The sequence below is a fragment of the Streptomyces sp. NPDC018029 genome (assembly GCF_044327655.1).
Lineage (GTDB): Bacteria > Actinomycetota > Actinomycetes > Streptomycetales > Streptomycetaceae > Streptomyces.
Window position 1 is genome coordinate 1 of sequence record NZ_JBIRFV010000010.1, and the last position, 114824, is coordinate 114824.

Sequence of the window (114824 nt, forward strand, 5' to 3'; positions counted from 1 at the left end):
ACGTGCAGCCGCAGCCCGTGCTCGGCCACCACCCGGTCGCGGTACTCGATGACCTCGGGGAAGTTGTGCCCGGTGTCCACGTGCAGCAGCGAGAACGGGATTGCCGCCGGGGCGAACGCCTTCAGCGCCAGATGCAGCATGACGATGGAGTCCTTGCCGCCGGAGAAGAGGATCACCGGCCGCTCGAACTCACCCGCCACCTCCCGGAAGATGTGCACCGCCTCGGACTCCAGAGCATCCAAGTGGGTGAGTACGTACGGGCTTTCGGTCACGTGTGGCAGCGAAGGCACGCTGATCGTCACGCCAGACCCCTTTCGACGAGCAGCGCGTACAGCGCGGCTGCGGACTCCTGCACGGTCTGGTTCTGCGACTCAATGCGCAGGTCGGGCGACTCGGGCGCCTCGTAGGGGTCGTCGACCCCGGTCAGACCGGAGATCTCGCCCTTCGCCTGCTTGGCGTACAGACCCTTCACATCGCGCACGGAGCACACCTCCACCGGCGTCGCGACATGCACCTCGACGTAGGCGGTGTCGCCCGCCTGGTGGCGCTTGCGCACCGCCTCGCGGCTGTCCGCGAACGGCGCGATCACCGGCACAAGCGCCAGCACGCCGTTGCGGGCGAGGAGTTCGGCGACGAAGCCGATGCGCTGCACGTTGGTGTGCCGGTCCTCCCGGCTGAAGCCGAGGCCCGCCGAGAGGAACTCCCGGATCTCGTCGCCGTCGAGCACCTCCACCCGGCGGCCCTCCGCACGCAGGCGGCCCGCCAGTTCGTACGCGATGGTCGTCTTGCCGGCGCTGGGCAGGCCGGTGAGCCACACCGTCCCGCCATCGTCGGTAGTGGGCATGCGGTTACCAGCCGATCGACTGGTAGAAGGCGGCGTACCGCCGGAACACGTCGCGTCCGACGGGCGGCCACGCCAGGCCGGCCTCGGTGGCCAGCCGCTCGGCCCGCTCCCTGCCCACCGCCGCCGGGTCCTGGCGGAAGAGTCCCGCGAGGCTCTCCTTCACCCGCAGTCCCCCGTCGCCGTCGGTGCCCGCGTCGTCCTCGGGCGGCGGCAGCAACGCGAGGACCCGTACGAGGTCGCTGTTGTCCGGCGACGCGGCGGACTGCCGCCGCACCTCTTCCCAGAACACCGGGTACGCCACTTCGGTGAGGAGGAAGATTTCCTGGAACACGGCCATCAGCGCGTCGAAACCCACCGCGTGGGGCTGCACCTCGTGCAGCCACCCCCGCTCGCCCCGGCAGGCGGCGGCGACCACCAGCGCGCTGACGTGGTCCACCGGCGTGTAGTCGGTGACGATGGGGCTGGAGAACCACATCCCCGTCTGCAGGCAGGCCTTGACGAGCAGGTCGTGCAGTCCCGAGCGGCTGGGTACACCGGTCACGGAGTGCGGGGTGACCTCGCCGAAGCGGTGGACGGTGACGGGCAGGCCTCGCTCGGCGGCCTCGGCGAGCAGCCGTTCGGCGACCCACTTCGACTGGCTGTAGCCGTCGGCGGGCACCACGTCGGCGGGCACGGGGCCCTCGGGGATGAACCCGACGCCGTCCTCCCCCGTGGTGAACACTCCCAGGGTCGAGACGAAGTGCAGTTGCTTGGCGCGGTGGGTGGTGGCGAAGCGGAGGATCTCCACGGTGCCGTGGACGTTGGCTCCGCGGTGGGCGTGGTAGCCGCGGGCGAGGTTGACCATCGCGCCGTTGTGGACGACCGTGTCGACGCGCTCGGCCAAGGTGGTGAACTCCGCCTGGTCAAGACCGAGTCGAGGCAGACGCAGGTCTCCCGGCACCCCCTCGATCCGGCCCGCGTACGTCTCGTCCCAGAGGCGGTACTCGCGCAGGTTCGCGACGACCCGCTGCCGGGCGTCCGTCGCGTCGTCCGCCCGTACCAGGCAGTGCACGACCGCCTCCGTGCCGACCAGCAGGTCGTGCAGCAGCTGACCGCCGACGAAGCCGGTGGCGCCGGTCAGCAGCACGTCACACGGGGACGCGGGCCCGGTGACGACGGGCGGCGGGACGATGTCCTCGGGCAACACCGCGTCGGCGTCGAGGAGTTCACCGAGCTCGCGGGCCGCGGCCTCGTCGGCGGCGCCGTCCGGGGCCGGCTGGTGGGCGTCGTGTCCGGTCAGGAGGGCCACCTGCTGATCCACGGTCGGGCGCTCGTACACGTCCCGCACCGACACTCGCGTACCGAACCGTTCGCTCAGGGCCACGGCGAGGCGCTGAGCACCGAGCGAGTCACCGCCCAGTTCGAAGAAGTCGGCGCCAGGGTCGACCTGTCCGACGGGCAGGAAGCCCAGCCAGGTGGCGCGGACCACGACCTCGACGGATTCCGGGGCGTGCTCCGCCCCCGCCGGTCCGCCGGTGACGGTCGGCTCCGGCAGGTCGGGCTGGTCCGTGGCGTGGCCGGACTGGGCCAGCTGTTTGAGTGCCTTGCGGTCGGCCTTGCCGTTGGGGGTGAGCGGCATGGCGTCCAGGACGACGAAGCGGCGCGGTGTCAGCGCGGGCGGCAAGCTCGCAGCGGCGTGCTCCCTGAGCCGGGCGGTACCGAGTTCGGCGGAACGCACGGTCACGAAGGCGACGAGTGCCCGGCTGTCGCCCTCCTCGTGCACGATCACCTTGGCCTCCCGCACCAGCGGGTGGCTCAGCAGCCCCGCCTCGACCTCCGACAGCTCGATGCGCACGCCACCGATCTTGACCTGGTGGTCGAGGCGCCCGACGAACTGCAACAGCCCGTCCGGCCGCCGGTAGCCGAGGTCACCCGTGCGGTACAGCCGGTCGCCGGGGATCTCGGGGAAGGGGTTGGGCACGAAGACGGCCGCGGTCTTGCGGGGGTCCTTCACGTACCCGAGGCCGAGACACTCGCCGCCGATCCAGATCTCGCCGGTCTCCCCGCTCTCCACGAGTTCCGCGCGGTCGTTCACGATCACCGCGTAGGTGTTGTCGATGGGGCGGCCGATCGGCATGGGGTCGCGGTCCGCGTCGCTCACCGTGTGGAAGACGCTGCCGATCGACGCCTCGGTCGGGCCGTAGGTGTTGATGATGTCGACGTCCGGGAGATAGGACCGGAAGGTGCGGACGGCATCCGCGGTCATCTCCTCGCCGCCGATGAGCAGCCGGCGCAGGGAGCCGAGGCGGTGGATCAGGCCGGGCTCCGTGGTGAGCAGCTCCACCAGCGTGTTGAAGATCGAGGGCACGAAGTCGGTGGTGGTGACGGCGTGCCGGTGGATGACGTCCACGGTCGCCTCGAGGTCGAGGATGCCCGAGCGCTCGGGTATCACGACCTGGCTGCCCGTGGTCAGGGGCCACAGCAACTGCCAGAGTGACGAGTCGAATTGGTGCCTGCTGTTCTGCAGCACGACCTCGTCCACCTGGCTGCTGAGCCTGCGGCTCATGTAGGCGAAGCGGTTGAGCAGGCCCCGGTGCACGTTGAGCGTGCACTTGGGCAGGCCGGTGGAGCCGGAGGTGTAGAAGCCGTAAACGATGTCGTTCAGGGTGGCCGAGGGCATGGGCGGTGGCGCTGCGTCGCGCGCCGGTTCCGTGGGCCGCACCGGCAGTACGGGGACGGCGAGCGGGAGTCGGCGGCCGCCCTCCGAGGTCAGCACCACCTTGGCGTCGAGCGTCTCGATCATCCGGACGAGGCGGTCCACGGGGCCCGAGTCGTCGACCGGGACGAACGGTGCCGCGAGCTTCATCGCCGCGATCATCGCGAGGGGCAGCTCCGCTCCCCCGTCGACGACGAGCGGGACGAAGTCGCCGCGCCCGACGCCGAGTTCGGTGAGGTGCCGGGCGAGGGCGTTGGCCCGCTCGTCGAGGTCCCGGTAGGAGAGCGTCAGCGAACCGTGGGTGACGGCGGGCGCCTGCGGCGTCGCGGCCGCCCTGGCCTCGAAGAGCTGCAGGACGGTGCGGTCTCCCGGATCGTCGGCGGATGGCTCCGCAACGTCACTACGCGACCCGACTCGATACCGCTCGGACATACCGGACGCCCCCTTGACGGGCCGCTTCGTGGGCGGCCTACTGTGCCCCGACTGTTCGGACTTGTTTCGACTGAACCGAAAGTTCCGAACCGGGAAAACGAATCGTGATTCCCCGAATATTCCGGAACAAGGTAAGGCCGCCGCAAGGAGTCGCGGTACCGCTACGTGATTACCACGTCCGTAAGCATCGCAATTACAGATGTGACTCCTTCGGCGACCTGACCGTCGCAGGTGGAGTGAGCGTTGACGCAGCGAGAACGGGGATACTGATGTCACGGACCGGTCCGTCACGGAATTCGGTATCCACAATGTCGACGCACGGCCCCGGGGGTAATACGCAGATGGATTTGAAACAACTCAAGGGCCTGCGCGTGGGCCTGTTCACCTCGGGCGGGCTTTCCAGCACCGCCGTCGCCGCGTGGCTCGCGGAAAATGATGTCGACGTGACCTGCTACGTCGCCGACATCGGCCAGCAGGCGCCGCTGCCCGCGGGGGAACTCGCCGCGCGCCTCTCCCAGTACGGACTGAAGTCCCAGGTCGTCGACCTGCGTGCCGAGATGGCCGGCACCGCGCTCGACCTCGTGACGTACCAGGCGACCTACGAGGGCGGTTACTGGAACACCACCGGTGCCTCGCGCGCGGTCCTGGTCGGCGGGCTCGGCCCGGTCCTGCGCGCCGACGGGTGCGACGTACTGGCCCACGGCTGCGTGGGCGGCGGCAACGACCAGTCCAGGTTCGCCCGTTACGCGGCACGCTTCACGCCCGACCTCACGGTGTTCACGCCGTGGACCAGGGCGTGGATGCTGGAGCGGTTTCCGACCCGCGCCGACATGAGCGCGTACCTGTCCGGCCTGGGTTACGCCAAGGAGCTCACGGACTGGGTGGCGTACTCGGTCGACGGTGGGCTCGCCGGCTTCTCGCACGAGAGCGACGCACTGGAGTCGCTGACCACCGCGCCCGCGTCGGTGGAGCCGCTGATGACGGTGTGGCCGCAGGACGCGGCCGCCGAACCCGAGACGTTCACCGTCCGCTTCGAGGGCGGACGTCCCGTCGCGGTGGACGGCACCGCGGTCACCCCGCTCGAAGCGATGGAGCGGGCCAACGCCCTCGGCGGCCGGCACGGGATATCGCTGCGCACCGTGGTCGAGAACCGGGTGAACGGGACCAAGTGCCGTGGCGTGTACGAGGCGCCGGGCCTCGACGTCCTCGGCCCCTGCCTCGACGCGCTGTACCAGGCATGCCTGGACAAGCCCTCGGCGGCGCTGCTGCGTCAGCTGTCCGCCACGCTCGGCACCGCCGTGTACGAGGGGCGCTTCCACGACGCGTCCGGACGGGCGGCGGCGGGCGGCGTCGACCTTCTCGCGGCCGGCGTCAGCGGCACCGTGGAGGCGACGCTGTACCGGGGGAACGTCCAGGTCCAGCGGTTGCTCGACCTCACGGACGCGCCCGGGACGGCGCGCCAGACGCGGTTCACGCACGGCGGCCACCACTGGATCACGCAGGCGGGCTAGCACCTCGCCTGCCGGACCGCCCGAAAAACCGGGGGCGGGGAGTTCAACTCCCCGCCCCCGGCTTTCTTCGGCCGGCCCTACCGGGACCGGGCCGTCACTGCGACCAGGCCGTCGGCGTACGGTCCCAGCGGTGCCTGCGCAGCTCGGCGTACAGCTCCGCCGACAGCGGCTCCGCCCCGCTCACCCCGAGGTTCGCCGCGACGTGGCGGACGCTGCGCATGCCCGGGATCACGGTGCTCACCGCGGGGTGCTGCAGGATGAACCGCAGCGCCAGCTCGGGCATGGTCATGTCCGCGGGCACGACCTTCTTGAGCGCGTCCGCGCGGTCGACGCTCGCGTGCAGGTTCTCCGGCACGAAGTACGAGCTGCGCCAGTCGTCCTCGGGCCAGGTCGTGTCGTGGGTGAGGGTGCCGGTCAAGGTGCCCTCGTCGAAGGGGACCCGCGCGATGACGGCGATGTCCCGCTCCTGGCAGGCAGCGAACAACTCGTCCTCCGGCGCCTGGTCGAAGATGTTGTAGATCACCTGGACCGAGTCGACGAGCCCGGTGTCGAGCGTCTTGAGGACGTTGGTCGGCTCCCAGCGGTTGACGCTGATGCCCACGCCCTTGACGACTCCCTCGTCCTTCAGCCGACGGATGGGGTCCTGCCAGCTCCGGTCGTCGGCCCAGCTGTCCTCCCACACATGGAACTGCAGCAGGTCGATCGATTCCGTGCCGAGCCCCTCGAGGCTCTTGCGGGTGTATTCGAGGATGTGGTCCTCGGGAAATACATCGGCAAGCCTGGAGTCCCGCGTCGAGGGCCACTTGCGGTCCTTCGGCGGAATCTTCGTGGCGATGTAGAGCTGTTCTTCCGGGTGCCGCTCAAGGAGCTTTCCGAGCAATTCCTCACTGTGGCCGCGCCCGTAAATCCAGGCGGTGTCGAAGAAGTTGCAGCCGCCCCGGATGCTCTCCTCCAGAGCCTCCTGGCCCGTGGCGTCGTCAGCGCCGGACCAGCCGCCTTCGCCTCCGGCTATTCCCCACATTCCATAGCCGACTTCGCTGACCTGCCACCCGAGCCTGCCGAAGCGTCGGTACTCCACGATCGAACCTCGTTTCCGCTTGTCACTGATTCACTGCCGCATTGCTGTCAGTCCGCCCGGCGCACGATGGCGGACAGGGCCCGCACCATCGACTCGCCGATCCTCGGCGCGAGCGTCCCGGACACCTGTGCGGGGTCCACCCGGATGCTCAGCTCGTAGGTCTTCCGCTGCGGGAGCCGGTTCACCTCGACGAGCACCGGGAAGTTCGTGCGGTCGGCGAAGCTCCACCGGTCGGTGCTGATGCGGCGCAGGGAGTCGACCTTGTCGAAGACGTGGAAGTCCGTGTAATTGAACATCGCCTCGAAGGGAGCGTGCCCCAGGTCCTTCTGGATCCGGGCCAACGGGTAGCCGCGGTGGGCGAGGTGCTCGCGCTCCGCGTCGAACGCCGCCTGGACCAGCTCCGGCCGGCTGCCGTGCTCCAGCCGTACGCGCACCGGCAGCACGTTGAGGAACACACCGAGCACCAGGTCCGCCCCCTCCGACTCCGGGCGGCCGTTCCCGCACAGCCCGGTCACCACGTCCTCGGTCCCGCAGAGCTCACCCATCGCCCACAGGTGCGCGGCCAGGAAGACGCTCTTGGCCGGGACTCCCACAGCGGCCGAGAACTCCTGCACCCGCGCGGCGAGCTCGTCGGGCAACTCCTGCACCACCTCGGCGACTTCGGGCTCCTCCGTGAGGGAGGGCGCCGGAAGGGCCAGCGACTGCATGCCCTTCAGGAGCTCGCCCCAGTACGTACGGGATGCCGCGTTCCGGGTGGCGCGCTGCTCGGCAGCCACGAAGTCGCGGTAGCGAACCTGCGGCATCGTCTCGAGTCCCGGGCCGTCGTACCCGAGCCGCCGCTCGTACTCGATCAGCACCTCGGTGGCGAGGCGGGCGAAACTCCAGCCGTCGAGGAGGATGTGATGCACCGACAGGGAGAGGTGGAAGGAGTCCTGGGAGAGGACACCCACGTGGATGCGGAGCAGCGGGGCCTTCGTCTCGTCGAAGGCGGTCGCGGACTCCCTGTGCCACCAGTCGTCCAGGGCCTTCTGCTGCTCCTCGTCGGTGAGTCCGCTCAGGTCCTGGGTCTCCAGGGGGACCGTGGCCGTGCCGTGGACCAGTTGCAGGGGCTCGCGGAACTCGGCGAGCTCGAAGGAGGTGCGGAGCATCTCGTGCCGGTCGACGAGCGCCGCCACGGCGTCCCGCAGAGCCGCCTCGTCCCACGGGCCGCTCACGCGCACCCGGGTCAGGTCGTGGTAGAGCGCCGGGTCGTCGCTGAGTTCGCAGTGGTACAGGATGCCCAGCTGGAGCGAGGAAAGCGGGTAGGCGGCCACCACGCCCGCCGGTACGAGCTCCGGGTCGAGGTCGGCGAGCGTCGTCGTGAGCGCGGCACCCGTCGCGGGCTGCTCCGCCGCGGGCTCGTCGCCGACACCCGCCGCTTCGCGGGCGAGTTCACCGAGCGTGGGGTGGAGGAACACCTCTTCCACGCTGATGTCGAGGCCCACCGCGCACGCCTCCGCCACCAGCCGGATCGCCGTGATCGAGTCCCCGCCGAGGGAGAAGAAGTTGTCGTCCGCCGCAATGGAGTCACGCCCCAGCACCTGCGACCACACCCCGCGCAGCCGCTCGAGCCCCTCCCCCGCCGGCATCCCCCGCGCACCTGTCTCCGTCATGTCCTCGCCCCTCCCCTTGCGTCGCACAGGACCGCATCCGGCCGTGCGACTGCCTCTGAAATCACCGCTGTCCAGCGGTCGAGCAGGTCCTCCACCGTGCCGCGCGCGAAGAGGTCGGTGCTGTACTCGACGGTGGCCACCATCTCCCCGGCCACTTCCTCGATCTCCAGCGTCAGATCGAACTTCGCGCTGCCGTTGTGCAGCGGCACCGGCGTCGCCCGCACTCCCGCGAGGCGGGCCTCCGGGCGGCGCGGCCCCTGGTAGGCGAGGGCCGCCTGGACGAGCGGCGGCACGGACAGCACCCGTTCCGTGACGAGTTCCTGCACCAGCCGGTCGAAGGGGACGTACTCGTGCTCGATCGCGTCGAGCACCTGCCCGTGCGCGAGGCGCAGCGCGTCGCGGAAGGACCGGGTGCCCCGGAAGTCGAGCCGCAGGACGACCGTGTTCACGAAGAACCCGAGGACGTCCTCGAAGTCCGGCCCCGGCCGTCCCGCCGCGGGCGATCCGATCAACAGGTCGTCCTGCCCGCAGAGTTCGCGCAGCGCGGCGCCGAACGCGGTCAGGACCACGCAGTACGGGGTGGTCCCCTCCTCGCGCGCGAGCCGGGTGACCGCGGCGAGGAGACCGGCCGGGGTGCTCCGCGACAGGCGGTGGCCCCGATAGCTCATGGCCTTGGGCCGTGGGTGGTCGGCCGGGAGCTCCAGCACCGTGGGTGCGCCGCTCAGCCGTTCCACCACGTGTTTGACGAGGGCGTCCGCCGAGGCGGAGCCGTCCAGGTCCTGCTGCGTACGGATGAAGTCGCGGTATCCGGTGGAGGCTTCCCGCCACGGCGATGCCTCGCCGGCCAGCCGCACCGCGTAGGCCGCCGCCAGGTCCCGGTCGAAGACGTCGCTGCTCACGCCGTCCGAGACGATGTGGTGGGTGACCACGACGAGCAGGTGGTCGTCGGGCGCCACCCGGATGAGCGCGGTGCGCAGCAGGGGGGCGCTCGCCAGGTCGAACGGCTGCCGCGCGAGCTGCTCGGCCCGTACGAGCGGGGCCGCCGCGCCCTGTTCGCCCGCGCTCAGGTCGATGACCGGCAAGGGCACCGTCAAGTCCCGCGCGATCTCGGCCGTCAGGCGGCCGTCCCGGAAGTGGAAGGAGGTCCGCAGGCGCTCGTGGCGCTCGACGACGTCCCCCAGGGCGAGCCGGAGGGCGGCGACGTCGAGGGGGCCGGACAGCCGCAGCGCGCTCGGCACGTTGTACGCGGTGCCGGCCGCCGGCCTGAACTGCCCGAGGACCCACAGGCGTTGCTCGCCGGGCGAGACCGCGTCCTCAGGGGCGGTCTCTCGCGCCGGGGACGGTACGGGGGCGCCGCCGCGGACCAGGGCGGCGAGGTCCTCGACCGTGCCGGCCGCCAGGAACTCGCGTGCGGTCACGTGCGTCCCGTACTCCTGCGCGATCCGGCCGAGGACCCGGGCCATGTGCAGGGAGTCGCCGCCGAGCCCGATGAACTCGTCGGTCCGTCCCACGCGGGGCACGCCGAGCACCTCGCTCCAGAGCGCCGCGAGGCGTTCCTCGTCCGGCCCCACCGGGCGGACGTAGGGGCTGTGGCGCTCCTCCGGCTCGGGCGCGGGCAGGGCCTTGCGGTCCAGCTTGCCCTGGACGGTGACCGGCAGGGCGGGCAGGGCGACGTACGCCGAGGGGATCGCGTGGTCGGGCAGGGACCGGGCGGCGCGTGCGCGCAGCCGCTGCGGATCGGCGTCCCCGACGATGTAGGCGACGAGTTGGGTGTGCCCTGCCTGCGTGGTCATGGCCACCACGGCGCACTCCCGTACCAGGGGGTCCTGTGCGAGTGCCGCTTCCGCCTCCGCCGGCTCGACGCGGTGGCCGCGGATCTTGACCTGGTGGTCGTCGCGGCCCAGGAACTCGATCGCGCCGTCCGCGTCTCGGCGCGCCAGGTCGCCGGTGCGGTACAGGCGGCCGCCGGGGTTCCCGGCGAACGGGTCCGGTACGAAGCGCCGGGCGGTGAGGTCGGGCCTGCCCTGATAGCCGCGCGCCACCGCGCGGCCGCCTATGTACAGCTCACCGGTCTCATCGGGAGGGCAGGGCACCATCGCGTGGTCGAGGACGTACGCCTCGACGCCGTCGAGTGCGGTGCCGATGGGCAGTGTGTTGCCGCCGGGGAGCGGGGCGTGGTCCGGATATATGGCGGCGGTGGCCGTGATCGTGGTCTCGGTGAGCCCGTAGGCGTTGATCACCGGTACGGCGCTGTGCCTGCGCCAGGCGGCCAGGGTGCGGGTGTGCGTGGTGTCGCTGCCGACGACGAGGAGCCGCAGGCTCCCGGGCAGGGGGCGCGGTGTCCGGTCGAGGTCGGCGCACCACTGTGCCCAGTACGGCGTCGGGAGGTTGGCGACCGTCACCCGGTGCGTACGGAGGAAGTCCTCCATCGCGGCGGGGGGCAGCGCGGTGTCGTCCAGGACGACGAGGGTGCCGCCCGCGGCCAGGGTCGGGTAGACCTCCTCGCCGAGTACGTCGAAGCCGGGATTCGTGAACTGGAGCACGCGGTCCGTCCGGGACAACCCGAAGAGCGTACGGATGGCCCGCGCGTGGTTCGCGAGGGAGCGGTGCTCGACGGCCACGGGCTTGGGGAGGCCGGTGGAGCCGGAGGTGTGGATGAGATAGGCGAGGCGTCGCGGGTCGTCGCGTACGGCGTCGTCCACATCGGCGCCCGCCTTGTCCCGGGACGCGCCGTCCACATCGGCGCCCACGCTGTCCCGGGACGCGCCGTCCACATCGGCGCCCGCGCTGTCCCGGGGCGCGGCACTCACGTCGAGCACGGGCAGGTCCCCGGCGACGGCCGCGGCGTCGGCGTCCGGCACGCGCTTGCCGTCGGTGAGCAGCAGCCGCGCCCCGGCGGACCGCAGCAGATACCGGGTGCGGTCCGCCGGGAGCCCGGGATCGAGCGGCAGGTAGGCGGCTCCTGCCTTGGCGGCGGCGAGCAGCGCCGTGACGAGTTCCGGGCCGCGCGGCATCCGGACGGCGACCACCGGCTCCCCCGCGGGAGTCCGGTCCACCGCGTGGGCGCACCGCGTGCGCAGCTGCCGGGCCAGCGCGTCGGCGCGCTCGTCCAGTTGCCGGTAACTCACCGAGACGGCGCCGTGGACCACGGCCACGGCGTCCGGCGCGGCGGTGGCCTGGGCCTCGAAGAGCTGGTGGACCAGCGGTTCCGCGTACGTCACTGGGTGTGCTCGCTCCATCGTCCGTCCGACTGCCGCGTTCCGTCGGCCGCGTACTGCCCGACCAGGTCGCATACGCGGCCGAAGACCTGCCGCGCGTGCTCCGCGTGCAGGTAGAAGTGGTCGCCGGGGAAGGAGAGCTGCTGGAACTCTCCGGTGGTGTACTCCTGCCAGCCCCGGATGTCCGCGGCGGTGGCGGAGGCGTCGTCGACGCCCGACATGACGGTGACGGGGGCGCCGATCCGCGTCAGGGCGCGCGGCCGGTAGCTCTCGCCGATCGCCAGGTCCGCGCGCATCACCGGCAGGATCAGGGGCAGCAGCTCCGGATCGGCGAGCACTTCCTCCTTGCTGCCGCCCAGCGCGCGCATCGCGGCGACCAGCGTCTCGTCGGGGACGTCGGAGCGCATCGAGGTGGTGCGGGACGGCACGGAGGGGGCCGGGGCGCCGGACACGATGAGGTGGGCGGGCCGGATGCCGTACGTCAGCTCCAGCTCCACCGCCACCTCGAACGCCACCAGGGCGCCCATGCTGTGGCCGAAGAGGACCAGCGGGAGGTCCATGAACGTCTGGAGCCGGGCGGCTATGTCGTGCGCCAGGGGCTCGCACCGGGTGTGTGCCGGTTCCGTGAACCGCCCGGCGCGGCCCGGGTACTGCACGGCGCGCAGCTCCAGGTCCGGGCCCGCCCACGTCGACCACCGCTGGTAGGCGCTGGCCGCTCCCCCGGCGTGCGGGAACGCGATCAGGCGGGCCCGGGCCCGCGGCAGCCGCTCGCCGGAGAACCACCGGTCCACCGTGGTGTCCGTGGTCATCGGGGCAGCGCCGGCGAGGGCGCGGCGACGCCGGCCGCCATGTCCTGGCGCAGGCTCAGCGGCCGCAGGTCGGTCCAGACCTCGGCGATGTGCTCCAGGCACCGCGCCTCCGGTCCGCTGACCCCCATGTCGCGCCAGCCCGCGGGGACTTCGCGGCCGAGCGGCCAGATGGAGAACTGCTCCTCATCGTTGGCGACCACGCGGTACTGGAGCTCGCTCTCCTGTTCCGCGGCCTCGGGCTGTTCGGTTGCGGCCATGGACGTCTCCTCGGTTCTCGGTCGTGTGCTGGTTCGGTGGTGCTCGGTCATGGCGTGCCGGTGGGGGCGGTCAGCAGCTCCAGGTCGTTCCCGCCGGACAGCCGCAGCCGTCCCGCCTCGCGGAACAGCCCGGCGGGCGCCCCCATGCGGACGGTCTCCGTGCGGGCCAGCCGGTAGTGGCGCTGCACCGGCAGCTCGGCGGTCAGACCGCGCACCCCACACACGTGCACGGCGGTCGCCGTGACCTCGGCCGCCGTCTCCGCGGCCAGCGCCAGCGCGTCCAGCGCGGCGCGTGCGGCGGGCCGGTCCTCGTCCGCGAGCTCTCCCGCCCTGAGCACCGCCAGGCGCACCGTCTCCACACGGGTCGCCGCGCGCGCCAGTGCGAAGGAGACGCCCTGGAAGTCGTGGAGCACGGCGCCGAACTGCTCGCGGCGCAGCGTGTGCGCGCGGGCCGCGGCGTGCGCGCCCTCGGCCAGGCCGAGCAGGTAGGCGGCCTGCCGGATGCGGGCGCGGGCCGTGAGCTCCGTCCACTGCGCCGGTGACGGCCGGCCCAGGACGTGATCGTGCGGGACGAACACGTCGCCGTGTGCGCCCGCGCCGTCCGTGGGGAGCAGGGCCGCGACCACTCCGTCCGCGGTCTCCAGGAAGAGCAGCCGGTGTGTGGTGTCCGGCTCGTGCGTGTCCTCGGCGGCCTTGAGCGAGACGGTCCAGCCTCCGTCGGCCGGATGCGCCGCGAGGGACTTCCCAGCTCCGAACGAGTCGGCGGACACGGTGAGTTCACCCGAACTCAAGCCGTTCAGCACGGCCTCGTGGGCGCCGTCGGCGGCGCTGAGCCCCGCCACGTCGGCGGTGAGTGCCGTGGCGCGGTAGGGGCCGCCCAGGGCGGCGCGGCCGAGTTCCTCGCACACCACCAGGGAGCCGGGCAGCCCCAGTCCGAGTCCGCCCGCCTCCGCGGGCACCTCGAAGCCGGGCGCACCGATCTCGGCGAGCGCGGGCCAGCTCGGGCAGGACGCGCCGTCCAGCGCCGGGGCGCCGTGGACGGCATCAGTCCCGAGGTCGCGTGCCGCAACGGATGCGAAGCGGGTGCGGATCGCCTGCCGCAGGTGGCGGGTCAGGGTGTCCTCGACCGCTTCCGTGGCGGCCCCCGTACCGCCGCCCTCGCCCGCGGCGACGATCTGGAGCATCATCTCGGAGGTGCCGGCCGAGAAGGTCAGCCCGGGCGCCTCCCGGTACGCGGCCTCGAGGGTCGAGGCGGCGGCCGCCGACAGGGAGGGCGGGAGCGTGTTCGCCCACGCGGCCACCTCACGGGCCAGTTCGCTGGTGACGTACTTGGCCACGGCCGCGCTTGTGGTGTCGGCCTCGTCCAGCCCCTGGTCGAGCTGCTTGAGCACCCACCAGGTGTGCAGCCGCGCGGCCTCGACCTCGGCGCCGAAGCGGCCGCCGCGCTCCAGTTCCGCGGCTTCGAGGCCACCGGCGACCACGGCCGCGTACCACGACTCGGCCTTGAGCGAGTAGTCGAGACCGGTGCGTTCCACGGCGAGCGCCTGGGTGAGCAGCTGCCACCCCTGGCCGACCTCGCCGACGACATCGTCGGCCGGCACCCGTACCTCGTCGAGCACGACCCGGTGGAACTGCTCGTCGGCGATTCCCGCGATGGTCTCCCGGCGCACGCCGGGAGCGTCCATGGCGACCATGAAGAGGGTGATGCCCTGGTAGCGCCCGTCGGGGGCGCCGGTCCGCGCGGCGCACAGGGCGACGTCGGTGATGTCGCTCTTGAGGTTGTACGCCTTAACGCCGCTGATCACGAAATGGTCGCCGTCGCGTACCGCCGTGGTACGCAGCCCGGCCAGGTCGGACCCGGCCCCCGGCTCCGTGTACAGCACGCTCGCGAAGCTCCGGCCCTCCCCGACGGCGGGCAGGTGACGCGCCTTGAGCTGCTCGGATCCGGCGTGCAGCAGGAACATTCCGACGATCTGCACGGTGTTGACGTGCAGCGTGTCCGGCACGCCCGCGCGGGCCAGCTCCTCGGCGACGATCGAGGCCTCGGTCAGCGTGGCGCCTTGGCCTCCGAACTCTTCGGGCCAGTTGGCGGCCAGCAGGCGGCGCCGGCCGAGTGCCCGGTACAGCGGGCGGACGTCCGGTTCCCGGCCGGTGTCGGCCAGGAGCCGGTCCAGCTCAGCTCGGATGTCCCCGGCGCCGAGCTCCTCGCGTACGCGGACGCGGAAGGCTTCCTGGTCCGGGGTGAAGCCGAAGTGCATGTCGCTGGTCTCTTCTCGTTCGTACGGTCCGTGTCACCGGGTCAGCTCTGCCTGTCCCCGGCGTCCTCTAGACGGGTCGCGTCCTCGTCCATGAGGCGGGTCGCGTCCTCGTCGGACATCCCCTCGATCAGGGCGAGCAGGTCATCGCTGCCGTCGGCCTGGGCGCGCAGCCGGTCGACGGTCTCCGCGAGGTGGGCGACCGTGGGCGAGCGGAAGAACTCCGCGAGGCCGACCCGTACCTGGAAGCGTTCGGAGAGCAGCGACATGAGCGACGCGGCCTGGAGGCTGTTGCCGCCGATCGCGAAGAAGTCGTCGTGCACGCCGACCCGCTCCTGCCGCAGAGCCTTGGCGAAGACCTCCTCGGCGAGGACGCGCTCGGTCTCCGTGCGGGGAAGGGCGCCGCCGGTCTCCCGTGCGGCGAGGTGGTCCGGGTCGGGGTCCGGCAGGGCCCGCTGGTCGACCTTGCCGCTGACCGTGAGCGGCAGCGCGTCCAGTGTGACGAAGAAGGACGGCACCATGTAGCCGGGCAGCCGGGCGGCCGCGTGGGTCCGCAGCTCCGCCGCTTCGACGGTGGCGCCCGAGGAGGCGGTGTAGGCCACCAGGTGCCGCTCGCCGTGCGGGTCCGCCCAGGGCACGACGGCCACCTGGCTGACGCCGGGGCAGGTGGCCAACGCGGCTTCCACGTCACCGAGTTCGATGCGCAGGCCGCGGATCTTCACCTGCTGGTCCTTGCGCCCGACGAAGACGAGGCTGCCGTCACGGCGCCTGCGCACCAGGTCACCGGTGTGGTAGAGGCGGCCGTCCGCGGTGCTGTCGAACGGGTCGGCGATCACCTTCTCGCGGGTCAGCTCGGGGGCTCCGAGATATCCGCGCGTCAGGCCTTCGCCGCCCACGAGGAGTTCGCCGATCACGCCGTAGGGCACCGGCTCCAGGTGCTCGTCCAGGATGTGTGCCACGTGGTTGGCGATGGGCAGGCCGATCGGCGGGGAGGCGTCCCAGTGCCCGGGGCATTCGTGGACGACCATGGTGACCGTGCACTCCGTCGGCCCGTAGCCGTTGAAGAAGCGGTGGCCGTCCCGGTTCCAGCGGTTCACCAGCTCGCCGGGGAAGGCCTCGCCACCGACGAAGACGATGCGCAGATCGGGCAGGCGGTCGGGGTCGAGGAGGGCCAGGACCGCGGGCGGCAGATCGACGAGGGAGATGCGCTCCTTCTCCAGCAACTCCTGGAGCAGACCCACGTCCAGCCGCACGTCGTCCGGCACCAGGTGCAACTGTGCTCCGGTGAGCAGCGCGTTGAACGTCTCGCCGACGGAGACATCGAAGTTCGCCGACGCGTAGCCCAGTACGCGGTCGTCGGGGGTGATGTCGAAGAGGTGCCGCGCTGCCTCGACGAAGCCGGTCACCGAGTGGTGCTCGATGAGCACGCCCTTGGGGCGGCCGGTCGTGCCGGAGGTGTACAGGACGTACGCGACATCCGATGGGGAGACCTCGTACGCCGGGTCGTCGCCGTGCTGAGCGGCCAGCTCGTCCGCGAGGTGCTCCAGGACGAGCACGTCGTGGCCACCGGGCAGGCTCCCGGCACACTCCTCGTGGGCGAGCACGGCGACGGGCGCGGCGTCGTCGAGGATGGTGGCCATCCGGGCCGCCGGGTAGCCGGGGTCGACCGGCACGTACGCGGCACCGGACTTGAGCACCGCGAGGACACCCGCGATCAGGTCGGGCGTACGGCGCAGACACAGCGCCACCCGCTCACCGGGCGCCGCGCCGCGTGCCCGCACCACCCGGGCCAGCCGGTTCGCCCGCTCGTTGAGCTCGGCGTAGGTCAGCCGTTCCGTGCCGACGGCCAGGGCCACGGCGTGCGGGGTGGCCCGCACCCGTTCCTCGAACAGCGCGGGGACCGAGAGGTCGGGCACGGCGAGGGCGGGGCCGCGCCACCTCGTCACCATCTCCTCGCGGGCCGCCGGCGTGAGCAGCGGGGTCCTGGAGACCGTCAGGTCGGGGTCGGCGAGGACCGCGGTGAGGGCGCGCTCGTAGTGGGAGAGCAACCCCTCGACGGTCTCGGCGTCGAAGAGGTCGGTGTTGAACTCGGCCTCCACGGCGCTGCCTTCGGGGCGCTCGGTGACGTTCCAGCTCAGGTCGAAGCGGGAGGTGCCGGCGTCGAGGTATTCCTGGCGGACGTCGAGGCCCGGCAGTCCGAGTCCCTTGTCGTCGGTGTTGTGGAAGGCGAACACGACCTGGAACAGCGGGGAACGCGACGGGTCGCGGCGGGGCCGCGCCACCTCCACGATCTTCTCGAAGGGCAGCTCGCCGTGCGCGAAGTCCTCACGCACCAGGGCGCCGACGCGTTCGACGAGCTCGCGGAAGCTCGGGGCGCCCGACAGGTCGGCGCGCAGCGGCAGCATGTTGACGAAGAAGCCGATCAGCCGCTCGACCTCGACCTGGTCGCGGTTGGCCGTGGGCGTGCCGATGACGACGTCGTCCTGGCCGCTGTAGCGGTGCATGAGCAGCAGGAAGGCCGAGAGGTGGACCACGTAGGGGGTGACCCCGCAGGAGCGGGCGAGCCGCGCCACGGGGCCCGTGAGGTCAGGGGCGAGGACCCGGCGCAGGTAGGTGCCGTCGTACGTCGTCTCCGGGGGCCGGGCCCGGTCGGTGGGAAGTTCCAGGGTGGGGGCGCCGGTGAGCCGCTCGCGCCAGTACCCGGTCAGCTCTTCGTAGGTGTCACCGGTGAGGCGGCGCCGCTGCCAGTCCGCGTAGTCGCCGTACTGGACGGCGAGGGGGGCCAGGTCTTCGGCGGCGTAGGCGGCGGAGAGCTCGTCCGCGAAGACGCCGGCCGACCAGCCGTCGAACACGACGTGGTGGACCACGAAGACGAAGAGGTGGTCGTCCTCGCCGAGGAGCGCCAGCTCCGCACGCCACAGAGGCGCTTCGGTGAGGTCGAAGGGGGTGCGTGCCAGCTCGGTGGCGAAGTTCCGGGCGGCCTCGGCGCCCTCCGGGGCGGCGGAGAGGTCCCGCACGGTGAGCGGCACCCCGACCCGGGGGTCGTCCACGGGCAGCACGCGCTGCACCGGGCCGGAGTGCGTGTCGACCAGCGACGTGCGCAGGGTCTCGTGGCGGTCGACCACGGTCCGCAACGCCCGGCGAAGGGCGGGGACGTCGAGGGCTCCCCTGATGCGGAAGCTGCTGGCGACGTTGTACGTGGCCCGGCCGGGTGCGAGCCGGTCGATGAACCAGAGGGTCTCCTGCGCATGGGACAGGGGCGCGGGCTCCTGTGTGTCCCTGGCAGTCAGTTCCTGGCTTCGCCGGCCCTCGGCTCCCGAGCGGAGCTGCGCGAGGAACTCTGCCCGGCGACTCTCGGGCAGTTTGGCCAGTCTCTTGACCAGCTCGCTCATGGCAGATCTCCATTCGGCCGGACTTCGGGTACCGATTCGGAACGATAAAGAGAGGATCCGGGGACTGTCCTCACCATCGGTGCTTGTTCCGGGTAAGCGTGACGCTTACCCCACTGTGGCTCAGCGATGAACGACCGCGTAAAGCCATTCACTATTCCGCGATCCGGCCCCTGGATTAGTCTGCTTGCTGGCCGCGGCTGCCCCATGAGCAGCGGCGGACCACGGTGACCGTGCCGTCAAGAAGAGGAGCCGGACATGAACGACTCGCTGCGCGGCGGAGGTTCGGGGGCGCAGGTCATCGCCTTGTGGAGTGCGCCCCGCTCCCGCTCGACCGCGTTCCTGCGCATGATGATGGGGCGGGACGACGTCCTCGCCCTGCACGAGCCCTTTTCCCGTCTCGCGGACTTCGGTTCCGCGGAGGTAGGAGGCCGGGTGGTGCACTCCGAGGCCGAACTCATCGCCGCCATCGGGGATATGGGAGCGAAATCGAGACTGTTCTTCAAGGACACCACCGATTTCCGTTACCCGGGCGTGCTCGAAGATCAGGAATTCCTGCGCGAGGTGTGCCACACCTTCATCATCCGGGACCCTGCCGAGGTCATCGCGTCGCACTACGCGCTCAATCCCGAACTGCGCCGCGAGGAGGTCGGGTTCGCCCGGCTCCAGGAGATCTACGTGGCGGTCGCGGAGGCTCAGGGAGCCGAGCCCGTCATAGTCGACTCCGACGACCTCATCGAACGGCCGGAGGCGACCGTGCGGGCGTACTGCGAGCGGGTCGGCCTTCCGTTCGACCCCACCACGCTCTCCTGGTCCCCCGGCATGCCCTCCGAGTGGCAGCTGACGGCGCGCTGGCACCAGGACGCCAGCGCCACCGACGGCTTCGTGAAGAGCACCAAGAAATACGCGGACACGGTCGAGAGCAACCCGCTGCTCGCCGACTACCACCGGGAAGAACTCCCCTTCTATACCTACCTGTACGAGCGGCGCCTGCGGCCCGAGGAAGCGCTCTCCCAGCCGTAGCGGCACACGAAAGGGAGCAGAGGAGCCGGGGCGAACGAAAGTGGATCAGTGACGCGAGACGGTAGTACGCCTTCCGTGGACGAGCGCATCAAGGCGCTGTCCCCGGCCCAGCGCGAGCTGTATCTGCGCATGCTCCGGGAGCGGGAGCAGGCCCGGCCGTCCGGCGCGGCCACCGCGCCGCCCGAGGCGGCCCCTTCGTCGGGCGGCGTGATCGTCCTGCGGGAGGGCGCGGCCGGGCGCACCGATCCGATCGTGCTCACCCACCCCATCGGTGGCGGGGTCTTCTGCTACGGGATGCTCGCCCGGCTCCTCGAAGGACCGCGTCCGGTCTGGGCGATCGCCGCCGACGAGACCCTCTCCCGGGAACACCCGCCGACCGTACCGGAGTTGGCCCAGCACTATCTCGACCTGCTCGGCGAGCACGGGGTGGCGCACTCCGCGCTCCTGGGCGGTTGGTCCTTCGGTGGCCTGGTCGCGCACGAAATGGCGCGCCGCCACGCCGCCGCGACCGGGCGGACCGTTCCGGTCGCGCTCATCGACAGCGCGCCGTGGCCGGCCGCGACCGGCCCGTGGTCCCAGGCGGAGACGCTGCGGGCGTTCGTCGAGGACCTGCTCGGTTCGAGCGGCGCCGAGACCGACGGTGTGCCGCTGCCGGACTCCGTCTGGCACGCACCCGTGCCCCAGGCGTTGGAGCGCGCGGCCCGCGGGCTGGCGGATCAGGGGCTCGGCCTCGGGCTCGCCACCGCGGAACTCCGCAGCCGGTACGCGGTGTTCGCCCATGCCACCAGAGCCATGCAGCGGCACACGCCGGGCGCCCATCACGGGCAGGTGACGCTGTTCCACGCCGACGCATCGGACGTCCGTCCGGACACTTGGCAGCCCCTGTGCACGGGGGTTCCGCTGCGGCGGCATCCCCTCCCCGGCGACCACTTCAGTCTGCTGTCCGGGAAGACCGTGCACGACATCGCCCGCATTCTGCTGCACACCGTCAACGAAACTCAGGAGTACCGGTGACCGGGACCGAAGACGACTACCTCCACGAAGCGGAAATCTACGACGTTCTCTGGGCCGATCTGAACAGCTTCGATCTGCCCTTCCTGCTGACCCAGGCCAAGGAATTCGGCGGCCCGCTGCTCGAAATCGGCTGCGGCACGGGCCGGGTATTGCTGCCCTGCATGGCACACGTCGACCGCGCGGTGGGCGTTGACCGCTCCCCGTCGATGCTGGCCCAGGGCCGGGTCAATCTGTCGGAGTCCGGCGTGCCCGAGGAGCGGGTCGGTCTGGTCGAGGGCGACCTGCGCGATTTCGACCTCGGCGAGCGGTTCAACGTCGTCCTCGCCGGCGGTCAGACCATGTTCCACCTGGAAACCGACGAGGACTGGCTGGCGGCGCTTGCCACCATTCGCAGGCACATGCTGCCGGGGGCGCGTTTCGTCGCGGGAGTCCCGGTCTTCCAGGAAGCGGACTTCACCAATTACCACAATCGTCAGCTTTTCGTCGACGAGATCCGTCACCCGCGTACGGGCCGCCGGATCGCCCTGTGGGACTACAGCACCTTCGACTTCGAGAAGCAGAGCATAACCCGTCGCCGGGTGAGCGAAATCCTCGACGAGCAGGGCCTCGTGCTGGAACGCCGCCACGACATCCGCAGGAACATCTACCGGTTCCCGCCGGAAATCCGCGCGTTGCTGGAGCAGGCGGGCTTCCGCATCGAGCACGAGTACGGGGATTACGAGCGCACTCCTTACGCGCCGGAATCCGAGGACTTCGTCTGGGTCGCCACCGCTTCCGAGTGACCGACCCAACCGTCAGAAAAAGGGGAACAGCCGTGTTGAACGCGTCCGAGAATCCGGCAGGGCACAGCGCCACGGGCGTGTGCGGGGTGCTGGCGGAGGTGGTGGGCCGGTGGCCGGAGCGCACAGCGGTCTCCGACGGCGCGCAGTCGTTGTCGTACGCGGAGCTGGACCGCCGGTCGGAGGCGCTCGCCCGGCGGCTGCGGGCGGCGGGCGTGGGACGCGGCTCCCTGGTGGCGGTGTGTACGGACCGGGGTGTGGGCCTGATCGTCGCGCTCGTGGCGGCCCTGCGGACGGGCGCGGGCTACGTCCCCTTGGACCCGGGCTATCCGAGTGAGCGGCTGCGGATGACGGTGGCGGACGCCGGGTGTGTGGCGGTCGCGGCTCCGGGGCGGCTCGCGGAGACGTTCGCCGGGGTCGGCGGCGCGTTCGTCGACCTCGACGTCTCGGCCGCTCCCGATGACGGCACGGAGGACGCCGACGGCGGGTGGACGCGGGTATCGGCGCTGGACACCGCGTACGTCATCTACACCTCCGGCTCCACGGGCCGCCCCAAGGGAGTGGCGGTCAGCCACGACAACCTGCTGCGGCTCTTCTCCACGTCGAAGGACCTCTTCGGCTTCGACGAGACCGACGTGTGGACGATGTTCCACTCGGCCGCGTTCGACTTCTCGGTGTGGGAGATCTACGGCGCGCTGCTGCACGGCGGCCGCGTCCACGTCGTGCCCTATGCCACCACCCGCGACCCGGACGCCATGTGGCGCCTGATCGGCGAGCAGCAGGTCACCATGCTGTCGCAGACACCCACCGCGTTCGCGCACCTGGCGCGCGCGGCGGCCCGCGCCGGCTACGGCCCCACGGGCCTGCGCCACATCGTCTTCGGCGGCGAGGCCCTCCAGCCCGCCCAACTCGTCGACTGGGCCGCGCACTACGGCACCGAAGCCCCCTTCCTGGTCAACATGTACGGCATCACCGAGACCACCGTGCACGTCACCCACCACCGCCTCACCCCGGCCGACCTCAGCGAACCCCGGCCGCACGGCACCCCCATCGGCACTCCTCTGCCGGACCTCACCGTCCACCTCCTGGACGAGCAGCTCCGCCCCGTCGCCGACGACGCGATCGCCGAGATGTACGTCTCCGGGCCCGGCGTCACCAAGGGCTACCTCAACCGCCCGGACCTGACCGCCAACCGCTTCCTGCCCGACCCTCACGTGCCCGGCGGGCGCCTCTACCGCACCGGCGACCTGGCCCACCGCACCCCCGACGGCCGGCTCCACCACCACGGCCGCAGCGACCACCAGATCAAGCTCCGCGGCTTCCGCATCGAACCCGGCGAGATCGAGCGGACCCTCCTCGCGCACCCGGGCGTCCACACCGCCGCGGTCACGCTCGACCGCGGCGACCCGACGCACCCGCAGCTCGCCGCGTACACGGTCCTGGCCCCGGACGTCCCGGCCACCTCGGTCACCCTCAAAACCCTCCACGGCCACCTCGCACAGCACTTGCCGCCGCACATGGTCCCCGCCACGATCACCCCCCTCGCCGCCCTCCCCACAACGCCCAACGGCAAGCTCGACCCGACTCAACTCCCGCCACCGGCAAGAACATGGGACGATGCCGAGCCGGCCGACCAGCCGCGCGACGACATCGAGGGGGGCATCGCGGACACCTTCAGCCATGTGCTGTCCCGTCGGCGCGTCGGCATCCACGACGACTTCTTCGACATCGGTGGGGACTCGCTGCTCGCCATCCGCCTGATGGCAAGGGTGCGGCGTGACTTCGGTGTGCGACTGCAAGTCCGCGTACTCCTCGAAGGGCCCACTGTCGCGCAGCTCGCGCAGGCCGTGACCGCGGAGCTGATGGCGGCGATGGACCCCGATCAGCTGGACGCCCTCCTGGCCGCGCAGGAAACAGAGCCGGACGGTTCGGCCGCGCAGGCACCCACTCACGAAAGGACGACATGAACAGTTCCGCAGACGGGCCGACACAACGACGAAAGGCCCGCAGGGGGGAACTGCGAGAACTGGTCGGTCATCGCGAGTTCAGACTTCTCTACATAGGCCAGACGAGCTCGATCATCGGCGACGCGATCGTGCCGGTCGCCCTCGCCTTCGCCGTCCTCGAGCTGACCGACTCCGCCACGGCCCTCGGCCTGGTGCTCGCCGCGCGGGTGATACCCACCGTGCTGCTGCTCCTGCTCGGGGGAGTCATCGCCGACCGCATGTCCCGCCGGCGCCTGATGCTCCTGTGCGACGCGGCCTGCTTCCTGTCCCAGCTGGCGCAGGGCGTCATGTTGCTCACGGGCACGGCGTCGCTGCCGACGATGGTCGCGCTGCAGTTCATCGCGGGAACCGCGGGAGCCTTCTTCCACCCGGCCGCCACGGGCCTGCTTCCCGAGGTCGTCAAGCCTGCGCAACTGCACAGGGCGAACGGGCTGATGGGGCTCAGTGAGAACACGGCGTACACCGTCGGCCCGGCCATCGCCGGTGTCCTGGTCGTGCTGTTCTCCCCCGGCGCCGCTCTGATCTTCGACGCGGCGACCTTCGCCGTCAGCGCGGCCGCGCTGTACCTCATCCGTCTCGCGCCCGCGTCCGCCGCGGACCAGGAGGAGACGGAGAAGGCCTCGTCGATCATCAACGACCTCAAGCTGGGCTGGGGCGAGTTCAAGTCCCGGACGTGGCTGTGGACCATGGTGGCGTGGGCCGCCTCGTTCCACCTCCTCGTGCTCCCCGCCTGGCAGGTGTTCGGCCCCGCCCTGGCCCGTGACGACCTCGGTGGCGCGTCCGCCTGGGCGATCATCAGCGCGTGCACCGGGCTCGGTTCGATCCTGGGCGGCGTGATCGCGCTCCGCATGCGGCCGCGCTTCATCATGCGCGCGTCCTTCATACCGCTCGGTCTCTACGGTCTGCAGCTCCTGGCCATCGCGCTGCTCGCGCCGGTGCCCGTGATCGCTGTCGCCGCGGTCATCAGCAACATCGGCCTCTCGATGTTCAACGTCTTCTCGCTGACCGCTATGCAGCAGAACGTCCCCATCGGCTCGCTGAGCAGAGTCAGTTCGTACGAGTGGCTGGGCAGCATCGGGCTGCTGCCCGTCGGGCAGGCCCTCGTCGGCCCCGCCGGCGGTCTGACGTCCACGACGACCGTACTCATTGTGGGCGCGATATGGATGTTCCTTACACCCGCACTGCTGTTCGTGGTCCGAGATGCCCGCAATCTGGAGGCGGTACATGAGGATCAGAAATCGGACGGCAAGCTCGCCGAGTTGCGGCCACAGACCGAGGCCGGTTCTCCGTCCTGACGCGGTGGCTTGATCACAACGGCTCCGAAGCTTCGGGGAATTCCGCTCGGGCGGCCTCAAAAGCACACTGTCCAGGGAAACTCAAGCCTTGACCTGCACAGCGAGAGTCGGCAGGGTCTACACCAACCAAACCTCCTCGGTCACTAGCCGAGGAGGATGCGGGACGGGGGAAGACCAACCGGGGGGAAATCAAGCCGTACGCCGTCGCGTCCAGAGGCAGTCGTCTGCCCGGACGCCGTACGGTCATGCGTGCGTGATTTCGGCATCAATACCGTACGCCTTCTCATGTCCCCAGACACGAGAAGCGAAACGGGGACCATGCCGATCAACGTACTCATCTGCGATCAACTGCCCATTGTGCGAAACGGGATCAGTGCGATTCTGGCGCCCGAAGAAGACATTCGCGTCATCGATTCCACGGATTCCGGGATCCACGCGATGATGATTGCCAGGACACGCCGTCCGCACGTCATCATCACCAGCCTCGCGCTGGACGGCCTTTCCGGCCTGGAAATGATCAAAAGACTCCGCAAGGAGGACATCTCCCCTGCTCCGCGCATCGTCGCCTTCACCATGGACGACAGCGACGACGTCATCTCCGCGCTGCTGCACGCGGGCGTGACCGGACTTCTGGTCAAAGAGGTCGACCACGCGGAAATGGTCTCGGCGGTGCACGCCGCTGCGCGGGGACAGATGATGCTGGCGCCCCGGGTCGCCGAGCGTCTCGTCAGCTGGTTCCGCCGGCAGGACAGCCGTCCGGAAGGAGGTCTGCAGCCCGTGGCGGCCGCCCTGACGCCGCGGGAGCGGCAGGTGCTCTCGCTCATCGCGCGCGGCAGGTCGACGGAACAAGTCGCGGTGGACCTCGCCATCGGCATCGCCACGGTACGGACGCACGTGTACCGGCTGCGGAACAAGCTCGAGCTCAGGGACCGGGCCCAATTGGTCTCGTTCGCCTACCGCTCAGGGGTGATGCAGATGGCGACAGCCGACGGCTGATCCCTCAGCGGTTCGACGGAGTCTCATGTCCCGCTGCCGTACTAGCTTTTCTCCCCGATTCGACACGGCACGACAGACTCGCTACTCGCCGATGAGTACTGCTTTCTCCTCGGCGAAGTGGCACGCCGATTCGTGTGCGGCCGGGGTGTCCTTGCCGACGAAGCGCTCCGGGATCGCCAGCAGCGGGGTTTCCTTCGCGCACTTGTCCTCCGCCTTCCAGCAGCGGGTGCGGAAGCGGCAGCCCGAGGGCGGGTTGGCGGGGGACGGCACGTCGCCCGTCAAAATGATCCGTTCGCGGCCCTCGCGGGCCTCGGGGTCCGGGACGGGGACCGCGGAGAGCAGGGCCTGGGTGTAGGGGTGGGTGGGGTGTTCGTAGATCTGCTCGTCGGAGCCGATCTCGGCCATCTTGCCGAGATACATCACGCCCACCCGGTCCGAGATGTGCCGGACGATCGACAGGTCGTGCGCGATGAAGAGGTAGGAGAGGTTGAACTCGTCCTGGAGCTTCTCCATCAGGTTGATGACCTGGGCCTGGACGGACACGTCCAGGGCCGAGACCGGCTCGTCGCAGATGATGATCTCGGGGTTGAGGGCCAGGCCGCGGGCGATGCCGATGCGCTGGCGCTGCCCGCCGGAGAACTGGTGCGGATAGCGGTTGATGTACTCCGGGTTCAGGCCCACCACATCCAGCAGGTCCTGGACCTTCTGGCGGCGCGAGCCCTTCGGGGCCACCTCGGGGTGGATCTCGAAGGGCTCCCCGATGATGTCACCCACCGTCATCCGCGGGTTCAGGGAGGTGTAGGGGTCCTGGAACACCATCTGGATGTTGCGGCGGACCGCCTTCAGCGCCCGCCCGGACAGCTTGGTGATGTCCTGGCCCTTGTAGAAGACCTCGCCGGCCGTGGCCCGCTCCAGGGTCATCAAAAGCTTGGCGACCGTGGACTTGCCACACCCCGACTCGCCCACGATGCCCAGCGTCTCGCCCTGGTACAGGTCGAAGGAGATCCCGTCGACCGCCTTGACCGCACCGATCTGCTTCTTGATCAAGATGCCCTGGGTGAGCGGGAAGTGCTTGACCAGGTTGCGGACCTGCAGGATCGGCTCACCGCGCTCCACCGGCGCCTCGATGGCCGCGACGGCCTCCTCGGCGGTGCTCACCTCGACGGTTTCCACCGCGGAGACGTTCGGCGTCTCCTCCTGAGGCCCCTCGGACTTCTTGAGCGGCTCAGCCATGGATCGTCTCCTTCCAGAAGTGGCACGCGCTGCCGCGGCCCGGCAGCTGGGCGCCGTCCTGCTCGGTGACCGGCACCAGCGCCGGGATCTCCGTGCGGCAGATGTCCTGCGCCTTGGGACAGCGCGGGTTGAACGCACACCCCCCGGGGATCTTGAGCAGGTTGGGCGGCAGACCCTTGATCGCGTAGAGCTCCTGGCCCTTCTGGTCCAGGCGCGGGATCGAGTCCAGCAGACCACGGGTGTAGGGGTGCGCGGGACGCTTGTACAGCTCGTGCACCGGCGCCGTCTCCACGATCCGGCCCGCGTACATCACCGCGATCTTGTCCGCCACATCGGCGACCACACCCAGGTCATGGGTGATCAGGATCAGACCCACGTTGTACTCGCGCTGCAACTCCGCCAGCAGGTCCATCACCTGGGCCTGCACCGTCACATCCAGCGCCGTGGTCGGCTCGTCCGCGATGATCAGGTCCGGCTCCAGGGCGAGCGCCATCGCGATCATGATGCGCTGGCGCATACCGCCGGAGAACTGGTGCGGGTAGTCGTTCACCCGCTCCTTGGCCGCCGGGATCTTGACCTTCTCCATCAGCTCGATGGCCTTGGCCTTGGCCTCCTTGCGGCCCATGCCCTCGTGCACCCGGAACATCTCACCGAGCTGATAGCCCACCGAGAGCACCGGATTCAGCGACGACAGCGCGTCCTGGAAGATCATCGCGATCTTCCGGCCGCGGATCTTCCTGCGCTCCTCGCCGGACATCTTCAGCATGTCCTGCCCACGGAAGAGAATCTCCCCCTGCGGGATCCTGCCGGGCGGCATGTCGAGGATGCCCATGATGGCCTGGGCCGTCACCGACTTGCCGGAGCCCGACTCACCGAGGACAGCGAGCGTTTCACCCGCGTCCACGCTGTAGTTGACGCCATTGACGGCCTTGACCACGCCCTCACGGGTGTGGAACTCGACGTGCAGATCACGCAGTTCGAGCAGCCGGGCACTGCCCCCGGCACCGGCACCGGCACCGGCACGCGGCTCCGGAACGCTCATGGTCTTGTCGATGGTCGTCACGTGCGCCTTTCTCAGTGCAGCTTCGGGTCGAGGGCGTCGCGCAGACCGTCACCGACGAAGACGAAGGCGAGCACGGTCAGGACGATCGCGACGCTGGGGAACGCCCAGAGGTGATCGCTGACGCCGATGAACTGCCGGCCGTCGGCGAGGATGTTCCCCCACTCCGGGACGCCCGGGGCGACGCCGATCCCCAGGAAGGAGAGCGAGGCGACGCTGACGATCGCCGTGCCGGTGTTGAAGGCGGCGTAGACGAGGACCGGTGTCATCGAGTTGGGGAGGATGTGCCGCAGCACGATCCGGGTGTGCCCGGCGCCGAGGGCCCGGGCCGCGGCGACGTAGTCCGCCTCTCGTACGGAGAGCATCGAACTGCGCAGCAGGCGGGCCACCGTCGCCCACGAGAACAGGGCCAGCGCGGCGATGACCGGCCAGACACCCTGCCCCGTCACCAGGATGATCGCGATGGCGCCGACGAGCAGCGGGAAGGCCAGGAACACATCCGCGGTCCGCATGATCACCGCGTCGACCCACTTGCCCGCATACCCCGCGAGCGCACCGAGCGTGACGCCGATCGCGCAGGTCAGCACGATGGAGGCCAGCCCGATCAGCAGGGCGAGGCGGGTGCCCGCGATCAGCCGGGAGAGCAGGTCACGGCCAAGGCCGTCCGTGCCGAACCAGTGTTCGCCGGACGGCCCCTCCATGGTGTGGTCGAGGTCCTGCGTGGACGGGTCGTGGGGTGCGAGCAAGGGGCCCACGGCGGCGGTCAGCACCAGGCCCACCACGATGACGAGGCCGACCACGGCGAGCCGGTTCTGCAGGAACCGGGCGCGCACGACCCGCCAGTAGGTGGTCTGCGGAAGCCCCGCGGCTCCGGCGTCGTCCCCCTCCCCCGCGTCGGCGCCCGCCCGCGGCGGGGTCTCCTCGGTTGCCGGGGCCGCCGCTGACGGCCTGTCGGGCAGGACCACCGGCCCCTTGGTCAGTTCGCTCATGGAGGTTCCTTCGTCGGGGCCGGAGTCACGGTCGGGCCGGCGGAAGTTCAGGCGGTCAGCTTTCCCGGATGCGTGGGTCCAGGGCCGCGCACAAGAGGTCCACCAACAGGCTCAGGAAGACGAAGACAGCGACCCCATACGTCACCACGCCCAGGACGATCGGGTTGTTCTGCTGACGGACCGCGTTGACCAGCGCGAGTCCGACCCCGTCCCAGTTGAAGATCGCCTCGGCGATCAGGGCGCCGCCCATCAGCAGGCCGAGGGAGATGCCGAGATAGGTGACGACGGGGATGATGCTGTTCCGCAGCACGTGCTTGACCAGCACCGTTCTGCGCGGCAGCCCCTTGGCGACGGCCGTCTTGATGTAGTCCGCCTGGAGCACTTCCAGCATCGTCCCGCGCATCAGCCGGGCCACGAGCGCCGCGTCGACGATGGCCAGTGTCACCGCGGGCAGCGCCAGGGACTTGATGGTGCCGTCGCTCAGGAGCGGGAACCAGCCCAGCTCGACGACGAAGAACTTCTGCAGCAGGAACCCGACCACGAAGGTGGGGAAGCCGATGGTCAGCGTGGAGACGAAGGTCGCCGAGACGTCCCAGACGCTGTACTTGCGCAGGGCCGCCAGCACGCCGACGGGAACTCCGACGGCGATATTGATGACGATGGCGGCCAGTGCGAGCTGTGCGGTGTTCACCAGCTTCGGCGCGAGGATCTCGCTGACTTCGCGTCGCTGCACGTAGTCCTCGCCGAGGTCGCCGGAGAGCAGCCTGCTGACGTAGTTGAAGTACTGCTCGTAGTACGGCTTGCCCAGGCCGTAGCGCTCCTGCAACTGGGCCACGACCACCGGATCATGGGCATTCTCACCACCGCCGGCCAGCGAGCCGACCGGGTCGCCCGGGAGCACGAAGAGGCAAATGAAGAGAACGACGGTCGCTCCTATGAGGACGATCAGCATCTGCCCGAAACGACGGGCAACAAAGCGCCCCATAAAGTGTCCTCTCCCCTGTGCCGCTTCTTCACTTCACCTCTCGTGCTCCCCCGTGCGCTACTTCAGTGAAAGCCCCTCGAGTATCGGCGACTCTCCGAAGGAAAGGACATCGAGCCCGTTGAACTTGTCCTTCGCCGCCAGCCTGTACTCGGACCGGTGGAAGGTGGGGATGAGAGCCATGTCGTCCATGGCCACCTTCTCGGCCTGCTTGTAGAGGCGTATCCGCTTCTTCTCGTCCTTCGTGGCGCGCGCCTTGTCGACGAGTTTGTCGAATTTCAGATTGCTGTAGCGGCTGCGGTTGTCGCCCATGACCTCACCGCTCTTGTCCTTGGCGATGGAACCGGAGTGCAGGAGCGGGTACAGGTAGTTGTCGGGCGTGGGGTAGTCGGCGCCCCACGAGTACCGGAACAGTCCCGTGGCGTCCGCGCTCTGTTCGGCCTCGAGCCCTTCCCTGAAGGATTTGCCCCGGAGCTTCACCTTGAGCCCGAGCGTGTCCTCGAGCTGCTTGCCCACGGCCTGGATCCACTGGTCGTGTCCGACGCCCGTGTTGAACACGAGGGACAGCTCGGTACCCGGCTTGAGACCCGCCGCCTTCGCGTGCTCCTTGGCCTTCTTGGCGTCGGGCTTCAGGCAGGAGGCACAGAGCCCGTCCTGGTACGACTTGGGCAGCGCGGGCGGAATGATCGAGGACGCCGGCCGCTGGTAACCCTTGTAGAGCCCCTTGGTGATGGCCTGGCGGTCGATGGCGTACGAGATCGCGAGGCGGGCGTCACGGCTCTTGAGCGGCCCCTGATCGGTGATCGGCAGCAGATAGTTCATGCCGTTGACATCCTGCGTCACCCACTTGCCCGCGGGCTTGAACTTGGCCTCGGCAGCCCTCAGTTGGCCCGGCGGGACGTGTGCGTAGTCGAAGAGGCCGGTCTGGAATCCCTGGTACTCGAGGTCGAACATGCTCTGATCGTTGAGCAGGGTGATGTCCACCCGGCCGATCTTGGCCTTCTCGAGGCCGTAGCCGTCGTTGCGTACCAGCGAGATCTTCTTGTTGTGGTCCCACTTGCCCGCCATCTTGAACGGGCCGTTCCCGATCGGCTCATCGGCGAATTTCTTGTTCTCGCCGGTTCCGGCCGCCTTGGGGATCGGGCTGAACACCGTGTGCGCGGTCTTCTTGTCGAACTCGCAGTCGCTCGCGGCGAGTTTGACCCGCAGCGAAGTGGCATCGGGCGCGGACAGCCCGCTGAGCTCCTTCGCCTTTCCGCTGCGCACCTTCTCGTATCCGACGATCCCGTCGAGGTGGTACGACACGTCGGAGGCCAGCTCCGGGTTCACCGAACGGTTCCAGCCGCGCACGAAGGCCGCCGCGTCCACGGGCTCACCATTGGTGAACTTCGTGCCGCTCTTGACCGAGAACTTCCACTGCGTGCAGTCGTCGTTGGTCGTGGCCGCCGTGGCGAGCCGAGGCTCCATCTCACCCTTGTGATTCACGCGGTACAGACCGGTGAACACCACCTCGGAGACAATCAGTCCCGTGGTCTCCGACGCGAGCCCCGGGTCGATCGAGACCGGTTCGGTCAGACCGAATCGGAAGGTTCCGCCATCGGCAGATCCCTGGCTCTGGCTTTCTCCGCCACAAGCCGTCGCCGCCATGGCGAGGGCCGCGACCCCCGCGGCCCATCTGATTCTCCCGACACCACGCATGAAGTTGCCTGCCTCCTTCGATTTTCCCACCCTGGCGCCCAACTATTGGAGGAAGCCGGGCTTCTGGGGCACCCGGAACCACGTCACGTTTCCATTACGCAGCACGGCGGCATGTTCCGTATCGGGAGCAATCGGAAGGGAAGTCCATGTCACGGAAACGTAAGGGTAATTGGCGGCGGCCCCATGCGCACGATGCGTTGCTGTCTGTTCCGGCTCAGTGTTGAACTCCCCTCAACGCAGGGACTTAGCCCGGCATAAGCGGAGTGATTACAGGTGTGGCACGGCAGTTGTTCTGTTGGCATCGACCGGCCCCGTCGGTAGGCTCCGACCACGCGGCTTCTCGAAGGGCTAATCCGTTGACAGAACTTGCTGCTTCTCATCCACTCGCCGACTCCCATCCACTCGCGGAGTACGGCTGGAACGACAGGGTCGAAGCAGATTTCGCCCCCTACGCGCCCAAGGGGCTGCTGCCCGGGCGCGTCGTCCGCGTGGACCGCGGCCGCTGCGAGGTGGTGACGCTCGCCGCGGACGGCTCCTCGGTCCTGACCCTGGACGCCGACCCGGCACCCGTCGCCTCACGTGACCCCATGTGGGCCGTCTGCGCCGGTGACTGGGTGGCCCTGGACCCCGAGGCCGACCCGGCCGCCGTGCGGGTCCTGCTGCCTCGCCGTACCGCGTTCGTGCGGTCCACCTCGTCCAAGCGGTCCGAAGGCCAGGTCCTCGCGACCAACATCGACTACGCGGTGATCGCCATCTCACTCGCCGTGGAACTGGAGTTGGAGAGGGTCGAACGCTTCCTCGCCCTCGCATGGGAGTGCGGGGCACAGCCCATGGTCGTGATGACCAAGTCCGATCTGATCCACGAACCGGAGACGCTGCGCTTCCTGTCGGAGGACATCCGCGATGCCGCTCCCGACGTGCCGGTCCTCGCCGTCAGCGCACGGACCGGTGCGGGCCTGGACGAACTGGCGGCCCGGCTGTCCGACGGCACGTCGGTGCTGCTCGGCCAGTCCGGCGCGGGCAAGTCCACCCTCGCCAATGTGCTCGTCGGCCAGGATCTCCAGGAGGTCAAGGCCGCGCGGGACAGCGACGGAAAGGGCAGGCACACCACGACCCGTCGCGATCTGCTCGTACTCCCCGGGGGCGGCACCCTGATCGACACCCCCGGCCTGCGCGGCGTCGGCCTGTGGGACGCCGCGCACGGCCTCTCCTTGCTCTTCTCGGACGTCGAGGACCTGGCGGATTCCTGCCGCTTCCACGACTGCTCACACACCGCGGAACCGCGCTGCGCCGTCCTGGCGGCGGTGGCGGACGGCGAGCTCTCCCAGCGGCGTCTGGAGAGTTACCGCAAGCTCACGAACGAGAACGAGTGGATCGCGGAGCGCATCGACGCGCGCCAGCGCGAGGAGGTGCGCCGGAACTGGAAACGGGGCGCGAAGCGCGGTGCGGTGCGCGACTGAACGGGCGCTCCGCCGGAACGCCGGGGCGGGGCACGCCGGGCGGGGCACGCCGGGGCGGGCCGGGGCAGCCCGACAACAGCTCACCTCAACGATTCCTCATCGCCCTGACCGGCACAGTGAGGTTGGATCGCTGATCGGACGCATGGACCGGCCGCGCCTACGGGTGCGTGTCCGTGATGCAAAGACAGCTGCTGAGGGCCGGTTGCCTGTGCGGTCTCACATCCGGGACTTGAGCACGTCGACCTCACAGCCCGGCGCGGTCGGGTCGAAGCCGTGCTCGGCCAGCCAGCGAACCGCCAGCAGGCTGCGCAACGACCACCACGCGCGGACCACTTCGACGTCGACGTCGGTGCCGTAGCCGGCGATGACGTCGCCGAGGCGTTCCTCCTGTCCGAGCGTGAAGGTGGCGAGGTCGTACAGAGCGTCGCCCTGGCCCGCTTCGGACCAGTCGATGATGCCCGTGATCTCGTCTCCGTCGACGAATACGTGAGCGATCTGGAGGTCGCCGTGCGTGAACGCCGGAGTCCACGGCCGGAGCGCGGCCTCGGCGATCCTGCGGTTGCGGGTGACCAGGTCGGCGGGCAGGACGCCGTTCGTCACGAGCCACTCGCACTCGCCGTCGAGTTCCGCCGTCAGCTCGTCACGGCTCCGGCCGGCCCGGCCGGGCCAGGGAGGCAAGGGTGCGTCGTGCACCTTCCTGATGGCGGCGCCCGCCGCGGACCATGCCGTCGGCGACGCGGTCGACGGCTCGCCGAGGCGGCCGAGCGTCGTCCCCCGGAGCGCGGCGATCGCGAGTACGGGCGGCTTGCGCCACAGGACCTCCGGGGTCGGGACCGGTGCCAGCGCCATCGCCTCGACCTCGACGTCGATGCGCGCCTGATCGGCGTCCACCTTCAGGAACACGTCGCCGACGCGCAGGGTCGCGCGTTCGGAATGGGCGACGACGACGTTGACCTCATCCATGGGCGAGCAGTATTCCGGACCGGCTTCTTCAGGGCGATGTCACCTCCCCCAGGGCTGTGCCGTCCGTCTGGCTCGGGCCGTCGCACTGGTATGAGCCGACGATCCCCCATCCCTGGACTTGTTCGCCTGTACGAACGCGGGTGATGGTCGGCCTCTTAGCCTGAGGTGGTGATCAGTGACATGCCGTTGAACCCTCGCACCAGTCTTGTCCGTGTGATGGAGGACTTCAGCCCTGCCTTGCTCGACCTCGTGCACGGAAGTCCTGAGCCGACCGATGAGGTGGGCGGCGTCGTCATCCACGACCCGGGGGACGAGGTCACGTACCCGCCGCGCGCCATCGTGTTGGGCGTCGGGGTCTACGGGACGGAGGAGATCACCCGGCTCCTGCGGGAGCTGGGCCTGCACGGCGCGGCTGCCCTGGTGGTGCGCGGTCCGGTGGAGCGCGACGAGGCGCTGGCAGCCGCGGCGGCAGCCTCTGGTGTGGTACTGATCAGCTTGACGCAGGGCGCGTCTTGGTCGCAGCTGACGGAGCTCCTGCGGACGCTGCTCACCGAGGGGGACATCGGGGACCCGGGCGTGGAGTCGCTGGGAGGGGTTCCTTCCGGTGATCTGTTCGCGCTGGCCAATGCCGTCGCGACACTGCTGGACGCACCGATCACGATCGAGGACCGCCGTCAGCGCATCCTGGCCTTCTCCGGCCGTCAGGACGAGGCGGACCAGGCGCGCGTCGCCACGATCCTGGCCCGCCGGGTGCCCGACGGATACCTGCGGATCCTGGAGAGCCGGGGAGTCTTCAGCGAGCTGTACCGCAGTGACCGCCCTGTGCACATCGCCCCGGCCACGATCGAGGAGGGGGAGACCGCCCTGCCACGGGTGGCCGTCGCGGTGCGCGCCGGCGACGAGTTCCTGGGGTCGGTGTGGGCCGCGGTCGAGGAGCCGTTGACCCCCGATCGCGAGCAGGCGTTCCAGGACGCCGCCAAGCTCGTCGCGCTGCACCTGCTGCGCCACCGGGCGGGCGCCGACGCGCAGAACCGGCTGCGGGCCGATCTCGTGAGCACGGTCCTGGAGGGCGGCATGGGCGCGGCCGATGCCCTGGACCGGCTGGGGCTCGTGGAGGAGCCCACGGTGGTGATGGCCATGGGTCTCAGAGGGCAGCGGGGCGACCATGCGCACCTCGCTGCCGAACGGCAGCGGCTGACCAGTGCCCTGGGCATCCACCTCAATGCCGTGCAGCCCAGGTCGGCTCTCGCGCTGCTGGGCGACGTGGCCTATGCCATCGTGCCGGTGCCGGCAGACCCGGAGGCCGGTCAGGAGCGGGCGGTGCAGATCGCCGCCAATTTCGTGGAGCGGGCCGGCAAACGCTCCCAGGTGGTGATCGGCATCGGGTCGGTGGCCACCGACCCGTCGGCCCTCAGCCGGTCGAGGACGCGGGCGGACCGGGCTCTGCGGGTGCTGATGAGCGGCCCCGGCGACCGGAACGACCAGAGCGGCCAGAGCGCCCAGCACAGTCGGCACGGCCAAAGCGACCAGCCCGACGAGAGCGGCCGGAGCCGCAGACGCGTGGCCTCGATCGGCGACGTGTACATCGACGCGCTGCTGCTGGATCTGCGGGACATGGCCGCGGTGCAGGGGGACGAGCTGCTCGGGCCGGTGGCCCGGCTCGTGGAGTACGACGCCCGCCATCGCTCGCACCTGGTCGAGACGCTCCGCGCGTGGCTGGACGCCTTCGGCGACGTCGTCGCCGCGTCGGCGAGCGTGTTCGTCCACCCCAACACCTTCCGCTACCGCATCCGGCGGGCCGCCGAGGTGGCGCGGGTCGATCTGCGGGATCCCGCGACGCGCTTCGCCCTCATGCTCCGACTGCGGTTGATGCGCCCCTCGGACGTCCAGGGGTGATCCACTCCTTGGCCGTGGTCACCCGCTCCAGGATCTCGCTGACCGGATCGACGCCGAGTCCCGGCGCGGTGGGGATATCGAGGTGGCCTTCGGCGAGCTCGAAGGGCTCGGTGACGTCCGTGGCGAAGTAGCGGCTCGAGCCGGAGGTGTCGCCGGGCAGGGTGAAGCCGGGCAGCGCGGCCAGGGCGACGTTCGCCGCGCGGCCGAGGCCGGTCTCCAGCATGCCGCCGCACCACACCGGGACGCCGTGGGCCACGCACAGGTCGTGGATGGCCTTGGCCTCCAGATAGCCGCCGACGCGGCCCGGCTTGATGTTGATGATCGACGCGGCTCCGAGGGTGAGGGCCGCGGCGGCGTCCTCGGCGGATTCGATCGACTCGTCCAGACAGACGGGCGTGCGCAGCTGCTTGGCGAGCGCGGCGTGCTGGACCAGGTCGTCGTCGGCCAGTGGCTGCTCGATGAGGAGGAGGTCGAAGGCGTCGAGCTTGGCGAGATGGCGGGCGTCGGCCAGGGTGTAGGCGGCGTTCGCGTCTACTTGGAGGAGCAGGTCGTCGCCGAACCGCTCCCGCACCGCGCGGACCGCGTCGATGTCCCAGCCCGGTTCGATCTTGAGCTTGATGCGGACGTAGCCCTCATCGATGAACCCGGCCACGGCGTCGAGGAGTTCGGGGACCGAATCCATGATGCCGACCGAGACGCCGCACGGTACGCGCTCGCGCTCGGCGCCGAGGAACGAGCCGAACGACTGGCCCGAGGCGCGCAGTTGGGCATCCAGGACAGCCGTCTCCAGTGCCGCCTTGGCCATCTTGTGGCCCTTGAACGGCTTCATGGCGCGCTTGACCGCGTGGGCGTCCGCGTCGGCGGGCAGCGCGGGGATGAGGAAGCGGCGCAGCACGTCGGCCGCGCCGTCGACGTACTCGGAGCAGTAGCGGGGCTCGGACATCGCCACGCACTCGCCCCACCCCTCGCTGTCGGGCGTGACTACGCGCACGAGGAGGACGTCGCGGGCGGTCTCGACGCCGAAGGAGGTCCGGAACGGTGCCCGCAGGGGCATCGCGATCCGGCGCAGTTCGATTCCATTGATCTTCATGATGCTTGGGCTCCTGGGGAGGATTCAGGGGTCACGCGGGACGGGGGCGGGCGCGTTCGACAACGTAGGAAGTCCGGTCGTGGAAGCCGGTGACGCGGGCGCCTTCGGCGAGCAGGCCGCCGAGCACCTCACGCATCGCGAGCCGCCACGCCTTGGCCGCGCCGGGGTCGGTGCGGCGCAGCCCTTCGATGTCCGGCGGGACCTCGACCAGCAGGGTCGCGGCGTCGCGACGGCCGATGACGGGCAGGTCGTCCCGTACCGCCAGCGCTGTCACGGCATCGTCGGGGACCTGCACGGAAGCGCGGCGGTGCGATGCCGCGGCGGCGACCACCGCGGGATGGTTCAGCTCCCAGGAGATGAGCGCCCGGTCGGTGTCGTCACCGCCGTTGATCGCGTCGTCCATCTCCCCGTAGAAGCTGGTCAGGTACTCCACCGGGAGCCCGCCGAGCTTGACCAGGTTGAAGTGGGCGTTGCGCCGCACCAACGGATCGTAGGTCCACGTGATCCGCCGCAGCCCGCGCGCCAGCGCCCACTCGCGCTGGTGCAGCTTGAGGGCCAGGCCCGCCCGGTGGCCGGGCAGCGCACCGGTGACGTGCGAGTGCAGGGCCTCCCCGGCGGGAGCTGCGAAGAAGGCGACGGACGCGCCGACCAGCCGGCCGTCGGCGAAGGCTCCGGCAACATAGTTGCCCGCGTGGGAGAGCGCCCGCATCTGCTCGACCCCCATGGGCGAGCTGCCGGGGGCACTCCCCCAGATCTCCTCGAACAGCGTGTTGACACGCTCCAGTTCCCGCAGTTCGTGCAGCTCCCGTACATCGAGGGCGCTCACCGGGTGACCTCCTCGACAAGGGCGGCCAGGAGCCGGGCGCGGGGGGCCAGCTCGGCGACGACCACGTGCTCGTCGTCGGCGTGTGCCCCGCCCCCGACGGCACCGAGGCCGTCCAGAGTGGGGCAGCCGAGTCCGGCCGTGAAGTTCCCGTCGGACGCGCCGCCGACCGCCGCCGAGGACAACTGCCCGAGGCCCAGCCGCTGAGCGAGCAGGCCGGCCCGTGCGAACAGGTCGGCGGAGGACGCTTCCTCCAGCGGCGGCCGGTTGGGTCCGCCGCGGACCTCCACCCGCGCTCCGGGCACCGTGCTCTTCATGCCGCGTATCGCGCTGTCGACCCACTCCTGAGCCGTGAGGGAGGGGACGCGGACGTCCACGCTGACCGTGGCTTCGGCCGGCACCGTGTTGGTTGCCGACCCGGCCTTGACCACCGTGGGGACCACGGTGGTGCGCCAGCCGTCGCGGGCACCGGTGTTCGCCTCCTCGGCCAGTCCGGCCAGGGCGAGGATCAGATGCGCGGCCTCCACCGCCGCGTTGACGCCCTTGTCCGGCTCAAGACCGGAGTGGGCCGCCCTGCCGCGTACGAGCAACTCGTACGCGGAGGTGCCCTTGCGCGCGGTCTTCAACGCACCGCCGTCCGCCGACGCCTCCAGGACGAAGGTCGCCGCACACTGCCGTGCCACCTCCTCGATCAGCGCCCGCGAGGTGTCCGAGCCGACTTCCTCGTCCCCGGTCACCAGGACGCAGACGCCGTCCAGGGAGGGCAGCGAGCCCAGGGCATGGAACAGCTGCACCAGACCGGCCTTCATGTCGAAGACCCCCGGCCCGCGCGCGATGCCGTCGGCCACCGACCACGGATGCGTGGCCAGCGAGCCGATCGGCCACACCGTGTCGTGGTGTCCCAGGAGCAGCACGCGGGGGGTGCCGAATGTCCACCGCAGATGCGTGACGCCGTCGATGACGAGGCGTTCCGGCGAGGCGCCGAGATGGCGTGCCCCCTGGGCGGCCACGACGTCCGCGCTGCGCGCCACGGCGTCCAGGTCGGCGGAGAACGACTCGCACACCACCAGTTCCTCGAGGTCCGCGAGCATCGCGGGCAGCTGGAGCGCCGGCCGTCCCGGCGGCGCGCCGCTCATCGGGCACCGCTCCACTTGCCCGGCTTGCCCGGCTGCTCACGGAAGAACGCCGCCCAGCGGTGCGGGGTCCGCCGCTCCCCCGCCGGCATGAGCAGATCATCGTGCGTGTCGGCGACGACTGCGCGCCCGTACAGATCTTCGGTCATCTTCGGCTCCTCCTCGGATACATGCCTGTGACGCTAGGCGAGAGCGAGGAGCTGAAGTTCGTCGCGAAGCCCCGATTTCGTCGAAGTCCTCCGTATCGCTGAACGACTCCGCGATTCCGCGGCTCCGCGACCCCACTTCGGTGTCACGTGCAGCGGAGGACCGTCAGCAAGGGCGGATGAACCATGCGTCCGACCAGTTGCCCCACCCCTTCTTGTTGTTCGGCGGTATCTCGGGCCACACGAGCTTCTTGTCCTTGTTGAGCACCTTGGCGTACGCACCGTCCTGGTTGTTGATGTAGGCGCCCACGCCCTCCCAATTGCTCAGCGCGTAGGTTCCGCACTGCCAGAACACGTGGATCTTCCAGCTCTTCTTCACCGGGTCCCACGTCTCGGTGCAGAAGCGGCCCTTCGGACAGGAGCTCAGCCCGTCCGTCGTGTGGAAGACCTTCTCGGGTGCGGGCGTGACCGTGGGCGATACCGCCTGCGGCGACACCGGGGCCGCCTGGGCCTGGGTGGCGGCCAGGGCTCCCGTCAGCGAGGCGAGGGCGGCGGCCGTCGCCAGAACAGATCTCTTGACCAGCATGGGCTTGCACTCCTCGATTGCGGTCGGTGGCTGCGCTCGGCGTGGTTCGTGTCTTCCTTGCACAGCTCTTCCTTGCACAGCCTGGGCGGCCCGGGAATCGGAGCGCATGTGCTTTTGGCTCCAGCCAAAACGTCGGGCAGGTGCCGGCGTCAGGACCTGCCGAGGAGCTGATGGCCCAACGGGGTCGCGGTGTGCAGGACGCGTTTGCCGTCACGTCGGGACGCGACGAGTCCGCCTTCCCGCAGCACGGCGAGCTGCTGGCTGACGCTCGGCAGGGACACCCCTGTCGCATGGGCGAGTTCGGAGGTGGTGGGGCAGGCGAGCACAGCGGCCTCGTACAGGAGCGCGGCGCGGGTGGGCCCCAGCAGGCGGGCCAGCGACGCCAGGGAGGCGGCGGACGACGCCGGGGAGGCGCCGGACGATGGCGGTGTCTTGTCGACCGGGTAGATGAGCACGGGCCGCAGTTCGCTGTCGGCCAGCGTGATGGGGCGCCGCCAGCAGAAGTACGACGGGACCAGCAGCAGGCCCCGGCCCTGGAGATGCAGGTCGTAGTCGACCGGATAGTCGACCGTCAGCACGGGCGGCTCCCACACCGCCATCGGCCGCAGAGTGTTCAACAGCGCCCGCGTCCCACCGTCCACGAGGGCGCGGGTGCGCAGCGCCCGGTCCGTCGCCGTGGCCGCGTCGATGTGCCGCCACACCGGCTTGATGAACTCCCGGTGGTACGTACGGAGGTTCGCGCCCAACACGGCCAGCGCAGCCGTGTCGCCGCGCGCCAACTCCGCGCCCGCCCACGGCCGTCCGCCGCTCGCCGACAGCAGGGCCAGCTCGTGGCGCAGTCGGCTTTTCGGTGTCGCGAGCACCCGGTCGATGCCTTCCCGCAACTCCGGGGGGCCGCCTTCGACGGGCGGGGTGAGGAAGTCGGGGAAGTACGCCGCGCGTGGGACCAGAGTGGACAGTGCCGACGCCGCCCCTCGGGCCTCCTCGCCCCGTCGGACCAGGCCGCCGACCATCCGCCGCCACGGCGCGAAGGCGAGGGCACCCTCACGGGTCTGCAAGCGGCACAAGCTGCACACGATCTCCCACAGCGGGTCCGGTCGCCGGGCGAGCCTCACGTTCTCCACATCACTGCCAGTGAAATGGATGCGCAGCATGGCTCCCCCGTCGGCCTTCGATGCCCGACCAACACTGTGTCACGCACGAGATCCCGGACGAGGGCCAATCTCGGTCAGGCACAATGCACTTGCTCACTGGGGAGCCCCGTAAGGTTCGTGCGGGAATGACGCGCCAACCCATAGAATTCAAGAACAAACCAACTGTGCGGTTTTGACGCCAGATTCTTTTTCAAGATCGACGGGGGCGGCAGAAATGATCACTGCACGGCGGAGCGCGTCCGAGAGCCATGCGCGCGGAACCAGGGACTGCCCATGAACGCACATGTGGCGGCATGGGGCGGAAAGCCGCCGGACCTGCGGTCCGGACATGCGTCGCGGTCCTCGGCATCGGCTCGCACTCCCCTGGTCGGACGCCGCCTCGACCTCCTCGACCTCTCCGTGCGGCTCAAGCGGCCCACGGCCCGGTTGATCACCCTCGTCGGGCCCGGCGGCGTCGGCAAGACACGGCTCGCCGAGGCCGCGGTGGCGCACGCGGCGGTGCCCGTCCTGCGGCACGTGGACGCCCACGAGATCGAGACCCCTCAGGCGCTGGCCGAGGCCATGGACGTACCACCGCCGTCGGCCGAGTCCTGGCTGGTCCTCGACGGCTTCGAGCTCTCGGGGTACCCCGCGTCAGCCATGGTCGATGCGCTCCTCGACGAACGGCCCCTGCTGCGGATCCTCGCCACCGGCCGCAGGCCGCTGCACGCCCACGGCGAGCAGGTGGTCCCCGTGCGGCCGCTGTCCGCGCCTCCGCCTCCCTACCATCAGGACGTCTCGGAGCTCCAGGAACACCCCGCGGTGACGCTCTTCGTCGACCGGGCCAGGAGAATCATTCCCTCCTTCGCCCTGACCGAGGACAACGCCCGGACCGTCGCCGAGATCTGCGCCCGCCTCGACGGTATTCCCCTCGCCGTCGAACTCGCCGCGAACCGGCTGCGGTTGTTCGACCTCGACGTCCTTCTGACCCGGCTGCGGGACGGCAGGCCGGTCCTCGGGGGCAGCCACCCGGCGCGCTTGCCCCGGCACCGCTCCATCAGCGCGATCTCGGAGCGCAGCTACGACCGGCTCGACGAGCACCAGCTCGCTCTCCTCACCCGGCTGTCGGTGGCCGTCGGCGGCATGAGCCTCACCACCGTCGGCGAGCTCTGGGGCCTGCCCGCCGACAGGGCCGAGGAGACCGTCGAGGCCCTGGCCGCCCACGCGTTGCTGCGCGTACACACCTCGGACGCGGAGACCCGGTGCTCGATGTACCACATCGTCCGGGAGTCCGGCCTGGAGCGGCTCGAAGCGGCCGGCACCCTGGACCAGGTCCGCGATCAGCACGCCGAGCACTTCCTCGCGCTGGCGCTGCGGGCCGAACCGCACTTGGCCGGGCCCCGGCAGCACGCATGGCTCGACCGGCTGGCGACGGACCACGACAACGTCCGGGCCGCCCTCTCCCATCTCACCGCGCGGGGGCGGCGGCACGACACCGCCCTGGCCGCGCTGGCCCTGCGCCGCTACTGGCTGACGCGCGGTCACCTCGCCACCGGTGAGCGGTGGTTGGCGGACGCGTCGGCCGTATTCCTCACCCGCGCCGGGCAACGGCACCTCACCGCGCGGGCCGAGGCGGCACGCGGCGCGCTTGCCCTGGCCGCCGGGGACAGCCATCTCGCGGCGGACTGTTTCCAGCGAGCCGCCATCGCCCACGCGGAGTGCGGGCAGCGCCACCAGGAGCTGACCGCCCGCACCCAACTCGCCGCCGCACGGCCCGACATGGCGTCCGCCGACTCCCGCGCTCTGGCGGAGCACGTCCTCACGGCCGCGCGGACGTCCCCGGCGCCGGAAGAGGTCGGGGAGGCGGCACTCGCACTCGCCGCGCGGGCCCGCCACACCGACTCCAAGCTGGCCTCGGAGCTGCTCGACGCGGCGGAGACCGTGTACGCGCGGGCGCAGGACGTACGCGGCCAAGGCCTCGTGCTGGTCCGGCGCGCCGATGTGAGCGTCGCGCGCGGCGATCAGGAGCGGGCGGAGAGCCTGCTCCACGAAGGCCTGCTCCGGCTCCAGGCCGTCGGGGAGCGCACCATGCTGCCCCCGGCCCTGGAAGCCCGCGCCTATCTGCTGTGGCAGCGCCTGCCGGAGCAGGGCGAGCGGATCGCGAGGATACTCGCCGCCTCGACGGCCATCCGGGAGGCGACCGGAGCGAATCCGCTCCCTGCCTCGGCCGTGCCCGCCACCGCCGTGCGGGAGTTGCGCGCGTTCTGCTCGGGTCCGGAGTACGAGGCGGTACGGCGCGAGGGGCGGGCGCTGACTCCGCGGGCCGCGGCCCAGGAGGCGCTGGCCGCGCCGCTGCCCACCGGGCCCGCGCCGGCCGCGACGCCCGAATCCGCGCGCCTCTCGGCCCGCCAGTACGAGGTGGCCCTCCTCGTCAGCAACGGATTGACCAACCGGCAGATCGCGGCCCGGCTCAAGCTGTCGGAGTGGACCGTGGTGAATCACGTACGGCACATCATGCGCCGTCTCGACGTGCCGTCCCGCGTCCACATCGCCCAGTGGGTGGCGCAGCAGACGCGGTAGCGGCCGGGAGGCGGCCGACGCCAGGGCCTCGATGCGCCCGTGGCCGAGGCCGCCTTCCGGTGTGCCGTACGGCCGACGGACGCCCGCCCGGCCGGGGTGATGACACAGGCTCTCAGGCGAGCAGCGGCCGCAACTCCCCGACGAGGACCTTTCCGTTCTCGTTCTTCGGCAGCTCCGCGACTCCCACGACCCGTTCAGGGATGTACCACTCCGTCATTCCGCGTCCGGCGAGAAACGCGCGCAGTTCCGCCAGGTCGGGCGTCCGGTCCGCGCGGGGCGCGAGCACCGCGCACGCGTGTTCCTGGCCGTCCTCCCCGCTGTATCCGATGATCACGGCTTCGCGCACGTCGGGGTGGTGCAGGATCTCCCCCTCCACGTCCGCCACGGGGATCATGTACGGCCCGCCGACCCGGCGGCTCGCCCGCCCCTCGAAGCGCACGCCGCCCGCGCCGTCGTCCCGGACCAGATCGCCGGTGTCCATCCACCCCTCGTCCCGCGTCCACGTCGGCTGTGCCACGCCGCCGTCCGCGCCGGGCGACCACACGGCCACGCAGACGGAGGGGCCACGGACCCAGAGCCGGTGCACGCCGTCCTCCCCCGGGACCTCCCGCAGGGAGATCTCCAGGCCCGCGAGGGGCCGGCCGTCACTGCGGACGGCACCGGGCGGCGGTCCCCCTTCCGGGGTGCGGATGCCCATGCCGAGTTCGGTCATCCCCCAACAGGTGCGCACCGGCACCGAGAAGGCGTCGGTGACGTCGGCCACGAGTTTCGGCACCACGGGCGCGCCCCCGCACATGACGAACCGCAGGTCGGGCAGCTCGTGCGGGTCGGCCCGCTGCGCCTCGACCAGCTGCGCCGCGAAAGGCGGCGCGGCGAACACCTGGGTGACGCGTGCCTTCGCCATCAGCTTCAGCTGTTCCGCCGCGTTCCAGGTGTCCAGGTACACCCCGGTGCCCTGGGCGAGGATCGGCCCCCAGAGGCAGTACAGGAGACCGGCGAGCCCCGAGACGGGGTGGGGTGAGCAGAACACCTCACCCTTGTCCCAGCCGCGCTCGGCGGCACCGGCCGCCGCGGCGGTCCCGGCGTGGAGCGTGTTCTCGGTGTGCAGCACGGCCTTGCGCTCGCCGGTGGTGCCGGAGGTGAACATCACCAGGATCACGGAGTCGAGGTCCGGCCCGGAGGGCACCTCGATCGGCTGCGGCAGCCGGTCCTCGTGCGCGGTGTGCAGGAAGTACGCGGCGAAGTCGACGGCTCCGTCGGGCACTTTGTCGCCGTAAACGACCCGGTGGCGCAGCTCGGGGAGCCCGGGCGCGATCTCTTCGAGGACCGCCGCGTAGTCGTAGCCGTTCCAGGTGTCCGGGACGACGCAGAGGCTCGCCCCTGTCACCCGGAGCAGTCGCTCCACCTCCCTGCTGCGCATCGTGGGCAGCAGCGGCACCGCCACGGCGCCCGTCCAGGCGCAGGCCAGGGTGAGTGCGGCGGCCTCCCACCAGCCGGGGAACTGGAAGGCGACCCGGTCGCCGCGCCGGATCCCCAGGGACAGCAGTGCGGCGCCGAAACGCTCGGCGTGGCCCGCGAGTTGGGCGTAGCCGATGGTGACCGGGTCGGTCGCGTCCGTGCGGGCTGCGACGACGGCCGGGGCCTCGGGGTGTTCGGCGGCCGTGTCGAGGAGGTCCTGGATGATGGACCGGTCACGCCACCAGCCGCGCTCGCGCATGCGCGCGGCGACGTCCTCGGGCGGCCGGATCCCGAAGGGGATCTCCCCGGCACCCGGTTCGTGCGGTCCGTGCGATTCGTGGGCAGTGGAGGCGGCGGGCTCAGGCACGCGTTCCCCCGTCATGCGGTGCGGATACGATCTCGGGCGCGGGGTCGACCAGGTCGCGGGGGAACTCCATGCCCCAGCGCACGAGTTCGATGTACGGCAGGTGCAACGACCCGACGGCCACGACCTGTTCGGTGATCCGGCCGTCGCGGACACGCACGGTGTGGGCCTCGATGCTCGTCCCGCGCTCGCCGGTGGGCTCCTGCCCGAGGAACGGGCCGGTGTTGTGCCAGTGCATCGTGAAGCGGAACGCCACCCGGGTGCCGTCCGCGTTCGAGAACTCGTCGTGCAAGGCCACCCGTACGCCCGGGAACCCCTGGTGTACGGCCTTGCAGAACTGAACGATGAACGGGACGCCCTTGACCCCCCATTTGAGGGGTGTGTAGAAGACGGCGTCCTCGTCGTAGAGCTCGGTGAGGGTGTCCCAGTCCTGCTCCCCGAGGGCCCGGATGTATCGCTGGATGAGCGTCTCGCCGTTCAATGTCCGCTCCTGCCTTCCATGTCGTGGTGCGCGGCCTTCACTCTCACCCAGTACCGACGCAGCGGCGCCGCGAAGTGTGACAGGCCTGTCCAGGCCATGGGCGTTGTCGCTTCCCCATCCCCAACTCGCCAGCAGTTTCAGACCGTTTCCTTGATTCCCGTCGTACTCATGTCACGGTTTCGCCTCCGGCTGCGTCGGTCCTGTTGAAGCACCTCACACGACGACGAACGAGAGGCCGCGGGATGGTCACGGACGCACCACACACTCGGCAGCGGAACCCCTGGCTGGTGCTTGCGGTGCTCTGCGCGAGCTCCTTCATGACGCTGCTGGACACGACGATCGTCACGATCGCCATTCCCGAGATGGCGGCGGGGCTCGGCGCGTCGCTGGACGACATCCTCTGGTTCGCCAACGCCTACATGCTGGTCTTCGCGGCGCTGCTGCTGCTCTCCGGACGGCTCGGCGACCGCTTCGGGGCGCAACGGGTCTTCGCCACCGGGCTCGCGGTCTTCACCCTGGCATCGGTGGTGTGCGGCCTGGTGGACACCCCGGGCCAGATGATCGCGGCCCGGGCCGTCCAGGGGCTCGGCGCCGCGGTGATGATGCCGCAGACCCTGGCCCTGATCAGCGCCGTCTTCCCGGCGGAGCGGCGTGGGGCCGCCTTCGGCGTGTGGTCCGCCGTCGCGGGTCTGGCCACGGTCGCGGGGCCCACCGTCGGCGGCGCGCTGGTCTCCGGCCTCGACTGGCGCTGGATCTTCTTCATCAATCTCCCGATCGGCGCGGTGGCGCTGCTCGGCGCGCTCGTCGTGGTGCCCGACGTCCGGACGGGCCAGCAGTCCTCGCTGGACCTGTCGGGTGCCGTCCTGTCCACGGCGGGCCTCACCCTGATCGTGTACGGGCTGATCGAGGGCGAGCGCTACGACTGGGGCACCATCGAGTCCTTCCTCAGCATCCCGCTCGTCATCGCGCTCGGTGTGGCGCTCCTCGGGGTCTTCGCGGTGCACCAGCGGGCCCGTCAGGACCGGCGCCCGCTGGTGCCGTTCGAGCTGTTCCGCAGCCGCGGGTTCACCGTCTCCGCCCTGCTCGGCGCGATGCTGCTGTTCGGTTCCATCGGTGTGCTGCTGCCGCTCACCCTCTACCTGCAGTCCGTGCTCGGGCTCTCCGCGGGCGAGGCCGGTCTCGCCCTCGTACCCGGACCGCTGGTCTCGATGTTCGTGGCACCCCTGGCCGGCAGCGCAGTCGGCAAGCTGGGCGGCCGCAAGCTGCTCATCCCCGGGCTGCTGATCTTCGGTGCCGGTATCGCCCTCACCGCCGTCATGGCCGAGCCGGACTCCAGCGTGTGGGCCATCATCCCGGGCCAGGTGGTCTTCGGCATCGGCATGGGTCTGGTCTTCGCGCCCACCAGCACGCTCGCGATGCAGGAGATCCCGCCGCGGCTGACCGGTGTCGCCTCCGGCATGTTCACCACGTTCCGGCAGATCGGCGCGGTCGTCGGCGGTGCCGCGGTCGGCGCCCTGCTCCAGAACCGGCTCGCCGCCGAGGGTGTCCCGGAGGAGGTGCGGCAGCAGGCCGGCCGGCTGACGGACTCGATGTACGCCGACGGCCTCACCGACGCGGTGCGCTACGGCCTGTTCCTGACGGTCGCGGTGGCCGTCGTCGGCTCCGCACTCGCCATGCTCCTGCCGCCGGCCCCGCGACCCGAGCCGGAATCGGCCGCGGAGGCGCCCGCGAAGGCGGACGTCGCCGGAGCCATGGACTAGCGGAATTCTTTCCCCGCCCCCCTCCGCCCGCCGCATTTCCTGAACCCGAAACTGTTCCCTGAAAGGAATTCGCACGCGGCATCGGTGGATTCCGCATGGAGAACGGCAGGAATCGGCAGGAGGGGTGGGAGGCCGGGATTGTAGACTCGGCAGGGCAGTTGGCGATCGATGGCGACGCGTCCTGAACCTGAGTGCACATGGAACGGAGAGTCATGGCCGAGGCGACAGCCGTCTCCGAGCGATCCGGCACCTCGGATCCGTTCGAACGGTACCGGCAGCTTCTGTTCGGCATCTCGTACCGCATGCTCGGTACCGTCGCCGACGCCGAGGACGTCGTCCAGGAGACGTGGCTGCGGTGGCAGCGCGTCGACCCGGACGCCGTCGCCGACCCACGCGGCTACCTGGTACGGGCCGTCACCCGCACCTCCATCGACGAGATGCGCCGCAGCCGGACCCGGCGCGAGGAGTACGTGGGGCCCTGGCTGCCCGAACCGCTGCTGGTCTCGTCCGACGTCGCGGTGGAGTCCTCACTGCTCGGCGAGTCACTGAGCATGGCCGTCCTGGTGATGATGGAGACGCTCTCCCCGCTGGAGCGCGTGGTGTTCGTGCTGCACGAGGTGTTCGGGTTCAGCTTCCCCGAGGTCGCCGAGGCGGTCGACCGCAGCGAACAGGCCGTACGACAGCTCGGCAGCCGCGCCCGGCGCCATGTGCGGCTGCGGAACCGGCGCTTCGAGTCGGACCGCCGGCGGGTCCGCGAGATCACCGAGCACTTCGTCGCCGCCTGCCTCGGCGGCGACGTGGAGGCGCTCATGACGGTGCTGGCCCCCGACGTGACCATGTGGGCGGACGGCAACGGCCACGCGGAGACCCCGCGCGTCCCGCTGCACGGGGCCTCCGTGGTCGCCGAGTACTTCGCGTCCACCGCGGGCGGCTATCCGGCCGGGCTCGTGGTCCGGATGGACGAGCAGCACGACGGCACGCCCGCCGCCGTACTGGCCACCCCGGCAGGGGTGTTCGCCGTGGTCGCGGTCGACGTCGACCTGGTGGACGGCCGTCCCCGGATCGCCGCCGTACGCGCCGTGCGCAACCCGGAGAAGCTGCGCCGGGTCCCGGTCACCCCCTGAGGGTTCCAGTCACCCCCTGAGGGTTCCAGTCACCCGCTGAACGGCCACGGCACGTTCCGGAGGTCGGCCCGCCCGCCGGCCGCCCGCTCAAGGGCGGATGGCGGGCGGTCACTCCGCCAGGGTGTCCACCGCGTCGTGGTACTCCCGGCCCAGCACCCACTTCGCCACGTGAAGGCGCGACGGCACGTCCAACCGGCGCATGACCTCCCGGACGTGGTTCACCACGGTCCACTCCGACAGGCCCAGCCGCTGCGAGATCTGGCGGTTGGTCATCCCCTGGCTGACCAGCTTGGCCACCTCGTACTGACGGGCCGTGAGCCGCGCCGGACGGGAGACCGCCGACGCGGACCCGGCGGGCGGCGGGCCGAAGGCGAGCGCCTCGCCCGCGGCCGCGACGGCGGAGAGCACCCGCCCCTCCCGCCACGCCGCCGCGTACTCGGAGCCGGACAGCAGGCGGCGCGCGTCGGGCAGGGCGGCGGCCACGCCGTGGACGAGCAACGGCGGATGCGCTCCGGTCGACTCCCGCAGCGCGGACGCGGCCGCGAGGAGCCGCGCCACGCGGTGCCCCTGGTGCGGCAGCCGGCGCCACAAGTGCACCGCGTGCCCCTCCAGCACCGAGGGCAGCACCATGTGCTCCCCGATGGACCGCAGCCGGTACAGCCCCTCCCACAGCAGCCGCTCCGACAGCGCCTGATCACCTTGGCAGTCCGCCAGCACGCCGCGCATGCCGAGGACCAGCCCTTCGCCACGGACGTCCCGCGCCCGCAGGAACAGGGAGTTGGCCGTGTCCAGCAGGTCGGCGGTGAGCTTGGCGTCGGTGCACCAGCTCCCGGCCGCCAGCGGCAGCGCGGCGTTCGCCACCTGGACGGTCGCCCCCTCATGGGACGCCACGCGGAGCAGCTGCGCCGCGGCCTTGCGGATCGTCTCGGGCCCCGCGGACTGGTGGGTGAAGGCGAGCCAGGCCAGCGCCGCCCGCTCGTGGGCGGTCTCGCCCTGCTCGCGGAAGGCGCAGGCCGCGCGCCAGAAGCAGTCCGCGGCCAGCCGCACGCTGCCGCGCGCCAGGGCCACCTCGCCCCGTGCCGCGTGGGCCCGCGCGGACGGCTCCTCGTGTCCGGGAGCGGCGACGAACGTCTCCGCCGCCTTGGCCAGCCACTGCTCCCCGAGGTCGAGATGGCCGCGCACCAGCCAGAAGCGGTGCAGGGCGAGGGTGGCGCGCGCCGCGTCGAGCCGGCGGCCGCTCGTCTCCAAATGGGCCAGCGCGGCCAGCAGGTCCTCGTGCAGCGGGGCCAGCCGCTGGAGCCACTCGGCCTGCTGGGGTCCCGTCAGGTACGGCTCGGCCTCGAGGGCGAGCGACAGGAAGTGCTCCGCGTGCCGGCGCCGGGCGTCCGGCAGCTCGCCGGTGGCCGACAGCCGCTCCAGGCAGAACTCGCGGACAGTGTTGAACATCGTGAACCGCGGCTCCCCGCCGCCCGGCGCCACCCGCAGCAGATGGTGGCCGACCAGCGCCTCCACCGCCTGTTCCGTCCGGTGCGCGGGAAGCTCCCAGAACTCCTCCGCGGTCGGGAGGTTCGTGCCGGCGGTGAAGACCGAGAGGTGGGTGAGCAGTGCGCGCTGCTCCTCGTCGAGCAGCCGGAAGCTGTGCTCGGTGATCGAGTGGACGCTGCGGTGCAGCGGCGAGCGCGCGGCGTGGTAGCCGCCCAGCACCGGCCGGCCTTCGCGGAGCCGGGTCAGCAGGCTGTCCACCGGGAAGAGCCGCAGCTTCTCGGTGACCAGCTCGATCGCCAGCGGCAGCCCGTCCATCCGGGTGCAGATCTCCGCCACCGCCCGGGCGTTCTGCGCGGTCAGCGCGAACGACGGGTCGATCGCCCGGGCCCGGTCGACGAAGAGCTCCACCGCGGCGTAGTCCTGGAGTTCGAGGACGTCCTGCCGGTACGGCGAGGGCGGGGTCGGCAGCGGGGGCACCGGGAGGAACCGCTCCCCGTACAGACGCAGGGGGCGGCGGCTGGTGGCGAGGACGCGCAGTGCGGGCGCGTGGCCCAGCAGGGTGTCGACCGCGGCGGCCGTGGCGTCGGCGGCCTGTTCGCAGCCGTCGAGCACCAACAGGCACGGCTCGTCCGGCAGGACGGCGGACAGGGTCTCGGCCAGGTCGTCGCAGCCGGTGGTCCCGTGCAGGTCCAGATAGGCGACCCGGGCGATGCGGGCATCGGCCACGGCCGCGCAGGCCAGCCGGCTCTTGCCGACACCGCCGGGGCCGGTCAGGGTGATCAGACGGTGTGCTTCCTCACCGAGCAGTGCGGAGAGGGTCAGGACCTCCAGGTCGCGCCCCACCAGCGTGTCGCGGTGGCCGGGTACGCGGGACGGGAGGTCGAGGGTCGGCCGGGGGCAGAGCCGGCCGGCGCCGAGCGCCCCGGCGGTCATCGGGATGTCCCGATCGCCCATGGGGCGAATTGTTTGTACTCAGATAACTGAAGTCTTGCATTCCGCATGACGCTACCCCCCGTAGCTCACGGTGCGTGAAACTCAGGGAAGAGCATACGGACCGCATATCTTCCGGGGAACCTTATTTTTCACATTCTTGGAATTACTCTCGCCGCCGTTCCAGATCCTGAGACGAGCGACTGATGACGGAATTCTCATTCCGCTTCGATTTCCTCAGGATCACGCGGCAGAGCATTCCGAAGATCAAACCCCAGAAAGCCGCGCCGAGTCCCCACAAGGTGATACCGGACGCGGTGGTGAGAAATGCGACGATCGCGGCGGTCCGGTGATCCACTTCGGTGAACGCGCCCGAGATGCTGCCGCCCAGGGCACCCAGCAGGGCGACGCCCGCGGCCGCCGAGATCAGCTCCGGCGGCAGCGCCGCGAACAGCCCGGCGACGGTCGCCCCGCACAGGCCGACCGCGACGTACAGCACCCCGCAGCTCAGTCCGGCCACATAGCGGCGGGCGCGGTCCTCATGAGCGTCCGGGCCGGCACAGATCGCCGCCGTGATCGCGCCGAGGTTGAGGGCGTGCGCCCCGAACGGCGCGAGGACGACGGACGCCACACCCGTGTCACGGACCAGCGGCCCCGAGGGCACCGCGTAGCCGGCCGCCTTGAGCGCCCCCACCCCCGGCGCGTTCTGCGCCGACATGGTGACCAGGAACAGCGGCAGCGTCAGGCTCACCAGCGCCTCGCCGGGCCAGGCGGGCGCGGTGAACACCGGGGTGGCGAGGGAGAGTCGGGTGCCGCCGAGGGACAGCGTGCCGGTGAGGCCCGCCACCGCGACGGCCGCGGCGAGCGGCGCCGCTATGGCATACCGGGGCGCCACCCGCTGACAGACGACGTATCCGGCGAGCATCACCCCGGCCACCGCGGGACCGCTCTCCAGCGCCCGGAAGGCGTCCAGGCCGAACCGCAGCAGGATCCCGGCCAGGACGGCGGAGACGACGGCGGCCGGAACGCGCCGCATCAGCGCGTCGAACCAGCCCGTCGCGCCCACCAGTACGGTGAGCGCGGCGGCAGCCAGATACGCCCCGATCGCCGTCGCGTACGGCATCTCGTCGAGCTGGCCGACCAGCAGCGCCGCACCCGGTGTCGACCAGGCCGCCACGATCGGCGCGCGGTACCGCAGGCTCAGCACGAACCCGGTCACACCGCTGCCCACGGCGATCGCCCAGACCCACGACGAGAGGTGGGCCTCGTCCAGGCCGCCGGCGTGCGCGGCCTGGACCACGATGGTCAGGGGCCCCGCGAAGGAGACCACGACCGCTATGGCGCCCGCGACGACCGCGGACACGGACGCGTCCTGCCACATCCGTCGCGCGCGCCCGCCGTGGGCCTCCGCCATCAGAGGATCTCGACGTTGGCGGCGGGCCGCAGCCGCCGCTGGCAGTCCAGGACGTGCTGGGCGCCGCGCAGCACCACGTCGTAGTCGAAGTCGTCGTGATCGGTGAGCAGCACCACCGCGTCCGCGGCGGCCACCTCCTCCTCGGTGAGCTCCACCCTGCGCACCCGGACGTCCAGCGGCACGGATTCCCGTACGTGCGGATCCACCGCGTGCACCTGCGCGCCGGTCCGCAGCAGCAGTTCGGCGACCTTCACCGCCGGTGACTCGCGGGCGTCGCCGGTGTTGCGCTTGTACGCGAGGCCCAGCAGGAGTACCCGGGAGCCGTTCGCCGGGCGCTGGAGCCGGTTGAGGGCTTGGACCAGCCGCTGGACCACGTAGTTCGGCATCTGGCTGTTGACGTCGTTGGCGAGGTCGACGAACCGGAACCGGCGGCCCAGTTCACGCTCCACCCGCCAGGAGAGATAGCGCGGGTCGACGGGCAGGCAGTGGCCGCCGACCCCGGGGCCCGGCGTGAACGGCATGAAGCCGAAGGGCTTGGAGGAGGCCGCGTCGATCGCCTCCCAGACGTCCACCCCGAGTTCGCGGGCGATCACCGCCATCTCGTTGACCAGCGCGATGTTGACGTGCCGATAGGTGTTCTCCAGGAGCTTGGTCAGCTCGGCGGTCTTCGTGTCGCGCACCGGCACGGTCCGCTCGACCACCGTGTCGTAGAACTCGGCGGTGCGGCGCAGGGACTCCGCGTCCACGCCCGACACGATCTTGGGGGTGGTCTCCAGGGTCCAGCGCCGGTTTCCGGGGTCGATGCGCTCGGGGCTGTAGCCGAGGTGGAAGTCGGTGCCGGGGCACAGGCCGCTCTCCTTCTGCAGCAGCGCTCCGAATACGTCCTCGGTGGTGCCCGGGTACGTGGTGGACTCCAGGACGACCAGCGCGCCCGGCCGCAGGTGCGCGGCCAGTGTCAGCGCCGCCTCTTCGATGCAGGTCAGGTCGGGTACGTCGTCGAGGAGCGGGGTGGGCACGGTGACCACGGCCACGTCGAAGCCGTCGAGCGCCCCGACGTCGGTCGTGGGGTGGTAGGCCCCGGACTCCAGCGCCTTCGCCAGCCGGCGCTCGTCCACGTCCTCCACGTAGGAGTCGCCGGACCGCAGCCGGGCGATCCGCCCGACGTCCACGTCGTAGCCCACGACGGTGTGGCCCGCCTCCACGGCCCGTACGGCCAGCGGCAGGCCCACATATCCCTGGCCGACCACCACCACGCGACGACCCGAGCTCGGCGGGACGGCGTCGTTCTTCGTTGGGGACATCGTGTGCCCTTTCAGCCGTTGTGCACGAGCGCCAGGTTCGCCGCGACCAGCAGGACGACGCCCCAGCGGTGGATGGTGACGCCTTGTTTGCGGGCCGAGAGCACCTCACCCGCGACCAGCCCGGCGTGTGCCTGCCGGGCGCGCAGACCCACCACGGGCAGCAGGAACGCGCAGAACCACCACGGCACCGCGCCGACCGCCGCGGTGACGACGATCGCGCCGGTCTCGGCCAGCGAGAGCCCGGCGATGAAGCCGCGGTAGACGCCCGGCGGGACGCTCGTGGCGAGGTTGCGGCGGCCGGCCACCCGGTCGCCGTCCACGTCGTTGATGTTGGAGTAGACCGAGACCATGAGGCTCCACAGTCCGAACAGGAAGCACGCAAGCCACGCCGCACCGGTCATCTCCCCGTTCAGCAGGGCGAAGGGGATCAGCACGCACAGGCCGGTGCTCAGCCAGATGACCGCCTCCTGGCCGCCCCGGTAGCTGAGCTTGAGGCCGTAGGAGTACTGCACGCTGATGACCACCGAGAAGCCTGCCGCCGCCAGCGCCCACCAGGGCCGGTGCGGTGCGACCAGCGCGGTGAGCGCCCACAGGGCGCTGCCCCCGATGGCGCATCCCCAGCCGAAGCGCAGTGCTTGCCGCAGGGTGAGCCTGCCGTCGAGCAGGGGTTTGCGGTCCCGGGCGCGCAGTGACTCCTGCGGGTCGTAGTTGCGGGCGTCGCTGCCGTCCCGTACTCCGGTGACGTCGTCCAGTGCGACGGTGGCCGCCACGACCCCGACCCAGCCGACGTCGAACAGCACCAGGACCCACCAGGTGCGCGGTTCGTCCCAGGCCGCGCCGGGCAGCAGTGCCAGGACGACGAAGACGCAGAGGTAGTAGTCGAAGAAGGAGAGCTTCGCCAACTTCGCGTAGGCGCCCGCCCGTTCCCGGACGCCTTGGCGCGGTGGCGCCGCGGTGGTCGCCGTCATCGTCCCGGCTCCGCTCCGCCCTTGCGGCCGACCGTGCTGATCAGCACCTGGCTCAGCCAGTGGTGGGCCGGGTCGGCCATCTCGGCGAGGGCCGCGTCGATCCGTGCGTCGTCGAGGAGCCCGGCGCCGACGATGCGCGGTCGCATGAACTCCAGCCACAGCATGTAGTGCCTGGCCTGGTCGGAGCCGCCGCGCACCATCACGGCACGGCCCTCCGCCGTCGCCTCAAGGCCGGCGGCCAGGACCAGTTGGTGGTCGACGTGCCCGCCGCGCGGGTCGTGGCCCGACTCGCGCATCAGGCCGTATCCGGCGGCTCGTACGTCCTGGAGGAAGTCCTCCGAGACGTACGAGCGGAACAGTGTGGAGGAGTCGGTGTCCTCCAGGAACAGCACTCCGCCCGGCCGCAGCGCGCGCACCATGCGGTCCACGGCGGCGGCCCTGTCGGGCAGGTGCTGGAGCACCATGCGGGAGTGCACGAGGTCGAACGCCGCTTCGGGCAGGTCCTCCTCCCGCAGATCGTGCCGTACGGCGTCCACCTGGGGCAGTGACGCCAGCGCTGTGAGGCGATCGGTCTGGAGGTCGGTGGCGAGGACCCGTCCTGTGGGGCCCACGCGGTCGGCGAGCCAGCGCGCCACGGAGCCGGATCCGGCGCCGATCTCCAGGCAGTGCCAGCCGGGCCCCACACCCAGCGCGGCGAGCCGCTCCAGGGTTCCGGGGTCCCATATCGCCTCGTTGGTGCGAAGCCGCTCGGTCTCCTTCTCCCAGACCGGGTCGAAGACGTACTCCTGCTGTGCCGGTGGGCTCGTCATGTGGGTCTCCATGGGCTGCACTCGCGTACTCATGCGTAGAACTCGCAGACCGTGTCGGCGATGAATTCGACCTCGGCGTCGCTGAGGTGGGGCCAGATCGGGATGGCCAGGTTGCGCGCGGAGGCCAGCTCGGCGTTGGGCCAGCTGCCGTCCGGTGCGGCCCACGGTGCGAAGGCGGGCTGCCGGGGCAGCGGCACGGGGTAGTAGATGTGGCTGCCTATCTGGTGCTCCGTCAGGTAGGCGCGCAGGTCCTCGCGGCGGTCGACGAGCAGTGAATAGACGTAGTAACAGCGGCCGTTGCGGCCGGCGGGCGGCGCGAGCACACCGCGCTCGCGCAGTGGCTCGAAGCGCTCGGTGTAGTAGTCGGCGATCCGCGCGCGGCGTTCGAGCCGGTCCGCGAAGCCGGGCAGCCGGTGCAGCTGGAAGGCGGCGAGCACCTCGTCGAACCGGTTGTTCTGACCGATCCGGTGGTGCAGGAAGCGGTGGACGCCGTCCTGCCCGTGGTTGCGCAACATCCGTACCGTACGGGCCAGTTCGGGGTCGTCGGTGAGCACGACCCCGCCCTCGCCCGCGGTGCCGAAGGCCTTGACCTGGAAGAAGGAGAACACGCCGAGGTCGCCCCACCGCCCGGCGGGCCGCCCGTCGAGGACGGCGCCCTGGGCGACCGCCGCGTCCTCGATCAGTGCGACACCGTGCTCGCGGGCGATCGCCCCCAGCTGCTCCATGTCCGCCATGATCGAGAAGACGTGGGCCGGCATCAGCGCCTTCGTGCGCTCGGTGATCAAGGACTTGGTGGCGTCGGGGTCCAGGACCATCGTCCACGGGTCGACGTCGGCGAAGACCGGGGTGGCCCCGGTGTTCGCCACCGAACTGGCCACCGGCTGGCAGCAGAACGCGGGCACGATCACCTCGTCGCCCGGGCCGATGCCCAGCGCGCGCACGGACAGCTCGAGACCTCCGGTGCCGCTGGCGCAGGCGATGACGTGGCCGGCGCCGGTCATGTCGCGCAGCGCCGCCTCCAGTTCGGCGGTGCGCTCACCGAGGATGAACCGCTGTTCGGGGCCCGTGCCGAGCTCGTGCACGGTCGACAGCAGCGCCTCGCGGTCGTCCTCGAAGAGGTCGGGGGGAAAGAAGGGCAGAGTTTTCACGATGCGGCCCCCGTGTAGAAGCGGCGGACGGCCTCGCACACCCGGTGCACTTCGTCGAGGGCGAGGTCGGGGTGGAAGGGGAGGGCGACGGTGCGCTCGCAGGCCGCCTCCGCGTTCGGGAAGTCGCCCCGGCGGTGGCCCAGTTCGGCGAAGCAGGGCTGGAGGTGGAGCGGGATGGGGTAGAAGACCTCGGTGCCGATGCCCTCTCGGGTGAGGTGCTCCACCAGGGCGTCCCGCCGCTCCACCTCGATCACGTACACGTAGAAGACCGGGTCCGCCGGTACGCCGCGGTCGACCACCGTGGGCACCCGCAGGACGCCCGGCATGTCGGACAGCAGCTCGGTGTACACCGCCGCCAGTTCCCTGCGCCGGTCGATCGCCGCGTCGAGCCGGGGCAACTTGCCGAGCAGCACGGATGCCTGGATGTCATCCATCTTGCTGTTGGTGCCCGAGGCTCCCGACAGGTTGGAGATGCCGGCGATGTGGTCCACGGTGCGGCCCATCCGGCCGTGGTGGCGCAGGATCGCCACCTGCTCGGCGATGTCCGGATCGTCCGTCAGGACGGCGCCCGCGTCGCCCAGCGCGCCCAGGGTCTTGGTGGGGAAGAACGACAGGACGCCGGCGTCGCCCAGCAGCCCGGCGTGGACGCCGTCGCGGCGCATGCCGATCCCCTCGGCGCTGTCCTCCACCACCTTCACGCCGTGCCGCTCCGCCAGGGCGCCGAGTGCGCCCATGTCGGCGAGCTGCCAGAACAGGTGCACCGGCATGATCGCCTTGGTACGCGGGGTGATGGCCGCCTCGGCGGAGCACGGATCCAGCGAGTAACCGGCCGGTTCGATGTCGGCGAAGACCGGCTTGGCGCGGGCCAGCGCCACCGAGGTGGCCGTGGCGGCGAAGCTGAAGGCCGGCACGACGACCTCGTCGCCGGGAGCGACACCACAGGCTCGCAGCAGCAGGACGAGGGCGTCCGTCCCGCTGTTCACCGCCACCACGTGCCGTGCTCCCGTGTAGGCGGCGAGCGCCTTCTCCAATTCCGCGACCTGCCGGCCGTGGGAGTACTTTCCACGGTCGAACATCTCGTTGAGACGGCGCTTGATGTCCGGCCAACAGTCGTTGAACGTGTCGGCCTGGGTGAAGAACGGAACCGGCTTTCCGATTTCTCGTTCCGTATTTCGATCGGTGCTCCGGGCAGGGGTGATCACACAGTCCTCCGTGTAGCAGGACGGAGATATGGATGTGCGAAGCTAAGCCGGTCGATTTCCCGGCGGCAATGACAAACCCTTGCCGGGACCGGGGACGGGGGACCGGCAAGTATCAGTCATGCCGGACCGTGGGAGGTGTCGAACCAGCAGGTCAGGAAGGGTTGTTGAAGGACGCCGACCAGCCTTGCCGGGGGTCGTGGAGGGGGTCGGCGCTTGACACGGAACGCCCCCTCACCGCAGCTTTTCCAGGGTACCGCCGCGTTTCCGCATCACGTGTCAGAGTCCGATGAGCGGGTGACAGAGGATGTGCTCTCTTTGAAATTTCACGGCGATTCCGGAGGACCGGAGAAGTCGGCGGCACCGCATGTGAAGACTGCGGTTCCCGCCGGGCACGAGAAATCCGAAAGAACCTACGCCGAGGACATCGTGTGCGGGCCACCGACCTCCCGAACGAAAGGCACCGCATGAGCGACGACGGCGTGCTGACCCGGTCGCTGGACGCCGTCCAGGAGCGCATCGACACCGTCCTCACCCAGGAGAGCGCGCGCTGGACCGCGGTGGATCCGCGCTGTGCCGCGTTCGTCGACAGCGTCACCGCCATCACCACCGCCAAGGGCAAGCTGCTGCGCCCCCGCTTCTGTCTCCTCGGCCACCTCGCCGCCGGCGGCACCCCCGGCCACGACAAGGCCGTCGACGCGGCCGCCGCCCTCGAACTCCTGCACACCTTCGCCCTGTTGCGCGACGACGTCCTCGACGACTCGCCGCTGCGCCGGGGCGCCGTCACCGCGCACGAACGGCACGCCAAGGAGCACCGGGCACGCCTCCTGCGCGGTGAACCCCGCCGCTACGGAGAGGGCATCGCCAACCTCGCCGCCGACCTCGCACACGTCTACGCCGACCGGCTCGCTCACGCGCTGCCCGCGGCGGCCCAGGCGGTGTGGGACGAGACCCGGGTCGAGGTCACCGTCGGCCAGTACCTCGACATCACCGTCGCCGCCGAAGGCGTGGCCGACCCGGAGCTCTCCCGCTGGATCGCGGTCTGCAAGTCCGGCCGGTACACCATCCAGCGTCCCCTCCAGCTCGGTTCCGCCCTCGCGGGCCGGCCCGATCTGGCCCCTGTCTTCGAGAGGTACGGTCTGCCGCTGGGCGAGGCGTTCCAGCTCAGGGACGATCTGATCGACGCCTTCGGTGATGCCGAGGACACCGGCAAGCCCGCCGGTCTCGACCTCGACCGGTTCAAGATGAGCTACCTGCTCAGCCTCGCCGTACGCAGCGACGACCGGATCCGGGAGCTCGCCGCCACCCCCGCCGCTCCCGACGGCGCGGCCAGGATGCGCGAACTGCTCGTCACGACCGGTGTGGCCGACAAGGTCGAACAGCGCATCGCGGACCTCGTCGACCAGGCGCGCGAGGCGGTCGCCGACGCGCCCCTGGTGCCCCGCTGGCGCGCCGAACTCATGGAACTCACCACGCGTGTGGCGTACCGGGACCGCTGAGGCGTACCGGGAGCACCTGGCTGCACCGGAGCCGCTGGAGTCACCGGACCGTACTGGAACCACCGAGCCGTACCGGAACCACCGAAAGGAACCGCACCGGCATGGACCGAACACTGATCATCGGGCTCGGGCGGGCGGGCCTCGGGCTGCACTGGGCGGTCCTGCGCAAGCTGCGCGCCGCCGGGCGACACACTGATCTCTTCGACCCCGCCCCCGTCCTGACCCTGGACCCGTCGGCCCCCGCGGCACCCGCGCGGGCCGAGGGCCTGCGCCCCGTCGCCTCGATCGCCGAGGCCCGCACCCTGCTGGACCCCGAGCGCACCGTCGTGCACCTGTGCACCCCGCCCGTGGCCCGCCTCGGCCTGCTGCACGAACTGGCCACCGCGGGATTCCGCCGGATCATCGTGGAGAAGCCCCTGGCGGTCGACCGTCAGTCCGTCCACGAGATCCTCGCTCTCGCCCGCACCGAGCGGCTGCGCCTGGCGATCGTCGCTCCCTGGCTGGCCAGCGCGCTGACCGCACGCCTCGAACGCGTCGTCGCCGAGGGCGCCCTCGGCGAGCTGCGCTCCATCGACATACGGCAGAGCAAGCCGCGCATGAGCCGCACGCTGACCGACGGCGGCCACCCCACCGCGTTCGACGTGGAACCCCCGCACTCCCTCGGCCTCTGTCTGCGGCTCGCCGGGGACGCCGTCCTCGCCGCCGCCGAGCTGACCGACATGCGGATCGGCGACACCACCATCCCCGGCATGGGCCGCGCCGAGCTGGTCTTCCGGCACCAGAAGGCGACCAGCCGGATCGTCTCCGACCTCACCGCCCCGGTCCGCGAGCGCCGCGTCCAGCTGGAGTTCACCGACGGCCGGGCGGTCGCGCACTACCCCAACGGCGAGGACGACCACTACGCCCAGCTGCGGTTCAGCCGCACCGGGCGCCCCGAGACGTGGGAGGTCTTCCCCGACGACGCGCTGTCCGCCTACTTCGTCGACACCTACCGTGCCCTGCGCGACGGCACCGACCTGGCGGCCCAACTGCGCCTCTCCTCGCGCGTGGTGGAGCTGCTCGCCGACGCCAAGGACACGACTCGGCGACCCGGAACCGGGGACACCCACTCCCCCGCCGGACCCGCCGGACCCGGCGGACGGCAGGTGAGCCATGCGGGATGACACGGGCTCGCGGGCCGAAGCGGGGGCCCAGGGCGACGCAGGACTCCGGCGCGACAGGGGACCCCGGGATGTTGCAGGACCCCGGCGCGACAGGGGACCCCGGGATGTTGCAGGACTCCAGCGCGACAGGGAACCCCGGGGTGACGCAGGACCCCGGGATGACGCAGAACCACAGGGTGACGCAGGACCCCGGGATTACGCAGGACCACGGCGTGACGCAGGCTCCCGGCCCCCTGCCGCGGAACCCCTGCTCCCACCGCCACCCGGCATCCGCTACGCCGGCATCGGCGACGAGGCCGCGCCCGACCTCGCCGGCCAGATCCGCGCCCACCAGCTCCTCGGCTGGTCCGCGATCGAGCTGCGCGACATCGACGGCACCGCCCTCGCCGACCTCGACGACGCCGCGTTCGACCGGGTCGCCGCGTCCCTGCGCGAGGCACGCCTCGACGTGGTGTGCGTCAACTCCCGCATCGCCAACTGGGCCCGCCCCGTCACCGGCGACTTCGAGCTGGACCGCGGCGAGCTGGCGCGCCTCGCCCCGCGGTGCGCCGCGCTCGGCACCCGGTACATCCGCGTGATGTCCTACCCGAACGACCCCGGCGCCCCGCTCGACGAGCCGGAGTGGGCCCGCCGGACGATGGGCCGGCTGACGCGCCTGGCCCGGCAGGCCGAGGACGCCGGTCTCGTCCTGCTCCACGAGAACTGCGCGGGCTGGGCCGGCGCCGACCCGGCCCGCGCGCTGCGGCTCCTGGCGGAGGTCGACAGCCCGGCGCTGCGGCTGCTGTTCGACACCGGCAACGGCGTGGCGTACGGCTACGAGGCGTACGACGTGCTCACCGAACTCGTCCCGTGGGTGGACCACGTACAGATCAAGGACGCCCGGGCCGAGGCGGGCGAGGCGGTCTACACCCTTCCCGGGGAGGGGAGTTGCCGGGTCGCCGACTGTCTGCGGCTCCTGCTCGATCACGGCTACACCGGCACCTGGACCATCGAACCCCACCGTACCGTCCGCCCGCACGAGGGCCGTACCGACGCGGGCAGCGACGGCGTGGCCGAGTTCGTGCGGTACGGCCGCGCCCTGGAGTCCCTGGCCTCGCGGCTGCCCGGCCGGACGGCCCCCGACCGGGAGGCCGTCCGATGACGACACTGACCCACGCCGATCACGACCTGCTCCTTCACCTCCTCGAACTCCCCACTGTCGGCCCCCTGGAGGGCGAGGGCGAGCCCCGGCTCAGGGAGGCACAGCGGGCCTACGCGGACGCCGCGCGCCCCCTGGGCTTCGAGGTCGTGCACCACGCCGCCGCCGAAGCCGCCGAGCTGACGGACGATCAGGTACCGCTCGCCGTGCGCAGGGCCGTCGCGGACGACCCCGCGTTCCTGGCCGTACAGCCCTCCCTGGTCCTCGCGCTCGGCCCCGAACTGCCGCAGGCGGACACGGTGATGTTCAACGTGCACCTCGACACCGTCGCGGGTCTCGAACCGGTCGGGTTCGACGGGGAGCGTTTCACCGGGCGCGGCGCGATCGACGCCAAGGGTCCCGCCGTGGCCCTGCTTGCCGGGGTCCGCGCGGCGCTCGACGCCGCCCCCGACCGGCTCGCCGGCACCCGCGTCCTCATCCAGGCGGTCGCCGGCGAGGAGGGCGGCGCGATGGGCGTGTTCGGCACCCGCCCGCTGATGCGCCGCGGCTGGTACGGCAGGCTCAACCTGTTCTGCGAGCCGACCGGGATGCGACTGCTGTCGCGCTCCACGGCCGCGATGACCGCCTGCGTCCGGGTCGACGGTGACGACGCCATCGACGACCGGCCCGCCGCCGGGCACAACGCGACCGTCCTGCTCGGGCACCTCGCGCAGCGGCTCGCCGCCCGGCTCCCGGAGCACGCGGACGGCGGCCAGGTATGCGTCGCGGGCCTGCACACCGGGCACCTCCACAACCGGGTGTACGGGACCGGCCGGCTGCTGCTCAACTGCTCCTACCCCGACTCCGCCACAGGGCAGGCGCTGGCCGACCGTCTGGAACGCGAAGTGGCCGATGGCGTACGGGAGTTCACCGAGACCTATGGGGACCACCGGGATCTGGCCCGCACCGCCGCGGACGCCGCCGTGATCACCCGTGTCGAGTGGCACAAGCGCGGGCTGCCCGCGCTCCCGTCGCTGGACGACCCCTGGGCCGTCGACCTGCTGACGCGGGACGGCGGGCCGCCCCGATGGCCCGCCGACGAACCCGCGTTCACCTGCGACGCGATGTGGGCGGCGGGCCTGCCCGGCGCGTACACCGCCGTCCTCGGCCCCGGCGACCTCGACCGCAACCACGCCCACGCGGCCGGAGAGTACGCCGACCTGGCCGATCTCGAAGCCTTCGCCGGGGCGGTGAGCGGCATCCTCGCCCGCTTCGCCGCCCGGCGGCACGCCACCACAGGAGGAAAGCGACAGTGACCCAGTCGACCGATGCCCCGCCGCACGACGGGGTGACCGTCCCGTACGACGCCCTCGTGACCTTCAGCGCCGAGGTCTTCACCGGCCGCGGCGTGCCGGAGGACCGGGCCCGCACCGCCGCGGAGGCCCTCGTCCACGGCGATCTCACCGGACTCACCTCGCACGGCCTCGCCAACCTCACCCGGCTCTACCTGCCCGCCCTCGACGCGGGCCGCATCGACGCCACCGCGGAGCCGGAGAAGATCACCGACACCGGTGCCGCCGTCCTCCTCGACGGGCGCCGCTCCCTCGGCCTGTGGGCGGCGACCGAGGCGCTGGAGCTGGCCGCCGACCGTGCCGCGCAGACCGGCATCGCCCTGGTGACCATGCGCGACGCCACCCACTTCGGCTGCGCGGGACACCACACGGCCCGGATCGCCCGGCGCGGCATGGTGGCCTTCCTCGCCTCCAACTGCGGCCGCCAGCGCATCGCCCGCCCGCCGGGCGGCCGGGCCGCGATGCTCGGCACCAACCCGTTCAGCGTCGCCGCGCCCGCCGGCGACCGGCCGCCGTACGTCCTCGACATGAGCACCACCGTGGTGCCGACCGGCAAGGTGCGGGCCGCCGCTCGCGCCGGGGAGCCGATACCGGAGGGCTGGCTGGAGGACGCCGAGGGCCGCCCCGTGACCGATCCCCACGCCCTGGACGCCGGTGCGGGCTTTCTGCGCTGGCTCGGCGGCGACCCCGCCACGGGCGCCTTCAAGGGGTACGGGCTCGGCCTGATGGTCGAGGTGCTCGCCGCGCTGGTGCCCGGCGCCGGGCTCGGCCCCGCCCCGGAGGCCCTGTCCGGCGACGGGCGGCCCTCCGGGCGTGACGACGACATCGGCCTCACCGCCCTCGTCCTGGCACCCGGCGCGCTCCGCCCCGGCCCGGACTTCCACACCGAGGCAGACGGTCTCTTCGGAGCGCTCCTCGACTGCCCTCCCCTGGACCCCGCCCGGCCTGTGAGCTATCCCGGACGGCCCGAGGAACTGACCGCGGCGCACCGCAGGGCGCACGGCGTACCGCTGTCCGCCCAGTGCCACGCCGAACTGACCGCGCTGGCCGCCGAACAGGACCTCGCGTTCCCCGAGCCGATCCCCGCGCCGGACGCTCTTCCCTCGGCGGGTGCCCGATGAGCCGCCGTCCGGCGGCGCGGACCCGCGTCGGCCTCATCGGCCTGGGTGTCATCTCGAAGTTCTATGTCGCCGGCTTCGACCGGCTGCCCGGCCTGGAGCTCGCCGCCGTGTGCGATCTGCGGCCCGCCGCCCTGGAGCCGTTCCGGAACGTCGCCAAGTGCTACACCGGTCACGCCGAACTCCTCGCCGACGCCGGCGTGGACGCGGTCGTCGTGAACGTCCCCAACGACGCGCACGCCGCCGTGTGCGGGGACGCCCTCGCCGCTGGGGTCGCGGTGTGCGTGGAGAAGCCGCTCGCCATCCGTGTCGAGGACGGCCGCGCGCTCGCCTCGCTGGCCAGGGAGAAGGACGTCACCCTCTTCACCTCCTTCCACCGCCGCTACAACTCCGCCGTCCTGCGCCTGCTCGACGAGGTCTCGGCGGCCGGCTCCCCCGTGCGCTCTCTCACCGTCCGCTACCTCGAACGCATCGAGGAGCACGCGGGCAGCGACCGCTGGTACCTCGACGCCGAGCGCTGCGGCGGCGGCTGCGTCGCCGACAACGGACCCAACGCCTTCGACCTGGTGCGGCTGTTCCTCGGCGACGTCGAGCCGGCGGGGGCCGAGGTCGTCCGCGACGAGCTGGGCACCGACCGCAGGGCCTCGGTCGATCTGCGCTCGACGGCCGGCGTCTCCGCGCGGGTCGAACTCGACTGGTCCTACGACGGCGAGGTCAAGGACGTCACCGTCGAACTCCAGGACGGCACCCGGCTGTTCGCCGACATGCTCGACGGGCACACCGAGTTCAAGGGTTCGCTCTGGCACGAGTACGTCGGCGTGCTCACCGACTTCGACACCCGCCTGCGCGCCGGACAGGACGCCTCCCGCGACGGACTCGCCGCCCTCGAACTCGTCGACGCCGTCTACCGCGCGGAAGGAGCCAACCGGTGAACCCGGGCGAGGACGGCGGCAAACGCACCGTGCACGCCACGGTGGTGAAGGTGCTGACCCACCGCCGCGACGACCGGGGCATGCGCCTCGAGGAGTTCACCAGCCGCTGCGTACGCGCCGGCGAGGTGCACGAGCTCGTCACCACCGACCAGGCCGACAGCCAGCCCGAATCCCGCATCGACCGGGTCGGCTTCCTCGGCTTCGCCGAGATCCAGAGCGCCGGGGTGATCGACCGGGGCGACGAGGTGTGGATCGACGGCCGCCTCGCGGGCACCGTGCTCGGCTTCGACTCCTGCCACTTCCCCAACCACTACAACGTGCTGATCGCCGTCGACGACCTGGTGACGGGCCCCGACCTGGACCTGCGGCCGGAGACACCGCTGTTCTTCCGCCAGGTTCCGGCGGACGTCCGCACGTCCGGGCCCGCGGGAGCCACGTCCGGGCCCGTCGGAGCGAGGAGCTGACCTTGGAACCGCTGAACAGCATCAAGAATCCGGACAGTAGAAGGGTGCAATTCGCATGAGCTCCGTCACCTTCGACGTGCCCCCTCCGCACGCCCCCGGCACCACCTGGCGGCTCGACGCGGAACTGTCCCTGCCGCCCGGTGAGGCGCCCGACACCGTGCTCCTGCTGCTGCCGGGGCTCACCTACGACCGCCGCTACTGGGCCGCTCCCGGCGCCCTCGGCTACACCCGGCACGCCGTCGGCGAAGGCTACGCCGTCCTTGCCCTCGACCGCCCGGGCACCGGCGCGAGCGAGCACCCGCCGGCCGAACAGGTCACGGTCGAGAGCAACGTCGAAGCCGTGCACCAGGTGGTGACCGCCCTGCGCCGGGGCGGTCCCGGGCGGCCCGCCTTCCGCCGTGTGGTCGCCGTCGGGCACTCCTTGGGCTCGGGCATCGCCCTGATCGAGGCAGCCCGCCACCGCGACCTGGACGCTCTCGTGGTCACCGGGCTGCTGCACGCCATCGGCCCGCTCTACCCGGAGGCGATGCCGGCCCTGTACCCGGCCGCCGAGGACGCGTTGCTCGCCCCGACGAACCCGCCGGAGAACTACCTGACCACCCGCCCCGGCCGCCGCGCCGCCCTGTACGAGCACCCGGCCGGCATGGACCCCGGCATGTCCGCCTGGCACGAGGACACCAAGTCGACGGTGACCGCCGGGGAGGGCTTCACCCTGGACGCCATCTACCAGCCGGAGGTGGCCGCCGAAATACGGGTGCCCGTCCTGCTGGTCGTCGGCCGGGAGGACCGTCTCTTCGGCGGCGGGGACGCCTCCACCGAGGACGCCGCGTCCGTCGTCGCGTACGAGCGGAAGTTCTACACCGGCGCCACCGACCTGGAGGCGTTCGTCGTCCCGGACGCCGCGCACTCCCTCAACGTCCACCGCACCGCGCCGAGTTGGTACGCCGCCGCCCACGAGTGGCTCGACCGCAGGTGCCCCGCACGTGAGCGCTGAGCCGAGAGGAGGGGACCGGACATGACAGACCGCAGCACCCGTCCACCGGCCGGCGGCCACGCCGTGGTCCTCGGCGGCAGCCTCGCCGGACTCTGCGCGGCGGCCGCACTGGCCCCGCACGTGGACCGGGTCACGCTCGTCGAGCGCGACCGCTACCCGGACGAACCGCGCTGGCGCCGCGGCGTGCCCCAGGCCCGCCACACCCACAACCTGCTGGGTGCGGGCCAGCGCTCCCTCGAACAGCTCTTCCCCGGCCTCCTTGGCGAGCTGCGCGACCTGGGCATGGTCGAGGTCCGCATGCCGCAGGACATGCTGCTCATGGTGCCGGGCGGCTGGGTGGACCGCTTCGAGGGCCCGCACGTGGTCCTGTCCGGCTCGCGCGACCTCCTCGACTGGGCCGTCCGCCGCCGGCTGCGGCGACTGCCCACCGTGGAGATCCTGGAGGAGACGGAGGCCGTCGGCCTCGTCGCCGGACAGGGCGAATCGGTCCGCGGGGTGCTGCTCCGCGACCGGGGCTCCGCTGCGCGTGCCGGTGGGAGCCGGCCGTACGAGCAGGCGGCCGACCTGGTCGTGGACGCCACCGGCCGCGGCTCCCGGGCCCCGGCCTGGCTCCAGGACCTCGGCTACGGCACGCCGGAGGAGAGCGTCGTCGACGCCGGCTGCGCCTACGCCACCTGCGTCCTCGAACCCGCCCCCGGGCACACCGCCGACTGGAAGTGCATCCTGCTCCAGTCCACACCGGAGGAGCCCCGCTCGGGCATCCTCAACCCCATCGAGAACGGCCGCTGGATGGTCTCCGTGGCCGGTCTCGGCGGCGAGCGTCCGCCGCTCGACCACGCGGGCTTCGTGGACTTCGCCAAACGCCTGCGCAGCACCGCTCTGTACGACGCGATCCGCGACGCGAAACCCCTCGGCGACGTGTACGGCTCCGGCCGTACGGAGAACCGCTGGCGCCACTACGAGCGGCTGACGCGCTGGCCGGACCGCTTCCTCGTGCTCGGCGACGCCGTCGGCGCCTTCAACCCGGCCTACGGACAGGGCATCTCCGTCGCCGGCATGAGTGCGCTCGTGCTGCGCCGGGCCCTGGAGCGGGCCGTGCCGCCCGGCGCCGGACGGATCCCGGACGGCCTGACCGGCCCGCTGCGCAAACCGGTCGCCGACTGCGTGGAGGCCGCGTGGATGCTGTCGGGCAACGCCGACCTGGCGTACCCGGGGGCCTCCGACGGTCCGCTGCCGCTCGCCGCACGACTCGGCAAGCGCTACACCGACCGGCTCCTGAAGGTGGCGACCACCGACCGGGCCGCGGCCATGGCCCTGCTCGACATGACCCACCTGCTGGCTCCGCCGCAGGCCGTCTTCCGGCCGAGGGTGCTGGCCTCGGTGCTGCGCGGCCCGAGAAACCCGACGTCCCCGACCACCTCGCCCCCCGGCCCCGCCGGGACCGGCCCGACCCGAGGAACGCCCATGACCGCCGAGTCCGAACGCATGGTGCAGGTCTACCGCAAGAGGGCCAAGCGCTACGACCTCACCTCCAACCGCCTCTACCTCATCGGCCAGCGCACGATGGCCTACAAGCACCTGGCTCTGGAGCAGCTCGCCCTGCGCCCCGGGGACACGGTCGTCGACGCCGGCTGCGGCACCGGCCACAACCTGCCGCTGCTCGCCGAGGCCGTGGGCCCGACCGGCCGGGTGATCGGCGTGGACCTCACCGACGCCATGCTGGAGCAGGCGGAGGACCGGGTGCGGCGCGCCGGGCTCTCCCAGGTCTCCCTGGTCCAGGCCGACCTGACGACCTATGAGTATCCGGAGAACGTCCGCGGCATCACCGCCTGCTTCTCGCTGACCCTCATCAGCGAGTACGCCAAGGTGATCGAGCGCGGCTACGAGGCGCTCGCGCCCGGCGGCCGCTGGGTGGTCCTCGACTACCGGCTGCCACGCTGGTGGCCGGAGCGGCTCATCCCCGCGCTGGGCCCGATGATCGCCCCCTTCGGCGGCGACACCAGCATGGTCCTGCGCCACCCGTGGGAACCGATCCAGGAGGGCGCCGCCCGCCACCGCGTGCTGACCCGGTACGGCGGCTGGGTGTACGTCGCGGTCGGAGAGGCCGCGGGCGGCAGGGCGAACCCGTAGGGGAAGGGCACGGTGCCCGCCAGGGGCACGCGTGTCCGGCCCGTGCTCAGGGTGATGGGTGAGTAGGGGCGGTCCTCATGGGAAAGGGGCGGGCGGCGGCCGGGTGGAGGATTTGTCCGGCTGCCAGTTCGCGGTAGAGGGGGCAGGCGGTGAGCAGGTCCTCGTGGCGTCCGTGGGCGGTGGTGCGGCCGCTGTCCAGGACGACGATGCGGTCGGCGTGCTGGACGGTGGAGAGCCGGTGTGCGATCACCAGGAGGGCGCATTCCTGTGCGACGTCCTTCATCACCGTGGTGAGCGCCGTTTCGTTGATGGCGTCGAGGTGGGAGGTCGGCTCGTCGAGCAGGAGCAGTGCGGGGCGGGCGAGCAGGGCGCGGGCCAGGGCGACGCGCTGGCGCTCGCCTCCCGAGAGGGTGTTGCCGCGGTCGCCGAGCATGCCGGACAGACCGCCGCGCAAGCGCCGTACGACATGGTCGAGTTGGGCGAGTTCGATGACGCGCCGAACTTCGGCGTCGGTGGCGTCGGGCACGGCGTAGGTGATGTTGTCGCGCAGGGTGCCGTGGACGACATGGGTGTTCTGATCGACGACGGCGATCCGCGCGCGGCATTCCGCGCGGGTCAGTTCGGTGGCGGGCCGCCCGTCGAAGAGCAGGGTTCCGGAGTCCGGTTCGTAGAACCTCGCCACCAGAGCGAAGATCGTGCTCTTTCCGGCACCCGACCGGCCGACCAGGGCCGTCTGGCTCCGGTGGGGCACGGAGAGGGTGACACCGCGCAGGACCGGCCGGCCGGGGTCGTAGCCGAAGGTGAGGTCGCGCAGTTCGAGAGCGGGCGCCTCGTCCGACGCGGCCTCGGTCGTACGGGCTCGTACGGAGAGCCGTCCGGCCGGTGCGGGCTCCGCGGGCAGGTGCAGGGCTTCTTCGATGCGCTGGTAGGCGCCCATGCCGCGCTGGATCAGGCCGACCGCGCGGAAGACCGAGGACAGGGGCAGGACGAGGTACGAGGCGTAGAGCAGGAAGGCCACGAGGTCGCCGAGTGAGTTGGCGTGGCCGGTGACGCGCAGGCCGCCGATGACCAGGACGAGCAGGAAGGAGCCCTGGACGGCGAGTTCGACGGCCGGGCTCATGACGGACGCGAGTTTCGCGGTCCGTACGCCCGCGTCGTGAGCGGACTCGACGCGCTCGCCGATGCGCCGGGCTTCGCGGTCCTCGGCCCGGTGGACGCGGACCATCGGCAGGGCGCCGAGCGCGCGCTCGAGGTCGGCGGCGATGGCGCCTACGGAGGTCTGCATGTGCTCCGACGCGGCGCGGATGCCCTTCAGGAGCGAGGCCACGACCGCGGCCGCGGTGGCCACCGTCAGGGCGACCAGGGCCAGCAGCAGCGGGTCGATCCACATCATGAGGACGATCGCGCCGGCCGCGACGAGGGCTCCCGTGACGAGGTCGACGAGGGCCTGGGAGACCACCTCCCGCAGGAGGGTGGTGTCGGTGGTCACGCGGGAGATCAGGTCGCCGGTGCGGTGCCGGTCGTACTCCCGCATCTCCAGCCGCAGCAGTCGCGCGACCAGGCCGTGGCGGAGCTGTCGTACGACTCGTTCGCCCATGCGTTCCAGGACGAAGCGGCCGATGGCGCCGGTGGCCGCCTCGCTGACGAACAGCGCGGCCAGGACGAGCAACAGGGGCCAGTACGCCCGTCCGTGCCCGCTCGCGTCCACGATCTGCTTGGCGACGAGGGGCTGGGCGAGCCCGAGCGCCGAGCCGGCGAGGGTGAGCACGGTGGCCACGACGACGGAGGCCCGGTGTCCGGTGGTGAGCCGGTACATGGTGGCCACCGCGGCCCGTGTCGTACGGTCCGGCGCCTTCGTGGAGGGTTTCTCCTCCTGCGCGTGGCGGTCCTTCTGCGCCTGGGAGTCCGTCATCGGCGGGGCGGCCGGTTCGCCGTCGCCGGCTCCACCGTGAGCAGCCGCGCGAAGTAGTCGTCGGGCACGTCTTCACCGACGGGGCGGCCCTCCGCCTCGATCCACGCGTGCGCGTTGAAGGGCGGCACGACGCTCGCCCCGGTGCACCACGTGGCCCAGCCGCCCGTCAGCCGGCACAGCAGGGCGGCGCCAAGCGAGCGGGGCAGGCAGCCTTTCGGACCGGCGCAGAGCAAGCTGACCGCGCACATCGCGTCCCTGGCGCCCTTGGCCTGTGCGGTGGTGGCCGGCGCGGCTCCTCGACGTACGACATCCAGGACGGCACGGATCCGGCGCGGGGGCAGGAACGAGAGCAGGACGGCCGGCAGCAGCACGAGGCGGGCGGCAAGGCGTCGGGCGAAGGGGACGCCGGTGGGCCGTTCCAGGGCGCTCGGTGTCGTCATGAGGCCAGCCCCGAGTCCCGGAGTTCCCGCACGAGTGCCGTGACGTCCTGCTCCGCGCGGGCCCGGCCGATGGCGAATTCCGTGACGAGCGCGTCGACGGCCGCCGTTTCGTCGCCGCCGTCGAGGAGGGTCTTCACGACGAGGGTGCCGGTGGGGTTGAGCTCCCAGTAGTTTCCGCTGCGCTGGTCCAGGAGGACGGTGCCGTAGTCGGTCTCCGTGGTGGAGACATCGGGGCCGAACCGCAGTGCCATGGTGGGTGACTGCCTTTCTCCGGTGGCGGGCGGGCAGGGGCTCAATGGGCGCGTGCGGGGGACGAGCCGCGCAGCCATACCTCGGCGGCGATGGTGGAGTAGAGGATGGCGTCGCGCAGCCCGGGGGCGGAGGGCCGCTGAGCGAGGTGACGCAGCGCGTCGCCGTCGACCAGGCCGAGCCGTTCCAGCCGGGAGTCCTCCCACAGGGCAAGCAGGTCGGCGCGGTGCCGTCGCAGGCCGTCGGCCGCGTCCATGGCGGCGGCGGCCTTGGTGGTGCGCCGCAGGCAGGTCTCGGGCACGATGCCGCGCATCGCAGCGGTGAGGACGGGTTTGTACGCCCAGGGCGTGACCCGTTCGTCCGGCCTGATCGCGAGGCACGCCTCGATGACCCGGTCGTCGAGGAACGGCGACGCCATGGGTACGCCGGCGCGGGCCGCCATCCGGTCCCACTGGCGGATGATGCGGGTGCAGGAGCGGATCTGTTCCAGGTCGGTGTGCAGGCCGCGGTCCGGGTGCAGCGGCGTGGCCGTCGAAGCGGCTTCTCGCAGGGCCCGCCGGACCATGTGCTCGGCGTCGGGGGTGACCCAGTCGAAGAGGCGTGGGGGCATGCCCCAGCCGAGGCTGGTGGTGGCGGTGGCGGGGAGCGGTTCGCGAAGGTGTCCTGCGGCGTCGGCGAGGCACTTGCCGTAGGGGCGGGAGTCGGCCAGGGCCCGCACGGTGGCGCCGAGCGGCCACTGCCACAGGGCCCGGAAGCCGCGCAGCTGCCGCAGCGCGAACAGCGGGCGGGTGCGCGCCAGTCGGTGGTAGTACGCCTCGGAGCACCAGGCCACGTGGTCGCCGCCGATGCCCGTGAGATGCAGTCGGCTGCCGCGTGCCGCCATGGCCGGCAGGTGGTGCAGGACCCGCGAACGGTCCATGACGCCGATGGTCGGTTCGTCCAGCAGGTCGTCGATGCCCAGCAGGTCGTCGTAGACCAGCGGCGAGGCGTCGGCGTCCCACACCACGTGCTCGACGTCCGGCAGGTGCTTCGTCGCCTGCTCCGCCCAGTACAGGTCGGTGTCGGCCGGATCGCGTCCCGGCCACGTGCTGGCCACCACCTTGGCGGGCGACCGGTCGGCCAGGAAGCAGATGGAGGTGGAGTCCAGGCCGCCGGACAGGTCGCAGCTGACCACGCCGCCCTGCCGGGTGCGGGCGTCGACGGCCGCGGCGAGGGCCTCGCGGACCACCGGGGCGCCGTCGGCGAGCGTGCGGACCGGCTCCGGTGGGGTCCACCACCGGGTGTGGCGCACGGTCCGCCCGTCCGCGGCGACGATCAGGGCGTCCTGCGGCGGGACGGCGGTGACGGCACGCCACGGGGACGTCTCGGAGAGCGGATAGGGCACCGGCCACAGCAGCCGGACGGCGAGCTGCTCCTCGTCGGGATCGTGGCCCAGCGCGGCGGCGAGGACGTCGGCGCGGGTGGCGGCCACGCGCACGCCGTCCACGGCGGCGTGGAAGACGAGCCGGAGCCCGGACGCGGTGCCCTGCACCCTGAGCCGTCCGTCCATGGCGGCGACGAGGTGGAAGCTGCCGGGCAGGGAGCGGGCCAGCGCGTCCAGCTCCGCCAGGTCGCGCAACCGACCTGCCCTGGACTCCAGTTGGGCGGCGTCGACGGGGCAGCAGCCGACGACGGCCAGAGCGGTGCGTCCGGCGCGGGCCGTGACGATCTCCTGGTCGTCCCACTGCCCCACGAGCCATGGCCGACCCGACGGGTGCTCGAGGACGCGGGTTTCTCGGGTTCCGGAGTGGGTGAAGGACCGGGCCACGGCGGCCGCGTCCTCGCGGTCGGTGAAGACCGCGAAGTGCGCGTCGCCGGGGCCCGTCCCCGCACTCTCGTGCGATTCAGTCATGACGTCGGGTCAAGGACCGTCGGTCGTCAGTTCTTGCTCAGGATGAGCCGGTCGTTGCCGGACCGCTGCAGCAGCCCGGTCTTCTTCCGGAATGTCCCGAGCCGGACGAGTGCCGGCGCTTCGTAGGCCTTCTTCATGACTTCTCCTCTGCTTGAGGATTGGCGCCGCCTCCCTGGTCGACGGCGCGCGGGGCTCCGTCGACCTGCCCGGGACTCATCGGGAACCCCGGGGCGAGGAAGTGGTCGCAGCACCTAGCTATGTGCACAACCGGAGCGCATGACAAGGCCGCTGACATAAATACAACAATATGCAAATTAAGAGAAACGTTTCGACCTGCATCATCGCAAAATGCCGATTATCAGGGAATCTTCGGCAATGCCGCTGGTGTCAGCTGCTGAACGGAACGGCGTCGGCCGGATCGGCGTGCCAGTTGGTGCTCAGCGGCTTGTCGATCAGGGTCGTGCTGGGCAGGCGGACGGAGACGGCGCCCTCCTCGTCCCCGGCGACGGCGACGATCAGCTGGTCGAACTCCGCGCCGTCGTCGTTGTTGGTCGACTTGGGGTTGATTCCTGCGTACGCGGCGGTGGAGCCGGAGAGCTTGACGGTCTCCGTGACGGCCTGCTCGACGGGAGCCACCTGCCGGTCGGGGTGGGAGCCGAACGCGGCGGAGGGGATGGTGCCTTCCAGGTAGCAGGTGATGCCCGGCCTGGCCTTCGCGGTCACGAGAAGGTAGCCACCGGCCTGGGTCTTCTCGGTGACCTTGAACGTCAGGTCGTTGGTCCCGCAGAGCTGCTCGACGGGGGCCTTGCTCTGGCCGCCGACCGCGAGGGCGGTACCGGCGGCGGTGGTGGCGAGGACCGCGGTGGCCACGGCGGTCAGGGCGAGACGAGCGGAACGGGTGGCAAGACGCGAACGCATCGAGAACTCCATGAGTGCGGTGAGTGGTTCGTCCGGCGAGCTGCTCGGACGATCCACAGCCTGGGCCGCGATCCGTCCCGGCTGCCACAACAGGTCGGCGGTACGGGACGCTGGAACACCGGAACGGCCGCTGACCAGCACAGATGCCCTCACCCTGGAACAGGCGGCTGGGACGGTGGCGCCGACCATGAGGTGCAGGGCGCCGGTGAACACGGAGTCGGGCAGGGCGATCAGGAAGGCGAAGAGGGGCAGCGCTGTCGCGGTCTCCCACATCCTGGGGCGCCTCTCCCTGCGCGCCTGTGACCTGGGGCTGCTCTGACCCGGGAGCGACCCAGCCGTCCGGGAGGGGTGGGAATGGGGCCGCCGCGGTAGGCATTCCGCGTGCAGACCTTCCTCCCGTACTCCGACTTCACGCGATCCGCTGCGGTCCTGGACCGGGCCCGCCTGGGCAAACAGCGGGTCGAGGCCCTTCAGGTGCTGCGCGGCCTGACCGTGCCCGGCTACGGCTGGCGGCACCACCCGGCGGTGCGCATGTGGACCGGCTACGAGGAGGCCCTGGTCCGCTACGGCCTCGACGTGTGCTCGGTGTGGGTGGCGGAAGGGCGCCCCGACACCTGTGCCGCCACCCTGCTCACCGACTTCACCCGGCATCGTCCCGGCGCCTCCGTGCGGGCCCTGGAGGAGCTCGCCGACGACGGCGAGCTGCCTCCCTGGCTGGGAGACCCGGCCTTCCACCGCAGCCATCAGTCGGCCCTGGTCCGCAAGGCGCCGGAGTTCTACTCCCCGCTCTTCCCGGGCGTCCCCGACGACCTGCCCTACGTCTGGCCGGCCTCCGACCGGGACCCTTCGTGACCCTTCCGCCGACCTGCTCCGGCACTCCACTCCGGGCGCACGGGCCCACGCACCGGCCTACGCTTGCCCCATGCGGCTGCTGCTGACCTCCGACACGCATGTGCCGGCGCGGGCGAAGCGCCTGCCCGACGACCTGCTGGCCGAGATCGACCGGGCGGACGTGGTCATCCATGCCGGGGACTGGATCGACGAGGCCACGCTCGATCTGTTCGAGTCGCGGTCGCGTCGGCTGATCGCCGTGTACGGCAACAACGACGGCCCGCCGCTGCGCCGTCGGCTCGCCGAGGTGGAGCGGGCCGATCTTGCCGGGCTCCGGTTCGGTGTCGTCCACGAGACCGGGCCTGCCGCCGGGCGCGAACGCCGGTGCGCCGAGCGCTTCCCCGACCTGGACGTGCTCGTGTTCGGCCACAGCCACATCCCCTGGGACACCGAGGCCCCCGGCGGCCTGCGGCTCCTCAACCCCGGCTCGCCCACGGACCGCAGACGTCAGCCGTACTGCACGTTCCTCACGCTGACCGTCGCGGACGCCGCGCTGCACGACCTGACGTGGCACCGGCTGCCGCTGAAACGCTGACCACGCCGGAGGTGCCGGTGTCGTCGGTCCAGTTGTCGGTCACGCGCAGCCGCCACGTGCCGTCACCACCCACCGCCGCGGCCGCCTCGTCACGTCGAGGACGGACGTCGCCCGCGCCGAGTTGTCGCCGATTCCTCTCGGAATTGTCCGTGATCAGTAACAGACGCATCCTTTGGCCAACGCTCCTCGTCCTGCCGGGTGGTCACAAGGTGACCGGGGATCGGCGAGAGACTGCGCAAAGGGGCGGACATGGCACGGCACGGCGGCGGGCGGGGCTGGTACGGCAAGTTGGTCGGAGCGGCGCTCGGGGTGACGATGCTCGCCACCGGCGCGTCGGTGTGGACCGCGCAGGCCGGTTCCGCGGGTGACTCCGCGCCGGAGGCGACCGCGCCGGCCAAGCCGGGCAGCGCCGTCAAGCCGGTCGCGGCGACCATCGCGCACGCCTCGGAGAAGGGGAAGCGCGGCATCAACATCACCATCGACGACGGCCCCGACCCGGTGTGGACCCCGCGCGTGCTCGACCTGCTGCGGGAGTACGGGGTGAAGGCCACGTTCTGCATGGTGGGGACGCAGGCGCAGGCCCACCCCGACCTGGTGAAGAAGGTGGTCGCGGCCGGGCACCGGCTGTGCGACCACTCGGTGTCGCACAACACGTCCATGGACAAGGACTCCCAGGCCTACCAGTCCCAGCAGATACTCGACGCCGAACGCATGATCACCAAGGCGTCCGGCGGCGTGCGCCCGATGTACTACCGCGCGCCCGGCGGCGCCTTCACCCCGTACAGCCGCAAGCTCGCCGCTTCCCGGGGCATGCGCCCGCTGGGCTGGAACGTGGACACCAAGGACTTCGAGCGCCCCGGCACGGACGCCATCGTCGCCACCGTCGAGCGGGAGCTGCCCAACGGACCGACGCTCCTCTTCCACGACGCGGGCGGTGACCGCACCCAGACCGTCGAGGCCCTGCGCCGCCTCCTCCCCCGCCTCAAGGAGCAGGGCTACTCCTTCGGCTTCCCGGTGCGCTGACCCGACCCGGTGGCTGACCTGACCGGGCAGCACTGACCCGACCCCGCGGCGCTGACCCGACCGGCGATGCCGACCCAACCGGCGGCGCCGACCCGCCCCCGCGGCGCCGCCCGGCGCGCCTCCGCGCCCCCGTGGCCGTAGCCTTGCCGCCATGTGCTGGAGCGCTACGGCCGACCTCGCCGCGGGCACGGGCATCGCGGCCGTGGGAGTCGTCTCGGTCGCCCTGGCCGCCCGGCGCCCCCGTGACCTGCCGCTCGCCGCGCTGCCGCTCCTCCTGGGGGTCCACCAGATCATCGAGGCCGAGGTCTGGCGCAACGACGGCGGCGCCGGACCCGCCACCCTCGCCTGGGCCGTCATCGCGCTGCCGCTGCTTGCGCTGTGGGTACCGGCGGTCGTGCTGTTCGCCGCGCCGCCGGGCGCCCGGCGCCGGCTGCTCGCCCCGCTGGCGGTGGGGGCCGCGACGGCGGCGGTCCTCGCGTACGTCCTGGCGACCCGCACCGTCACGGCCGAGATCCGCGGGCACACCGTCGGATACTCCGTGGGGCTCCCGCGGGCCGAGCTGGTCGTCGTCGGCTATCTCCTCGCCACCATCGGCTCGCTCCTCCTCTCCGGCGACCGGGGCCTCGTCCTGTTCGGTGTGCTGGTCGCCGTCGGGGCCGCGGTGTCCTTCGCGCTGTGGCGGCAGGAGTACATCTCGACGTGGTGCGCGTTCGCCGCGGTGTGTTCGGTGGTCCTGTGCCTCTGGGCCGGACGGCGCCGAGCGCCGGTTCCACGGCCGCCCGGACAAGCGTCGCCCGGGTGAGCAACTCGTGTCCGGTGCCGCCGACTTCAGTCCGCGCGACCGGGTTCCACGGCGCGCGCACGGGCCCGTTCGCGCAGCGTGCCCGGGGCGAGCCCCAGGTGGATCTCGGCCGTCTCGATCACCAGGTCGCCCAGGTCCGGGCAGACCGACAGCGGGTCGTCGCCCTGGCCGGCGGTGTTGGCGTACGTTCCCATGCCGTCGACCGCGATCAGAATGTGCAGCGCCGCCCTGAGCACGCCCCCCGTGGTCTTGAAGCCACCCTCCTCGATCAGCTCGACGAGCGCCCCCCGCGTCCCCGCCTCCTGCGCGTCGACCGCCCGCGCCAGCGGCTCCTTGAAGCGGCTGAGGTGACGGGCGTTGAGCCACAGCCGGCTCAGGTCGACGTACGCGCCGCCGGTGAGCCGCACGAGGAAGAGCGCGAGCCGGTCGACCGGCGGCAGGCCCGCCTCCTCCCGCGGCAGCAGTGAGTCGCGCTCGCGCGTCGCGGCGTACGTGAACGCCTCGGCCACCAAGTCGTCGGAGGCCGGGAAGTAATGGCCGATCAGGCTCGGCCGCACCCCCAGTTCGTCCGCCACGCGGCGCAGCGTCACCAGTTCGAGGCCCTGCGCGAGGGCGATGCGTGCCGCGGTCCGCACGATCTCCGCGCGCCGCTCCTCGGGGGGCTTCCTGCTGCGCGCCGGTCGTTCCCGCAGGGGTCTTGACGTCATACCGCACAGCCTATTGGATGAGCGCCCAACAGCGAATTGGACAGCCGCCCAATAAGCGGGCCGGGCGTCACCCGAGAGGCCAGGATGACCACACCACCCCCAGTACGTGCAGGTCGGCCCGAGACCCGGGGCATCGACCCGGTCCCCGACGCGGAACGCATCGGGCGCCCCCGCCAGCTCTTCGCCGTGTGGGCCGCCCCCAACGTCAGCTATCTGAGCTTCGCGGTGGGCGCCTCGCTGATCCTGACGGGGCTCTCCCTGCCGCAGGCCTTGGGTGTGATCCTGACCGGGAACCTGCTGTGGATCTGCACCGGTGTGGTGGCCGCGAGCGGCCCCGCGGCCGGCACGAGCGGTTCGGTGATCTCCCGGGCGTACTACGGCGTGGTCGGCAACAAGATGGTCCTGATCGTGACCGGCTGGCTCATCGCCTCCGCCTACCTCGCCCTGAACTGGTCGGCCGCCTCCGTCGCCGGCATCGGCCTGGCCGGACGATGGGGCCTGCCCGACTCGCCCGTCCTCGACGCCGTGGTGATCTGTCTGATCGCCGGCGTCACCCTCCTCGTCGCGATCTACGGCTACGCGACCATCGTGCGCCTCTACACCGCCCTGAGCGTCCTGCTCACCGTCGTCTTCGTCGTGGTGACCGGATACGTGCTGGACGCGGTCGACTGGTCGTACACCCCTGCGGAACCACTGCACGGCGCCTCCCTGGCGGCCGCGCTCGGCACCGGCTTCACGCTCGTCGGGTCGACGGCGCTCTCGTACAGCAACAGCCCTGACCTGGCCCGCTATCTCCCGCGCGCCAGCTCCGTCACCGCCGTCGCCGGCTGGACGGCCCTCGGCGCCTATCTGCCGAGCACCGTCTTCACATCCGTGGGCGCGCTTGCGGCGACCGGCCTCGACATGGCCGCCCCGCAGGCGGCCCTGGAAGAGCTCCTGCCCGGCTGGTTCGTGCCCGTCTTCGTGATCGCCGTCGTCCTCAACACCATCGCCAACAACGGAATGACGGCGTACAGCGCGGGCCTGTCCGTCCAGTCGGTGGGGGTACGGATCGCCCGCATCCCCGCGGTCCTCGTGATCGGCGGGCTCGGCACGGCGGCGACCCTCTGCGCGATCCTCGTCTTCGACTTCCTGACCAGCGTCAACACGATGCTGCAACTGGTCGTCGTGATCACCGGTCCGGCGATGGCGGTGGCCGTCACCGACCTGGCGCTGCGGCGCAACCGCTACGACGGCGGGCGTCTGCTGCGCCAGGAGCGCGGCGGCCCGTTCTGGTACCGCGGCGGCTTCCACTGGCCGGGCCTCCTCGCCCTGCTCACCGGCGGCCTCGCCGCGCTGATGTGGGTGCGCACGACCTTCTGGACCGGCCCGCTCGCGACCGCCTCCGCCGGCATCGACCTCGCGATACCGGTCGGGATGGGCGTCGCCGCCCTCGTCTACTGGGCCACCGCACGCGCCTTGCGCACCATCAGCGCGGACGGCCCCGAAACCCCTGACTCCCCCACCGCGAAAGGCGCATCCCTGTGCACGCCGACGTCATCGTGACGGCCGCCCGAATCGAGCCCCTGGAGACAGCCGACCACCAGGAGGAGTGGGCCGGTCGCCCCGCCGACGCCCTCGCGATCACGGGCGGCCGGATCGTCGCGGTCGCGGCCGCCGACGAGATCGCGGCCCTGCGTGGCCCTGCCACGGTGGTCCACGACTTCCCCGGCGCCACCGTCCTGCCCGGCCTCGTCGACGGACACGCGCACCCGGTGTGGGGCTCCATCGAGATCGGCCGGGGCGTGGACCTGTCGGGGGCGGACACGCTCGACGCGGTCCTCGCCCGTGTCGCCCGGGCCGCCGAAGACGTCCGGGACGCCGACGATGCCTGGATCACGGGGTACGACCTGGACGTCAACGTCTTCACGGCCCGTGGCGAGGAGCCCTCCGGCGCCGTCCTCGGCGAGCGCTTCCCCGGCCGCCCCGTCTCGCTCCTGACCCAGGACGCGCACGCCCTGGTCATCAGCCCCGAAGCCGTGCGGCGCGCGGGTCTGACCGGCCGCGAGACCTTCACCGACGCCTCGTGCGTGGTCACCGGCCCCGACGGACGGCCGACCGGTTACGTCCTGGAACTCCAGGCCATGGAGCTCGTCTTCGACCACTATCCCGAGGTGCCCGTCGCCACGGCCGCCGCCTACGTCCGTACGCAGTTGGAGATCCTGGCCCGCGGCGGCCTCACCGGACTGCACGCCCTGGACTTCACCGACCCGTCCGAGGACGTCTACCGGCACATCGAGGCGCACGGTGAACTCCCCCTGCGCATCCGCTGTTCTCCCCTCGTGCCCGCCGACTCGGCCCCCGGCGCGTGGCGGCGGATCGCCGAGCAGCAGGGGCTGGCCGGCCGCCGCTGGCACGTCGAGGGCGCCAAGTTCATGCTGGACGGCACCGCCGACAACGGCACCGCCTGGTTCGACCGCCCCGACCGCCACGGCGAGAACCGCGCGCCCCTCTGGCGCGACCTGGACGCCTACCGCGCCGCCGTCCGCTTCTTCACCGAACGTGGCATCCCCACCGCCACCCACGCCATCGGCGACCAGGCCGTGCGCCACGCACTCGACGTACTGGAGGAGGCGGGTCCCGCGGGCCGCGCCCCGCACCGCGTCGAGCACATCGAGTCCCTGCCCGACGACCTCCTCCCCCGGTTCGCGGAACTCGGCGTCGTGGCCGGCCTCCAGCCCGTGCACGGCACTCGGCACACCCGTGCGGACGGCACCGACAACTGGTCACACCGGATCGGCCCGGACCGCGCCGCGCGCGGCTGGCGCACCCGTGACCTGCTCGACCACGGCGCGGTCGTCGCGCTCGGTTCGGACTGGCCGATCGGGCCCGGCGACCCGCGCACCTGCCTCGCCGACTGCCAGCTGCGCCGCCCGGTGGACGAGCCGGAAACCGCCCCGGTCCAGCCCGGTCAGGCGATCACCGCGCGGGAGGCGTATACGGGTATGACCCGGGCGGCCGCCCGAGCGGCGGGCGCCGATCACGAACTCGGCCGGATCGCCCCCGACTTCCTCGCCGACCTGACCGTCCTCGCGGACAGTCCTCTCGACCTCACCCCCGAGGAACAGGCCCGCAATCCCGTCCTCGCCACCGTCGTCGGCGGCGATGTCCAGCTCCACTCCCGCACCGCTCACTGAGGAATTCCGATGCCCGCCATCCCCCGCCCCGCCGACCGCCTCCACATCGCCGTCTCCGCCGCCGACCCGTACGCGCGGGGCGTGGCCCGCGGTGAACGACTGCGCACCGGCATCCCCGCCGCACTCGACGTCTACGCCCGCCTCTTCGCCCTCGGCGGCATCACCCTGGGCGGCGCCCGCGACGACGCCGAACGCGCCCTCGACGTCATCGGCGGCTTCCGGCCCGCGGCCCGCGCCGAGATCGCCGGCCTCGCGCAGGGTGCCGGTGTCGAGGAGTGGCAGGCCGGTGTCCTCAACGCGCGCACGGAGATCCTGGCCCGCTCCACCGCCGTGCCTCCGGGCGAGTGCACCACCGTCGTGCTCGGCGGTCTCGGCGCGCAGACCTGGGACTGGCACGTCGAGCTGGCCGACCACTGGCACACCCTGGAGTCCCACGGCGCCCGCCACACCGTCGTCGGCCTCACCGAGCACGGCATCCTCGGCAAGATCGGCCTCAACAGCGCAGGTCTGGCCCTGCACTTCAACATTCTGGGTCATCTCCGCGACACCGTCGGCGGCGTCCCGATGCACGTCCTCGCCGCCGTCGTCCTCGCGGAGGCAGGCAGCGTCGCCGAGGCCGTCGAGCTCGTGCGCTCCGCACCGCTCGCCTCCTCCGGCTCCTTCGCGCTCTTCGACGCGGCGGGGGACGCCGTGCTGCTGGACATCAGCCCCGCGGGCGTGCACGAGATCCGACCCGATGGCCGCGGCGTCCTGCTGCGCACCAACCACTTCCTCACCCCGGCCCTCACCGCCGACGAGAAGTCCTGGCTCTACCAGCCCGACTCGGCCGAACGCCGCGCCTTCATGTCCGACCGGCTCCACCGGACGCCCCGACTCCCCTCCGAACCCGACGCCTTGGCGTCCCTCCTCGTCACCGGCGCGGACGAACCACCCGTCACCTGCCTCCCCGACCCGGCCAAGCCCCTCGGCCAACGCTGGGCCACCCTCGCCACGGTCACCCTGGACCCGGCCACCCGCACGGCCCGCGTCCTGGACGGCACCCCGGCCGACATCGGCACCGCGCACTGGCGGGTGCTGACGGCCGCCCCCTGCCCGCCCGGACTGACGTGACGGTGCGTACGGCCGCGCGCCGATTGACGCACGCCGCTAATCGGGGCGCCGCCCACCGGCGGATCCGTGCACCATGAAGCCCATGAGCGTCGACATCGACATCTCCGGTCTCCCGACGGAGCGCATCGTCTTCGGGCCGTCCCCTCTGGCCGAGCTGGGGGCGGCGCTGCACGTGCTCTCCGAGCCGGGCCACCACCCCGGCCTGCACGGCTGGGCGACGACGACCGCCGCGGGGCTGAAGCCGGACCTGCTGGGCCGGATGGCGGAGGCGGAGTTCCTGTGGCGGTCGACGCGGTCCGACATCCTGCTGCCCCGCGGCCCCATGCCGCCCGCCACGCTGGCCGAGGAGCTGGACGACGTGGACGCGCTCGACGACGAGGCGTACGTCGCGGCCGCGCTCGAGATCAACGCCTCCGGCTGCATGCTGCGCTCCGGCGGCGGACGCTCCCCACTGGTGGACGAGACCGCGCGGGACGCCTCCCTGGAGCGGGCGTCCGCGCGCGGCCCGCGGCAGCTCGACTTCGCCCAGCACCTGCTGAAGGACCCGCCCACGGTCCGCGCCTGGATCCGGCGCCTCCTGGAGGACTGCGACGAGGCGTTCTTCGCCGACGTCTGGCAGCGGGTCCGCCCCCAACTGGCGGCGGACGCGCGGGAGAAGACCGCCCTGCTGCGTCGCAAAGGCCTCGCCGACGCGCTGGCGGCGGTGTCGCCGACCGTCACGATCGAGGAGGACGCGCGGGGCCGCCGCATCAGTATCGACAAGCTGGCCGACGGGTGGACGCAGGCCACGCAGCCGGGCGTCGAACCCGGCGTCACGTTCGTGCCGAGCACGTTCGGCTGGCCGCACCTCATCGTGCGGCAGGCGCCGGGGTGGCGTCCGGTCGTCGGCTATCCGGTGGCCGCACCGGAGTTGAGGCCTGGGCCCCGCACGTCGCAGCTGATGGAGAAGCGCCTGATGGCGCTGGCCCATCCGGCCCGGATACGGCTGTGCTGGGCGCTGGCCCGTGCCCCGTACACGACGAGCGAGCTGGCGAAGGGCTTCGGCCTCACCGCGTCCGAGGTGTCGCGCCACCTCAAGACGCTGCGCGAGGCCGAAATGCTCACCACGCGGCGGCACGGGAGGTACGTGCAGCACCAGTTGGACGTCACCGTGGTGGCGCGGCTGGGCAGCGACTTCCTGGAGTCGATCCTGCGGTGAGGGGCGCTGCGCCGGCAGCACCACCGGCACCCTCGGGCGGGCGGCGCGTGGGAGAGTCGGTTCCATGACGACCGTATCCGGGGACTTCGAGTTGACCATGGACGAGCTGCGCGCCGTCGCGCGCTACGCCATGGAGAGCGCCGAGGAAGTCCTCCCCGTCTTCGAGGCCGCCGCCCCCGAAGACCCTCGGCCCCGAGCGGCCGTCGACGCGGCAGGGGAGTTCGTGAACGGCGCGCGGCGGACCAATCTCCAGCGCGCCACCGCCCTGGACGCGCACCGCGCCGCGCGGGAAGCGGCCACGGAGGCCGAACAGCTCGCCGCGCGTGCCGCAGGCGACGCCGCTGCCGCGGCTTATCTCCATCCGATCGCGAAAGCCACCCAGGTGGGGCACATCCTGCGAGCCGCCGCGAGCGCGGCGCGCGTGGGCGAGCTGAACGCGGGCGGCGATCCCGCCGTCGGGCTCGAACTGATCGAGCGGGCCGCGCGGCGCGCCACCCCGGTCCTGATCGATGTCCTCGGCCGGTATCCGCTCGCACCGGCCGGCAAGAGCCGTGTCGCAGAGCTCATGAGCGTCCTGGACGCGTCTTTGCGTACGGCGCCCGCGAGCCGGGGGCCGGCGACGTGAGCAGCCCGGCTTCGGCGAAGGCCGCCCACCAGGAACAGGTCGTGACCGGCTAGCGCGGCGCCTGTACGCCCGCGTGGAGCCGGGTGTAGGTGCGGATGCGGTAACGCAGGCCGGAGGTGGAGGACTGCCAGCCCCTGTCCTCCGCGACGTGCCATGCCGCGTCCGGTGTCGGGGCGTAGGTGTCGCCGGTCACCGGGGAGTCGACTTCGGTCACCGAGAGCGTCGTGGCATAGGCCAGGGCGGCGCGGTAGATCTCACCGCCGCCGATCACCCACACCTCGGCGGGGGGTGCCGGCTCCGACGACGGATCGGCTCCGGGTGCGGGGCGTGCCGCCAGTTCCAGGGCCCCGGCGATCGACCCGGCGCGCTCCGCGCCGTCGGCCGCCCACGCGGGGTCACGCGTCACCACGATGTTGCGCCTGCCGGTCAGCGGGCGGAAGCGCGGCGGCAGCGAATCCCAGGTCTTGCGCCCCATCACCACGGGGTGGCCGAGGGTGGTCGCCTTGAAGTGCGCCATGTCCTCGGGGAGGCGCCACGGGATTCCGTTGTCCGCGCCGATCACGCCGTCGAGGGTCTGTGCCCAGATCAGTCCGACGTTCATACGGCGACCGGGGCCTTGATCGCCGGGTGGTGCTGGTAGCCGAGCACCTCGACGTCGGCGTAGGCGTAGTCGAAGAGGGAGTCGGCGGCGCGCAGCCGCAGCTCGGGAAAGTCGTACGGGGTGCGGGAGAGCTGTTCGGTGACCTGCTCGACGTGGTTGTCGTAGATGTGGCAGTCGCCGCCGGTCCAGATGAAGTCACCCGGTTCGAAGCCGGCCTGCTGCGCCACCATGTGCGTGAGCAGGGCGTAGCTCGCGATGTTGAACGGGACGCCGAGGAACAGGTCCGCGCTGCGCTGGTAGAGCTGGCAGGAGAGCTTGCCGTCGGCGACGTAGAACTGGAAGAAGGCGTGGCACGGGGCGAGGGCCATCTTGGACAGCTCGGCGACGTTCCACGCGGAGACGATCATCCGGCGGGAGTCCGGGTCGCGGCGCAGCGTGTCGAGGACCTCGCTGAGCTGGTCGATGTGGCCCCCGTCCGGCGTGGGCCAGGAGCGCCACTGGGCTCCGTAGACCGGACCGAGGTCGCCATCCGCGTCGGCCCATTCGTCCCAGATGGTGACGCCGTGCTCGCGCAGCCAGCCGACGTTCGAGTCGCCGCGCAGGAACCACAGGAGTTCGTACACGATGGACTTCAGGTGCACCTTCTTGGTGGTGACCAGCGGGAAGCCCTGCGAGAGGTCATAGCGTAGTTGGTGCCCGAAAATACTCCGGGTACCGGTGCCCGTCCGGTCGGCCTTGGCCGTCCCGGAGGTGAGTACCGCGCGCAACAGGTCTTCGTACTGGGTGTCCGCCACAGTCGACGAGTCTAACGGCACGCCGGGTGCTCCCCGACCCGGCGATACGTTTACGCACGCGCCCCCGTCGTGGCTGGTCAGCAGCGGAAGTAGCAGTGGGTCGTCGTGCCGTCGGCCGGGTCGGTGTGGACGCGGACGAGGTCGGCGATCACGTGCACCAGGAGGAGTCCCCGCCCCCCGCGCCGGTCTCTCGGCGGGGGGCAGCGGCCCGCGAGCGGGTCGGCGAGGACGCCGGCGTCCCGGACCTCGAAGACGACGTGGTGGTCCTGGGTCCAGATCCGCAGCGCGCCCGACCCTCCGCCGTGGATCACGCTGTTCGTCGTCAGCTCGGCGACGGCCAGGGCGAAATCCTGGAGCCTGGCCTCGGGCAGGCCGAGCTCGGCCGCTCTGAGGATGGCGTGATGCCGGACGTCGGACAGGGACTGCTTGGCGTAGGACACCTGCGGCACGTCGTCGGGTGCCGTCAGGGGCTGGTTGTAGCGGGAGACGACCGCCTCGGGAGCGTATGCCGGGCTCGTGTCCTCCGTGCCGGACCGGATGATCGTGGGGTGGGTGGCGTGGGCGTCGGTCAGGACCGTCTCGTCCAGGTTCACTTCGTCGTAAGGGCAGAGGATCGTCGCCTCGCGGCCCTGGAACGCGAGGTTGATCAGTGCCTCGTGCTGTGCGCAGGCGGGGTACTCCGTGGCGGTGCGCCCGGCCCAGATCGGTTCGCCGATGATGCGGACCCGCCCCTCGGGGTGCGCGTCGGCGAACGCCCGCAGCACCCGGGGGATGATCCGGCCGGGGTTGCGCCCCGCCTGCGCCATGTCGAGCAGCTGCACCTTCTCGGCGCGCACGCCGAGGGCGGTGCGGATCAGGTCGAGGTTGGCCTCGGGGACCGCCACCGCGACCGCCTCGCCGGCGTCGAGGCCGTCCAGGACGAACGGCACAGTGCCCGCGAGGTACTCCTCTCGCCCCCGGTAGAACAGCGCCGGGTGGACAAAGGGTTCGGTCTGAGCCGTGGCGCTCATGGGGCGGACACCTCGATTGCTGACAGATCGGGCCAGAACAGCTCGAGCAGACGGGTCAGGGCGGGCGGCGGTCCTTCCAGCACGAGTCGCTGCCCGTCGGCCAGGCCCTGGGCGGCCACCGCAAGATCCGTGACTCCGGCCACATCGATGAAGGTCAGCGCCGAGAGATCCAGATGGTACGGGGGCCGGTGCTGCCGGGCCACCACCACCTGCTCAAGAGCCCGCTCCCACACCGGGTAGGTGGGCAGGCAGACCTCTCCGGCCACTTCGAGACCGGTCCGGTCGCTCAAGGGGCGAATCCGCAACCGAGAGTCCGAGGGCGTTGCTTCACCTGCCGACAAGTACCCCTCCTCCGGATAATCCACATCGCCCTCCCGCTTTCCTTCCAGGCATCACTAGTATCCCCCGCCTGGCTTGAAAGCAAGGCGAGTTGGAGTAGATCACTCGACGCCGGCCCCGGTACCGGTCTCGGTGGCGGTCCCTGTGCCGATCTCGGCACCGACCGCGGCCAGTGCCGTGGTCACGGGCTGGAAGAACGTCTCGCCGCCCACGGTGCAGTCACCGCTGCCGCCCGAAGTGAGGCCGATCGCGCTCCCGTCGCGGGTGAAGAGCGAGCCTCCGCTGTCCCCCGGTTCGGCGCAGACATCGGTCTGGATGAGGCCGGTGACGGTGCCTTCCGGGTAGTTGACGGTGGCGTCGAGCCCGGTGACCACTCCGTCGCGGAGCCCGGTGGTGCTGCCCATCCGGAACACTTCGAGGCCGACCGTCGCGTCGGCGGCCCGCACGATCGGGGTGACCCCGCCGTTGCCCGTGTCGACCTCGGCAGGGGCGGCCGCGGCCGGATCGTCGTACGTGACGAGAGCGAAGTCACCGTCCCCCGGGAACGTCGCCGCCTCGACGGTACCGATCGGCGCGCCGTCCGGGTCCTCCGACCACTTCTGGGCGGCGACCCCGCAGTGCCCCGCAGTGAGGAACCCGGGGCGTCCGTCCCCGGCCGTCACGTTGAACCCGAGCGAACAGCGCGCGCCGCCCCCGAAGATGGCGTCACCGCCCGAGGCGAAGGCCTTGAACTCTCCCGCGGACTTCTCGATGCGGGCCATTCCCGTGCCGAGCGACGCGACGGTCGCCTCCAGCTTGTCCCAGCGTTCACCGGTGACCGTGCGGTCGGCCGTGACCAGGATCCGGTTGGTCCTGGGGTCGGTGGCCCAGGCGGTGCCTGGCATGCCGGCCCGGCGGGCCAGTGTCCGCCCCGCGGCCCCCAGCGCGCCCGCGCTGTTGCGCACGCTGCGCGCGACCGCACCGGCTTGCCGCACCCGCGCGGTCACGTCCTCGTCGTCGCTCGCCACGTTGACGACGAGCCGCCGCCTGTCCGCGTCGTAGTACGCCCCGCCGTAGGCGTCGCCGAGCCGCGTGGCCAGCCGTCCGGCCAGCTTCGTCGCCGATGCCGCGCTGATCCGCTGGGACTCCGGCCCGGACTGCGCGGCACCGGCATGCTGCAGCAGAACTCCCGCTGTGGCGATGCCCGTCGCCGCGGCCACGGCCAGGACGGCCTTTCGTTTGGGTATGCGTTTGTGCCTCAACTCGTCGCCTCCTGTTGGGATACCGACCCCTGATACGGATGCGACGAGAGGTGTGTTCAGGTCGGCGAGCGACGCTTCGGCGCGCCGCCGCCACGCCCGTTCAACGGAATCAGCGACTCCAGATGGGCGCCCTTGACCCAGGCCCCCAGCAGATCGCGGTGCAGGGCCACGATGTCCTGCCGCACGGCCAGGCCCAGCGCCGCCTTCGTGAACGTGCGGCAGGTGGTGACGAACAGGGCCACGTCCGCGCCGTGCTCCGGGCGGGCGGTGCCCACGAACTTCTGCATGTCCTGCGAGGACACGCTGCGGTGCGGCGCGTACTTCTTGCACTGGACGACAAGCCTGCGGCCGTCGGCGAGGTGACCGACGACGTCGGCTCCCAGGTCGCCGCTCCTGCCGCTGACCACGACCTCCGTGCAGCCGTCCCGGCGGCACAGATCGGCGACGTACCGTTCGAAGTCCTGCCAGGAGAGCGCGTCGACCTCCGTCATCGACAACTCCCGCGCCTTCGCCTCCTCGTCCGCGCGCCACCGCCGGTCCCGCACGACCGCGAGCCGGTGCGCACGCCACAGCCCCCACCCGGCCGCGCCCACCGCGGCGGCGCCGAGCACGGCCACGAGCACCGGCCACACCGTCGCCCAGCGCCCGGCCACCCACACGGCGGCGGCCACCGCCGCGACCGCGCCCCAACCGCGCATTTGCGCGCGCGTGCGCTTCCTCGACCGCCTGCTCCGTCGTGCCGCCATCGCGCCCCCACTCCCCTGCTCCCCGCGCCCCTGTCCCGCAGTCTGGGAGGCCCGGCCGGGCCCGGCAAGGGGCCCTGCTGCCCGGTGGTGCCGACGCCCGGCTTGCCTTGGGTGGGTGTACCGCAGTTGTGCCCGCCCCGGGGAGGACGGATTCTGTAGGGAATGAACGGGGCTGGTGTGGCGCCATGACGGCATGGAACGCGTGGAACGCCGAGGCAAGCGCTGACTTCCGTGGTCCGCTCGACGTCACCAGGGCGGCCACGGCGGTCGTCGACGCGCAGAACACGGTCATGGGGTGGAGCCCCGCGGCGGAGCGGCTCCTCGGGTACCGGCCGCAGGAGATCATCGGCCGGCCCCTGGCGACGTTCCTGCTGTCCCCCGGCCCGGCGCCCGCCGCCCGCCCGCTCTCCGCCGGGTCGCGGGGCAACGAGCTCCGCGTCGCCCGGCACCGGGACGGGCGGGAGCTGCCCGTCGCCACCGCGGTGTGCCCCCTGGCGGGCGCCGGGTCCGCGGCGCGTGTCGTCGTCGTCACGGAGCTGCGGGATCTGCGGCTGTGGGAGTCCCGGCAGGCACTGCTGCACGGGCTGGCCACCCAGTCCCCCGTCGGCCTCGCCATCTACGACACCGATCTGCGCCTGACCTGGTGCAACACGGCGTACGAACTGGAGATGGGGCGGCCGTTCGAAGAGTTCCGCGGCTCTCGGGCCGACGAGATGTACTCCGAGGGACGCTTCGTGAGCAAGGGCCATCCGCCCACGCTCGACTCGGTCATGCAGCACGTCCTGGACACCGGCGAGCCCTTCCTCGACCTGCACTTCCAGGGCCGGCCGCCCAGCGATCCGGAGAACGACCACCTCTGGTCCTGTGCCTACTACCGGCTCCAGGACGCCGACGGGCACGCGTTCGGAGTATGCGAAGACGCGTTCGACATCACCGACCGGTACAAGGCCCAGCGGCGGCTCGCCCTGCTCGTCGAGGCGGGCCGCGGCATCGGCGCCGCCCTCGACGTGCGGGTCACCGCCGAGAAGATCACCGAGGTGGCCGTGCCGGAGTTCGCCGCCACGGTGACGGTCGACCTCGCGGAGGCGGTGCTCGAGGGCGAGGTGCCGGCCAACAGCGGCGTGGCCGCGAAGTCGCTGGTACGGGTGGCCCGCTGCTCGGCCGAGGAGGCCGACTGTGCGCGGCAGCCGGGACAGCCGCTCCCCTTGGAGTATCCGCCGGGTTCGCCGCAGTACCGCAGCCTCTCCTCCGGCGGCCTAGTGCTCGACGACGCGGCCCTCGTCGTGCCGCTGCGGGCCGGGAACAGCATTCTGGGCCTCGTCACCTTCGTGCGCGGCACCGGCCCGGCCACCTTCGACAGCGGCGAGGTGGCCCTTGCCGACGAGTTGGTCGCCCGTACGGCCGTGTCCATCGACAACGCCCGCCGCTTCACCCGCGAGCGCACCGCGTCCCTGGCCCTCCAGCGGCAGCTGCTGCCGCAACAGCTGCCCGAGCAGTCGGCGGTCGACCTGGCCTACCGCTATCTGCCCACGGACGACGTGACGGGGGTCGGCGGTGACTGGTTCGACGTCATCCCGCTGTCCGGCACCCGGGTCGGGCTCGTGGTCGGGGACGTGGTCGGCCACGGGCTGCAGGCGGCCGCCACCATGGGACGGCTGCGCACGACCGTCCGCGCGTTCGCCCAGATGGACATGGACCCCGTGGAGCTGCTCTCGCGGCTCGACGATCTGGTGGGGCAGGCGGCGGAGGAGCAGTCGGGCGGCCCCGGGCCTCCCGGCGGCTACACCGACGTGACCACCGGGGCGACCTGTCTCTACGCGGTCTACGACCCGGTGTCGCGGCGCTGCGTCATGGCCAGGGCCGGGCACCTGCCGCCGGCGGTCGTCGACCCGGACGGCCGGCTGTCCTTCCCCGACCTGCCGGCCGGGCCGCCCCTGGGCCTCGGCGGCCTGCCGTTCGAGTCGATGGAGATCGAGCTGCCGGTGGGCAGCCTGCTGGCCCTCTTCACCGACGGCCTGGTCGAGGCCCGTGACCGCGACATCGACCATGGGCTCGACACCCTGGGGCGGGTACTCAGCGACCGGCACGCATCGCTGGAAGAGCTGTGCGACCGGGCCGTGGCGGAGCTCCTGCCGGGCGGCTCGACGGGCGACGACACCGCCCTGCTGCTCGTCCGCACCCGCGAACTGGACACCGCACAGGTCACCGAGTGGGAGCTGCCCGCGGAACCGGTCGCCCCGGGCCACGCGCGGGAGCTGGCCACCCGCCAGCTGCACCACTGGGGCCTCGGGGAGCTGTCGTTCGCGACCGAGCTCGTCGTCAGCGAGCTGGTGACCAACGCGGTCCGGTACGCCGAAGGGCCGATCCAAGTACGGCTCATCCGTGACCGCACCCTCCTGTGCGAGGTCGCGGACCGGGGCCACACCTCACCGCACCTGCGCCACAGCGGTGAGGAGGACGAAGGCGGGCGCGGCCTGTTCATCGTCGCGCAGCTCGTCCAGAGGTGGGGAACGCGCTACACCCGCTCCGGCAAGACCATCTGGACCGAACAGGCCTTTCCCCCTTAGAGCGCGGGCTCTCAACCGTGGCTAACCGTGGCGATCTTGGGCATGCGGAGACAAGTGATCTTCGTTGCCGACCGCTGTTGGGGAGTGGCATGACCGTACCCTCGCGCCCGGTTCGCCGGACGGACCGTGAGCGGCGCTTCGATCTGCGCGCGACCGCCCTGTTCTTCGTTCTCGTCGCGATCGTTCTGTGCGGATCGGTGGCTCTGGTGCGTGTCGCCGCCCAGATGGTCGAGAGCCGCCCGCTGTGGATCGGTTCGCTCGTCGTCGTGGGCCTCGCGGTCTGCTACCTGGGCCGGTCCAGGTGGCGCCGCTTCTCCGCGGCGAGGTACGCCCGGCGTACGGCCGAGGTGCTGGAGGAGGCGGCCGAGCGGGCCTCCGAGAGCATGGAGAGCGCGCCGCCGCTGGTGCGGGACCCCCAAGAGACCGCCGCCACCGTCGTGATCGAGGCCCCGGTCGAACCCGACTACGCGGTACTCGACTACACCGAACTCGACGCCGACGGCTTCGAGCAGGCCATAGCCGAGCTGTGCGCCCGTGACGCGTGCCAGGAGGTGGAAGTCGTGGGCGGCGCCTGCGACTTGGGGGCCGACGTCGTGGCGGTGACCCCAGACGGGCGCCGGGTCGTCATCCAGTGCAAGCGGTACGGGGAGGACAACAAGGTCGGCTCGGAGGAGCTGCAGCGCTTCGGCGGCACGTGCTTCACCGTCCACGAGGCCGACATAGCGGCCCTCGTGACGACGAGCGACTTCACCGCTCCCGCCCTCGACTACGCGCAGCGGTGCGGCATAGTGTGCGTGACCGGTGCGGAGCTGCGGGCCTGGCACGACGGCACCGGGCCGAGCCCGTGGGAGTCGGTGGTCTTCGACGCCTGAGGGGGCCGGGCCCGGTCGCACGGGTCAGACCCCCGCCGAGTCCTTCTCGTACGGGTTCACGGTCATCGGCTCCGGCGCGGGGCCGTTCTCGCTCAGGCCGAACCGGTCGTGGAACCTGCGCAGCGGCCCCGGCGCGTACCAGGCGGAGCGGCCGAGCAGACGCATGGCGGCCGGCACGAGGACGCCTCGTACGGCGATGGCGTCGATGAGGATGGCGAGCCCGCTGCCGAGGCCGAACAGCTGCATGAAGCTGATCTCGGCCGTGCCGAAGGCGAAGAAGCTCACCGCGATCAGGACGGCCGCCGCGCTGACGATGCGTCCGGTGTGGCCGAGTCCGTCGACGACGGCGGACTCGTTGTCCTCGCCCAGGTCGTGGAGTTCCTTGATGCGGCTGGTGACGAACACTTCGTAGTCCATCGAGAGGCCGAAGGCGACGCAGAACATCAGCACGGTCATCGACGTCTCCATCGGCTGCGGGGTGAAGCCGAGCAGGCCGGAGAGGTGCCCGTCCTGGAAGATCCAGGTCATGACGCCGATGGTCGCCGCGAGGCTGATCGCGTTGAGGACGAGCGCGCGCAGGGGCTGCACGATGCTCCCGGTGAAGAGGAAGAGCAGCAGGAAGGTGGTGACGGCGATCAGGCCCACGGCGAGCGGCAGCCGGCCGCCGATGGAGGCGTTGGAGTCGACGAGTTCGGCGTCGGCTCCGCCCACGAGCGGGTGTGCCCCGGCGGGCGGGGTGGTCTCCCTGACCTTCGCGACCAGGTCCTTGGCCGCGTCGGACTTCGGCGTCAGGTCGCTCACCACGTTGAGCTGCTGCGCCGTGGAGCGGGCGAGTGCCGCGTTGCCGGGGCCGGTCGGCTCGGGCCGCCCGTCGGCGTAGGTTCCGGTACCGGTCTCGACGCGGGCGACGCCCTCCAGGCCGGAGAGCCGGGCCGCGTACGACGCCAGCGGGGCCTTGTCCACGGCCTGGTCGATGACGACGTGCAGGGCAGCGGCGTCGTTGCCGTTGAAGTTCTCCCGCAGGGCCGTCGAGACCTGGCGGCTCTTGGCGTCCTCGGGCAGCACGCGCTCGTCCGCCGTGCCGAAGGTGATGCCGAGGAGCGGTCCGGCCGCGAGCAGCAGCACGGCGAGCACGGGCAGCGCGGTGAGCGCGGGCCGCCGCATGACGGTGCGGGCCAACCGCCCCCAGCCGGAGGTCGCGGAGCCGGTGGAGCGGTCCGGCTTCGCCCACGGCATCCGGCCGCTGTTGACCCGGTGTCCGAGGACGTTGAGCAGGGCCGGCATCACGAACAGCGTGGCGAGGGCCGCGATGACGACGACACCGACGCCGGAATATCCGAACGAGCGGAGGAAGTACTGGGGGAACACCATGAGCGCCGCGAGTGCGGCCGCCACCGTCGCGGCGGAGAACGCGACCGTGCGGCCCGCGGTGCTCATCGTCCTGCGCACGGCGTCCTCCACGCTCGCCCCCGCCGCGAGCTGTTCCCGGAACCGGCTGATCATCAGCAGGGCGTAGTCGACGCCGAGGCCGAGGCCGAGCGCGGTGGTCAGGTTGATCGCGAAGATGGAGACGTCGGTGACGCTGCCGACGAGATGGAGCTCGGCGAACACACCGACGACGGCGATGAGCGCGATGGCCAGCGGGAGCAGCGCGGAGACCACGGTGCCGAAGACGACCAGGAGCAGCAGGAGGATCAGCGGCACGGCGATGGCCTCGGCCAGGACGAGGTCCTTCTCGGTCTGCGGCCCCATCTCGTGACTCACGCCCGCGCTGCCGCCGGCCTTGACGGTGAGGGTGTCCTCGTAGGTTCCGGCGTACTCGTCGATGACATCTTTGGCGTTCTCCTGTTGCTCGGCGTCGCGGCCCTTCACCCGGGCGAGCACGATGGCCTCGCGGCCGTCCTTGGAGCGGAGGTCGGGGCTCTTCGTGTCCCAGTACGCGACCACGTTGTCGAGGTCCTGTTCGCGCTTGAGGTCGGACACGAGGGCCCGGCCGCTGCGCTCGGCGGCCGGTGCGTCGACGCGGCCGTCGGAGGCACGGACCAGGAGCACCAGGTTCGTCTCTCCGCCGAACCTGTCGTCGATGACGTCCCTGGCCCGGGAGGACTGGGAGGCCGGGTCGTCGAACCCGCCGCCCAGCAGCTTCCCGAACGCGCCGGCGCCCAGGGCGCCCATGAGGACCACGACCACGGCGGTGACGACGAGTACCAGCCGGGACCGTCGAATCGTCAGCTCGGCTATGCGTTCGAACACGCGGTTTCTCCTTCGGAGGTGCGGCGGATGGGGAGGTGCGGTGGAGGGGGGTGTGAGGGGGTGCGTCGCCGCCGAACCTAGCGAGGAACAATTTGTTTGAGCAGTGTTAGATTTTTTTCATGCCCCGAGAGAAAGCCCCGATGTCCGGCCTGTCGCTGCGTGAGCGGCGCCGGGCCGTGGCCACCCAGGAGATCGTCGGCGCCGCCGAGTCCCACATCGTCGAGCACGGCCCGCATGCCCTGTCCCTGCGGGCGGTGGCGCGCACCCTCGGCATGACCGTGCAGGCGCTGTACCACTACTTCCCGAGCCGGGACGACCTCGTCACGGCGCTGATCACCAAGGCGTACGACGATCTCGCCGACGCCGTGCAGGCCGCCGCGGACACCGGGCAGGACGACCCCGGTCTGCCGGGTCTCGTGGTCGCGGCCGAGGGCTACCGCCGGTGGGCCATCGACAACCCGGAGCGGTTCCAACTCCTCTACGGAGCGCCGCTGCGGCAGTACCACGCCCCCGTCGACGGCCCCACCACGGAGGCGAACCGCCGGATGGCCGCGGTCTTCGAGCGGGAGCTGTTCCGGGGCTTCACACCGGCCCAACTGGCCGCCGCCGACACCCGATCGCTCTCCCCCGGTTTCCTGGATCACCTGGAGGACCTGTCACCGATGAGCGGCGAGGCCCTGCCGCCTCCCGCGACCGCTCTGCTGCTGAGCGTGTGGGGGTACGTGCACGGCATGGTCGCCCTGGAGGTGTTCGGCCACACCGGCTTCCTCGGCGCCCACCAGGCGGAGCTCTACCGGATGGCGATGCGGAATCTCCACGAGGACGTGCGGCGACGCGTACCGGAGCAGCCCTGAGCGCGACCATCGGCCCGCGTCGTCGCGCGGCGGCGAACTTGTCGTTTATCGATATGCTCCGCTAACCTGCGGCATATCGATAAACGATAGGAGGGGGCGCGGTGAACACGCGACTCACGAGGACCCTGGCCTCGGTGACCTTTGCACTGGCGGTGCTCTGCGGGCTCGCCTTCGCCGGCACGGCGCTCACCCACATGCTCGACGACGGAGCGGTCTGCGTGGAGACGGGCTTCTGGGCCAACGCCTCACTCGGGCCGGACGGCCTGCCGGTCGAGCAGGGCGTGGAGGCGTCCGCCAGCGCCACGCGCCTGTGTCAGGACAGCCCTTCCGTGGCACAGCGGGCCGCCGACCTCGGGGGCCGCCTCCCCTGGCTGCTGTTCGGGGCCGTCGCGCTGCTGCTCTTCTCCCGGCTGCTGAAGGCGGTGCTGCTCCAGGGACCGTTCACCGACACGGTGGCGCGAAGGCTCTCCGTCCTCGGCTGGTGCGTCGCCGTGGGAACCCCGCTGGCCGGGCTCGTCGTCGGCTGGTCCGAGTCCTGGCTGACCGGGAGCATGGCGCCTGTCGCGGGTTCGGAGCCGACGGTCAGCGGGCCGCAGGCGCTCGTCCTCGCCGGTCTCGCCGCGGTGATCATGGGGAAGATCATGCGCGAGGGTGTACGCATGCGGGAGGATCTCGAAGGGACCATTTGATGGCCGAAGAGGAACTGCACTCGATCCGGATCCATCTCGACCGGATCCTCGCCGAGCGCGGCATGACACTCACCGAGCTGTCCGAGAAGGTCGGCATCACCGTCGTCAACCTGTCCGTGCTCAAGAACGGGCGGGCCAAGGCCATCCGCTTCTCGACCCTGTCGAGGATCTGCGACGTCCTGCGGTGCCAGCCGGGAGACCTGATCACCCACGACGCGGCCCCGGCAGAGGACGGCCGATAGGTCACGTCCGCCTGCCGGGGCGACTGCTCACGGCGCCTTCTCGTCAGCGCGTGACCACATGCCGTTCGTTCGGTACGCAGTGGGTCATGGTCAGGCCGGAGACGTCGCGCGGCGGGTTCTTGCCCAGCCGCTCCAGGCGCGAGCGGTCCTCGTCCGTCAGCGTCTGGCCCGCCAGCGGTTCCAGGTGGGTCACGTCGTCGGGCCCGATGCCCAGTCCTTCGCCGACGCGCAGCCCGAGGTCGTTCTCGACCAGCAGGAAGTGCCAGACCATGCGCTCCTGGACCTTCCGGTCGCACTGGGAGATCAGGTCCACGAAGTTGCGTACGAGATCGTCCCGTTCCCAGTCCTCCATCAGCAGGTAGCGCTGGCCCGCCTGCTGGTAGTCGTTGGTGAGCGGGATCCGCTTGCGGGTGAGCCGGCCCCGGATCTCCGGGCCCTGCTCGTCGTGCGTCGGGTACTGGCCCTCACGCAGCCCGCCCGTGATCGACGGTTCGTAGTTGACCTCGGGGTTCTCGTTCGCCGCCCGGTTGTCGTACGCCATCGCGCCGTCGCGCTGGTTGGTGCGCACTTCCGCGTTCTTGGCCTGGTTCACCGGCAGTTGCAGGTAGTTCGGGCCCACGCGGTAGCGCTGCGTGTCGCTGTAGGAGAAGGTCCGCCCGACGAGCATCTTGTCGTCGGAGAAGTCGAGGCCGTCGACCAGGACACCGGTGCCGAAGGCGATCTGCTCGTTCTCGGCGAAGTAGTTGTCGACCGTGCGGTCGAGCACCATGCGGCCGACGGCCTTCGGCGGGAAGTCCTGCTCGGGCCAGGTCTTGGTGTCGTCCAGCGGGTCGAAGTCCAGCTCCGGGTGCTCGCCGTCCTCCATGATCTGCACGAGCAGTTCCCACTCAGGGTGGTCGCCCCGGCGGATCGCCTCGTACAGGTCCTTGGTGGCGTGGCCGAGCTCGCCGGCCTGTACGTTCGCCGCGTCCTCCTCGGTCATGCTGCGCACGCCCTGCTTGGGCATCCAGTGGTACTTGACGAGGACGGTCTCGCCATCGGCGTTGACCCACTTGTAGGTGTTCACGCCGAAGCCCTGCATGTGCCGGTAGTCCGCGGGGATGCCCCTGGGGCTGAAGAGGTTGACCAGCATGTGCATGCTCTCCGGGGTCTGCGACATGAAGTCGAAGATGCGGGAGGGCTTCTGCTCGTGCGACACGGGGTCGGGCTTCAGCGCGTGGATGACGTCCGGGAACTTCACGGCGTCCCGGATGAAGAAGACGCCGAGGTTGTTGCCCACGAGGTCCCAGTTGCCGTCCTCCGTGTAGAACTTCACGGCGAAGCCGCGCGGGTCACGGGCGGCCTCGGAGGAGTCGCGGCCGCCGATGACGGTGGAGAAGCGCAGGGCCACGTCGGTGCGCTTGCCCTGCTCCTGGAAGAGCTTGGCGCGGGTGTACCGGCTGATCGGTTCGTCGCCCCACTTCCCGTACGCCTCGAAGTATCCGAAGGCGGTGACGCCCCGGGCGTGGACGACGCGCTCCGGGATGCGCTCGCGGTCGAAGTGGCTGATCTTCTCCAGGAAGTGGTAGTTCTCCAGCGTGGCCGGGCCCCGCGCGCCGACCGTGCGCTGGTTCTGGTTGTCGTAGATGGGATGACCCTGCCGGTCGGTGAGCACCGGCCGGGCGTCGTCCGCGGGTGAACCCATGCTGGATACGTCCGTCATGACCATCGGCTCCTTGACGAGATGACCGCGTGCGCGAGCCCGCGTGCGGGCGCGCGTGCGGGCTGGATGGTTGAGCCCAAGTACCCCGCCCCGTCCACGATCACACACATGCGGCCGGGGCGCCGCGCCGGCCGCACGGGGTTCGGCCGTCCGGACGTCGGACCACGCGAACGAGACCGCCGGTCTCCGTTTCCGTCGGCGGCGACGGGTTACCTGTCGCCTGGGCGGCCCCGTCCCTGAGGCGCGAAGGCCGCCGACGCGCTTGAGTGGAGGACACGGTGTTTCAGGACTCTCGTAAGGAAGGCACTGGCGTGCAGCGGATCAGGGGAGCCTTCCGGCGCGCGCGGAGCGCCTACTCCGGCGGGGAGGAACACCGGCTCGGCGGCCACCTCGGCGCCGTGGTCGCCTTCGGCGCGTACACGGCGGCCTGGGGCGCGGCCGTACACCTGCGGAAGACCAAGCTCCCCGAACGCCCCGAGCCCTGGGACCTCCTGCTCGCGGCGACGGCCACCTTCCGGCTCAGCCGACTGCTCAGCAAGGGATCGGTCACCAGCCCCCTCCGCGCACCGTTCACGAAGTACGAGGAGGGCACCGGTCCCGCCGAGGTGAAGGAGAGCCCGCGCGGCGGAGACCTCAGGTCGACCGTGGGTGAACTCGTCACCTGCCCCTTCTGCCTGAGCGTCTGGCTGACGACCACCGTCACCGGCGCCCACCTGCTGTGGCCGCGTGCCACGCGGACCGTGACGGGCGGCCTCTCCACCCTGGCCGTCGCCGACGTCATGCAGCTGGGATACGACTGCCTGGTGCAGAAGAACGGCGAGTGAGCGCCGTGCACCACGAGGCGACCGGCTCCGATGCGCGGGAACCCCTGGGCGTCCGTCTGGCCGCCCGCGCGGCACGGGGCATCGCCCGTCGCCGCCACGCGCCCGCCCTGCACCCCTCCGGCGTCAGCTGCGACGGCGTGCTCACCGTCCGGCCGGGCGATCTCCCCTGGGGTGAGCCGTGGCTCGACGAACCCGGCGAGTACCGGCTCAGGATGCGGTGGTCGCGGGCCGTCGGCCTGCCGGGGAACGTGCCGGACGCGCTCGGGCTCGCACTGCGGGTGTACGACGCGGGAGGCCCCGGCCGACCGCTGGATCTGCTCCTGACCACCAGCGGCTCGGGCCGCCGCACCAGGCATGTGCCGGTGCCGCGGCTCAACGCGCTGGCGGGGCCGTACTCCACGCTGCTCTCCTACCGCGTCGGCACCCGCGCGGCGCTGCTCGCCGCCCATCCCGACGTGACCTCGCCGCTCGTGCCCGGCGGCGTCGCGTCACTGCGCACGGCACTCCGGACGGCTCCGTTGACCTTCCACCTGTGCGCGGCGCTGTCGGGACAGGCGTGGCGCGTTCTGGGCACGATCACCACCGGGCCCGTCCACAGTGCCCCGCCCGCGGACACCGCTTCGTACGACCCGTACGTGAACCGGCTGGCACAGCTGCGCCCCACGGCCCGGTTCGGCGCACTGCGGGAAGCCGCCTATGCCGCGTCCAGGCGCGGACGACAGGCGGGCGACCCCGGACAGCCGTGAAGCGAAATATCCGACCTGCGGAGGAATGCCGGTCCAGGCCCGGGACACAAGAGGCCGCGCACCCCCTGCAAGCAGCGGATATGAGGGAGAACGACCCATGCTCATGGCCCATCTCGTCCTGAAGAACCTGCTCGAGCAGTACGAGGAGCTGCGCACCCTGCACACCCGGACGGGCAGTGCGGAGGCGCGGCGGCGGATGGACGACGTCGCCTATTCGCTGTGCGTGTCGACCGGAACCGGAAGCATCGACGCCGCCCTCGCCGTCGCCCGCTTCCGGCTGCGCCGGGTCGGCGCGGGAAGCGAGCCTCTTGTGCCCGCCTGACCCGCTGTCGCGCGAACGGGCGTGAGGGGGAGGGAGAGGCGGATGAAAATGCAGGGCGCCTTGGTCTACGCCAATGGGGCCCGTCCCAGTATTCTCATCCGTGGCCGGCCAGCACACCATGGTGACCTCCCCCCCATTCGCCGCCTCCAGGAGGATCACGGTGAACGTTCGCACCAGAAGCTCGGCAGTCATCGGCAGCCTCTGCCTCGTCGTCTCCCTCGCCTTCACCACGGCGTCCGCGGACGAGTCCGCAACGCCGCGTCAGAAAGCAGCAGCCAAGGTCGCGCTCAAGAAGGTGGCCATGGCCAAGAACCCGTCCGCCGGTGCCGCAGGACCCGGGGGCACGGTCTGGATAGCCGAACGCGCGGGCACCGTAAGGGTCCTGGGCCCCCAGGGACTCGGCAAGCCCGTCCTCGACATCTCCGACGAGACCACCACCGACGGCGAACGCGGCCTGCTGGGCATCGCGTTCGACAACAAGTTCGCGCACTTCTACATCTCGTACACGGACCTCGAAGGCACCAGCACTGTCGACGAGTTCGCCGTGCGGCACGGCAGGATCCGGCCCGAGACCCGGCGCACCGTCCTCACCCAGACGCAGCCCTACGCGAACCACAACGGCGGCGACATCAAGTTCGGCCCGGACGGCTACCTCTACATCGCCCTGGGCGACGGCGGCTCGGGCGGTGATCCGCACGGCAACGGACAGAACCTCGACACCCTGCTGGGCAAGCTGCTGCGGATCGACCCGCGCGGCGGCAAGCCGTACGCGATCCCGGCGGACAACCCGTTCGTCGGCGACCCGAACGCCAAGGACGAGATCTGGGCGTACGGGCTGCGCAATCCATGGCGGTTCTCCTTCGACGCGGGCACGGGCGACCTGCTGATCGGCGACGTCGGCCAGAGCGACTGGGAGGAGATCGACTGGGCCCCGGCGAGCAGCGACGGCGGCGAGAACTACGGCTGGGCGCGGATGGAGGGCACCCACCCCTTCCGCGGCGCCACCGAGCCCGCGAACCACGTCCCGCCGGTGTACGAATACGGCCGCGGCGGCCTCGGCTGCTCGGTGACCGGCGGATACGTGTACCGGGGCCGCGCGATCCCGGCCCTCAGGGGTCAGTACGTGTTCAGCGACTACTGCGACGGCACCCTGCGCGCGCTGCGCATGGAGCACGGCAAGGTCACCGGCGTCAGCGACCTCGGCGTCAACGGCGGCGAGGTCGTCTCGTTCGTGCAGGGCGGCAAGGGTGAGCTGTACGTGCTCGACATCGGCGGCAGCGTCGCCCGCCTGGACCCCGCGTAGGGGTCACCGCCCGTTGGCCGAGAAGTGCCGGTGGTCCGGGGCGGGCCGGCGCCCGCCCCACTGCCGGCCCGTCGAGCGCGGGCATGCCAAGGCGTGAGCAGTTTTTCCTTTCTCTGGACAAAGTGTGGACGTCCTCGGACACCGTCCCTACGCTGAGCGTCGCTTTGCCACAGAAATCTGCGTAACCCATGCCGGAATCCACCGGAACCACGCAGGAGGAAGAGTGAAGCCACGCCCCGGACCGATATCCGGCCGCACCCGCCGCAGAGCCCGAAGATCCACCGGCCTGCTGCTCACCGCCCTTCTCGGCGGCGGCCTGCTGACGCCCGCCGCGGCCGCGGACGACGACCCGCAGCCCTTCGCGGATCTGCCGCCGCAGGAACCCGGCGTCACCCTGCGGGTGTTCGACGTCCAGACCCCGTTGAAGAAGCTGTGCGACCTCAAGCCCGCACAGACCCCCAATGTCGACAAGCTGATTCCGACCGCCGACTGGACCTCCACGGACGGCTTCGGGTTCAGCAACAACTTCGTGTCGCAGATCATCGGCAATCTGAACGTGCCCGAGGCGGGCGCGTACGACTTCCGGCTGATCAGCGACGACGGCTCCCGGCTCTTCCTCGGCGGCCAGCAGGTCATCGACCACGACGGGCTGCACGGCGCCGAGCCCAAGGACGGCCGGATCACGCTCAACGCCGGATACCAGTCGCTGCGCGTCGACCACTTCGACGCGGGCGGCGAGCAGCAGGTCACCCTCCAGTGGAAGCCGCCGGGGGCGAGCGAGTTCACCGTCGTGCCGAACTCGGTGCTCAGCACGGACGCCGACGTCGTCCGGGTCACGGCGCCCGGCCGCAAGGAGTGCGAGGGGACGTACGACACGCCCGGCGACGGTCTGCCGCTCACCGGGGTCAACCCCGGCTACGAGCTGACCGACCTGCGCCCGAAGGGCTTCGAGCCGCAGGTGTCCGCGATGGACTGGCTGCCCGACGGCCGGCTCGCGATCTCCACGTGGGGCGGGAGCAACGAGACGAAGGGCGAGGTGTACCTGCTCGACCACGTCACCGGCGACACCGGGCCCGAGAAGGTGACGTACAAGAAGATCGCCGACGGGCTCAGGGAGCCGATGGGCATCAAGTACGTGGACGGGAAGCTGTATGTGTCGGAGAAGCACCAGCTGACCGAGTTGAACGACACGAACGGCGACGACGTCACCGACGACAAGCGGAAGATCGCCGAGTGGCCGTACGGCAAGAACTTCCACGAGTTCGCCTTCGGTCTGCTCTACGACAAGGGCGACTTCTATCTGAACCTCTCCGTCGCCATCAACTACGGCGGCGCGACCACCGACCCGCAGCCCGCCCCGAACCGCGGCACGACCATCAAGGTCAACAGGAAGACGGGCAAGGTCACTTACCTCGCCGGAGGCCTGCGCACCCCGAACGGGATCGGGCGCGGCCCGGAAGGCGACCTGTTCGTCACGGACAACCAGGGCGGCTGGCTCCCCGCGTCCAAGCTGGTGCACATCAAGCAGGGCCGGTTCTTCAACCACTACATGAACCCCGACGGGCCCTACGACGACCGGCCCGTCACCAAGCCGGTGCTGTGGCTCCCGCAGAACGAGATCGCCAACTCGCCCAGCACGCCCATGCGGCTGAAGAAGGGGCCGTTCGCCGGGCAGATGGTCTTCGGTGACGTCACGTACGGCGGACTGCAGCGGGCGGACCTGGAGAAGGTGAAGGGCGAGTACCAGGGCGCGGTGTTCCGGCACACGCAGGGGCTGGAGTCCGGCATCACCCGGATCAGTGAGGGCCCCGACGGCGCGATCTACACCGGCGGACTCGGCGCCGACGGCAACTGGGGCCAGGAGGGCAAGCTCCGCTTCGGCCTGCAGAAGCTGACGCCGAACGGCACGACCGCCTTCGACATCAAGACGATGCGCGCGACCCGCGACGGCTTCGAACTCACCTACACCAAGCCCCTGTCCGAGGAGACCGCGGCCAAGCTGACCAAGGGCGCGTACGCCGTCGAGCAGTGGCGCTACGCGCCGACGCCCGCCTACGGCGGCCCGAAGATCGACGAGGAAGTACTGCCCGTCACCTCGGCGAAGCTCTCCGACGACCGGCGCAAGGTGCGGCTCACCATCCCGGGGCTCAGGAGCGACCGCGTCGTCCACGTCCGCTCGCCGCGCCCGTTCTCCGCGTCCTCGGGTGAGCAGCTCTGGTCCACCGAGGCCTGGTACACCCTCAACGCCAAGCCGGGCCCGGACGAGCCCGTCACCACGTACGACGCCGAATCGGCGCGGCTGTCCGGCGGCGCGGGCATCGACACCGAGCACGCCGGCTTCACGGGCGCGGGCTTCGTCGACGGCTTCGGTGAGCAGGGCGCGAAGGCGACCTTCGACGTCGAGGTGGCGAAGAAGGGCACGTACGACGTCGGCCTGCGGTACGCCAACGGCCCGCACCCCTCCCCCGGCACCAAGACGGTCGGCGTCAGCGTCAACGGCGCCCCCGCCGAGCGGACCAGCCTGCCGTCGACCGGCACATGGGACCGCTGGTCCACCAGGACGGAACGCCTCGAACTGCGCAAGGGCCGCAACACCATCACCTACGGGGTGGGGGCCGGGGACACCGGGCACGTCAACCTCGACGCGGTCGAGATCCGGCGCCCCGGGGCGCGGATCGACCTCTTCTCCGGCGGCAGCGTCGCGTCGGCCTGGCAGCACACCGACGGCCGCAGCGCCGAATGGCCGCACACCGCCGAGAAGTCCATGGAGGTCTGCTGCGGCGACCTGCGCACGAAACAGCACTTCGAGGACTTCAGGCTGCACGTCGAGTTCCGGGTGCCGAAGCTCCCGGACGACGTCACAGGGCAGGACCGCGGCAACAGCGGTGTCTACCTCCAAGACCGGTACGAGGTGCAAATCCTGGACTCGTACGGCGTCCCGAAGCTCGCGGACAACGAGGCAGGGGCGATCTACCGGAAGAAGGCCGCCGACCTCAACGCCTCGAAACCGCCGGAGACCTGGCAGACGTACGACGTCACGTTCCGTGCCGCCCGCTTCGACGCGGACGGCAAGAAGACGTCGGACGCGCGGGTCACGGTGGTCTGGAACGGCCGGAAGGTCCACGACGACGTGGCCGTCGACGGCCCGACCGGCGGGGGCGACCCGGAGTCGGCGGCGGCAGGCGCCATCCGGCTGCAGGACCACGGCAACAAGGTCCGGTTCCGCGACGTGTGGGTGGAGCCGCTGTCCTGACCGGGCCGGGCCCGGTGAGGGGGGCGGCTTCCCCGGCTCTTGGCCGAACCAGGGAAACCTGGGCCGGAGCGGCCCCCCGGGGGAACGCCGCTGAACCAGCCCTGTGCGCCAAGTCCCCCGATTCGCAATCTTCACGCATGCGCGCACCGGAGCGTCCCACCCTCGCGTTCCAGGCAACCTGCGTTCCCCCAGGTCACAGCACGTTTCTGCATTCCAGCGTCCCCAACTTCCCGGCAACCGTGGCGGTCGGGACGGCTCCCGCCGCAGGGTGGATCCGTGCTCACCGGCCGCGCATCCACGGCCCGGTTGCCGAGCACTGATCCGCAGCAACGACATTGGGAGTACGTACATGGTTCGCAAGCACTCACGTCTGATCGCCGTGCCGGTCGCGGCCGTCGCCCTGACCCTGACGCTCGCCGGTCACCAGGCCGGCGCGGCCGAGGTGTCGGCGGCGGCCCCGTGTCTGGCCGGTGCCACGACGCTGGTCGGCGACCTCGACGGCGACGGCCGTCCGGACAAGATCACGAATCCGGGGCACACCGGCACCAAGATGACGGTGCAGTGGGGGGCCGCCGACGGCACGTTCGGTGTGAAGCACTCCGTCGGCAAGCTGCTCGGCGCCAAGCCCGGCGAGGTCGCCACCGCCGCGGTCGCCGACTTCCAGAACGACGGCAAGCTGGACATGGTCGTCAACATCGTCGAGCCGTCCGGCGGGGACGACCCGGCGACGGCCCGCGTCGCCGACTACCGCCCGGGCCCGCTCAAGCGCGCGAACCTGGCCTCGGCGCGCGCCCGGCACCTGGACATCGGTGAGGCCGGCGAGGCCCGCCAGCTCCGCGTCGCCAACTACGGCGACGACGCCTACCCGGACCTCGCGATCCTGAACTACGCCGGTGACGGCGTCCTCGAGCGGAACGTGCGCCTGTCGAAGGCGGCCAGTGGCCCGGGCAAGTACAACCAGGACCACGAGCAGAAGTACGGCGACTGGGGCACTCCGGCCGAGCCGCCGGCCATGCCCAGCGGCGGCTGGAAGCACTTCTACAAGTCCTGCTCCTGATCCACCCCCTCGGGCGCCGCCGGTCCTCCGTCCACCGGCGGCGCCCTCCGCCCACGTGAGGAAGATCCCTTGTCCACGCCAGTCGCCGACATGCCGGCCACCGACATACCCGTCACCGCTCCGAAGACGAACCGGGTGCGGGTCGCCGTCACCGCACCCGACCCGATCAGCCGCGAGGGAGTCCGCAGCCAGCTGCGCCGGCAACCGGAGGTCGAACTGTGCGAGAGCTCCGGGCCCGCCACCGTCGCCCTGCTCGTCGAGGACACCCTCGACGACGCGGCGCTCGCCCGGCTGAGACGCACCGTGCGCGGTGAGGGCGCGCGTGCCGTGCTCGTCACGGGTGCCGTCCGTGAGCACGAGCTCATCGACGTCATCGAGTGCGGTGTCAAAGCCGTCGTCTGGCGCCGCGAGGCGACCGCCCAGCGCCTGGTGCAGGCGGTGCTCACCGCCGCCCGGGGAGGCGGCGACCTGCCCGCCGATCTGCTGGGCCAGCTGATCGGCCAGGTGCGGCGCCTGCACCGGGGCGGCGCCGACGAGCCGGGCTTCTTCTCGGGCTTCACCAAGCGCGAGATGGACGTGGTGCGCCTGGTGGCCGAGGGACTCGACACCGCGCAGATCGCCTTGAAGCTGTCGTACTCCGAACGGACCGTCAAGAACGTGATGTACGGCCTCACCACCCGCCTGCACCTGCGCAACCGGGCACACGTGGTGGCGTACGCGCTGCGCGAGGGCTACATCTGAGGGCCGCCCCGCTCTCATACGGTGAAGCGGACCGATTCGAGCTGGAGGTTCTCCTCCATCGGACTGCCGCCGTACTTCCAGTCGCCGGGGTCGGTGCACGTCTCGCCCGTCCACTGCCGGTCCTTGATGTACGTGTCGTGGCAGACGGCGCCGTCGAAGACCTTGAGGGTGAATCCCTGCAGGGCGGGGTCCGCCTCCTCGGTGCTGCCGAGGACCATGTCCTCCTCGTCGTCCGCGTTCTCCCACTGGTCGCCGTTCCGCCAGCCCTCACCCACATAGGCACCGGCGCCGGTGACGCCCTGGGTGTCGGAGACGGCGATGTCGAGGGCCTTGATGGCCGTGCCCGCCGTGCCGGCCTCGGCTCCGTCGCACACCGGGGTCTGCCAGCCTTCGCCCTGGACGAAGACGCGGTAGCAGATGTGGCGGCCCTCGCTGCTGCCGGCGAGGTCGCGCACCGCGGTGGCCGCCGTCTCCTCCTCCGGCTCTTCCTCTCCGCCACCGCCGCCGCCGTCTCCGCCGCCGCCCTCCGGTTCCGCCGGTGGTTCCTTGTCGGGCTTCTCCGCGGGCTCCTCCGGCTTCTCGGCGGGCGGGGACGGCGCGCTGCTGGCCGGCGGGGGCGGGCCGGCCGGCTCTACCTTGCCTGCCTCCTGCGGCTTCTCCCGCGCCGCGGTCTGCATCTGCGGCCGGTACGTCAGCCAGATCGTCACGAACGCGATCGTCACCGCGAGGAGCAGGCCGAGGGCGGCGGCCAGCCAGCCCGGCAGGACCCCGCGCTGCACGAAGGTGCCCGCCACGTCCACCGGCTCGGCGCCGGAGCGCCGCACGGCCAGCGAGTAGGGCTGCTCCTGCTTGGCGCCGAACCAGATGATCTGCTGGGGCCGCAGCGTCGCCTTCACGAACGCGGCCCGGCCCGGCTCGATCTGGACGTTGCCGGGGTCCAGGTCGTACGTCAGCCGGTCGCCGCTGTCACCGCCGCTGAGCGACGCGGTGACCCTGGTGTTGCCGAGGTTGTCCACCGCCAGCTGCGGCCGCCCCCGGAACCACCCCTTCACCGTCGGCGGCACCAGCTCGGCGCGCACCTCGGTGAAGGGCGTGACGGTGAGGTTCCCCTCGGGGACGGTGACGGCGCCCCGCTGTTCCGTCGGCGTGATCCGCACCGCGTACGGGATCGGTCCCGCGGTCGCGTCCGGGGTCCGCGGCGGGGCGAACGTCAGCTCCACCGTGCCGGTCGTCCCCGGGTAGAGCCGCAGCAACGGCGGCTCCACCGTGGTCCAGGCGGCGGCGTCACCGACCGGTTCGAAGCGGTAGGCGTCGACGATGTCACCGGTGTTGCGCACCCGCAGCAGCACCGTGGCGCTGCCGCCGGGGTCGACGGTCGTGGAGGCGGGTTCCAGGGAGGTCCAAAGGCTCACGTCACGACGCTAGGAGAGCCCGCGCCGCGTGTCAGGAGCCCGCCGGGCAGATCCGGTTGCCCGAACAGGCACGCGCGTGCGTGCGCTCGTCAGACCGCCGGGTAGGGGTGGTCGTTGAGCAGGCCGGCGAGGTGGACCGCGTTGGCCGCGAGTGTGCGGGTGGTCTCGGCGACCTCGTCAGGGGTGGCTTCGAGGTCCTGGTAGTCGGTGCCGTGCTGCGCCTCACCGACCCAGTACGTGACGGCGTTGGGGGCCAGGGAGAAGCCGATGTCGTTGAGCCCCTGGAACGTGTCGGCGCTGACCTTGTGCGCCCCGTCCTCGTTGCCGACGACGGCGACCACGGCGACCTTCCCGTAGGTGAAGGGGCGGCCCTGCTCGTCGGTCTCCGAGGACTCGGCGTTGAGCCGTTCGAGGACGCGCTGGCAGATGCTGGAGGGGTGGCCAAGCCAGATGGGTGTGGCGATCAGGAGGATGTCGGCCTGCAGGACCTTCTCCCGCAGCGCCGGCCAGGCGTCGTCGCCGCCCATGTCGATAGCGACGCCGGGGAGCACCTGGTGATCGGCTACGCGGACGGTCTCGGTGGTGACGTCGAGCTTTTCGAGTTCGCGCAGCACCTGGTCCGAGAGCAGCTGGCTGCTGGAGGGTGCCGGGGACGCGTTGAGGGTGCAGACCAGAGAGAGGGCGCGCATCGCATTTCCTTCTGTGAAGTGACTTCAGAGGGTCCGCCACCAGGCTGCGCACAGGACCGGCGGTGCCGCCAGGTGGCCGCCGGGGGCGGAGACCACCCCGCGTACCCGGGACCGACCCCGTGATGCGCGCCGACAGGGCCGGGTGCCGACGTGGGCCTCCTACTCCTCCGCTTCCTCGCTCTCGAAGTGCAGGGCGATGGACCTCAGCACGTCCGCGGAGGTCACGTCCATGCGTCCCTCGTCGTGGACCTCGGCGAGCTGTGCGAAGGAGAAGGCGAAGGCGGACGTGATCTGTTCGATGACGGGCCCCAGTTCCTGGCCCACCACCGCGGCGACCTCGATGGGGGTGGCTTCGGCGGGGAGTTCGATGCGCGGCAGCATCTCCTCGAGCATCGCACCGACCGCGCCGCTGTTCTCGATCTCTCCGTCCGGGTTCTCGCGTACCTGCCGGCGCATCTCGAGCGACTCGGTGAGGATGCCGACGACTCGTTGAATGATCTCGCGCTGCTCCATACGGCGAAGCCTAGACGCAGGAGAGTTGGCGGGCGGGGACCGCGGACCCGGCTTCGTCGGTCCGCCGGCCGGGGTCATGCCGCGGGCTCTCAGCTCTCGGGCGCGGTGAAGTCGCACCAGACGGCCTTGCCCTCGCCTCGCGGCTCGACGCCCCAGCGTGCCGCGACCGCCTCCACCAGCAGCAGGCCGCGCCCGGAGGTGGCGGTCTCGCCCGGGGATCTCCTGCGGGGGCGGTCGCTGGAACGGTCGCCCACCGAGAGGCGGACGCGGCGCGGCGGGCCGGAGAGGACCTCCAGCGTGAGGATGGCGCCCGCGTCGGTGTGGACCAGGGCGTTGACGAGGAGTTCGCCGGCGGCCACCTCGACGTCGTCGGCGACGGCGCCGAACCCCCACGCCGCGAGGTGTTCGCGCAGCGCGGCGCGCGCGTCGGTGAGTCCTTCCGGGTCGGCCTGGTGGACGTACCGGTGGATGCGGGGTTCCTGGGGTGTGCCGGGGTCGGGGAGCCGGCGCAGGACCAGGAGCGCCACGTCGTCGCCGGTGCCCCATCGCTCCCACAGGGCGTGCGAGAGGTGGTCCGCCAGTTCCTCGGCCCCCTCGGGGCCCGCGCGCATCTCGTCGGCGAGGTTCCTGATGCCGGTGTCGAGGTCGAGTCCCGCGTCCTCGACGAGTCCGTCCGTGCAGAGCACCATGGTCTCGCCCGGCACCAGGTCGAGCCGCACCTCGGGGTAGTCCTCCATGCCGAAGTCGGTGGCCAGTCCCAGCGGCAGTCCGCCGGCGACGCGCGGCACGCCCACCCTGCCGTCCACGTGCCGCACGAGGGGCGGCAGGTGTCCGGCCCGTACGGCGCGCGCGATGCCGGTGGCGGGGTCGAACTGGGCGTAGGTGCAGGTGGCGAACCGCTCGGTGTCCAGCTCGGCCAGGAAGCGGGAGGCGCGGGACAGCACGGTGCCGGGCGGGTGTCCCTCGCCGGCGAAGGCGCGCAGGGCGATGCGCAGCTGTCCCATGATGGCCGCGGCGTGGGTGTCGTGTCCCTGGACGTCTCCGACGACCAGGCCGATCCGGCCCCGGGGCAGGGTGACGACGTCGTAGAAGTCGCCGCCGACCTCGCGGCCGCCCCAGGCGGCGTGGTAGCGGACGGCGACCTCGGAGTCCGGGACGGCGGGGATCCCGCGCGGCAGCATCGTGGCCTGGAGGCTCTTGGCGAGGTCGCGTTCCTCGTCGAAGAGCATGGCGCGCTGCAGCGACTGGGCGACGATTCCTGAGAGGCCGATGCAGAGGTTGCGGTCGGCGTCGGTGAAGTCCTTCCTGCCGCGGTAGAAGAGTGCGAGGCCGCCGATGGCGCGGTCCTGGGCGACCAGCGGCAGGAACGCCGCCGAGTCCAGCTTCATGTGCTCCACGTACGGCCGCAGGTGGGTGAGGCGCCTGGCGAGATCGGGCAGCGAGCCCACGAAGCGGGGCCGCCGGGTCATGACGGCCTCGGCCAGCGGCAGCGACTGGTCGAACTTGTACAGCTTGAGCTCGTCGAGGGCCTGCATCGTCTGGCCCACCAGGGCGATCAGCTTCAGGTTGTCGCCCTCGACGAGGCCGAGGACGAGGCCGTCGGCGGCGAACCGGTCCAGGCCGCTGGCGCCGGACAGCACGGCGACCACGTCGTCGACCGTGACGGCCCGCGAGAGCGCCTCCGTGGTGCCCTGCACCATCAGGGCGATGCCCTGGCGCCGCTCCTCCCTGGGGTCGATGGCGGCGAGCTCCGACCCGTCGTCCTCGGCCGTCCGCAGGACTCCGAGGACGCGCACGGCCCGGCCTTCGTCGTCGCGCAGGATGCGGCCGCGTGCGTGGCTGAGGTGGATGGAGCCGTCGCGGTGCCGGGCCCGAAAGTAGACGCCGTACGTGTTCTCGCCGGCGGTGACGGCCCGGGTCACCGCGTAGTTGATGCGCACGGCCTCCTCGGGCGGAATGCGCTTCTGCAGTGAGGTCACGAAGCCGTTGAACTCGTCGGGCCGCAGGTCGAGCACCGCGAGGGACCCGGCGTCGAGGCTGAGCTCGCCGCTCACCAGGTCCCAGTCGAAGCTGCCCACACCGGTCAGGAGCAGGCGCTGGGCCGGCTCGACGGGTGGCTTCTTGGCTGACGTCATGGCTGTCTCCGTATGCCGCTCGGCCACCCTATGCGCCGGGTGCGCCACTCGCCCGCCGGAATCCGGTCCGGCCTTTCGTCCTCCGCCAAACGGGACCTTGGTCCTGTGTGAGCCGCTCTCGAAGGGACATTCGATGTGTGACGTCGGGCTGGCACTCCAGCGCCGACCTGCGCACAAGGAAAGGAACGTGCTCGTGGGCATCATCGCCTGGATCCTGATCGGTCTCATCGCCGGGGCCATCGCCAAGGCCCTCACTCCCGGCAAGGACCCGGGAGGCTGCCTGGTGACCATGTTGATCGGCATCGTGGGCGGCCTGCTGGGTGGCTGGCTGGGCAAGGTGATCTTCGGCGTCCACTCGATCAACGGCTTCTTCCACCTGTCGACCTGGATCGCCGCCATCGTGGGCTCCGTGATCGTCCTGTTCGCCTACCGCATGTTCACGGGCAAGCGGTGACATGGCCGTACCGCGGCCGCACCGTGGCCGCACTCATCGGGAGCGCGCACCCTCGCGGGGTGCGCGCTCCCGCGCTTTCCGCGGCGGGTTGCCTCAGCACGCTTTCCGTGGTGGGTTGCCCGAGCACCCATTAGCTCAAGCGTTCGATTCCCGAGTACAGTGGACGCATGGCAACGCACCAGCTCCAGGGATCGCTCTTCGACCAGGGCGACGACGTGCGCCTGGGCTCCCTGGACGGCATCCGCAGGACGGTCCTCGGCGACGGGGCGTGGCTCGACCTGCTGCCGGGCTGGCTCAGCGGCGCCGACGTCCTGTTCGAACGGCTGGCCGCGGACGTCCCGTGGAAGGCCGAACGCCGGCAGATGTACGAGCGCGTCGTGGACGTACCGCGCCTCCTCGCCTTCTACGGCGCCGGGGAACCCCTCCCCCACCCCGTACTCGACGAAGCCCGGCAGGCCCTCTCCGCGCACTACGCCGCCGAGCTCGGCGAGGCGTTCACGACGGCCGGCCTCTGCCACTACCGCGACGGACGCGACAGCGTGGCCTGGCACGGCGACCGCATCGGCCGGGGCGCCCGCGAGAACACGATGGTCGCCATCCTCTCCGTGGGAGCGCCCCGGGACCTGCTGCTCCGCCCGCGCCGCGGCGGCGCGACCGTCCGGCACCCGCTCGGACACGGCGACCTGATCGTGATGGGCGGCTCCTGCCAGCGCACCTGGGAGCACGCCGTCCCCAAGTCGGCCCGGGCGACCGGCGGGCGCATCAGCATCCAGTTCCGGCCGCACGGGGTGCGCTGAAGCCGCCTCAGCTCCTACGGCGGGTGAGCAGGCGGCGCACCACCTTGGTGAGCACGGTCGGCCGGAACAGCAGCGTGGGCGGGGCCGTCATGTTGAGGACCCGCACGAAGCGCGCCCACACGTCCGGCTCGTGCACGGCGAGCGCGAAGACCTGCTGGTTGTACCAGTGGGCGAAGCGCGCGGACAGCGGCTGCCTGCCGGGTGCCCACATGAGGTCCGAGCTGGTGGCCATGGTCCAGGGGACTTGGATGACGCGGGCCGCCGCGCGCTGGTAGGCGCGGCTGAGTCCGTCGAGTCCCGACGGCCCGGTCCGGTGGCGGGCCAGGAGCCGCCCGAGCAGCTCCGCTTCGAGCGCGGCGACCGTGAGTCCTTGGCCGTAGACCGGGTTGAACACGCAGAGCGCGTCGCCGAGGGCGATCAGGCGTTCGGGCCAGCGGGCGTTCTTGTGGTGCAGGCGCCACTCGTTGCCGGGGTTGGTGTAGCGGTGCACCGGGCCCTGTCGGGTGCCGCGCTTGATCTGTTCGGCGAGGCGGGGGTTGTCGAGGGTGTGGGCGAAGTCGAGGTAGCCCTCGTCGTCGGTGGGCGGCACGTGCTCGTCGACGCCGAGCAGTGAGCACATCCAGCGGTGGTGTTCCACGGCGAGCACCACGCCGCCGCGTGTGACGTCGGGCGCGAAGGCCATCTGGTAGGCGACGTCGAAGTCCTGCTGGTCGTCCGGCGGGCGTTCGATGAGCGCGGAGGTGTAGGTGATCTTCGCTTTGACGACGGTCTTGGCGGAGACGGGCAGGCCCGCGTCGATGAGCCAGCGGTCGACGGAGGTGGCGCGGCCCGAGGTGTCGACGACCAGGTCGGCGGTGACGTCGGTGGCCTCGTCGGCGCCCTCGGTGCGGTAACGGACCCGGTCGAGGCGGCCGGGGGCGCTCGCGGTCACCGTCTCGCAGCGGGTCGCCGGGAGCACGCGCACGGCGGGGAGGGCGGCCACCCGCTGCCGCAGGCGCCGTTCGAGCTCGTCGCGCGTGAAGGTCTGGACGGGGATGCCGACCTTGGTACGCGGCGCGTAGCCCGTCGGCAGCAGGAAGTTGATCCGCTCGCCATAGTCGAAGACGGGCGCGCCCAGTTCGGCAAGCTCCGCCCGGAGCCCCGGAAAGAGCCCTTCCAGCGCCTCGCCGCCCCGGGCGAGCAGCGCGTGCGCGTGATAGCCCTGCGGAACGTGAGGGTGGACCCCGGTGTCCGTCCGCACCTGGTCGCGCTCCAAAACCAGCACCTCGGCGAAGTGGTCGGCCAGGACCCGCGCGGTCACGAGTCCGGCATACCCCCCGCCGACGACGACAGCCCGCTCCCAGCGGGTCTCGGGCGACGAGCTGTGCTGCTTCGTGGTCATGGCCGTCCCATTCCTCTCGGCTCAGGTCCACGTCACTTCACAGGGTGGCGGCACGGTTCTCAAGACCGCCGGGGGAGCGCACTGAAGCACGCCCCCGGGACGGATTCGGAGCTTCCGGTCTTACGCAGGGGATCTCGGGTACACGTCACGGGCCGTCCTCGCCCATGTGGCGGACCGGCGCACTGTGTGGGCAGCCTGGGAGGAGCCCACACCCGGCCAGACGCAAGCCAGCAAGGAAGGTACGTCCTCATGCGTGCTCTCACATGGCAAGGCAAACGCGACGTACGCGTCGACGACGTCCCCGATCCCCGTATCGAGAAGCCGGACGATGTGATCGTCCAGGTGACGTCGACCGGCATCTGCGGCTCGGACCTCCACCTCTACGAGGTCCTCGGGCCGTTTCTCGACGTCGGCGACATCCTGGGCCACGAGGCCATGGGTGTCGTGGCGGAGAAGGGCCCCGACGTCACCGCATTGGCCGTAGGCGACCGCGTGGTGATTCCGTTCAACGTCTCCTGCAACACCTGCTGGATGTGCCGGCAGGGGCTGCAGTCGCAGTGCGAGACGACCCAGGTCACATCCATGGGCAGCGGCGGCTCCCTGTTCGGCTACACCAAGCTCTACGGTCAGGTTCCCGGCGGGCAGGCCGAGCTGCTGCGCGTGCCCTTCGGCAACACCTTGCCCATCAAGGTGCCGGAGGGCCCGCCGGACGACCGTTTCGTCTACCTGTCCGATGTGCTGCCCACCGCCTGGCAGGCCGTGGAGTACGCCGACATCCCGCCCGGTGGCAGCGTCACCGTGCTGGGCCTCGGCCCCATCGGCGACATGGCCACACGCATCGCGCGGCTGCGCGGGGCGGAGCTGGTGATCGGTGTCGACCTCGTGGACACCCGGCTCGAACGCGCCCGGCGCAACGGCGTCACCGTCCTCGATCTGCGGCAGCACGAGAAGGATCTGGGGGACGCCGTCCGCGAACTCACGCAGGGGCGCGGCACGGATGCCGTGATCGACGCGGTCGGCCTGGAAGCGCACGGGGCGCCGGTGGCGAAGGCCGCCCAGTGGGCGACCGGGCTGCTGCCCGACAAGCTCGCCCGCCCCCTGATGGAGAAGGCCGGTGTCGACCGCATGGGCGCGCTGCTCGCGGGGATCGACGCGGTCCGGCGCGGCGGCACCCTCTCGATCAGCGGCGTCTACGGCGGGGCGGCCAGCCCGATGCCCTTGCTGACCATGTTCGACAAGCAGCTCCAGGTGCGCATGGGCCAGGCCAACGTATGGCGCTGGGTCGAGGACATCCGCCCGCACCTCACGGACGACGACCCGCTGGGCGTCGACACCTTCGCCACGCACCACCTGCCGCTCCAGGACGCCCCGGCGGCCTACGCGACCTTCCAGGCCAAGGACGACGGCATGGTCAAGACACTCCTGAAGCCATGACCGAGCAGCACGGCGCCGAGAGCGCCCTGATCGTGATCGACATGATCAACACGTACGACCACCGGGACGCGGAGCTGCTGCTGCCCTCGGCACGCAAGGTCGTCCCGGTGGTCGCGGAGCTGCTGGCGGCGGCCCGCGCGA

97 protein-coding genes (1 of these 97 running past the window's edge) are annotated in these 114824 nt (G+C 71.4%); 46 read left to right on the top strand and 51 right to left on the bottom strand.

The genetic code is table 11. The features are described 5' to 3' along the window. The 3 genes from ACH4D5_RS28440 to ACH4D5_RS28450 form a co-directional block, all read right to left on the bottom strand. Positions 1-272 (bottom strand): phosphoadenosine phosphosulfate reductase family protein (locus ACH4D5_RS28440; protein WP_398307838.1); only part of this gene is annotated, 272 nt, incomplete at its 3' end. A gap of 26 nt (positions 273-298) precedes the next feature. Then, positions 299-844, bottom strand: coding sequence for an adenylyl-sulfate kinase (cysC, locus tag ACH4D5_RS28445; protein WP_398307840.1), 546 nt, complete (start codon positions 842-844; stop codon positions 299-301). Positions 845-848: 4 nt separating this feature from the next. After that, positions 849-3971, bottom strand: coding sequence for an amino acid adenylation domain-containing protein (locus ACH4D5_RS28450; RefSeq protein ID WP_398307842.1), 3123 nt, complete (start codon positions 3969-3971; stop codon positions 849-851). Positions 3972-4312: 341 nt separating this feature from the next. On the opposite strand from ACH4D5_RS28450, the gene ACH4D5_RS28455 reads away from it, so the two are divergent. Continuing rightward, positions 4313-5482 (top strand): argininosuccinate synthase domain-containing protein, encoded by a 1170-nt coding sequence (locus ACH4D5_RS28455; RefSeq protein WP_398307844.1) that lies wholly within the window; start codon positions 4313-4315, stop codon positions 5480-5482. 94 nt (positions 5483-5576) lie between these two features. Here ACH4D5_RS28455 and ACH4D5_RS28460 read toward each other — a convergent pair whose 3' ends face one another. From ACH4D5_RS28460 to ACH4D5_RS28490, 7 genes are read right to left on the bottom strand one after another with little or no spacing between them, the layout of a single operon-like run. Further along, positions 5577-6560, bottom strand: a complete 984-nt coding sequence (locus tag ACH4D5_RS28460; RefSeq protein WP_398307846.1) for an aldo/keto reductase — start codon at positions 6558-6560, stop codon at positions 5577-5579. A gap of 47 nt (positions 6561-6607) precedes the next feature. After that, positions 6608-8212 (bottom strand): condensation domain-containing protein, encoded by a 1605-nt coding sequence (locus ACH4D5_RS28465; protein ID WP_398307848.1) that lies wholly within the window; start codon positions 8210-8212, stop codon positions 6608-6610. Continuing rightward, complete coding sequence (locus ACH4D5_RS28470; RefSeq protein ID WP_398307850.1) at positions 8209-11433, bottom strand: amino acid adenylation domain-containing protein; 3225 nt, start codon at positions 11431-11433, stop codon at positions 8209-8211. The genes ACH4D5_RS28465 and ACH4D5_RS28470 overlap by 4 nt, the downstream gene beginning before the upstream one ends. Beyond that, a complete protein-coding gene (locus tag ACH4D5_RS28475) occupies positions 11430-12239 on the bottom strand; it encodes a thioesterase II family protein (protein ID WP_398307852.1) in 810 nt (269 codons plus the stop codon). The genes ACH4D5_RS28470 and ACH4D5_RS28475 overlap by 4 nt, the downstream gene beginning before the upstream one ends. Further along, the gene (locus ACH4D5_RS28480; RefSeq protein ID WP_398307854.1) at positions 12236-12496 is read right to left on the bottom strand and encodes an MbtH family protein; all 261 of its coding nucleotides are present in this window, start codon (positions 12494-12496) and stop codon (positions 12236-12238) included. Before ACH4D5_RS28480 ends, ACH4D5_RS28475 begins: the two co-directional genes overlap by 4 nt. A gap of 47 nt (positions 12497-12543) precedes the next feature. Continuing rightward, positions 12544-14754: an acyl-CoA dehydrogenase family protein gene (locus tag ACH4D5_RS28485; protein ID WP_398307856.1), complete on the bottom strand. Its 2211-nt coding sequence runs from the start codon at positions 14752-14754 to the stop codon at positions 12544-12546. 41 nt (positions 14755-14795) lie between these two features. Next, on the bottom strand, positions 14796-18143 hold the full coding sequence (locus ACH4D5_RS28490; protein WP_398307858.1) for an amino acid adenylation domain-containing protein: 3348 nt from the start codon (positions 18141-18143) through the stop codon (positions 14796-14798). A 255-nt stretch (positions 18144-18398) separates the two neighbouring features. Between ACH4D5_RS28490 and ACH4D5_RS28495 the strand changes: the two genes are divergently transcribed. From ACH4D5_RS28495 to ACH4D5_RS28520, 6 genes are all read left to right on the top strand, one after another. Beyond that, on the top strand, positions 18399-19163 hold the full coding sequence (locus ACH4D5_RS28495) for a sulfotransferase family protein (protein ID WP_398307860.1): 765 nt from the start codon (positions 18399-18401) through the stop codon (positions 19161-19163). Positions 19164-19238: 75 nt separating this feature from the next. Further along, entirely contained in the window at positions 19239-20177 is a 939-nt protein-coding gene (locus tag ACH4D5_RS28500) for a thioesterase domain-containing protein (protein WP_398307861.1), read from the top strand. After that, positions 20174-20959, top strand: coding sequence for a class I SAM-dependent methyltransferase (locus ACH4D5_RS28505; protein WP_398307863.1), 786 nt, complete (start codon positions 20174-20176; stop codon positions 20957-20959). Before ACH4D5_RS28500 ends, ACH4D5_RS28505 begins: the two co-directional genes overlap by 4 nt. 32 nt (positions 20960-20991) lie before the next feature. After that, positions 20992-22923 carry an amino acid adenylation domain-containing protein gene (locus tag ACH4D5_RS28510; RefSeq protein WP_398307865.1) on the top strand — a complete coding sequence of 644 codons (1932 nt, stop codon included), beginning with the start codon at positions 20992-20994 and terminating at the stop codon, positions 22921-22923. Beyond that, a complete protein-coding gene (locus ACH4D5_RS28515; RefSeq protein WP_398307867.1) occupies positions 22920-24257 on the top strand; it encodes an MFS transporter in 1338 nt (445 codons plus the stop codon). The genes ACH4D5_RS28510 and ACH4D5_RS28515 overlap by 4 nt, the downstream gene beginning before the upstream one ends. Before the next feature lie 318 nt (positions 24258-24575). Next, the gene (locus tag ACH4D5_RS28520) at positions 24576-25253 is read left to right on the top strand and encodes a response regulator (protein ID WP_398307869.1); all 678 of its coding nucleotides are present in this window, start codon (positions 24576-24578) and stop codon (positions 25251-25253) included. Positions 25254-25334: 81 nt separating this feature from the next. Here the strand turns inward: ACH4D5_RS28520 and ACH4D5_RS28525 are convergent, their stop codons facing one another. From ACH4D5_RS28525 to ACH4D5_RS28545, 5 genes are read right to left on the bottom strand one after another with little or no spacing between them, the layout of a single operon-like run. Beyond that, complete coding sequence (locus ACH4D5_RS28525) at positions 25335-26486, bottom strand: ABC transporter ATP-binding protein (protein ID WP_398307871.1); 1152 nt, start codon at positions 26484-26486, stop codon at positions 25335-25337. Continuing rightward, positions 26479-27549 carry an ABC transporter ATP-binding protein gene (locus tag ACH4D5_RS28530; protein ID WP_398307873.1) on the bottom strand — a complete coding sequence of 357 codons (1071 nt, stop codon included), beginning with the start codon at positions 27547-27549 and terminating at the stop codon, positions 26479-26481. The genes ACH4D5_RS28525 and ACH4D5_RS28530 overlap by 8 nt, the downstream gene beginning before the upstream one ends. A gap of 11 nt (positions 27550-27560) precedes the next feature. Then, the gene (locus ACH4D5_RS28535) at positions 27561-28535 is read right to left on the bottom strand and encodes an ABC transporter permease (protein ID WP_398307875.1); all 975 of its coding nucleotides are present in this window, start codon (positions 28533-28535) and stop codon (positions 27561-27563) included. A gap of 55 nt (positions 28536-28590) precedes the next feature. After that, entirely contained in the window at positions 28591-29520 is a 930-nt protein-coding gene (locus ACH4D5_RS28540) for an ABC transporter permease (RefSeq protein WP_398307877.1), read from the bottom strand. A 57-nt stretch (positions 29521-29577) separates the two neighbouring features. Continuing rightward, the gene (locus tag ACH4D5_RS28545; RefSeq protein ID WP_398307879.1) at positions 29578-30984 is read right to left on the bottom strand and encodes an ABC transporter substrate-binding protein; all 1407 of its coding nucleotides are present in this window, start codon (positions 30982-30984) and stop codon (positions 29578-29580) included. 587 nt (positions 30985-31571) lie between these two features. Between ACH4D5_RS28545 and rsgA the strand changes: the two genes are divergently transcribed. Beyond that, entirely contained in the window at positions 31572-32675 is a 1104-nt protein-coding gene (gene rsgA, locus ACH4D5_RS28550; protein WP_398307881.1) for a ribosome small subunit-dependent GTPase A, read from the top strand. Positions 32676-32891: 216 nt separating this feature from the next. On the opposite strand, the gene ACH4D5_RS28555 is transcribed toward rsgA, so the two are convergent. Further along, entirely contained in the window at positions 32892-33638 is a 747-nt protein-coding gene (locus ACH4D5_RS28555; protein WP_398307883.1) for a phosphotransferase family protein, read from the bottom strand. 180 nt (positions 33639-33818) lie between these two features. Between ACH4D5_RS28555 and ACH4D5_RS28560 the strand changes: the two genes are divergently transcribed. Next, positions 33819-35534: a PucR family transcriptional regulator gene (locus ACH4D5_RS28560; RefSeq protein WP_398307885.1), complete on the top strand. Its 1716-nt coding sequence runs from the start codon at positions 33819-33821 to the stop codon at positions 35532-35534. Here ACH4D5_RS28560 and menC read toward each other — a convergent pair. The 6 genes from menC to ACH4D5_RS28590 form a co-directional block, all read right to left on the bottom strand. Next, a complete protein-coding gene (gene menC, locus ACH4D5_RS28565) occupies positions 35488-36624 on the bottom strand; it encodes an o-succinylbenzoate synthase (protein WP_398307887.1) in 1137 nt (378 codons plus the stop codon). The two genes, ACH4D5_RS28560 and menC, sit on opposite strands and share 47 nt — an antisense overlap. 31 nt (positions 36625-36655) lie before the next feature. Further along, complete coding sequence (locus tag ACH4D5_RS28570) at positions 36656-37450, bottom strand: GNAT family N-acetyltransferase (protein ID WP_398307889.1); 795 nt, start codon at positions 37448-37450, stop codon at positions 36656-36658. Next, complete coding sequence (locus ACH4D5_RS28575; RefSeq protein ID WP_398308449.1) at positions 37447-38538, bottom strand: M20 family metallopeptidase; 1092 nt, start codon at positions 38536-38538, stop codon at positions 37447-37449. The genes ACH4D5_RS28570 and ACH4D5_RS28575 overlap by 4 nt, the downstream gene beginning before the upstream one ends. Positions 38539-38579: 41 nt before the next feature. Then, positions 38580-38729, bottom strand: coding sequence for a hypothetical protein (locus ACH4D5_RS28580; RefSeq protein ID WP_398307891.1), 150 nt, complete (start codon positions 38727-38729; stop codon positions 38580-38582). Between the two features lie 163 nt (positions 38730-38892). Next, entirely contained in the window at positions 38893-39312 is a 420-nt protein-coding gene (locus ACH4D5_RS28585) for a hypothetical protein (RefSeq protein WP_398307893.1), read from the bottom strand. 149 nt (positions 39313-39461) lie between these two features. Next, positions 39462-40370: a DUF5937 family protein gene (locus tag ACH4D5_RS28590; RefSeq protein WP_398307895.1), complete on the bottom strand. Its 909-nt coding sequence runs from the start codon at positions 40368-40370 to the stop codon at positions 39462-39464. A gap of 369 nt (positions 40371-40739) precedes the next feature. On the opposite strand from ACH4D5_RS28590, the gene ACH4D5_RS28595 reads away from it, so the two are divergent. Beyond that, positions 40740-43025: a LuxR C-terminal-related transcriptional regulator gene (locus ACH4D5_RS28595; RefSeq protein WP_398307897.1), complete on the top strand. Its 2286-nt coding sequence runs from the start codon at positions 40740-40742 to the stop codon at positions 43023-43025. Positions 43026-43137: 112 nt separating this feature from the next. Here the strand turns inward: ACH4D5_RS28595 and ACH4D5_RS28600 are convergent, their stop codons facing one another. Next, positions 43138-44850 carry an AMP-binding protein gene (locus ACH4D5_RS28600; RefSeq protein WP_398307899.1) on the bottom strand — a complete coding sequence of 571 codons (1713 nt, stop codon included), beginning with the start codon at positions 44848-44850 and terminating at the stop codon, positions 43138-43140. Next, positions 44843-45328 (bottom strand): ester cyclase, encoded by a 486-nt coding sequence (locus ACH4D5_RS28605; protein WP_398307901.1) that lies wholly within the window; start codon positions 45326-45328, stop codon positions 44843-44845. Before ACH4D5_RS28605 ends, ACH4D5_RS28600 begins: the two co-directional genes overlap by 8 nt. 242 nt (positions 45329-45570) lie before the next feature. Between ACH4D5_RS28605 and ACH4D5_RS28610 the strand changes: the two genes are divergently transcribed. After that, on the top strand, positions 45571-47088 hold the full coding sequence (locus ACH4D5_RS28610) for a DHA2 family efflux MFS transporter permease subunit (protein ID WP_398307903.1): 1518 nt from the start codon (positions 45571-45573) through the stop codon (positions 47086-47088). A 212-nt stretch (positions 47089-47300) separates the two neighbouring features. Further along, positions 47301-48212 carry an RNA polymerase sigma factor SigJ gene (gene sigJ, locus ACH4D5_RS28615; protein ID WP_398307905.1) on the top strand — a complete coding sequence of 304 codons (912 nt, stop codon included), beginning with the start codon at positions 47301-47303 and terminating at the stop codon, positions 48210-48212. A 108-nt stretch (positions 48213-48320) separates the two neighbouring features. On the opposite strand, the gene ACH4D5_RS28620 is transcribed toward sigJ, so the two are convergent. From ACH4D5_RS28620 to ACH4D5_RS28650, 7 genes are all read right to left on the bottom strand, one after another. Further along, positions 48321-50651, bottom strand: a complete 2331-nt coding sequence (locus ACH4D5_RS28620) for a LuxR C-terminal-related transcriptional regulator (RefSeq protein WP_398307907.1) — start codon at positions 50649-50651, stop codon at positions 48321-48323. Positions 50652-50793: 142 nt separating this feature from the next. Beyond that, positions 50794-52041, bottom strand: coding sequence for a benzoate/H(+) symporter BenE family transporter (locus tag ACH4D5_RS28625; protein WP_398307909.1), 1248 nt, complete (start codon positions 52039-52041; stop codon positions 50794-50796). Further along, positions 52041-53342 (bottom strand): nucleotide sugar dehydrogenase, encoded by a 1302-nt coding sequence (locus ACH4D5_RS28630; RefSeq protein WP_398307911.1) that lies wholly within the window; start codon positions 53340-53342, stop codon positions 52041-52043. Before ACH4D5_RS28630 ends, ACH4D5_RS28625 begins: the two co-directional genes overlap by 1 nt. 11 nt (positions 53343-53353) lie before the next feature. Then, positions 53354-54310, bottom strand: a complete 957-nt coding sequence (locus ACH4D5_RS28635) for a UbiA family prenyltransferase (RefSeq protein ID WP_398307913.1) — start codon at positions 54308-54310, stop codon at positions 53354-53356. Further along, positions 54307-55119 carry a class I SAM-dependent methyltransferase gene (locus tag ACH4D5_RS28640; protein WP_398307915.1) on the bottom strand — a complete coding sequence of 271 codons (813 nt, stop codon included), beginning with the start codon at positions 55117-55119 and terminating at the stop codon, positions 54307-54309. The genes ACH4D5_RS28635 and ACH4D5_RS28640 overlap by 4 nt, the downstream gene beginning before the upstream one ends. 29 nt (positions 55120-55148) lie before the next feature. Next, positions 55149-56267, bottom strand: coding sequence for a DegT/DnrJ/EryC1/StrS family aminotransferase (locus ACH4D5_RS28645; RefSeq protein ID WP_398307917.1), 1119 nt, complete (start codon positions 56265-56267; stop codon positions 55149-55151). Next, positions 56264-57469, bottom strand: coding sequence for a DegT/DnrJ/EryC1/StrS family aminotransferase (locus ACH4D5_RS28650; RefSeq protein ID WP_398307919.1), 1206 nt, complete (start codon positions 57467-57469; stop codon positions 56264-56266). Before ACH4D5_RS28650 ends, ACH4D5_RS28645 begins: the two co-directional genes overlap by 4 nt. Before the next feature lie 464 nt (positions 57470-57933). On the opposite strand from ACH4D5_RS28650, the gene ACH4D5_RS28655 reads away from it, so the two are divergent. From ACH4D5_RS28655 to ACH4D5_RS28695, 9 genes are all read left to right on the top strand, one after another. Next, positions 57934-58965 carry a polyprenyl synthetase family protein gene (locus ACH4D5_RS28655; protein ID WP_398307921.1) on the top strand — a complete coding sequence of 344 codons (1032 nt, stop codon included), beginning with the start codon at positions 57934-57936 and terminating at the stop codon, positions 58963-58965. A 101-nt stretch (positions 58966-59066) separates the two neighbouring features. Next, complete coding sequence (locus tag ACH4D5_RS28660; RefSeq protein ID WP_398307923.1) at positions 59067-60128, top strand: Gfo/Idh/MocA family oxidoreductase; 1062 nt, start codon at positions 59067-59069, stop codon at positions 60126-60128. After that, entirely contained in the window at positions 60118-61269 is a 1152-nt protein-coding gene (locus ACH4D5_RS28665) for a TIM barrel protein (RefSeq protein ID WP_398307925.1), read from the top strand. Before ACH4D5_RS28660 ends, ACH4D5_RS28665 begins: the two co-directional genes overlap by 11 nt. Further along, a complete protein-coding gene (locus tag ACH4D5_RS28670) occupies positions 61266-62561 on the top strand; it encodes a M20/M25/M40 family metallo-hydrolase (RefSeq protein WP_398307927.1) in 1296 nt (431 codons plus the stop codon). Before ACH4D5_RS28665 ends, ACH4D5_RS28670 begins: the two co-directional genes overlap by 4 nt. Then, the gene (locus ACH4D5_RS28675; RefSeq protein ID WP_398307929.1) at positions 62558-63718 is read left to right on the top strand and encodes an Ldh family oxidoreductase; all 1161 of its coding nucleotides are present in this window, start codon (positions 62558-62560) and stop codon (positions 63716-63718) included. The genes ACH4D5_RS28670 and ACH4D5_RS28675 overlap by 4 nt, the downstream gene beginning before the upstream one ends. Continuing rightward, a complete protein-coding gene (locus ACH4D5_RS28680) occupies positions 63715-64647 on the top strand; it encodes a Gfo/Idh/MocA family protein (RefSeq protein WP_398307931.1) in 933 nt (310 codons plus the stop codon). Before ACH4D5_RS28675 ends, ACH4D5_RS28680 begins: the two co-directional genes overlap by 4 nt. After that, positions 64644-65111: a DUF6917 domain-containing protein gene (locus ACH4D5_RS28685; protein ID WP_398307933.1), complete on the top strand. Its 468-nt coding sequence runs from the start codon at positions 64644-64646 to the stop codon at positions 65109-65111. The genes ACH4D5_RS28680 and ACH4D5_RS28685 overlap by 4 nt, the downstream gene beginning before the upstream one ends. A gap of 55 nt (positions 65112-65166) precedes the next feature. Further along, the gene (locus ACH4D5_RS28690; protein WP_398307935.1) at positions 65167-66105 is read left to right on the top strand and encodes an alpha/beta hydrolase; all 939 of its coding nucleotides are present in this window, start codon (positions 65167-65169) and stop codon (positions 66103-66105) included. A gap of 21 nt (positions 66106-66126) precedes the next feature. Continuing rightward, the gene (locus tag ACH4D5_RS28695; RefSeq protein ID WP_398307937.1) at positions 66127-68235 is read left to right on the top strand and encodes a class I SAM-dependent methyltransferase; all 2109 of its coding nucleotides are present in this window, start codon (positions 66127-66129) and stop codon (positions 68233-68235) included. Between the two features lie 46 nt (positions 68236-68281). Here ACH4D5_RS28695 and ACH4D5_RS28700 read toward each other — a convergent pair whose 3' ends face one another. The 6 genes from ACH4D5_RS28700 to ACH4D5_RS28725 form a co-directional block, all read right to left on the bottom strand. Then, a complete protein-coding gene (locus ACH4D5_RS28700) occupies positions 68282-70051 on the bottom strand; it encodes an ABC transporter ATP-binding protein (protein WP_398308451.1) in 1770 nt (589 codons plus the stop codon). A 92-nt stretch (positions 70052-70143) separates the two neighbouring features. Then, complete coding sequence (locus ACH4D5_RS28705) at positions 70144-70587, bottom strand: lasso peptide biosynthesis B2 protein (protein ID WP_398307939.1); 444 nt, start codon at positions 70585-70587, stop codon at positions 70144-70146. Beyond that, positions 70584-70838 (bottom strand): lasso peptide biosynthesis PqqD family chaperone, encoded by a 255-nt coding sequence (locus ACH4D5_RS28710; protein ID WP_398307940.1) that lies wholly within the window; start codon positions 70836-70838, stop codon positions 70584-70586. The genes ACH4D5_RS28705 and ACH4D5_RS28710 overlap by 4 nt, the downstream gene beginning before the upstream one ends. 41 nt (positions 70839-70879) lie before the next feature. After that, entirely contained in the window at positions 70880-72727 is a 1848-nt protein-coding gene (locus ACH4D5_RS28715; protein ID WP_398307942.1) for a lasso peptide isopeptide bond-forming cyclase, read from the bottom strand. 26 nt (positions 72728-72753) lie between these two features. Beyond that, positions 72754-72864 (bottom strand): keywimysin-related RiPP, encoded by a 111-nt coding sequence (locus ACH4D5_RS28720; protein WP_107098009.1) that lies wholly within the window; start codon positions 72862-72864, stop codon positions 72754-72756. 250 nt (positions 72865-73114) lie between these two features. Beyond that, positions 73115-73918, bottom strand: coding sequence for a DUF4232 domain-containing protein (locus tag ACH4D5_RS28725; RefSeq protein WP_398307945.1), 804 nt, complete (start codon positions 73916-73918; stop codon positions 73115-73117). A 108-nt stretch (positions 73919-74026) separates the two neighbouring features. On the opposite strand from ACH4D5_RS28725, the gene ACH4D5_RS28730 reads away from it, so the two are divergent. The 4 genes from ACH4D5_RS28730 to ACH4D5_RS28745 all read left to right on the top strand — a co-directional run bounded on the left by ACH4D5_RS28730 (position 74027) and on the right by ACH4D5_RS28745 (position 76896). After that, positions 74027-74497, top strand: coding sequence for an MSMEG_6728 family protein (locus ACH4D5_RS28730; protein WP_398307947.1), 471 nt, complete (start codon positions 74027-74029; stop codon positions 74495-74497). Positions 74498-74567: 70 nt separating this feature from the next. After that, on the top strand, positions 74568-75071 hold the full coding sequence (locus tag ACH4D5_RS28735; RefSeq protein WP_398307949.1) for a metallophosphoesterase family protein: 504 nt from the start codon (positions 74568-74570) through the stop codon (positions 75069-75071). 249 nt (positions 75072-75320) lie between these two features. Then, the gene (locus ACH4D5_RS28740) at positions 75321-76094 is read left to right on the top strand and encodes a polysaccharide deacetylase family protein (protein ID WP_398307951.1); all 774 of its coding nucleotides are present in this window, start codon (positions 75321-75323) and stop codon (positions 76092-76094) included. A gap of 151 nt (positions 76095-76245) precedes the next feature. Then, entirely contained in the window at positions 76246-76896 is a 651-nt protein-coding gene (locus ACH4D5_RS28745; RefSeq protein WP_398307953.1) for a DUF6629 family protein, read from the top strand. A gap of 26 nt (positions 76897-76922) precedes the next feature. Here ACH4D5_RS28745 and ACH4D5_RS28750 read toward each other — a convergent pair whose 3' ends face one another. Continuing rightward, positions 76923-77603, bottom strand: coding sequence for a TetR/AcrR family transcriptional regulator (locus ACH4D5_RS28750; protein WP_398307955.1), 681 nt, complete (start codon positions 77601-77603; stop codon positions 76923-76925). A gap of 84 nt (positions 77604-77687) precedes the next feature. Here ACH4D5_RS28750 and ACH4D5_RS28755 point away from each other — a divergent pair, with 84 nt between their 5' ends. The 5 genes from ACH4D5_RS28755 (at position 77688) to ACH4D5_RS28775 (ending at position 83712) form a co-directional block, all read left to right on the top strand. Continuing rightward, positions 77688-79148 (top strand): purine-cytosine permease family protein, encoded by a 1461-nt coding sequence (locus tag ACH4D5_RS28755; RefSeq protein ID WP_398307957.1) that lies wholly within the window; start codon positions 77688-77690, stop codon positions 79146-79148. Next, on the top strand, positions 79127-80779 hold the full coding sequence (locus ACH4D5_RS28760) for an amidohydrolase (RefSeq protein ID WP_398307959.1): 1653 nt from the start codon (positions 79127-79129) through the stop codon (positions 80777-80779). The genes ACH4D5_RS28755 and ACH4D5_RS28760 overlap by 22 nt, the downstream gene beginning before the upstream one ends. 9 nt (positions 80780-80788) lie before the next feature. Next, entirely contained in the window at positions 80789-81889 is a 1101-nt protein-coding gene (locus ACH4D5_RS28765) for a C45 family autoproteolytic acyltransferase/hydolase (RefSeq protein ID WP_398307961.1), read from the top strand. Between the two features lie 82 nt (positions 81890-81971). After that, positions 81972-83087, top strand: coding sequence for a DUF5937 family protein (locus ACH4D5_RS28770; RefSeq protein ID WP_398307963.1), 1116 nt, complete (start codon positions 81972-81974; stop codon positions 83085-83087). Between the two features lie 64 nt (positions 83088-83151). Continuing rightward, a complete protein-coding gene (locus ACH4D5_RS28775) occupies positions 83152-83712 on the top strand; it encodes a putative immunity protein (RefSeq protein WP_398307965.1) in 561 nt (186 codons plus the stop codon). A gap of 49 nt (positions 83713-83761) precedes the next feature. Here ACH4D5_RS28775 and ACH4D5_RS28780 read toward each other — a convergent pair whose 3' ends face one another. From ACH4D5_RS28780 to ACH4D5_RS28805, 6 genes are all read right to left on the bottom strand, one after another. Beyond that, complete coding sequence (locus tag ACH4D5_RS28780) at positions 83762-84313, bottom strand: dihydrofolate reductase (protein WP_398307967.1); 552 nt, start codon at positions 84311-84313, stop codon at positions 83762-83764. Further along, a complete protein-coding gene (locus ACH4D5_RS28785) occupies positions 84310-85107 on the bottom strand; it encodes a thymidylate synthase (protein ID WP_398307969.1) in 798 nt (265 codons plus the stop codon). Before ACH4D5_RS28785 ends, ACH4D5_RS28780 begins: the two co-directional genes overlap by 4 nt. Positions 85108-85184: 77 nt before the next feature. Further along, entirely contained in the window at positions 85185-86117 is a 933-nt protein-coding gene (locus ACH4D5_RS28790) for an anti-sigma factor RsbA family regulatory protein (RefSeq protein WP_398307971.1), read from the bottom strand. After that, entirely contained in the window at positions 86114-86407 is a 294-nt protein-coding gene (locus tag ACH4D5_RS28795; RefSeq protein WP_398307973.1) for an STAS domain-containing protein, read from the bottom strand. The genes ACH4D5_RS28790 and ACH4D5_RS28795 overlap by 4 nt, the downstream gene beginning before the upstream one ends. 150 nt (positions 86408-86557) lie before the next feature. Next, positions 86558-87697: a S1 family peptidase gene (locus tag ACH4D5_RS28800; RefSeq protein WP_398307975.1), complete on the bottom strand. Its 1140-nt coding sequence runs from the start codon at positions 87695-87697 to the stop codon at positions 86558-86560. A gap of 56 nt (positions 87698-87753) precedes the next feature. Then, on the bottom strand, positions 87754-88395 hold the full coding sequence (locus ACH4D5_RS28805) for a restriction endonuclease (protein ID WP_398307977.1): 642 nt from the start codon (positions 88393-88395) through the stop codon (positions 87754-87756). Between the two features lie 233 nt (positions 88396-88628). On the opposite strand from ACH4D5_RS28805, the gene ACH4D5_RS28810 reads away from it, so the two are divergent. Both ACH4D5_RS28810 and ACH4D5_RS28815 read left to right on the top strand, forming a co-directional pair. Then, on the top strand, positions 88629-91010 hold the full coding sequence (locus tag ACH4D5_RS28810; RefSeq protein WP_398307979.1) for a SpoIIE family protein phosphatase: 2382 nt from the start codon (positions 88629-88631) through the stop codon (positions 91008-91010). An 89-nt stretch (positions 91011-91099) separates the two neighbouring features. Continuing rightward, positions 91100-91882, top strand: coding sequence for a restriction endonuclease (locus ACH4D5_RS28815; RefSeq protein WP_398307981.1), 783 nt, complete (start codon positions 91100-91102; stop codon positions 91880-91882). Positions 91883-91906: 24 nt separating this feature from the next. Here the strand turns inward: ACH4D5_RS28815 and ACH4D5_RS28820 are convergent, their stop codons facing one another. Further along, positions 91907-94135, bottom strand: coding sequence for an MMPL family transporter (locus ACH4D5_RS28820; RefSeq protein WP_398307983.1), 2229 nt, complete (start codon positions 94133-94135; stop codon positions 91907-91909). A gap of 119 nt (positions 94136-94254) precedes the next feature. On the opposite strand from ACH4D5_RS28820, the gene ACH4D5_RS28825 reads away from it, so the two are divergent. From ACH4D5_RS28825 to ACH4D5_RS28835, 3 genes are all read left to right on the top strand, one after another. Then, the gene (locus ACH4D5_RS28825) at positions 94255-94989 is read left to right on the top strand and encodes a TetR/AcrR family transcriptional regulator (RefSeq protein ID WP_398307985.1); all 735 of its coding nucleotides are present in this window, start codon (positions 94255-94257) and stop codon (positions 94987-94989) included. Positions 94990-95123: 134 nt separating this feature from the next. Next, the gene (locus tag ACH4D5_RS28830) at positions 95124-95678 is read left to right on the top strand and encodes a DUF2975 domain-containing protein (protein ID WP_398307987.1); all 555 of its coding nucleotides are present in this window, start codon (positions 95124-95126) and stop codon (positions 95676-95678) included. After that, a complete protein-coding gene (locus tag ACH4D5_RS28835; protein WP_398307989.1) occupies positions 95678-95920 on the top strand; it encodes a helix-turn-helix domain-containing protein in 243 nt (80 codons plus the stop codon). The genes ACH4D5_RS28830 and ACH4D5_RS28835 overlap by 1 nt, the downstream gene beginning before the upstream one ends. A gap of 43 nt (positions 95921-95963) precedes the next feature. Here ACH4D5_RS28835 and ACH4D5_RS28840 read toward each other — a convergent pair whose 3' ends face one another. Further along, positions 95964-97622, bottom strand: a complete 1659-nt coding sequence (locus ACH4D5_RS28840) for a catalase (RefSeq protein ID WP_398307991.1) — start codon at positions 97620-97622, stop codon at positions 95964-95966. Positions 97623-97933: 311 nt separating this feature from the next. On the opposite strand from ACH4D5_RS28840, the gene ACH4D5_RS28845 reads away from it, so the two are divergent. From ACH4D5_RS28845 to ACH4D5_RS28875, 7 genes are all read left to right on the top strand, one after another. Next, positions 97934-98446 carry a DUF1360 domain-containing protein gene (locus tag ACH4D5_RS28845; RefSeq protein WP_398307993.1) on the top strand — a complete coding sequence of 171 codons (513 nt, stop codon included), beginning with the start codon at positions 97934-97936 and terminating at the stop codon, positions 98444-98446. Further along, a complete protein-coding gene (locus ACH4D5_RS28850; protein ID WP_398307994.1) occupies positions 98443-99192 on the top strand; it encodes a phosphodiesterase in 750 nt (249 codons plus the stop codon). The genes ACH4D5_RS28845 and ACH4D5_RS28850 overlap by 4 nt, the downstream gene beginning before the upstream one ends. A 97-nt stretch (positions 99193-99289) precedes the next feature. Beyond that, a complete protein-coding gene (locus ACH4D5_RS28855) occupies positions 99290-99514 on the top strand; it encodes a DUF5133 domain-containing protein (protein ID WP_398307996.1) in 225 nt (74 codons plus the stop codon). Between the two features lie 160 nt (positions 99515-99674). Continuing rightward, positions 99675-100817: a PQQ-dependent sugar dehydrogenase gene (locus ACH4D5_RS28860; RefSeq protein ID WP_398307998.1), complete on the top strand. Its 1143-nt coding sequence runs from the start codon at positions 99675-99677 to the stop codon at positions 100815-100817. Between the two features lie 223 nt (positions 100818-101040). Continuing rightward, positions 101041-104070: a family 16 glycoside hydrolase gene (locus tag ACH4D5_RS28865; RefSeq protein ID WP_398308000.1), complete on the top strand. Its 3030-nt coding sequence runs from the start codon at positions 101041-101043 to the stop codon at positions 104068-104070. A gap of 349 nt (positions 104071-104419) precedes the next feature. Further along, positions 104420-105127, top strand: coding sequence for an FG-GAP repeat domain-containing protein (locus ACH4D5_RS28870; protein ID WP_398308002.1), 708 nt, complete (start codon positions 104420-104422; stop codon positions 105125-105127). A 69-nt stretch (positions 105128-105196) separates the two neighbouring features. Beyond that, on the top strand, positions 105197-105868 hold the full coding sequence (locus tag ACH4D5_RS28875) for a response regulator transcription factor (RefSeq protein ID WP_398308004.1): 672 nt from the start codon (positions 105197-105199) through the stop codon (positions 105866-105868). A gap of 14 nt (positions 105869-105882) precedes the next feature. Here the strand turns inward: ACH4D5_RS28875 and ACH4D5_RS28880 are convergent, their stop codons facing one another. The 4 genes from ACH4D5_RS28880 to ACH4D5_RS28895 all read right to left on the bottom strand — a co-directional run bounded on the left by ACH4D5_RS28880 (position 105883) and on the right by ACH4D5_RS28895 (position 110617). Then, the gene (locus ACH4D5_RS28880; protein WP_398308006.1) at positions 105883-107280 is read right to left on the bottom strand and encodes a hydrolase; all 1398 of its coding nucleotides are present in this window, start codon (positions 107278-107280) and stop codon (positions 105883-105885) included. Positions 107281-107369: 89 nt separating this feature from the next. Then, positions 107370-107969 carry a flavodoxin family protein gene (locus tag ACH4D5_RS28885; protein ID WP_398308008.1) on the bottom strand — a complete coding sequence of 200 codons (600 nt, stop codon included), beginning with the start codon at positions 107967-107969 and terminating at the stop codon, positions 107370-107372. 159 nt (positions 107970-108128) lie between these two features. After that, positions 108129-108482, bottom strand: coding sequence for a hypothetical protein (locus ACH4D5_RS28890; protein ID WP_398308010.1), 354 nt, complete (start codon positions 108480-108482; stop codon positions 108129-108131). An 89-nt stretch (positions 108483-108571) separates the two neighbouring features. Next, positions 108572-110617 carry a SpoIIE family protein phosphatase gene (locus ACH4D5_RS28895; protein WP_398308012.1) on the bottom strand — a complete coding sequence of 682 codons (2046 nt, stop codon included), beginning with the start codon at positions 110615-110617 and terminating at the stop codon, positions 108572-108574. Between the two features lie 193 nt (positions 110618-110810). Here ACH4D5_RS28895 and ACH4D5_RS28900 point away from each other — a divergent pair, with 193 nt between their 5' ends. Both ACH4D5_RS28900 and ACH4D5_RS28905 read left to right on the top strand, forming a co-directional pair. Further along, positions 110811-111071, top strand: a complete 261-nt coding sequence (locus ACH4D5_RS28900; protein WP_398308453.1) for a GlsB/YeaQ/YmgE family stress response membrane protein — start codon at positions 110811-110813, stop codon at positions 111069-111071. 167 nt (positions 111072-111238) lie between these two features. Next, complete coding sequence (locus ACH4D5_RS28905) at positions 111239-111868, top strand: alpha-ketoglutarate-dependent dioxygenase AlkB (RefSeq protein ID WP_398308014.1); 630 nt, start codon at positions 111239-111241, stop codon at positions 111866-111868. Between the two features lie 7 nt (positions 111869-111875). Here ACH4D5_RS28905 and ACH4D5_RS28910 read toward each other — a convergent pair whose 3' ends face one another. Continuing rightward, positions 111876-113249: an NAD(P)/FAD-dependent oxidoreductase gene (locus tag ACH4D5_RS28910; RefSeq protein WP_398308015.1), complete on the bottom strand. Its 1374-nt coding sequence runs from the start codon at positions 113247-113249 to the stop codon at positions 111876-111878. Between the two features lie 249 nt (positions 113250-113498). Between ACH4D5_RS28910 and ACH4D5_RS28915 the strand changes: the two genes are divergently transcribed. Next, positions 113499-114683, top strand: a complete 1185-nt coding sequence (locus ACH4D5_RS28915) for an alcohol dehydrogenase catalytic domain-containing protein (protein ID WP_398308017.1) — start codon at positions 113499-113501, stop codon at positions 114681-114683. Further along, positions 114680-114824, top strand: the 5' end (the start) of a protein-coding gene (locus ACH4D5_RS28920; protein WP_398308019.1) for an isochorismatase family cysteine hydrolase. It continues 422 nt past the right edge of the window; only the first 145 of its 567 coding nucleotides appear in the window; the start codon lies at positions 114680-114682; its stop codon lies off the right edge, out of view. Before ACH4D5_RS28915 ends, ACH4D5_RS28920 begins: the two co-directional genes overlap by 4 nt.

What these genes read in the sequence shown, in the direction of transcription:
- cysC (WP_398307840.1), bottom strand. Translation starts at nt 844, where the DNA reads ATGCCCACTACCGACGATGGCGGGACGGTGTGGCTCACCGGCCTGCCC.
- ACH4D5_RS28450 (WP_398307842.1), bottom strand. Translation starts at nt 3,971, where the DNA reads ATGTCCGAGCGGTATCGAGTCGGGTCGCGTAGTGACGTTGCGGAGCCA.
- ACH4D5_RS28455 (WP_398307844.1), top strand. Translation starts at nt 4,313, where the DNA reads ATGGATTTGAAACAACTCAAGGGCCTGCGCGTGGGCCTGTTCACCTCG.
- ACH4D5_RS28465 (WP_398307848.1), bottom strand. Translation starts at nt 8,212, where the DNA reads ATGACGGAGACAGGTGCGCGGGGGATGCCGGCGGGGGAGGGGCTCGAG.
- ACH4D5_RS28475 (WP_398307852.1), bottom strand. Translation starts at nt 12,239, where the DNA reads ATGACCACGGACACCACGGTGGACCGGTGGTTCTCCGGCGAGCGGCTG.
- ACH4D5_RS28480 (WP_398307854.1), bottom strand. Translation starts at nt 12,496, where the DNA reads ATGGCCGCAACCGAACAGCCCGAGGCCGCGGAACAGGAGAGCGAGCTC.
- ACH4D5_RS28485 (WP_398307856.1), bottom strand. Translation starts at nt 14,754, where the DNA reads ATGCACTTCGGCTTCACCCCGGACCAGGAAGCCTTCCGCGTCCGCGTA.
- ACH4D5_RS28490 (WP_398307858.1), bottom strand. Translation starts at nt 18,143, where the DNA reads ATGAGCGAGCTGGTCAAGAGACTGGCCAAACTGCCCGAGAGTCGCCGG.
- ACH4D5_RS28495 (WP_398307860.1), top strand. Translation starts at nt 18,399, where the DNA reads ATGAACGACTCGCTGCGCGGCGGAGGTTCGGGGGCGCAGGTCATCGCC.
- ACH4D5_RS28515 (WP_398307867.1), top strand. Translation starts at nt 22,920, where the DNA reads ATGAACAGTTCCGCAGACGGGCCGACACAACGACGAAAGGCCCGCAGG.
- ACH4D5_RS28520 (WP_398307869.1), top strand. Translation starts at nt 24,576, where the DNA reads ATGCCGATCAACGTACTCATCTGCGATCAACTGCCCATTGTGCGAAAC.
- ACH4D5_RS28525 (WP_398307871.1), bottom strand. Translation starts at nt 26,486, where the DNA reads ATGGCTGAGCCGCTCAAGAAGTCCGAGGGGCCTCAGGAGGAGACGCCG.
- ACH4D5_RS28535 (WP_398307875.1), bottom strand. Translation starts at nt 28,535, where the DNA reads ATGAGCGAACTGACCAAGGGGCCGGTGGTCCTGCCCGACAGGCCGTCA.
- ACH4D5_RS28540 (WP_398307877.1), bottom strand. Translation starts at nt 29,520, where the DNA reads ATGGGGCGCTTTGTTGCCCGTCGTTTCGGGCAGATGCTGATCGTCCTC.
- ACH4D5_RS28545 (WP_398307879.1), bottom strand. Translation starts at nt 30,984, where the DNA reads ATGGAGCCTCGGCTCGCCACGGCGGCCACGACCAACGACGACTGCACG.
- ACH4D5_RS28555 (WP_398307883.1), bottom strand. Translation starts at nt 33,638, where the DNA reads ATGGATGAGGTCAACGTCGTCGTCGCCCATTCCGAACGCGCGACCCTG.
- ACH4D5_RS28560 (WP_398307885.1), top strand. Translation starts at nt 33,819, where the DNA reads ATGCCGTTGAACCCTCGCACCAGTCTTGTCCGTGTGATGGAGGACTTC.
- menC (WP_398307887.1), bottom strand. Translation starts at nt 36,624, where the DNA reads ATGAAGATCAATGGAATCGAACTGCGCCGGATCGCGATGCCCCTGCGG.
- ACH4D5_RS28575 (WP_398308449.1), bottom strand. Translation starts at nt 38,538, where the DNA reads ATGCTCGCGGACCTCGAGGAACTGGTGGTGTGCGAGTCGTTCTCCGCC.
- ACH4D5_RS28580 (WP_398307891.1), bottom strand. Translation starts at nt 38,729, where the DNA reads ATGACCGAAGATCTGTACGGGCGCGCAGTCGTCGCCGACACGCACGAT.
- ACH4D5_RS28585 (WP_398307893.1), bottom strand. Translation starts at nt 39,312, where the DNA reads ATGCTGGTCAAGAGATCTGTTCTGGCGACGGCCGCCGCCCTCGCCTCG.
- ACH4D5_RS28595 (WP_398307897.1), top strand. Translation starts at nt 40,740, where the DNA reads ATGAACGCACATGTGGCGGCATGGGGCGGAAAGCCGCCGGACCTGCGG.
- ACH4D5_RS28610 (WP_398307903.1), top strand. Translation starts at nt 45,571, where the DNA reads ATGGTCACGGACGCACCACACACTCGGCAGCGGAACCCCTGGCTGGTG.
- sigJ (WP_398307905.1), top strand. Translation starts at nt 47,301, where the DNA reads ATGGCCGAGGCGACAGCCGTCTCCGAGCGATCCGGCACCTCGGATCCG.
- ACH4D5_RS28620 (WP_398307907.1), bottom strand. Translation starts at nt 50,651, where the DNA reads ATGGGCGATCGGGACATCCCGATGACCGCCGGGGCGCTCGGCGCCGGC.
- ACH4D5_RS28625 (WP_398307909.1), bottom strand. Translation starts at nt 52,041, where the DNA reads ATGGCGGAGGCCCACGGCGGGCGCGCGCGACGGATGTGGCAGGACGCG.
- ACH4D5_RS28630 (WP_398307911.1), bottom strand. Translation starts at nt 53,342, where the DNA reads ATGTCCCCAACGAAGAACGACGCCGTCCCGCCGAGCTCGGGTCGTCGC.
- ACH4D5_RS28635 (WP_398307913.1), bottom strand. Translation starts at nt 54,310, where the DNA reads ATGACGGCGACCACCGCGGCGCCACCGCGCCAAGGCGTCCGGGAACGG.
- ACH4D5_RS28640 (WP_398307915.1), bottom strand. Translation starts at nt 55,119, where the DNA reads ATGACGAGCCCACCGGCACAGCAGGAGTACGTCTTCGACCCGGTCTGG.
- ACH4D5_RS28655 (WP_398307921.1), top strand. Translation starts at nt 57,934, where the DNA reads ATGAGCGACGACGGCGTGCTGACCCGGTCGCTGGACGCCGTCCAGGAG.
- ACH4D5_RS28660 (WP_398307923.1), top strand. Translation starts at nt 59,067, where the DNA reads ATGGACCGAACACTGATCATCGGGCTCGGGCGGGCGGGCCTCGGGCTG.
- ACH4D5_RS28665 (WP_398307925.1), top strand. Translation starts at nt 60,118, where the DNA reads ATGCGGGATGACACGGGCTCGCGGGCCGAAGCGGGGGCCCAGGGCGAC.
- ACH4D5_RS28670 (WP_398307927.1), top strand. Translation starts at nt 61,266, where the DNA reads ATGACGACACTGACCCACGCCGATCACGACCTGCTCCTTCACCTCCTC.
- ACH4D5_RS28680 (WP_398307931.1), top strand. Translation starts at nt 63,715, where the DNA reads ATGAGCCGCCGTCCGGCGGCGCGGACCCGCGTCGGCCTCATCGGCCTG.
- ACH4D5_RS28690 (WP_398307935.1), top strand. Translation starts at nt 65,167, where the DNA reads ATGAGCTCCGTCACCTTCGACGTGCCCCCTCCGCACGCCCCCGGCACC.
- ACH4D5_RS28695 (WP_398307937.1), top strand. Translation starts at nt 66,127, where the DNA reads ATGACAGACCGCAGCACCCGTCCACCGGCCGGCGGCCACGCCGTGGTC.
- ACH4D5_RS28700 (WP_398308451.1), bottom strand. Translation starts at nt 70,051, where the DNA reads ATGTACCGGCTCACCACCGGACACCGGGCCTCCGTCGTCGTGGCCACC.
- ACH4D5_RS28705 (WP_398307939.1), bottom strand. Translation starts at nt 70,587, where the DNA reads ATGACGACACCGAGCGCCCTGGAACGGCCCACCGGCGTCCCCTTCGCC.
- ACH4D5_RS28710 (WP_398307940.1), bottom strand. Translation starts at nt 70,838, where the DNA reads ATGGCACTGCGGTTCGGCCCCGATGTCTCCACCACGGAGACCGACTAC.
- ACH4D5_RS28715 (WP_398307942.1), bottom strand. Translation starts at nt 72,727, where the DNA reads ATGACTGAATCGCACGAGAGTGCGGGGACGGGCCCCGGCGACGCGCAC.
- ACH4D5_RS28720 (WP_107098009.1), bottom strand. Translation starts at nt 72,864, where the DNA reads ATGAAGAAGGCCTACGAAGCGCCGGCACTCGTCCGGCTCGGGACATTC.
- ACH4D5_RS28725 (WP_398307945.1), bottom strand. Translation starts at nt 73,918, where the DNA reads ATGTGGGAGACCGCGACAGCGCTGCCCCTCTTCGCCTTCCTGATCGCC.
- ACH4D5_RS28735 (WP_398307949.1), top strand. Translation starts at nt 74,568, where the DNA reads ATGCGGCTGCTGCTGACCTCCGACACGCATGTGCCGGCGCGGGCGAAG.
- ACH4D5_RS28740 (WP_398307951.1), top strand. Translation starts at nt 75,321, where the DNA reads ATGGCACGGCACGGCGGCGGGCGGGGCTGGTACGGCAAGTTGGTCGGA.
- ACH4D5_RS28745 (WP_398307953.1), top strand. Translation starts at nt 76,246, where the DNA reads ATGTGCTGGAGCGCTACGGCCGACCTCGCCGCGGGCACGGGCATCGCG.
- ACH4D5_RS28750 (WP_398307955.1), bottom strand. Translation starts at nt 77,603, where the DNA reads ATGACGTCAAGACCCCTGCGGGAACGACCGGCGCGCAGCAGGAAGCCC.
- ACH4D5_RS28755 (WP_398307957.1), top strand. Translation starts at nt 77,688, where the DNA reads ATGACCACACCACCCCCAGTACGTGCAGGTCGGCCCGAGACCCGGGGC.
- ACH4D5_RS28765 (WP_398307961.1), top strand. Translation starts at nt 80,789, where the DNA reads ATGCCCGCCATCCCCCGCCCCGCCGACCGCCTCCACATCGCCGTCTCC.
- ACH4D5_RS28770 (WP_398307963.1), top strand. Translation starts at nt 81,972, where the DNA reads ATGAGCGTCGACATCGACATCTCCGGTCTCCCGACGGAGCGCATCGTC.
- ACH4D5_RS28775 (WP_398307965.1), top strand. Translation starts at nt 83,152, where the DNA reads ATGACGACCGTATCCGGGGACTTCGAGTTGACCATGGACGAGCTGCGC.
- ACH4D5_RS28780 (WP_398307967.1), bottom strand. Translation starts at nt 84,313, where the DNA reads ATGAACGTCGGACTGATCTGGGCACAGACCCTCGACGGCGTGATCGGC.
- ACH4D5_RS28790 (WP_398307971.1), bottom strand. Translation starts at nt 86,117, where the DNA reads ATGAGCGCCACGGCTCAGACCGAACCCTTTGTCCACCCGGCGCTGTTC.
- ACH4D5_RS28805 (WP_398307977.1), bottom strand. Translation starts at nt 88,395, where the DNA reads ATGCGCGGTTGGGGCGCGGTCGCGGCGGTGGCCGCCGCCGTGTGGGTG.
- ACH4D5_RS28810 (WP_398307979.1), top strand. Translation starts at nt 88,629, where the DNA reads ATGACGGCATGGAACGCGTGGAACGCCGAGGCAAGCGCTGACTTCCGT.
- ACH4D5_RS28815 (WP_398307981.1), top strand. Translation starts at nt 91,100, where the DNA reads ATGACCGTACCCTCGCGCCCGGTTCGCCGGACGGACCGTGAGCGGCGC.
- ACH4D5_RS28825 (WP_398307985.1), top strand. Translation starts at nt 94,255, where the DNA reads ATGCCCCGAGAGAAAGCCCCGATGTCCGGCCTGTCGCTGCGTGAGCGG.
- ACH4D5_RS28835 (WP_398307989.1), top strand. Translation starts at nt 95,678, where the DNA reads ATGGCCGAAGAGGAACTGCACTCGATCCGGATCCATCTCGACCGGATC.
- ACH4D5_RS28840 (WP_398307991.1), bottom strand. Translation starts at nt 97,622, where the DNA reads ATGACGGACGTATCCAGCATGGGTTCACCCGCGGACGACGCCCGGCCG.
- ACH4D5_RS28855 (WP_398307996.1), top strand. Translation starts at nt 99,290, where the DNA reads ATGCTCATGGCCCATCTCGTCCTGAAGAACCTGCTCGAGCAGTACGAG.
- ACH4D5_RS28870 (WP_398308002.1), top strand. Translation starts at nt 104,420, where the DNA reads ATGGTTCGCAAGCACTCACGTCTGATCGCCGTGCCGGTCGCGGCCGTC.
- ACH4D5_RS28885 (WP_398308008.1), bottom strand. Translation starts at nt 107,969, where the DNA reads ATGCGCGCCCTCTCTCTGGTCTGCACCCTCAACGCGTCCCCGGCACCC.
- ACH4D5_RS28890 (WP_398308010.1), bottom strand. Translation starts at nt 108,482, where the DNA reads ATGGAGCAGCGCGAGATCATTCAACGAGTCGTCGGCATCCTCACCGAG.
- ACH4D5_RS28895 (WP_398308012.1), bottom strand. Translation starts at nt 110,617, where the DNA reads ATGACGTCAGCCAAGAAGCCACCCGTCGAGCCGGCCCAGCGCCTGCTC.
- ACH4D5_RS28905 (WP_398308014.1), top strand. Translation starts at nt 111,239, where the DNA reads ATGGCAACGCACCAGCTCCAGGGATCGCTCTTCGACCAGGGCGACGAC.
- ACH4D5_RS28910 (WP_398308015.1), bottom strand. Translation starts at nt 113,249, where the DNA reads ATGACCACGAAGCAGCACAGCTCGTCGCCCGAGACCCGCTGGGAGCGG.
- ACH4D5_RS28915 (WP_398308017.1), top strand. Translation starts at nt 113,499, where the DNA reads ATGCGTGCTCTCACATGGCAAGGCAAACGCGACGTACGCGTCGACGAC.